Below are 112125 nucleotides of genomic sequence, written 5' to 3'. Positions count from 1 at the left end.
AGGGTCGCAGCTATAATGCGGCGAATGCGGCCTATGGCGGCGTCAAGCCGGCGCATCCGTTCTCGCTCGAGGGCGGCGGCTGGGGTGCGTGGGAAGTCGCGGGACGCTTCTCCACGATTGACCTCAACGATCAACTCGGGACCGCCACTGGCATCGCAGGCGGTCGGCAGACCGTCTACACGGCGGCGCTGAACTGGTATGTCAACGGCAACGTCCGTTTCATGCTGGACTATTTGCATGGCACGGTGTCGAGGCAGGCCTCGCCGATCTCGACCGCCGATGTCGGCTCGAAGTTCGATGCGGTCGCGATGCGGACGCAGTTCGCGTTCTAGGTCTCGCCTGTCGTCCCGGGGCGCGCAAAACGCGGACCCGGGACCCCGCATCTGCAACGCCGCTATCTGAAGGAGACAAGCCATGAAGGCCGTTGGTTACAAGAAGTCGCTTCCGATCGAGGAACAGGACGCGCTGTTCGATTTCGAGACCGCTAAGCCCGAACCCAAGGGCCGTGATATCCGCGTGGCCGTGAAGGCGATCTCGGCCAATCCGGTCGACTACAAGGTGCGCAAGCGCGCCGCCCCGCCCGAGGGGGAAACGAAGATTTTGGGCTATGACGCGGCCGGCGTGATCGAAGCCGTCGGTCCCGACGTCACGTTGTTCAAGCCGGGCGACGAGGTATTTTACGCCGGCTCGATCCTGCGCCAGGGCACCAATTCCGAATTCCATCTGGTTGACGAGCGTATCGTCGGCAACAAGCCGAAGAGCCTGTCGTTCGCGCAGGCAGCCGCCCTTCCCCTCACCTCCATCACCGCCTGGGAGCTGTTGTTCGACCGGCTTGGTGCGGTGCCCGGCAAGAGTGTCGATCCGCGTACGCTCTTGATCACGGGCGGCGCCGGCGGTGTCGGCTCGATCCTGATCCAGCTCGCCCGCCGCCTCACCGGGCTGACGGTGCTCGCGACCGCGACGCGGCCGGAATCGCAAAAATGGTGCCTCGATCTCGGCGCGCATGCGGTGATTGACCACGGTAAGCCGATGAAGGAGCAGATCGAGAAGCTCAAGCTGCCGCCCGTCGCGCTGGTGGCGAGCCTCACCTTCACGGACCAGCACTACAAGAGCATCGCCGATTTGATGGCGCCACAGGGGCGGTTCGGTCTGATCGACGATCCCCCGGAATTCACCATGAGCACGTTCAAGGGCAAGGCGATCTCGGTGCACTGGGAATCGATGTTCACGCGCTCCTCGTTCCAGACCGCCGACATGATCGCGCAGCATCATCTGCTGAACGACGTCGCCGACCTCATCGACAAGGGCGTCTTGCGTACCACGCTCGACCAGACCTTTGGCACGATCAATGCGGCCAATCTCAAGCGCGCGCACGCGCTGCTCGAGAGCGGCAAGTCGCGCGGCAAAATCGTGCTGGAGGGGTGGTAGGTCTTAGCGCGAAGCGGGCGCCGCATTCGTCTCCGGTGGACGCGTCGCCCGCTCGATAAAGCCCTTGGCGAGCGCGTGGTAGATCCCTTCCTCGCAGATCATCCGCGATGTGGCATGTGCAATCAGGGCGGCGGCCATCAACGGCACCACCATGGCATGGTTATCGGTCATCTCGGTCACGATGACGAAAGCGGTGATCGGCGCCTGCACCACACCGGCAAAATAGGAGACCATGCCGAGCAGCATTATCGCGCCGAGCGGAGCATCGTGGAAGAAGGACGCGATGTTGCTGCCGAGGCCGGCTCCAACGGCGAGTGACGGCGAAAAAATTCCGCCGGGTATGCCACTGATTGCCGCGAAGGTGGTGGCAAGCAGCTTGAGGACGCCGAAGCCCTGCGGCAGCGGTGCATCATGCTCGAGGGCCGTCTTTACCTGCTGGTAGCCCGTGCCATAGATCGTATCGCCGGATATAAGGCCGCAGATCGCGACCGCCAATCCGCACGCGAGCGCGAACCACAATGGGTGGCCCTTGACCGCACGCCCGAACGGATGGGCGAAGCCGCGCGCCATGACGATGACGATACGGCTGAAGATGCCGCCGGCGAAACCGCCGACCACGCCGCATACCGGAACTGCCAACCAGTCTGTGCCGCGGGCAAGAGACGTCGCACTGCTGCCGAAATAGGCGTAGTTGCCCATCAGCGCGAGCGAGGTCAGGCCGGCCGCGATCACCGCCGCGATGATGAGACTGCTGGTACGCGTCTCGAAAGCCCGGCTCATCTCCTCGATGCCGAAAACGATCCCCGCCAGCGGGGTGTTGAAGGCGGCCGCGACGCCGGCGGCCGCGCCGGCCAGGATCAATCCCGGCTGGCGGCGTGGCGAGACGCGTCCGAGCGCGAACATGATGGAAGCGCCGACTTGAACGCTCGGTCCTTCCCTACCGACGGAGCCACCGCACAGCAGACCGAACAAGGTGAGGATCACCTTGCCGATCGCGATTCGGATCGAGACCAGGCTCTCGCGCGCCGTCTGGTCGGTCAGATGCCGTGCGGCGATCGCCTGAGGAATGCCGCTGCCCTGTGCGTTCGGGAACAGCCGGGTGGTCAGATAGGCCGAGAGCATGAAGCCGAGAGGTGTCACCGCGAGCACGGCGTAGCGCGACTGGGCCAGCAGCAGCGCAAAGGCGTGCTGGGCGAAATCGGCGAGTTGCGCCAGCGCCACCGCCGCGGCGCCAACCCCGATCCCACCGAGCACGAAGATCGCCCGCCGCTGCCATCGCGCGGATGTCAGCCTGAACAGGCGTTTATGGCGGGTCGACAGGGGCCAGAGCATGAGCCGGAGTTTTAGCCGGTCACGTCGCAAATTGAAGGGGCAAGCGAGCAGACCAGCTAGACTGGAACCACGCCTTCGACAAACATCAACCGCCGCTCCAGCGCGGTCCGCCGCAGCTTGAGCGCCTCCGCATATTCCGGCGACGCGTACCATTCGCGCGCGCGTTCGACCGAGGGAAACTCTACGATGATAATGGTCTTGGGCGGCGGGCCGCCCTCCACCACCTCAGCGGCACCGCCGCGCGCGAGGTAGCGGCCGCCATATTGCGCGATGGTTTGCGCCGCCAGCGCGCGATAGGCCTCCATTGCGGCCTGATCGCGCACCTCGACCTCCGAGATCACATAGGCCGGCATGAGCTGATCTCAGGCAATCGTGTTGACGATGCCGCCCTCGGCACGCAACGCCGCGCCGTTGGTAGCGGAAGCTTCCTTCGAAGCCGCATAAACCACCATGTTGGCGATTTCGTCGACGCTGGCGAAGCGCTGGAGCAGCGAGCTTGGGCGATGCTGTTTGACGAAATTGGCCGCGGCCTCATCGACCGACTGGCCGTTCTGCTTGGCAAGATCCTTCACGAAGGTCTCGACGCCTTCCGACATCGTCGGGCCCGGCAGCACGGAATTGACGGTGACGCCGGTGCCGCGTGTGAGCTGCGCCAGGCCGCGCGCGACCGAGAGCTGGGCCGTCTTGCTCACGCCATAGTGGATCATCTCGACGGGAATGTTGAGCCCGGACTCCGACGAGATGAAGACGATTCGGCCCCAGTTACGCTTGAGCATGCCGTTCATATACGCGCGCGAGAGACGCACGCCGCTCATCACGTTGACCTCGAAGAAGCGACTCCAGTCCTCGTCCGGAATGTCGAAAAAATCTTTCGGCTCGAAGATGCCGGCATTGTTGATGAGGATGTCGACGTCTGGCAGCGCCGCGGCCAGCGCCTTGCAGCCGGCAGCGGTCGAGACGTCGGCGGCGATGCCGCGGATCTTGGCCCCCGCTCCCTCCAGCTTGCGCACGGCCGCATCGACCTTGTCCTGGCCGCGTCCGTTGATCACGACGCTCGCACCCGAGCCGGCAAGGCCCTTGGCGATGGCGTGGCCGATCCCGGCGGTCGAGCCGGTCACGAGGGCGGTCTTTCCGGAAAGGTCGATGTTCATGCGTGATCTCCGTTGATGCTGACGGAGATATTGGGCGCTACCGGCACGATAGCAATCGGCACTCACCGACGCGTGAGGAACGGGACCTAACGAACAAGGACGGCCAATAAAAAAGCGGCGCCCGAAGGCGCCGCTTTCTGAAAACTCTCTACCGGTCGGCTTACGCCGCCTCGGCTTCCTTTTCCTGCACCGGACCGGAGTCCTGGCCCTTGGCATCAACGTCACGATCGACGAACTCGATCACGGCCATCGCGGCGTTGTCGCCGTAGCGGAAGCCGGCCTTGATGATGCGGGTGTAGCCGCCCTGGCGATCCTTGTAGCGGGGCGCGAGCGTGTCGAACAGCTTCCGGACCTGATCCTTGTCGCGCATCTCGGAGATGGCCTGGCGGCGCATGGCCAGCCCGCCCTTCTTGCCGAGGGTAATCAGCTTCTCGACGATCGGACGCAATTCCTTCGCCTTCGGCAGCGTGGTGACGATCTGCTCGTGCTTGATCAGCGCGGCGCACATGTTGGCGAACATCGCGCGGCGATGCTCGGCGGTGCGGTTGAGCTTACGATGAACCTTGCCGTGACGCATTTTTTCATTCCTTGAATTTCATTCGTCGCGACGGTTCGTCGGACCAGTTGCTCAGGTGGGCTGCCTGCGTTCGCCCGCTAAGGCGCGATGAATTCGCGCCTTAGCCTGTTGTCGTTCGGATCAGTAGTGATCCTCGAAGCGCTTGGCGAGCTCGTCGATATTCTCCGGCGGCCAGCCCGGCACTTCCATGCCGAGGTGCAGACCCATCTGGGCCAGCACTTCCTTGATCTCGTTCAGCGACTTGCGGCCGAAGTTCGGAGTGCGGAGCATTTCCGCTTCGCTCTTCTGCACGAGGTCGCCGATGTAGACGATGTTGTCGTTCTTCAAGCAATTGGCCGAACGCACCGACAGCTCGAGTTCGTCCACCTTCTTGAGGAAGGCCGGGTTGAAGGCGAGGTCCGGGATGATCTCCTGGGCGACTTCCTTGCGCGGCTCTTCGAAGTTGACGAACACGTTGAGCTGATCCTGCAGGATGCGCGCGGCGTAGGCCACGGAATCATCCGGCGTCAGCGCGCCGTTGGTCTCGATTGTCATGGTCAGCTTGTCGTAGTCGAGGATCTGGCCCTCGCGGGTGTTCTCGACCTTGTAGGAGACCTTGCGGACCGGCGAGTACAGGCTGTCGACCGGGATCAGGCCGATCGGCGCGTCCTCGGGGCGGTTGCGCTCGGCGGGAACGTAGCCCTTGCCGGTTGCGACCGTGAACTCCATGCGGATCTCGGCGCCCTCGTCGAGCGTGCAGATCTGCAGGTCGGGATTGAGCACGACGACGTCGCCCACGGTCTGGATGTCGCCGGCGGTGACGACGCCCGGGCCGGACTTCTTGACGACCATGCGCTTGGGGCCTTCGCCCTGCATCTTGATCGAGATGTCCTTGATGTTGAGCACGATGTCGGTGACGTCCTCACGGACGCCCGCGATCGAGGAGAACTCGTGCAGCACGCCGTCGATGTGCACCGACTGCACCGCCGCGCCCTGGAGCGAGGACAGCAGGATGCGGCGCAGCGCGTTGCCGAGCGTCTGGCCGAAGCCGCGCTCGAGCGGTTCGGCGACGATGGTCGCGAAACGGGTCGGATCGCTGCCGGGCTGTACCTGCAGCTTGTTCGGCCGAATCAGTTCTTGCCAATTTTTCTGGATCGTCACTGTTTCACCCATACAGGCCAGTCAGACTGCTGTTGCAGGCACTGGCGTTGGAGAAAGGCCGCAGATCATTTCCACGGCTTTGCAAAAAATCATTGCGGGCGCCAATGCGCCCGCAATTTGGTATCAAACGCGCCGACGCTTGCGGGGACGGCAACCGTTGTGCGGGATCGTGGTCACGTCACGGATCGAGGTGACGGTGAAGCCCGCGGCCTGGAGCGCCCGGAGCGCCGATTCGCGGCCCGAACCGGGACCGGCGACTTCGACTTCCAGCGTGCGCATGCCGTGCTCCTGCGCCTTCTTCGACACGTCCTCGGCGGCAACCTGTGCGGCATACGGGGTCGACTTGCGCGAGCCCTTGAAGCCCATCGTGCCGGCGGAGGACCAGGCAATCGTGTTGCCCTGCGCGTCGGTGATGGTGATGGTCGTGTTGTTGAACGACGAGTTCACGTGCGCGACGCCGGAGGCGATGTTCTTGCGCTCACGACGACGAACGCGGGTGGCTTCCTTGCCCATAGACTACCTTTCCTGAAGATCTCAAACGCCGCCGTAATGCCAGCGGCTACACCTGTGGAACGAAAGGCGCGTGGCGAACGGGTCATCCCCTTTCGCCACACGCCGTGATTGGATGCGAAAACTTACTTCTTCTTGCCGGCGATGGCCTTGGCCGGACCCTTGCGCGTACGCGCATTGGTGTGGGTACGCTGGCCACGCACCGGCAGACCGCGACGATGGCGCAGGCCGCGGTAGCAGCCGAGATCCATCAGACGTTTGATGTTGATGCCGACCTCACGACGCAAATCGCCCTCGACGAGATAGTCGCGGTCGATCACTTCGCGGATCTGAAGCACTTCGGCGTCGCTGAGCTGATTGACCCGACGATCGTCTGGGATCTTGACCTTCTCCATGATCTCACCGGCGATCTTCTGGCCGATGCCATGGATGTACTGGAGCGCGATCAGCACGCGCTTGTTGGTCGGGATGTTCACGCCGGCAATACGGGCCACGGCCTTCTCTCCTGTCGCCGATTCCTCGTCAGGAATCGCGCTTTAAGTGCTTGGTTTCTCGGGCAGGTGTTCACAAACGCGAACACGACGCCCACCCCTGGTCTTCCTGGGGCCCGGCATCGTTTGAAACTATCCGACTTGGATGCGGGGCTTATTAGGGGATTCAGGGGGCTTTCGTCAACCGCTGCTACCGCTTAGCTCGCTTTTTCGTGACCTTTTTTGCGGCCTTTTTGGCACCTTTTTTGACAGCCTTCCTGGCGGTCTTCTTGGCTGCCTTCTTCCTCCCTGCCTTCTTCACGGCTTTCTTGCCGGTTTTCTTGGCCGCCTTCTTGGGACCCGTCACGGTCTTTTTAGCCGCCTTCCTGGATTTGGCGGCCTTTTTGGCCGTCTTCGCCGGCTTTTTAGCCGATTTCGTCGCCGCCTTGGCCTTTTTAGCCGGGGCGGCCTTGGCCGCGCTGCGGGCGCGGGTCTTGGGCTCGACCGCCCCGAGCGCCAGGAGCTGGCGATGGATGGCGCGGGTGACCTCGTCGATAGCCATCATTCCGTCGATGGTCGAGAGCTTCCGCCGCTCGGAATAGTAGTGAATCAGCGGCTCCGTCTGGTTGCGGTAGCTGGCTAACCGCTTGGTCAGGACCTCCGGGGTGTCGTCGAGCCGGACCTCCTCCCCGCGCTCGCGCATCTGGGCGACGCGGGTCTCGACACGGTTCAGGAGCGCGCTCTCGTTGACGCGGAGCTCGATCACGGCGTCGAGCTTGAGGTGCTTGTGCTTGAGCAGCTCATCCAGCGCCTCGGCCTGCGGCACGGTCCGCGGGAAACCGTCGAGGATGAAACCGTTTTTGGCATCCGGCTGATCGATCCGATCGGAGATGATTCCCACCACGACATCGTCGGGCACGAGACCGCCGCTAGCCATGATCTCCTTGGCCTTGAGACCGACCGGCGTTCCGGCCGCCACCGCTGCACGCAACATCTCGCCGGTCGAGAGCTGGACGATGCCATAGCGCTGCACCAGCAGCTGCGCCTGGGTGCCCTTGCCCGATCCCGGCGGCCCCAGAAGTATAATTCTCATCGGCGTACGCCCCCCGATTGGTGCGCGATACGTCGTGCACCTGTGTTTTGAAGTCCAGTTACAGTGCAAATCATAATCAGCGCCGCACCGCTACCCATATCATAGGGGAGCAAATGGCCGGACGCCAAGAAGCCTTTGAGATCAGTGCTTGCACGACACTAAGAGCGGCTCTGTCGAGGCGACCGAATGCCCGGCTCGCCGTCCGCGCGCGTTGCACGCGCGGCGAATCGGCGGCGCAATTGCGCCGCCCGGGGGGACGCCGCGCTTAACGGCGGCGGCCGCGCAGCTTCGACTTCCGGATCAGGCCTTCGTACTGGTGCGCCAGGAGATAGCCCTGCACCTGGGCCACCGTGTCCATGGTGACGCTGACGACGATCAACAGCGACGTGCCGCCAAAGTAGAACGGCACCGACGCGTAGGAGATCAGGATTTCCGGAATCAAGCAGACGATCGCCAGATAGACCGCGCCGAGCACGGTGATCCGCGACAGCACGTAGTCGATATATTCCGCGGTACGCTCGCCCGGACGGATGCCCGGAATGAAGCCGCCGTGCTTCTTCAGATTGTCCGCGGTCTCGGTCGGATTGAACACGATCGCGGTGTAGAAGAAGGCGAAGAACACGATCAGCGCCAGATACATGATCAGGAACAGCGGACGGCCGTGGCCGAGCTGGGTGTTGATCCACTGGAACCATTCCGGCCCGCTGCCCGCGTTGAAGTTCGCAACCGTGGTCGGCAGCAGCAGCAGCGAGGACGCGAAGATCGGCGGGATCACGCCCGAGGTGTTGAGCTTGAGCGGCAGATGCGACGACTGCCCCTCGAACATCTTGTTGCCGACCTGGCGCTTCGGATACTGGATCAAGAGCCGGCGCTGGGCGCGCTCCACGAACACGATGAAGGCGATCACGGCCACCGCCATGATGATGACGACCAGAATCAGGCCGGTCGACATCGCACCCTGACGGCCGAGCTCGAGCATGTTGGCGAGCGCCGCGGGCAGCTCGGCGACGATGCCGGAGAGAATGATCAGGGAGATGCCGTTGCCGATGCCGCGCGAGGTGATCTGCTCGCCCAGCCACATCAGGAACATGGTGCCGCCGGTCAGCGTGATCGCCGTGGACAGACGGAAGAACATGCCGGGGTCGCTGACGACGTTGCCTGCGCCTTCGAGGCCCACCGCGATGCCGTAGGACTGGAACGCGGCCAGGATCACGGTGAGATAACGGGTGTACTGGTTCAGCAGCTTGCGGCCGGACTCGCCTTCCTTCTTCAGCGCCTCGAGCTGCGGAGAGACGGTGGTCAGAAGCTGGATGATGATCGAGGCCGAGATGTACGGCATGATGTTCAGCGCAAAGATCGCCATGCGGTGAATGCCGCCGCCGGCGAACATGTTGAACATGCCGAGGATGCCGCCCGCCTGGGAGCGGAACACCTGCTCCCAGATGTTGGGATCGATGCCGGGCAGCGGGATGTAGGTCCCGAGCCGATAAACGAGCAGCGCACCCAGGGTGAACCAGATGCGCTTCTTCAGTTCGTCGGCCTTGGCAAACGCACCGAAATTGAGATTGGCTGCCAGTTGTTCCGCTGCAGAGGCCATCTTGGACTTTCTCCCGCCGCTTCTTGCGCCGTTATGCCCGCGGCCGGGCTACATTATACCGGACACCGGACATTATCTGGGGCTACGGCTTCGATAAGTCCATCGTCCCGCATGCGTAAAGGCCCGCGAGCCGCGGGCCGATGACGCAGTTGTTACGCCGCCTCGCCTTCTTCCTTGGCAGGCGCGAGGATCTTCACCGAGCCGCCGGCCTTCTCGACTGCCGCGATCGCGGTCTTCGAGGCGCCGTGCACTTCGATGTTGAGCTTGGCCTTGAACTCGCCGCGGCCGAGCAGCCGCAGGCCGCCCTTGGCGCGGCGCAGCACGCCGGCCTTGACCAGGGATTCGACGTTCACGACGCTGCCGGTGTCGATCTTCTTGGCATCGACCGCGTCCTGGAGCCGGTCGAGATTGATCTCGGCGAACTCGATGCGGAAGATGTTGTTGAAGCCGCGCTTGGGCAGACGGCGATGCAAGGGCATCTGGCCGCCTTCGAAACCCTTGATGCGCACGCCCGAACGCGCGGTCTGGCCCTTGCCACCGCGGCCGGCCTGCTTGCCCTTGCCCGAACCAATGCCGCGGCCGACGCGCATACGCTTCTTGCGCGAGCCGGCATTGTCGGCGATATCGCTGAGCTTCATCGCCCTGCTCCTTGTTTCTTGCGCATGACCTTCACCGAAAACGGGTCCCCGCTTCGGGATCGTGCGCCTTTGCTTACTTCTCGTCGACGATGCGAACGAGATGGTGAACTTTCAAGATCATGCCGCGCACCGCCGGGGTGTCCGGCAGTTCGCTGGTGCGGCCGATCTTGTTGAGCTTGAGCCCGATCAGCGTCGAGCGCTGCGAGTGATGGCGGCGGATCGCGCTGCCGGTCTGCTCGATCTTGATCGTCTTTGCGGTCGTAACGGCACTCTTGGCCATGGGCGTCTACTCCGAAAAGCTTGCGTTATTCGGCAACCGCCTCGGCGTCGCCACCGATACGGCGGGACTGGAGGGTGGACACCTTGATGTTGCGGCGGGCAGCGACCGAGCGCGGCGAATCCTGATGCTTCAGCGCATCGAACGTCGCGCGAACCATGTTGTACGGGTTCGACGAGCCGATCGACTTCGCAACCACGTCCTGGACGCCGAGCGTCTCGAACACGGCGCGCATCGGACCGCCGGCGATGATGCCGGTGCCGGCCGGAGCTGCGCGCAGGTAAACACGGCCCGCGCCATGACGGCCGGCGATGTCGTGATGCAGCGTGCGGCCCTCGCGCAGCGACACGCGGGTGAGGTTGCGCTTGGCGGATTCGGTTGCCTTGCGGATCGCCTCGGGCACTTCGCGCGCCTTGCCGTGACCGAAGCCGGCGCGGCCCTTCTGGTCGCCGATCACGACCAGCGCTGCGAAACCGAAGCGCTTGCCGCCCTTGACGACCTTGGCGACGCGATTGATGTGGACGAGCTTGTCGACGAACTCGCTGTCGCGCTCTTCCCTGCGTTCACGTCCGCCGCCGCGTTGATCGCGTCCACCACGTTGTTCGCGTTCTGCCATGGTTTTTCCAGTCCTTCAGAGGCTTACGCCTCAATCCTCAAATTCTGTTAGAAGCTCAGCCCGCTCTCACGCGCCGCGTCGGCAAGAGCCTTGACGCGCCCGTGATAGAGATAGCTGCCGCGATCGAACACGACTTCCTTGACACCCTTCTCGGCGGCGCGCTCGGCCAGCAGCTTGCCGACCGCCTTCGCCGCATCGATGTCGGCGCCGGTCTTGCCGCCATCGCGCATCGACTTCTCGAGCGACGAGGCAGAGGCAAGCGTCTCGCCCTTCAGGTCGTCGATGACCTGGGCGTAGATGTGCTTGGACGAGCGGAACACCGACAGGCGCGGACGGCCGCCACCCGAGCGGCGCAGCTTCAGTCGTACACTGCGCTTGCGCCGGGCATTCGTAACCTTGGCTTTCGACATGACCGGCTCCGTTACTTCTTCTTGCCTTCCTTGCGGAAGATGAATTCGCCAACATACTTCACGCCCTTGCCCTTGTAGGGCTCCGGCGGACGATAGGAGCGAATCTCGGCGGCGACCTGGCCGACGCGCTGAATGTCGCTGCCGGTCACCGTGATCTCGGTCGGCTTCGGCACGGTGATCGTGATCCCTTCCGGGATCGCGTAGACCACATCGTGGCTGTAGCCGAGCGCGAGCTGCAGGTTCTTGCCCTGCAGCGCGGCGCGGTAACCGACGCCGGTGATTTCGAGCTTCTTCTCGAAACCCTTGGTGACGCCTTCGACCAGATTCGCGACCTGGGCGCGAGCGGTCCCGTACAGGGCCCGCGCGCGGTTGGTCTCGACCCGCGGGTTCACCTTGACCTGGCCGTTGTCGAGCCTCACCTCGACGTCGCTATGGACGACGAACTGAAGCTGGCCCTTCGGCCCCTTCATCTTGACGGTCTGCCCGTCGACGGTCGCGGTCACACCCGACGGCACCGCTACCGGCCTTTTGCCAACACGTGACATGGATCAAAAATCCTTCTCAGAACACCGTGAAGAGAACTTCGCCGCCCACGTTCGCTTCACGCGCACTGTGGTCAGCCATGATTCCCTTCGGCGTCGACAACACCGAAATGCCGAGTCCGTTATTGACCCGCGGCAGGTTCTTCACCGAGGCGTAAACGCGACGCCCGGGCTTGGAGACACGCTCGATCTCGCGGATAACGGGCTCGCCGTCGAAATACTTCAGCTCAATCTCGATCTCGCTGCGGCCCGAGGAGTGCTCGAGTGTGGCGTAACCGCGGATGTAGCCTTCGCTCTTCAGCACCTCGAGAACATTCTCGCGCATCTTCGAGCCAGGCGTGGAGACCTTGTTCTTGGAGCGCATCTGCGCGTTGCGGATGCGGGTGATCAGATCGCTGATTGGATCGTGCGTAGACATTTAAACGACCCTCCTTACCAGCTGGACTTCACGAGGCCCGGGACCATGCCCCTGGAGCCAAGGTCACGCAGCGCGATACGGGACAGCTTGTTCTTGCGGTAGTTCGAACGCGGGCGGCCCGTCAGCTCGCAACGCAGACGGATGCGGGTCGCCGACGAGTTGCGCGGCATTTCCGCAAGCTTCAGGGTCGCGGCGAACCGCTCCTCCATCGGCAGCGACTTGTCGGCGATGATCGCCTTCAACCGCTCGCGCTTCGGGGCGGCGTTCTTCGCCATCCGCTTGCGCCGGTTGTTCTTCTCGATTGAACTCTTCTTTGCCATGCTTGGCTCCTGGGTATCCGCGTTTGAGAGGCTTTAGGTCAGCGTCTCACTGCCGGAACGGGAAATTGAAAGCGGTCAACAAGGCCCTCGCCTCGTCGTCGGTCTTGGCCGTGGTGCAGACGGTGATATCCATACCGCGGGATTCCGTGACCTTGTCGAAGTCGATCTCGGGGAAAATGATGTGTTCCTTGAGACCGAGCGAGTAGTTGCCGCGGCCGTCGAAGCTCTTCGGGTTCAAGCCGCGGAAGTCGCGGACGCGCGGCAGCGCGACCGTCACCAGGCGATCGATGAACTCGTACATGCGGGCCTTGCGCAGCGTGACCTTGCAGCCGATCGGCTGGTTCTCACGCAACTTGAAGGTCGCGATCGCGATCCGCGAATAGGTCACGATCGCCTTCTGGCCGGCGATCTGGGTCAATTCCGCAGCGGCGTTCTCTGCCTTCTTGCGGTCGTTGACGGAATCGCCAACGCCCATGTTCAGCACGACCTTGTCCAGGCGAGGAACCTGCATGACGTTCTCATAACCGAACTTCTCGGTCATTTCCGTCCGGATCTTCGCGTCGTATTCCGCGCGCAGGCGCGGCGTGTAAGCGGCCTCAGCCATCGATCTCAGCTCCCGAGCTCTTGGCGATGCGGACCTTCTTGCCGTCCGCCAGAATCTTGAATCCGACGCGGGTCGGCTTCCCGTCCTTGCCGACATACGCGATGTTGGACAGTTGGATCGGCGACTCTTTCGAGATGATGCCGCCCTCCTGGGCCTGCGTCTGCTTCTGGTGACGCTTGACCATGTTGATGCCGCGCACCAGCGCCGTACCGGCGTCGGGACGCACTTCGAACACCTCGCCGGTGCGGCCCTTGTCGCGGCCGGTCAGCACGACGACCTTGTCGCCCTTGCGGATCTTCGCAGCCATCACAGCACCTCCGGCGCGAGCGAGATGATCTTCATGTGGTTCTTGGCGCGCAGCTCGCGCGGCACGGGCCCGAAGATACGGGTGCCGACCGGCTCGGACTGATTGTTGATCAGAACGGCGGCGTTGCGGTCGAAGCGGATGACCGAACCGTCGGCGCGGCGGATGTCCTTGCGGACGCGCACCACGACGGCCTTCATCACGTCGCCCTTCTTCACCTTGCCACGCGGAATCGCTTCCTTGATCGAGACAACGATGATGTCGCCGATCGTGGCGTAGCGGCGCTTGGAGCCCCCGAGCACCTTGATACACATGACACGGCGTGCGCCAGAATTATCGGCCACGTCGAGGTTGGTCTGCATCTGAATCATTGATGCACCTCGTCCTCTTCTATTTGCGCCAGCCCAGCCGGCGCTCAACATTTCCCTGAAGTCAGTCGGCTAAAGCCAACAGATCAGGCGCTTTTCTTGTGTTCGCCCCGGATCACGACCCAGCGCTTCAACTTCGAAATCGGCTTCGATTCCTCGATCCACACCATGTCGCCCGGCTTGAACTCGTTGCTCTCGTCGTGCGCGTGGTAGTTCTTCGAACGGCGGATCGTCTTCTTGTAGATCGGGTGCGTGAAGCGGCGATCGACGCGCACCACGATGGTCTTGGCTTGCTTGTCGCTGACGACCACGCCCTGCAAAGTACGTTTCGGCATCTTCGTAAGCCTCTTACTTCTTCTTCGCGCGCGTCTGCGCGGCGACGGTCTTGATCCGGGCGATGTCACGGCGGGCCTCGCGCAGGCGCGAGGTGTTCTCGAGCTGCCCGGTGGCGCGCTGGAAGCGCAGGTTGAAGCGCTCCTTCTTCAGATTCAGGATGGCGTCATCCTGCTGATCGGGGCTCAACGCGCGGATGTCTTCGATTTTCATCTGGGCCATGGCCATTACTCCGCAATGCGCTCGACGAAGCGCGTCTTGATCGGCAGCTTTGCTGCCGCCAGGGTCAGCGCCTCACGCGCCGTCTGGGTGTTGACGCCGTCGATCTCGAACAGCACCCGGCCCGGCTTGACGCGCGCGACCCACAATTCCGGTGCACCCTTGCCGGAACCCATGCGGACTTCGGCAGGCTTCTTCGACACGGGAACGTCGGGGAAAATGCGGATCCAGACGCGGCCGGCGCGCTTCATGTGGCGGGTCAGCGCGCGGCGAGCGGCTTCGATCTGGCGCGCGGTGACGCGCTCAGGCTCGGTCGCCTTCAGGCCGAACTGGCCGAACGCCAACGTCGCGCCCGAAGACGCAACGCCGTGGATACGGCCCTTATGCGCCTTCCGGAACTTCGTTTTCTTAGGTTGCATCATGGCTTCAAGCCCTCAAATTCTCTGTGCTGGCGTCAGGCTGCAGCGTTGTCACGGCGCTGCCGGCCGCCGCGATCGCCGCCGCCACCAGTCTCGCCTTCGGCCATTCTCTTGTCCTGGGCCATCGGATCGTGCTCGAGGATCTCGCCCTTGAAGATCCAGACCTTGACACCGCAGGTGCCGAAGGTCGTGAACGCGGTCGCAACGCCGTAGTCGATGTCTGCGCGCAGCGTGTGCAGCGGCACGCGACCTTCGCGGTACCACTCCATGCGTGCGATTTCCGCACCGCCCAGACGTCCCGAGCAGTTGATGCGGATGCCTTCCGCGCCGAGACGCATCGCCGACTGAACGGCGCGCTTCATGGCGCGGCGGAACGCGACGCGGCGCTCCAGCTGCTGCGCGATCGACTCGGCCACCAGCGTCGCATCGAGCTCCGGCTTGCGGATCTCGACGATGTTGATGACGACGTCGGACGAGGTGATGTCCGCGACCTTCTTGCGCAGCTTGTCGATGTCGGCGCCCTTCTTGCCGATCACCACGCCCGGACGAGCCGAGTGGATGGTGACGCGGCACTTCTTGTGAGGACGCTCGATCACGATGCGGGCGACGGCCGCCTGCTTGAGCTCCTTGTGCAAGATCTCGCGGATCTTGACGTCCTCATGCAGCAGCTTGCCGTATTCCTGCTTGCCGGCGAACCAGCGGGAATCCCAAGTCCGGTTGATGCCAAGACGCAGACCGATCGGATTGATCTTTTGACCCATCGTGTTCTCCTGCGTCCCTTAAGCCGCTGCTGCGGCTTCGACCTGACGAACGATGATCGTCAGCTGTGAAAATGGTTTGTAGACACGGCCCGAGCGGCCACGGCCGCGGGCGGCAAAGCGCTTCATCACGAGGCCGTTGCCGACGAAGGCCTGCGCCACGACGAGATCGTCGACGTCGAGGTCGTGGTTGTTCTCGGCGTTGGCAATAGCCGATTCCAGGCACTTCTTCACGTCAACCGCGATCCGCTTGCGCGAAAACTGCAGGTCGGCGAGCGCAGCAGCCGCCTTCCGGCCGCGAATGAGCTGGGCGACCAGGTTGAGCTTCTGCGGGCTCACCCGCAGCATCCGGGCGACCGCCTTGGCCTCGTTCTCGGCGAGGCTCCGTTCGCGCTTAGGTTTGCTCATCGTTTAATCCTCAAGCCTTCTTGGCTTTCTTGTCCCCGGAGTGGCCATGGAAGGTCCGGGTCGGCGAGAACTCGCCGAACTTGTGACCGACCATTTCCTCGTTGACGGCCACCGGCACGTGCTTCTGACCGTTGTAGACGCCGAAGGTCAGGCCGACGAACTGCGGCAGAATCGTCGAGCGACGGCTCCAGATCTTGATGACGTCGTGACGGCCGGACGAGCGCGCGGCATCTGCCTTCTTGAGCAGAGAACCCTCGACGAACGGGCCTTTCCAGACTGAACGAACCATGTCCGGCGTTCCTTACTTCTTCCGCTTGTGGCGGCTTAGGAGAATGAATTTGTTGGTCGACTTGTTGGAGCGGGTCTTCTTGCCCTTGGTCGGCTTGCCCCACGGAGTGACCGGGTGGCGACCGCCCGAGGTACGACCTTCACCACCGCCGTGCGGGTGGTCGATCGGGTTCATCGAAACGCCGCGGTTGTGCGGCTTGCGGCCCAGCCAGCGGTTGCGGCCGGCCTTGCCGATCGACGTGTTCATGTGATCCGGGTTCGACACCGCGCCGATCGTGCCGCGGCAACGGCCGTGCACCAGGCGCTGTTCGCCCGAGTTCAGGCGGACGATCACGTAGTCCTGGTCGCGACCGACCAGCTGGGCGTAGGTGCCCGCGGAACGGGCGAGCTGGCCGCCCTTCCCGATCTTGACCTCGATATTGTGGATGATCGTGCCAACCGGCATGTTGCCGAGCGGCATGACATTGCCCGGCTTCACGTCGACGTAGTTGCCGGCGACGACGGAATCACCGACGGCCAGGCGCTGCGGCGCCAGGATATAGGCCTGGGTGCCGTCTTCGTACTTGACCAGCGCGATGAACGCGGTGCGGTTCGGATCGTACTCCAGCCGCTCGACCGTCGCGGGCGCATCGACCTTGTCGCGCTTGAAATCGACAGTACGCAGCGTCCGCTTATGACCGCCGCCGCGGAAGCGCACGGTGATGCGACCGGTGTTGTTGCGGCCGCCAGAGGAGTGCTTGCCTTCGGTGAGCGCCTTGACCGGCTTGCCCTTGTAGAGGGCCGAACGATCGACCATGACCAGCTGGCGCTGGCCCGGCGTCGTGGGATTGAATGTCTTCAGTGCCATCGTCGTACGACCTTACAGACCGGTGGTCACGTCGATCCGGTGACCCTCTTCGAGAGTCACGATCGCGCGCTTGGAGTTCGACTGCGAGCCGAGATTGCCGCGGAAGATCTTGGTCTTGCCCTTGCGGACCAGCGTGTTGACACTCTTGACCTTGACGTCGAACAGCTTCTCGATCGCTTCCTTGATCTGCGGCTTGGTCGCCTTCGCGGCCACCTTGAACAGCACCTTGTTGTGCTCCGAGGCGATCGTGGCCTTTTCGGTTACGACCGGCGACAGGATCACGTCGTAGTGGCGAGGCTCGATGTTCTTCGTCATTTGAAGCGCGCCTCCAGCGCATCGATGGCGGCCTTGGTCAGAACAAGCTTCCGACGGCGCAGGATGTCATAGACGTTGATGCCCTGGATCGGCAGCACGTCCATGTTCGGGATGTTTCGGGCCGCAGCGGCGAAGCCGTTGTTGAGCTCGGCGCCGTCGATGATCAGCGCGTTGGTCAAACCCAGACCCGAGAAATGACCGAGCAGCGCCTTGGTCTTGGCAGCTTCCAGCGCGGCCTTGTCGATCACGACGAGATCGCCGTCCTTGGCCTTGGCCGAGAGCGCATGCTTGAGGGCAAGCGCACGGACCTTCTTCGGCAGATCGGTGGCGTGCGAACGCACCACCGGACCGAAAGCACGGCCACCGCCGCGGAACTGCGGCACACGCGCTGAGCCGTGACGAGCACCACCGGTCCCCTTCTGCTTGTACATCTTCTTGCCGGTGCGCCAGATCTCGGCGCGGCCCTTGGCCTTGTGCGTACCGGCCTGGCGCTTGTTGAGCTGCCACTGCACGCAACGTGCAATGATGTCCTGGCGCGGCTCGAGGCCGAAAATGGTGTCGGAAAGCTGGACCGAGCCGGCTTCCTTACCTTCGAGGGTCGTGACCTTCAATTCCATCTCACGCCTCCTGCGCAGCCGGAGCAGCGTCCGCTTCGCCAGCAACCTTGAACTTGCCGGGCTTCGGAGCTTCCTTCGGCAGCGGCTTCTTGACGGCGTCGCGCACGCGGATCCAGCCGCCCTTGGAGCCGGGAACGGCCCCTTCGACGAGGATCAGGCCGCGCTCGACATCGAGCTGGACGACCCGAAGGTTGAGCGTGGTGATGCGGTCGACGCCCATGTGACCGGGCATCTTCTTGTTCTTCCAGGTCTTGCCCGGGTCCTGACGGCCACCGGTCGAACCGATCGAACGGTGCGAAACCGACACGCCGTGGGTGGCGCGCAGACCGCCGAAGTTCCAGCGCTTCATACCGCCGGCAAAACCCTTGCCGACCGAAGTGCCGGTGACGTCGACGAACTGACCGACGACAAAGTGGTCGGCCAGGATCTCGGCACCGACGGGGATCATCTGATCCGCGGAAACGCGGAATTCCTCGACCTGCCGCTTCGGCTCGACCTTGGCGACCGCGAACTGGCCGCGCTCCGCCTTGGGCATGTACACGGTCTTGCGGCTGCCAGAACCAAGCTGGAGCGCGACATAACCGTTTTTCTCTTCGGTGCGGTGGCCTACGACCTGGCAATTGCCGAGCTTCAGCACGGTCACGGGGATATGTTCGCCGGCCTCTGTAAAGACCCGCGTCATCCCGACCTTTTGTGCGATCACTCCGGAGCGCATCGGCGTGCTTCCTGTTCTTTCTGTCCGCTAGTGGCGAACGTGATCCAAAAATCTTAGAGCTTGATCTCGACGTCGACACCGGCGGCCAGGTCGAGCTTCATCAAAGCATCGACGGTCTGCGGGGTCGGATCGACGATGTCGAGCAGGCGCTTGTGAGTGCGCATCTCGAACTGCTCGCGGCTCTTCTTGTCGACATGCGGCGAACGGTTGACGGTGAACTTCTCGATGCGGGTGGGCAGCGGAATGGGTCCGCGAACCTGCGCGCCGGTGCGCTTCGCCGTGTTCACGATCTCGCGGGTCGACGTATCGAGGATACGATGGTCGAACGCCTTGAGACGGATGCGAATGTTTTGGCCGTTCATTGCCGTGGTCTTTCTTCAGTGGGGTGGCGAATAGCGAATAGCGAATGTCACATTCGCTATTCGCCGATCCCTATTCTCGTAATTACTCGATGATCGAGGCGACGACGCCGGCGCCGACGGTGCGGCCACCCTCGCGGATCGCGAAGCGGAGCTTCTCTTCCATCGCGATCGGCACGATCAGGTGCACTTCCATCGCGATGTTGTCGCCCGGCATCACCATCTCGGTACCTTCCGGCAGATGCACGACACCGGTCACGTCGGTGGTGCGGAAGTAGAACTGCGGACGGTAGTTGGTGAAGAACGGAGTGTGGCGACCGCCCTCTTCCTTGGTGAGGATGTAGGCCTCAGCCTTGAACTTGGTGTGCGGCTTGACCGAACCCGGCTTGCACAGCACCTGACCGCGCTCGACGTCCTCGCGCTTGGTACCGCGAAGCAGCGCACCGATGTTGTCGCCGGCCTGGCCCTGATCGAGCAGCTTGCGGAACATCTCGACGCCGGTGACCGTGGTCTTCTGCGTGGCGCGCAGACCGACGATCTCGATTTCCTCGCCGACCTTGACGATACCGCGCTCGACACGGCCGGTCACGACGGTGCCGCGGCCCGAGATCGAGAACACGTCTTCAACCGGCATCAGGAACGGCAGGTCGACCGGACGCTCCGGCTGCGGAATGTAAGCGTCGACCTGCTTCATCAGCTCGAGGATGGCCTCGTGGCCGAGGGTCTTGTCAGAATCTTCGAGGGCGGCGAGCGCCGAGCCCTTGATGATCGGGATGGTGTCGCCCGGGAATTCGTACTTCGAGAGCAGCTCGCGAACCTCGAGCTCGACGAGTTCGAGCAGTTCCGGATCATCGACCATGTCGCACTTGTTGAGGAACACGACGAGCGCGGGAACGCCGACCTGGCGGGCGAGCAGGATGTGCTCGCGGGTCTGCGGCATCGGACCGTCAGCGGCCGACACGACCAGGATCGCACCGTCCATCTGGGCAGCGCCGGTGATCATGTTCTTCACGTAGTCGGCGTGGCCGGGGCAGTCGACGTGCGCGTAGTGGCGGTTCTTGGTCTCGTATTCGACGTGCGCCGTCGAGATCGTGATACCGCGCGCCTTCTCTTCCGGCGCCTTGTCGATCTGGTCGTACGCCGTGAACGTCGCACCGCCGGCTTCGGCGAGGACCTTGGTGATCGCCGCGGTCAGCGACGTCTTGCCATGGTCGACGTGACCGATGGTGCCGATGTTGCAGTGCGGCTTGTTACGTTCAAACTTTGCTTTGGCCATTTGACTCTCCGTTCAATCGTCAGTTCGAGACCGACGACAATCAGGCAAACTTCTTCTGGACTTCTGCCGACACGTTGGCCGGCGCTTCTGCGTAGTGGTCGAACTGCATGGTGAAGGTCGCGCGACCCTGGCTCATTGAGCGCAGGTTATTCACGTAACCGAACATGTTCATGAGCGGCACCATCGCGTTGATGACGTTGGCGTTGCCGCGCATGTCCTGACCCTGGATCTGACCGCGCCGGGAATTCAGGTCGCCGATGACCGAGCCGGTGTAATCTTCCGGGGTCACCACTTCGACCTTCATGATCGGCTCGAGCAGGACGGACTTGCCCTTCTGCAAAGCTTCGCGGAATGCAGCGCGCGAAGCGATTTCGAAGGCGAGCGCCGACGAGTCGACGTCGTGATACTTGCCGTCGACGAGCTGAACCTTGACATCGACCACGGGGAAGCCCGCGACGACACCGGAGCCCATCACGCTGTTGAGGCCCTTTTCGACGCCGGGGATGTATTCCTTCGGAACCGCACCGCCGACGATCTTGGATTCGAACTCGTAACCCTTACCGGGCTCGTTCGGCTCGACCACGATCGACACTTCCGCGAACTGACCGGTACCGCCGGTCTGCTTCTTGTGGGTGTACTTGACCTCGGCTCGCTTGGTGACGCGCTCACGGAACGCCACCTGCGGCGCGCCGATGTTGGCATCGACCTTGTAGGTACGGCGAAGAATGTCGACCTTGATGTCGAGATGGAGTTCGCCCATGCCCTTGAGGATGGTCTGGCCGGACTCCTGGTCGGTCGACACGCGGAAGGACGGATCTTCCGCGGCGAGCTTCGCCAGCGCCACGCCCAGCTTTTCCTGGTCGGCCTTGGACTTCGGTTCGATCGCGATCTCGATGACCGGCTCGGGGAATTCCATCTTTTCGAGGATCACCGCCTTGTCGGGATCGCACAACGTGTCGCCGGTGCGCGCTTCCTTCAGGCCAGCCAGCGCAACGATGTCGCCGGCATAGGCTTCCTTGATGTCTTCGCGGTTGTTGGCATGCATCAGCAACATGCGGCCGATGCGCTCCTTGCGGTCGCGCGTCGAATTGATGACGCCGGTACCCGACAGCAGCGTGCCGGAATAGATGCGACAGAAGGTGATGGTGCCGACGAACGGGTCGTCCATGATCTTGAACGCCAACAGAGCCAGCGGCTCCTTGTCGTCGGGCCGGCGAACGACCTCGTTGCCGTCTTCATCGACGCCCTTGATCGCGGGCACGTCAACCGGCGACGGCAGATAATCCACGACCGCGTCGAGCAAAGGCTGCACGCCCTTGTTCTTGAAGGCCGAGCCGCACAATACCGGGAAGAACGCGCCAGTCAGCACGGCCTTGCGGATCAAGCGCTTCAACGTCGCCTGATCGGGCTCATTGCCGTCGAGGTAAGCGGCGAGAACGTCGTCGTCGAGCTCGACGGCGGCTTCCAACAGCTTCTCGCGATATTCCTTGGCCTTCTCGACCATGTCCTCGGGAATATCGATGTCGACGAACTTGGCGTCGAGCTTCTCTTCTTCCCAGACCACGCCCTTCATGCGGACGAGATCGACCAGACCCTTGAAGTTGTTCTCGGAGCCGATCGGAAGCTGGATCGCGATCGGCTTCGCGCCGAGGCGATCGACGATATCCTGCATGCACTTGTAGAAGTCGGCGCCGGTCTTATCCATCTTGTTGGCGAAGACGATGCGCGGAACCTTGTACTTGTCGCCCTGGCGCCAGACCGTCTCGGTCTGGGGCTCGACGCCCTGGTTCGAGTCGAGCACGCACACGGCGCCGTCGAGCACGCGCAGGCTGCGCTCGACTTCGATGGTGAAGTCGACGTGGCCGGGAGTGTCGATGATGTTGAGACGCTTGCCTTCCCAGAACGCGGTGGTCGCGGCCGACGTAATCGTAATGCCGCGCTCCTGCTCCTGCTCCATCCAGTCCATCGTCGCGGCACCTTCGTGCACTTCGCCGATCTTGTGGCTCTTGCCGGTGTAATAGAGGATGCGCTCGGTGGTCGTGGTCTTGCCGGCATCGATATGCGCCATGATACCGAAGTTACGGTAGTTCTCTATGGCATGAACGCGGGGCATGGAGTGTTCCTTAGATTCCGTGTGTCGCCGTTACCAGCGATAGTGCGAGAAGGCGCGGTTGGCTTCCGCCATCCGGTGCACGTCTTCGCGCTTCTTGACGGCGTTACCCCGGTTGTTCGACGCGTCCAGGAGCTCCGCAGAGAGCCGCTCGGTCATCGTCTTCTCGTTGCGATCGCGCGCAGCCGAGATCAGCCAGCGAATGCCCAGCGCCTGACGGCGCACCGAGCGAACTTCGACCGGAACCTGATAGGTCGCGCCACCGACGCGGCGGGAGCGCACTTCGATCGTCGGCATGACGTTCTCGAGTGCCTGCTCGAACACGCCGAGCGGGTTCTGCTTGGTCTTGCTTTCGATGAGGCCGAACGCGCCGTAGACGATACCTTCGGCGACCGACTTCTTTCCGGCGTACATCACCGAATTCATGAACTTCGTGACGATGATGTTCCCGAACTTCGGATCGGGAAGGACTTCGCGCTTTTCGGCAGAATGGCGACGAGACATGGACCTGGTTCCCGCTTACTTCGGACGCTTGGCGCCGTACTTCGAACGGCGCTGCTTACGGTTCTTGACGCCCTGGGTATCCAGAACGCCGCGGAGGATGTGGTAGCGCACGCCGGGCAAGTCCTTGACGCGACCGCCGCGGATCATGACCACGGAGTGCTCCTGGAGGTTATGGCCTTCACCGGGGATGTAACCGATCACCTCGAAGCCGTTGGTCAGGCGCACCTTGGCAACCTTACGAAGCGCCGAGTTCGGCTTCTTCGGGGTCGTGGTGTAAACGCGCGTGCAAACACCGCGCTTCTGCGGCGACTGCTGCAGCGCCGGCACCTTCTTGCGCGACTTCTGCACTTCCCGCGGTTGAGCGATCAGCTGGTTGATCGTCGGCATCCTGGCATTACCCTTTGTGTTCTGCCGCGGCCCGTCACCGGGTCCGCAAATTCTTTCGAGCTACCCGCCCGACGAGGCCGCCTTCCGCGGAACAATCCGCACAAAGCGAAATCGCGCCAACCACCCATCAACGGGCGGAAAGCGCTTCGACGCCACAGAGGACCGCAGTAGTTGAACCGTCAGCTTGCAGCTGCGGCCCGCGCACCGAGGTCATGCATCCGAATTCGATCTCGAGAGAACATGCTCAAGAGACCTAAAATCGCACTGGCATTGCCTAGCTATGATCGACAGCGTTTGAGCGGCATTCGTCGAGGTTGGTGCCTGTCTTGGCGATCCCGGGGGATCAAACAGGTGGCCCGTTCCGACGTTGGCGATGCTCACCGCCTGTCGTTAAGTGAGGGGGTTCTATAAGTGGGAGTCGGTCAAGTCAAGGCGAAACGTCAGTCAGAAGCGCTTCCCGCGCCTGTCGAAATTGCTTCCTGGGTCGCTCGCTGCGCCTTCCCGATATGGAAATGAGGAGCGCGCTCCGCCACCTCGAATCCTATTTATACCCGGGTTAAATATACTTTTATAACCGTTGGCTAAGGCTTTCTTTCCTGTTGAAGCGTCAATGTGCCGCCTTGGGCAGAGATTGGCGCCATGCGGTACACCGACATTGCCATTATCGGCGGGGGATTGTCCGGCTCTACCGCCGCCGCGATGCTCGGCCGTAGCGGCATTTCGACCATCCTGATCGATCCGCAGGAGAGCTATTCGGCGGATTTTCGAGTCGAAAAACTCAGCGGCCACGTGCAGGTCGGGCGATTCCTTCAGACGGGAATCGCCGAATCGGTGCTGCGCCGCGCGACCTTTGTGGGTGAGAACTGGATCGCGCGCTTCGGCCGTCTTCTCGACAAGGCGCCAAGCCGGCAGTTCAACATCCCCTACGATTCCCTCGTCAGCGCTGTCCGCGACGAAATTCCCGCCGGCGTCGAGCGCATCTGCGCCAAGGCCGTCTCGGTCGAAACAAGTGCGGAGCGGCAGAAGGTCACTCTCTCCAGCGACGAGATGGTCTCCGCCCGGCTGGTCGTGCTCGCCAATGGACTCAACGTTGGCCTGCGCCACCAGCTGGGAATTGCGCGAAAGATCGTTAGTCCCTGCCATTCGATTTCGATCGGGTTCGACGTGGTGTCCGCAGGACGGGCCTCGTTCGACTTCCCGGCGCTGACCTATTTCTCGGAACGGCCGAGCGACCGCATCCCCTACCTCACGCTGTTTCCGATCGGAACGCGGATGCGCGCCAATCTGTTCGTCTATCGCAGCTTCGACGATCCCTGGCTGCGTGAGCTGCGCCGCGCGCCCGCCGAGACGCTGAACGCCGCGCTGCCACGGCTCAAGCGCATCACCGGACCATTCGACATTCCCGGTGAGCTGAAAATCCGCCCGGTCGATCTCTATGTGAACGATGCAAGCGGCCAACCCGGCCTCGTGCTGGTTGGCGATGCCTTCTCGACCTCCTGCCCCGCCGCCGGCACTGGTTGCGACAAGGTGTTCACCGACATCGAGCGGCTCTGCAACGTTTACATCCCGCAGTGGCTGGCTTCCGACGGGATGGATACAAGCAAGATCGCCGCCTTCTACGCAGATCCGGTCAAGCGGGCGTGCGACGATTGGTCGGCGGCGAAGGCGTTCGACTTCCGCTCGGTCTCGATTGCGACGAACCCCTATTGGACGGCGCAGCGCTGGGCACGCTTCATTGCCTGGTCGGTTCAGGGGCTATTGCGGCCGCTTGGAGGAGCCGTCCATCTGGAGCCGAACTTCCTCGGTCACTCCTCCTCATCGTCCTCGTCGAGGTCGTCATCATCCTCTTCGTCATCGTCGCTGTCCTCGTCGACGTGAGCCGGCGCGCCATGAGGTTGGTGGATCTGGTCGTTCCACAGCTTGCGATAGGTGCCGTTCTTGGCGAGCAACTCGGCATGCGAGCCGCGCTCGATCGCCCTGCCCCCTGAAATCACGATGATCTCGTCCATCTCGACCACCGAGGTCAGTCGGTGGGTCGACCAGATCATGGTGCGACCCTTGGCAACCTTCAGCAGCGTGCGGTTGATCGCGGCTTCCGTGGTCTGGTCGAGCGCCGAAGTGGCTTCGTCCAGCAGCAGCACCGAGGGATTACGGATGACCGCGCGCGCGATCGCGATGCGCTGGCGCTGGCCGCCCGACAAGGTATCGCCGCGCTCGCCCACCGGCGTGTCGTATCGCTGCGGCAGGCTCATGATGTAGCGGTGGATCTCGGCCTTCTTGGCCGCCTCCTCCACCTCCTCGTCGGTCGCGCCCTCTTTGCCGAGCCGGATGTTCTCTCGGATCGACATGTTGAACAGCATGTTCTCCTGGAACACCACCGCCATGCTCCGGCGCAGCGAATCCAGCGTTACCTTGCGGACGTCGACGCCGTCGATGGTGACGCGCCCCTCGTCCGGCACATAGAGCCGCAGGATCAGATTCAGCAGCGTGCTCTTGCCGGAACCCGAGGGACCGACGATGGCAATGCGCTTGCCGACATTGAGCTTCAGGCTGAGATTGTCCAGCACCGGCGTCTGACTGCCTTCGTACTGGAACGTCACGTGGTCGAAGGTGATGTCGTTGGTGATGCGGGGCAGATCGGGCGCGCCGGCACGATCGGCGCTGCGCGTGGGCTCGTCGAGCAGCTCCTGCATGTGACGAATCGCGGCTGCCGAGGAGATCGACACGGGGATGAAATGCATCACATGGGCGATGTTGTAGGACACCTCCCAGAACGCGCTCTCGAAGGTGACGAAGGTGCCGATGGTGATCTGCCCCTTCGTCGCCAGATACGCGCCGATCGCGAGCACGACGAGATGCAAGAGCAGCACCGAGATGGTGACCGTCCGCTCCACCATGGTCGACAGGAACGTCGCCGAGGCCATCCTGTTTCGCGTCTCGTCGTTGCGAAAGGTGAAGAAGCCGAACATCCTGCGTTGCAGGCTGAACGCCTTGATCACGGCCTGGGCTGCCACGTTCTCCTGCACCATGCCGAGCAGCGCGGACTCATTGAGCTTCTGCTCGTAATTGGCCTGAACAGCCTTCGGCGTGAGTATGCGGGGACCGATCAGCGTGATCGGAAACACCAGCAGCGCAACCACCGCGAGCTGCCAGTTCAGGAACACCATCAAGATGATGCCCGCGATCAACTCCAGGAACGGCAGCGCCGCGCTGTTGGCGAAGGTCTTGACCGAGCCCTCGAAGGCCGCGAGATCGACCGAGAAGCGCGACAGGATCTCGCCGCGCTTGGTGCGGCCGAAATAGGCTGCCGGCAGGTCCTGGACGTGCTCGAACAGCCGTTTGCGGACATCGGAGATGATGCACGCCGCAAGCCGTGCATCCCAGCGTTCGTACCAGACCGCGACGATCGAGGTGAAGATGCCTGCGACCGCGAGCACGCCGAGGATCTTGTACAGCGCCTGGAAATCCTCCTCGCCGAGCGCGTCGTCGATCAGGTACTTCAGGCTGAGCGGCATGATGACGTTGAATAGCGTCTCGACGAAGACGCCGAACGCCACGAACGACAGCATCTGCTTGTAGTTGACCAGGAAGGGTTTGACGAAACCCAGGATGGTCGCGAGCGCGCCGGCGGCCTCGCGCGCGGTAAAGACGACGAGGTCCTCGTCCTCATCGTCGTCATCGAGCTCCAGCCCGCCATCCTCATCGTCTTCATCGTCCTCCTCGACTTCGAGGTCCGGCTTGGCGGTAGGGACGAGCTTGTCGTCGAGCTCGGCCGCCTCTTCCGCGGCGAGCTTCTGTTTGTCGGGCGGGAGGGGCTTGGACGCCATGAAACCAACCGATGCTGACGGCCGGCATGACCGCAGAGAAAGCAGGAGATAGCGGCAACCGCTATTGCATCGATTCTATGCGATCAAGATGAATTCGGCAAAACAATTGGCGAAGGCGCCCGCTTCAGGCGGCTAGTCGTCTTCCTCGTCCTCGACCTTGTCGAAAAAGGAATAGCGCAAGGAATCGGCGTCGGCGTACCACTGCCCCGGGCCCTTGTTGGCGGCGAGCGTCGCCTCCCAGAGCGCGTCGGTGCAGTCCTTGCGGTGCATCGACAGGTCGAAGCCGTTGCCGAAGAACAGTTCGGACCATTCCCACCAGGTGCCGAGCTTCTTGACCCCGCGCAGAAGGTCGTAGCGGTCGATCAGTGCCGGCGCCATGTCCGAGGTGACCGAGCCGAACACGAGGCCGGTCTTGACCACGCGGTTCAGCTCCCTGATCGCACGGACCACCTGCTTCGGGGAAAGATGGCAGAGGCTGGTCTCGAACACGAAGTCGAACGCACCGTCCTTGAACGGCATGTCGGTGATCGAACCCAGCTTGTTGTACTTCTTCAGCGCCTTCGGCGTTCTGGCGTGAATGGCGCGGTTGTTCTCGATCCCCCAGGCATCGATGCCGCGATCGCGCAGCGCGCCGACCAGCTCGCCGCTGGCCGAGCCCGCGATCAAGAGCTTCGTGCCTTTGGCTTTGCCCCAGACGATGCCGATCAGTTTTGTGAGATAGTCGGGATCCGTGAAGTGTTGCCACGCTTCGCTGTAAGGACCCTGCCCGCGATAATTGTCAAAATAGTCGCGATCGATCTTGTCCGAGAGCGGCTTGTCGTCCTGCGAACGTTCGCGGCGCAGGCGCATCATCTCGGTCAAGATGATGTCAGTCGCCGCATCCGAGGAATCGAGCAGGCCGTTCAGCGTCGAGTCGAACAGATAGTCGCCGACCACCACGATTCCGGGATGTTCCTTCGGCTCGGGGCGGTGATTGGTCATGACGTCGCGCACGGGCAAGCCGCCCGGAATCGCGTTCACCGACGACAGCCAGCGGTGGATCTTGCCTTCCATAAAATGCGCGCGTGCATCGCCGAGCGATGCCGGCAGCGATTTCAGCGCGGCATCGATCAGTTCCTGGTCGGAGAGATTCGCAAAGGCCAGCGCGTCGGAGCCCGGAATTAGCCAGTTCAGCACGCCGTGCTTGCCCACATCATGGCGCGCGCCCTCGTTATAGACGCAGCAACCGCCAAAGGCTTCCGACATGAACCAGGCGCCGGCGATCTTGTCGCCCCAGAACGGCGTGTCGAACAGGATCGAGACACGCAAATAGTGCGCGGGACGGTCGAAGTACGAGACGTGCTTGACCATCGACTTGCGGAGCTGTTCGCCCTCCCAGCCGACGGTCCCGAGCCAGGAATGCGGCAGACAGACCAGCACAAGGTCGAAGTCGCGCGTCTCCGGCCCCTTGCCGTTCATCATCTTGAGCTGATAGCGGCCGGTCGTCGCCTTGCCGACCGTGAGGATTCGGTGATTGAGCTGAATGTCGGCATTGACCTCCGACTGGAGGCACTCGATGAGTTGCTCGTTGCCGTTCTGGATGGAATAGAGGCCGATATAGCCGTCGACATCCATCAGGTAGTTCTTGAGCGCGTTGAGCCCGTTGGTGTTGTGGCTCTCGGTCGCGAGGTCCGAGCGCGCCATCACCTTGAAGAATCGCTTTGCGGTCTCGTCCTCGACCTCCTCGTCGAGCACCTGCTCGGCGGTCTTGTAGGCCCAGGGATTCTCGTTGTCGTGCGCGCCGACGCCCTCGTAATACTCGATCGGTGTCATCGTCTCGGCGCAACGGTTACGGAACGCCTCGATCGCGGCCGCGGTCTTGGCCCCGTATTTGCGGCGCATGCCCGCGACGTCGTTGAGGAGCTCGCCGCCGAACTGGACCTGCTCGGCATCCATCGGAATGGTCTGCAGGCCGAAATGCTGGATCAGCTCGCGCAACGGATCCGGCCCGGTCATCGAGTAATCGTAGATCTCGGCAACGCCGGCCTCGTACATCGCGGGCGCGGAATCGAACTTGCGCGTGACGATCTTGCCGCCGAGCCGGTCGGACGCCTCGTAGATGGTGACGCGGCAGAGGTCGCCGAGCTTGCGCTTCAGATACCAAGCGCTCATCAGCCCGCCGGGGCCGCCGCCTACGATTGCGAGATCAAGCATGAGAATTCCGTGGTCTCCGGCCCGCCCCCTTCACGGGACCACCGGTCTAAGCTCTCCTAGCAGAAGCGCTTTTGTGCCTGAAGGAAAGATGAACAAAGGTTGATCCTGCACCGCAACAGGGAAACAAAGCAGCAAAAAGGCCGGCTTGCGCCGGCCTTTTCAGTGTCCTCGGTATTCCTACGGATGAACGATTATTCCGCAGGTGGCAGCGCCATCGGCTCCACTTCCGGCGCGGGCGGCACGACCGCCGCCTGCTTCTCGCGCTCGTCGAGGATCATCTTGTCGCGCTTCACCGCGACTTCGCGGATCTTCGCCATGGAGGCGCCGGTGCCTGCCGGGATCAGCCGGCCGACGATGACGTTCTCCTTGAGGCCTTCGAGCGGATCGACCTTGCCGTTGACCGCCGCTTCCGTGAGGACGCGGGTGGTCTCCTGGAACGAGGCCGCCGAGAAGAAGGAGCGGGTCTGAAGGCTCGCCTTGGTGATGCCGAGCAGAACCGGCGTCCCCGTGGCGATCTTCTTGCCCTCTTCCTTGGCCTTCGCGTTGATCTGGTCGAACTCGATCTTGTCGATCTGCTCGCCCGAGATCATGTCCGTGTCGCCCTGGTCGGTGACTTCCACCTTCTGGAGCATCTGACGGACGATCACCTCGATGTGCTTGTCGTTGATGAGCACGCCCTGGAGCCGGTAGACCTCCTGGATCTCGTTGACCAGATAGGCCGCGAGTTCCTCGATGCCCTTGACCGCCAGAATGTCGTGCGGCGCCGGGTTGCCTTCCACGATGAAGTCGCCCTTTTCGACGACGTCGCCGTCCTGAAGGTGGATGTGCTTACCCTTCGGGATCAGGTACTCGCGCGGCTCGTCGGTCTTGTCCATCGGCTCGATCGAGATGCGACGCTTGTTCTTGTAGTCGCGCCCAAACCGGATGGTGCCCGCGATTTCGGCGATGATCGCCGCATCCTTCGGACGCCGAGCCTCGAACAGTTCCGCCACCCGCGGCAGACCGCCGGTGATGTCGCGTGTCTTGGCGCTTTCGGTCGAGACACGGGCGAGAATGTCGCCCGCCTGGACCTTGGCTCCGACATCGACCGACAGAATGCCGTCGACCGACAGCATGTAGCGGGCATCGCCGCCACGGGCGAGCTTGAGCACCTTGCCGTCCTTGCCCTTGATCACGATGGCGGGACGCAGGTCCCCGCCGCCGCGCATCGAGCGCCAGTCGATGACCACGCGCTTGGCAATACCGGTGGCCTCGTCGAGCGTTTCCGAGATCGACTGTCCCTCGACCAGATCCTCGAAGCCGATGGTGCCTTCGACCTCGGTGAGGAGCGGACGGGTGTAGGGATCCCATTCGACGATACGCTGGCCACGCTTGACCATGTCGCCCTCGTCGACGTGCAGGCGCGAACCGTACTGAATACGGTGCGTCGCACGCTCGGTGCCGTCGGCATCGACGATCGCGATCACCATGTTGCGAACCATCGCGACCAGGTGGCCTTCGCTGTTGCGGGCGATGGCCTTGTTCCTGATCACGATCTTGCCGTCGAAGTTGGATTCGACGAAAGATTGCTCGTTCAGCTGCGCCGCACCGCCGATGTGGAAGGTGCGCATGGTGAGCTGGGTGCCCGGCTCGCCGATCGACTGGGCCGCGATGACCCCGACCGCTTCGCCGTGGTTGACCGGCGTGCCGCGAGCGAGATCGCGGCCGTAGCACTTGCCGCAGATGCCGTTGACGAGCTCGCAGGTCAGCGCCGAGCGGATCTTCACCTCCTGGACGCCGCCCTGCTGGATGGCATCCAGATGGCTCTCTTCCATCAGCGTACCGCGCTTGAAGATCACCTTGCCGGTGCTGTCACGCACGTCTTCGCAGGCCGTGCGTCCGAGGATGCGCGAGCCGAGCGAAGCGACCACGGTGCCGGCATCGACGATGGCGCGCATCTTGATGCCGAGCTTGGTGCCGCAATCGTCCTGCGTGATGATGCAATCCTGCGCGACGTCGACCAGACGACGGGTCAGGTAGCCGGAGTTCGCGGTCTTCAACGCGGTGTCCGCGAGGCCCTTGCGGGCGCCGTGGGTCGAATTGAAGTACTCGAGCACCGAGAGGCCTTCCTTGAAGTTCGAGATGATCGGCGTCTCGATGATCTCGCCCGACGGCTTGGCCATGAGGCCGCGCATGCCGGCGAGCTGGCGCATCTGGGCCGGCGAACCGCGGGCACCGGAGTGAGCCATCATGTAGATCGAGTTGATGTCGGCATCCGCCCCGCTCGCCGTCTTCTTGGTCGAGGAGATCTCCTTCATCATCGCCTTGGCGATTTCTTCCGTGGCCTTCGACCAGGCGTCGACGACCTTGTTGTACTTCTCGCCATGGGTGATCAGACCGTCGTTGTACTGCTGCTCGAAATCCTTCGCCAGCGTACGGGTGGTGTCGACGATCTTCCACTTGGAGTGCGGAACGACCATGTCGTCCTTGCCGAACGAGATGCCGGCCTTGAACGCGTTGTAGAAGCCGAGCGCCATGATGCGGTCGCAGAAGATCACCGTCTCCTTCTGACCGCAGTGACGGTAGACTTGGTCGATAACGCCGGAGATCTCGCGCTTGGTCATCAGCTTGTTGATGATCTCGTACGGAACACGCGGGTTCTTCGGCAGCAGATTGCCCAGCATGACGCGGCCAGCAGTGGTCTCGATCCAGCGCTTGGAGATCTTGCCGGTATCGTCGATGCCTTCCCACCGGTACTTGATCTTGGTGTGGAGGTGGATGACCTTCGCGTGCAGCGCGTGCTCGAGTTCCGCCATCTCGCCGAAGATCTTGCCCTCGCCGGGCAGGCCTTCGCGCATGATGGAGACGTAGTAGAGACCGAGCACGATGTCCTGCGACGGCACGATGATCGGCTGGCCGTTGGCCGGATGCAGGATGTTGTTGGTCGACATCATCAGGACGCGCGCTTCCAGCTGCGCTTCAAGCGACAGCGGAACGTGCACGGCCATCTGGTCGCCGTCGAAGTCGGCGTTGAACGCGGCGCAGACCAGCGGGTGGAGCTGGATCGCCTTGCCCTCGATCAGCACGGGCTCGAACGCCTGGATGCCGAGGCGATGCAGCGTCGGTGCGCGGTTGAGCAGCACCGGATGCTCGCGGATGACCTCGTCCAGGATGTCCCAGACCTCGGGCCGCTCCTTCTCGACCAGCTTCTTCGCCTGCTTCACGGTGGTGGACAGGCCCTTGGCGTCAAGCCGCGAGTAGATGAACGGCTTGAACAGCTCGAGCGCCATCTTCTTCGGCAGGCCGCACTGATGCAGGCGCAGCTCGGGACCGACCACGATCACCGAACGGCCCGAATAGTCGACGCGCTTGCCGAGCAGGTTCTGACGGAACCGGCCCTGCTTGCCCTTGAGCATGTCGGCGAGCGACTTCAGCGGGCGCTTGTTGGCGCCCGTGATGACGCGGCCACGGCGGCCGTTGTCGAACAGCGCGTCGACGGCCTCCTGAAGCATGCGCTTCTCGTTGCGGATGATGATGTCCGGCGCGCGCAGCTCCATCAGCCGCTTCAAGCGGTTGTTGCGGTTGATGACGCGGCGGTAGAGGTCGTTGAGGTCCGAGGTCGCGAAGCGGCCGCCGTCCAGCGGCACCAGCGGACGCAGGTCCGGCGGAATCACCGGGACCACGGTCATGATCATCCATTCCGGCTTGTTGCCGGAGTGGCGGAACGCTTCCACGATCTTCAGGCGCTTGGCGAGCTTCTTGTGCTTGATGTCGGAGTCGGTCTCCTGCATCTCCGCGCGCAAGGTCAGCTCGAGCTTCTCGAGGTCCATGCCCTTGAGCAGCTCGCGGATCGCTTCCGCGCCGATCATGGCGGTGAAGGAATCCTGGCCGTATTCGTCCTGCGCCTTCAGATACTCGTCTTCCGACAAGAGCTGACGGTCCTTCAGCGCGGTGAGGCCCGGCTCAAGCACGACGTAATATTCGAAGTAGAGGATCCGCTCGAGATCCTTCAACGTCATGTCGAGCAGGAGGCCGATGCGCGAGGGCAGCGACTTCAGGAACCAGATGTGGGCGACGGGGGCTGCGAGCTCGATATGGCCCATGCGCTCGCGCCGGACGCGCGACAGCGTGACCTCGACCGAGCACTTCTCGCAGATGATGCCCTTGTACTTCATGCGCTTGTACTTGCCGCACAAGCACTCGTAGTCCTTGATCGGCCCGAAGATGCGGGCGCAGAACAGGCCGTCGCGCTCGGGCTTGAAGGTCCGGTAGTTGATGGTTTCCGGCTTCTTGATCTCGCCGTACGACCAGGACAGAATCTTCTCGGGGCTCGCGATCGAGATCCGGATCTGGTCGAAGACCTGAGCCGGCGTCGTCGGATTAAAGAGATTCATAATTTCTTGGTTCATCGTCTTCTCCTCGCGTGCCGGTCGCCTCCGGCAGCAAATTCGAAAATCACTTTGCGGGGCGCCCTGCCCTCGCGACTCCAGGACTGGGCGCCGATGCCCGGCCGTTCAGGCCGGGCATGAAGGTCGTATTACTCGGCCGCTTCCGCCGTCCCCGGTCCGACCTTGGAATTGTGCAAGTCGACGTTGAGGCCGAGCGAGCGCATTTCCTTGACCAGCACGTTGAACGATTCCGGAATACCGGCCTCGAAGGTGTCGTCGCCACGCACGATCGCCTCGTACACCTTGGTACGGCCGGCGACGTCGTCCGACTTCACGGTCAGCATCTCCTGGAGCGTGTACGCCGCGCCGTAAGCCTCGAGCGCCCACACTTCCATTTCGCCGAAACGCTGTCCGCCGAACTGCGCCTTGCCGCCCAGCGGCTGCTGGGTAACGAGCGAGTACGGACCGATCGAACGCGCGTGGATCTTGTCGTCGACGAGATGGTGCAGCTTGAGCATGTAGATGTAGCCCACCGTCACCTTGCGGTCGAAGGCGTCGCCGGTGCGGCCGTCATAGACGGTCGACTGACCCGAAGCATCGAGACCGGCAAGCTTCAGCATCTCCTCGATGTCGGCTTCCTTGGCGCCGTCGAACACCGGCGTCGCGATCGGAACGCCGCGGCTCAGATTGTGGCCGAGCTCGATCAACTCGTTGTCGTTGAGCGACTTGATCGTCTCGTCCTCGCCGTAGACCTTCTTCAAGGTTTCCTTCAGCGGCCTGATGTCCTGCTTCGACAAATAGGCATCGACCGTCTGGCCGATACGCTTGCCGAGGCCGGCGCAGGCCCAGCCGAGATGGGTCTCGAGGATCTGTCCGACGTTCATGCGCGAGGGCACGCCGAGCGGATTGAGCACGATGTCGGCGTGCGTACCGTCTTCGAGGAACGGCATGTCCTCGATCGGCACGATCTTCGACACCACGCCCTTGTTGCCGTGGCGGCCGGCCATCTTGTCGCCGGGCTGGATCTTGCGCTTCACCGCGACGAAGACCTTGACCATCTTCATCACGCCGGGCGGCAATTCGTCACCGCGCTGAAGCTTTTCGACCTTGTCGAGGAAGCGCTGTTCCAGCCCCTTCTTCGATTCGTCGTACTGCTTCCGCATGGCCTCGATCTCGGCCATCAGCTTGTCGTTGGGCGAAGCGAACAGCCACCACTGCGACTTCGGGTACTCCTCGAGCACCGCACGGGTGATCTTGGTGTCCTTCTTGAAGCCCTTCGGACCGGCGATGCCCTGCCGTCCTTCGAGCAGCTCGGCAAGACGGTTGTAGACGTTGCGGTCCAGGATCGCCTGCTCGTCGTCGCGGTCCTTGGCCAGACGCTCGATCTCTTCCCGCTCGATCGCCAGCGCACGCTCGTCCTTGTCGACACCGTGCCGGTTGAACACGCGCACTTCGACGATGGTGCCCTGCACGCCCGGAGGAACGCGCAGCGAGGTGTCGCGGACGTCGGAAGCCTTCTCGCCGAAGATGGCGCGCAGGAGCTTTTCCTCCGGCGTCATCGGGCTTTCGCCCTTCGGCGTGATCTTGCCGACCAGGATGTCGCCGGCGCGCACTTCCGCGCCGATGTACACGATGCCGGCTTCGTCGAGGTTCTTCAGCGCTTCTTCCGACACGTTCGGAATGTCGCGGGTGATTTCCTCAGGCCCGAGCTTGGTGTCGCGGGCCATCACCTCGAATTCTTCGATGTGAATTGAGGTAAACACGTCTTCCTTCACTATCCGCTCGGAGAGCAGGATCGAGTCTTCGAAGTTGTAGCCGTTCCACGGCATGAACGCGACCAGCACGTTGCGGCCGAGCGCGAGCTCGCCGAGATCGGTCGACGGGCCGTCGGCGATGATGTCGCCCTTCTTGACGATGTCGCCGACCTTCACCAGCGGACGCTGGTTGATGCAGGTCGACTGGTTGGAGCGCTGGTACTTCATCAGCCGGTAGATATCGACGCCCGACTTGGTGGGATCGAGATCTTCGGTGGCGCGGATGACGACGCGGGTTGCGTCGATCTGGTCGATCACGCCCGAACGGCGCGCCGCGATCGCAGCACCCGAGTCACGCGCAACCACGCCTTCCATGCCGGTGCCGACGAACGGCGCTTCGGCGCGAACCAGCGGCACCGCCTGGCGCTGCATGTTCGAGCCCATCAGCGCGCGGTTGGCGTCGTCGTTCTCGAGGAACGGGATCAGCGCGGCTGCGACCGAAACGAGCTGCTTCGGCGACACGTCCATGTAGTCGACCTTGTCCGGGGTCACCGGCAAGACTTCGCCGGCATGACGGCAGACCACGAGATCTTCGGTGAAGCGCCCCTTCGGATCGAGCGGCACGTTGGCCTGCGCGACCGTGTAGCGGCCCTCTTCCATCGCCGAGAGGTACACGACCTCGTCGGTGACGCGGCCGTCCTTGACCTTGCGGTAAGGGGTCTCGACGAAGCCGTATTTGTTCACGCGCGCGAAGGTCGCGAGCGAGTTGATCAGGCCGATGTTCGGACCTTCCGGCGTCTCGATCGGGCAGATGCGGCCGTAATGCGTCGGATGCACGTCGCGCACCTCGAAGCCGGCGCGCTCGCGGGTCAGACCGCCCGGTCCAAGTGCCGACAGGCGGCGCTTGTGGGTGATCTCGCTGAGCGGGTTGGTCTGGTCCATGAACTGCGAGAGCTGCGAGGAGCCGAAGAACTCGCGCACGGCGGCGGCCGCCGGCTTGGCGTTGATCAGGTCCTGCGGCATGACCGTGTCGATGTCGACCGAGGACATGCGCTCCTTGATCGCGCGCTCCATGCGGAGCAAGCCGATGCGGTACTGGTTCTCCATGAGCTCGCCGACCGAACGCACACGGCGGTTGCCGAGATGGTCGATGTCGTCGATCTCGCCCTTGCCGTCGCGCAAATCCACCAGCGTCTTGATGACGGAGAGGATGTCTTCCTTGCGCAGCGTGCGCTGGGTGTCGGGCGCATCGAGGTCGAGGCGCATGTTCATCTTGACGCGGCCGACCGCCGAGAGGTCGTAGCGCTCGGCGTCGAAGAACAGCGACTGGAACATCGCCTGCGCCGAATCCAGCGTCGGCGGCTCGCCGGGACGCATGACGCGGTAGATGTCGAACAGCGCGTCCTCGCGCGTCATGTTCTTGTCGGCCGAGAGCGTGTTGCGGATGTAGGCGCCGACATTGACGTGGTCGATGTCGAGCAGCGGCAGCTCCTTGTAGCCCTGCTCGTTGAGCGCCTTCATCGACTTGTCGGTGATCTCTTCACCGGCTTCCGCGTGGATCTCGCCCGTCTTGGGATTGACGAGGTCCTCGGCGATGTAGTTACCGACGAGTTCCGCATCCGACAGGCGCAGCGCCTTCAGACCCTTCTCCTGCATCTGACGCGCACCGCGCACGGTGAGCTTCTTGCCGGCTTCGAGCACGACTTTGCCGGTATCGGCGTCGATCAGGTCGTTGATGGTCGAGTAGCCGCGGAAACGATTGGCGTCGAACGGAACGCGCCAGCCCTCCTTGATCCGCTTGTACTGGATCTTCTTGTAGAAGGTGCTGAGGATCGCCTCGCCGTCGAGACCGAGCGCGAACATCAGCGACGTCACCGGAAGCTTGCGGCGACGGTCGATACGCGCATAGACGATGTCCTTGGCATCGAACTCGATGTCGAGCCAGGAGCCGCGATACGGGATCACGCGGGCGGCGAACAGCAGCTTGCCCGACGAATGGGTCTTGCCCTTGTCGTGGTCGAAGAACACGCCCGGCGAACGGTGCATCTGCGAGACGATGACGCGCTCGGTGCCGTTGACGATGAAGGTGCCGTTCATCGTCATGAGCGGGATGTCGCCCATGTAGACGTCCTGCTCCTTGATGTCCTTGACCGACTTCGCGCCGGTTTCCTCGTCGATATCGAACACGATGAGGCGCAGCGTCACCTTGAGGGGGGCCGCGAAGGTCATGCCGCGCTGGCGGCACTCGTCGACGTCGTATTTCGGCGGCTCGAACTCGTAGCGGACGAATTCCAGCATCGAGGTGCCCGAGAAGTCGGAGATCGGGAACACCGAGCGGAACACCGCCTGCAAGCCCTCGTCCGACCGCCCGCCCTGGGGCTCGTCGACCATCAGGAACTGGTCATAGGACGCCTTCTGAACCTCGATGAGGTTCGGCATCTCGGCCACTTCCTTGATGTGTCCGAAGAACTTGCGAACGCGTTTGCGACCGGTGAATGTCTGCTGCGCCATCGTGGCCTCTCATTTTCGTCGCCCGATTTGGGCGCGCCCTCCGGAACGCGGCGACCGCCGCTCCCGGGTTGAATTTTTCGAACCCGTCTTGGGGGCCGGAGACTCAGTTTCAGGCAGGAATGTCCTGAATCTGTTCTTCAGACCTTCAAAACGCAAAACGACGCGCGGGGCGCAGGAGCGCGCCCGCCCGTCACAACCATCCTCTTCACGGACTGCAAAAGCCCGAAATAGCTTGCTCTCCCAACGGCTTACAGGGAATCCGGCATCCCTGCCCACCGCGCTTTCGTGCTGCCGACCCGATATGGGGCGACATTAGTGCAGATTCGAGGGACAAACCCTCAAATCCCCACACTTTTTCGTGTTCGGCTTGCGTCGGGCGGTTCCGTCGCACGCCTTTTGCATCTGGCCCACCCTTTCGGTGAGTGGACCGAGATCCCGGCTGCGATGATGCTGACCGGGATCTCGTGCCAGTAAGCGATGCTTACTTGAGCTCGACCTTCGCGCCAGCCTTCTCGAGCTGGGCCTTGAGCTTCTCGGCCTCGTCCTTGTTCACGCCTTCCTTGACAGGCTTCGGCGCGCCCTCGACGAGGTCCTTTGCTTCCTTCAGGCCCAGGCCGGTGATGGCGCGGACTTCCTTGATCACCTCGATCTTCTTGTCGCCGGCGGCGGCAAGAACGACCGTGAACTCGGTCTTCTCTTCGGCCGGAGCGGCGGCAGCGCCACCACCAGCCGGGCCGGCCACGGCGACAGCCGCGGCAGCCGAAACGCCCCACTTCTCTTCGAGGAGCTTCGCGAGTTCGGCAGCTTCGAGTACGGTGAGGCTCGAGAGGTCGTCAACGATCTTCTGCAGGTCAGCCATTGTTCAGTTTCCTTGAATGTAAGTCTGGTTCGGGTTTGAGTTTTGCGAAGGGCGTCAGGCCGCTTCGCCCTTTGAGGCATAAGCCTGGATGACGCGCGCGAGCTTGCCCGCGGGCGCGTTGGCGAGCTGAGCGATCTTGGTCGCCGGGGCCACAAGCAGGCCGACGATCTTGGCGCGCAGTTCGTCAAGCGACGGCAGCGAGGCAAGTGCCTTCACGCCGTCGACATTCAGGACGGTCTTTCCCATCGAGCCGCCAATGATGACGAACTTTTCGTTCGCCTTGGCGAATTCGATGGCGACCTTTGGCGCCGCTACCGGATCGTCCGAAGTGGCGATCACGGTCGGTCCCTTCAGCATGGGGCCGATGGCAACGACGTCAGTGCCTTCAAGAGCAATTTTGGCGAGACGGTTCTTCGAGACCTTCACCGAGGCGCCAGCCTGCTTCATCTGCATGCGCAGCTTCTGCATCTGGGCAACGGTCAGGCCGGAATATTGGGCAACGACCGCGACGCTCGTGGTCTTGAAGACCCCATTGAGCTGTTCGACCGCTTCCTTTTTTGCCGCTCGTTCCACAGCAAGCTCTTTCCGGTTGGCGGTCATCGCGAAAGCGGGACCGCCGGGTTGCACCCATCGTCCCACCAAACCTGAACCTCAGGGCAAAACCCATCGGACACGCCGGGCAAGACGACAATTCAAAGCCTGCCCTCCGGGAGCGCGTTAGAGCCCACGGCGTGTCGAGGTCCGAACCAAACCCATTCCGCAACCGCCCCTAAGGTGGTCACGACGTGAAATCCGGTCTTCACCCGTCTATGCAGGCCATGCGATTAAGCCGTTGAGAAATCGAAATTCCCCGCGGGCGCCTGCAGTCTTGGACAGGACAAGGTCAGCCGGCGAACCGCCCGACCTCTGCCCGCATCCCACGCCCGACGAATTTCCCTCCTTTTCCAGCCAATCCTCACGGACGTCCTGAAAAGGAATGATCTCCATCGCTTGTTTTCGGAATGCGTGCACGAACGCGCCAGCCAAGGCCGGTGCGTCCGGAAGCGGTTCTTTAACCGCTCGGAGCCTGCTTGCCAAGAGCAAAATTCACACCAGTTCCAATCCGTTGCCGCAGGCGCTTGACCCGGCCGACAAGGGCCGATTCAGGCTCATTTGACCCCGTAAGGCAGCGGCCTGCCCTCAAAAAACGCGGACAGGTTCGCCAGCACGCAGTTCTGCATGGCGACGTGCGATTCGAGCGTGTGGCCGCCGATATGGGGAGCGAATACGACGTTGGGCAGCGCCGTCAGCGCGTCCGGGGCGTGCGGCTCCTTGTCGTAGACGTCGAGACCAGCGCCCGCGATGGTCTTCTCGGTGAGCGCCAGCACCAGGGCTTTCTCGTCGATCACCGAGCCGCGGGAGATGTTGACGACATAGCCGTCCGCCCCGAGGCGCTTGAGGATATCGGCGCCGACGGCATGCTGGGTCTCGGCTCCTGCCCGGACCGCAATCATCAGCACGCTGCACCAGTCGGCGAGCGCCTCCAGCGTCGGGAAATATTGATAGGGCAGATCGTATTTGCTGCGGCTGAAATAGCCGACCTCGCTCTCAAAGGATGCGCAGCGCGCCGCGATCTTGCGGCCGATCTCGCCCATGCCGTAGACACCGATACGGCGGCCCGGCATGCCCACCTGCGGGCGCATCATCGGCGAGGGCTTTGACGCGGCCCAATCGCCGCTTCGGACGTACTGGTCGGCAACCAGGATTCGCCGCGTCGTCGCGAGCATCAGGGTCATCGCGATGTCGGCGACCGAGGCTGCATTGGCGCCCGGGCTATGTCCGACCGCAATATTGCGGCCAGCAGCGGCCTTCAGGTCAACACCGTCATAGCCAGTGCCGTAGCAGACAATGGCACCGAGCTTCGGAAACAGGTCCATCGCCTCCGCGCCCAGCGGCGTGCCGCCGGCGGTGAGCACCGCGCGGATGCCGCCGAGTTCGTCGGCCGAAAACACCTCCCGCGCCGGCTTGCCGCCGGTGTCGAGCAGCTCGAACCGCTCGGCGAAGCGCGCCATCATCGTCTTGGGAAAGCGCGAGTAGATCAGGACCTTGTCAGTCATTGTTCTTGTTTCCGGTGAACGCCGTCACAAACGACGAGGGGCGGAATCGGTTGCCCAATTCCGCCCCTCGCCTCATGTCATTTCCGAACCTTAGCCGAGAATGGTGCCCGGCTCGACCTTCACGCCGGGGCCCATCGACGAGGACACCGCAACGCGCTGGATGTAGGTGCCCTTGGAACCGGCCGGCTTGGCCTTGGAGACAGCGTCCGCCAGGGCCTTGATGTTCTCGACCAGTTTTTCCTCGGTGAACGAGGCCTTGCCGACGCCAGCCTGCAGGATGCCGGCCTTCTCGACGCGGAACTCGACCGAGCCACCCTTGGCACCCTTCACCGCACCGGTGACGTCCATGGTCACGGTGCCGATCTTCGGGTTCGGCATCAGGCCGCGCGGGCCGAGCACCTTACCGAGACGGCCGACCAGCGGCATCATGTCGGGGGTTGCGATACAGCGGTCGAAATCGATCGTGCCGTTCTGCACCTTCTCGACCAGGTCCTCGGCGCCAACGACGTCGGCGCCCGCAGCCTTGGCCTCGTCGGCCTTAGCGCCGCGGGCGAACACGCCGACGCGGAGCGTACGGCCGGTGCCGTTCGGCAGGGTCACGACACCGCGGACCATCTGATCGGCGTGACGCGGATCGACGCCAAGATTGATCGCGACCTCGATGGTCTCGTCGAACTTCGCTTTCGCGCGTTCCTTGACCATTTTGATGGCGTCCGCGAGCGGGTAAAGCTTTTCGCGATCAATACCTTCGCGGGCTTTGTTCAAACGCTTTCCGATTGCCATGAGCCCTTACCCCGCCACTTCCAGGCCCATCGAACGGGCAGAGCCCTCGACCATCTTCATGGCCGACTCGATCGAGTCGCAATTGAGATCCTTCATCTTCTTCTCGGCGATCTCGCGCACCTGCGCTTTGGTCACCGCACCCGCCTTGTCACGGCCCGGCGCCTTGGAGCCGGACTGGATTTTGGCAGCCTGCTTGAGGAAGAAGGACATCGGCGGCGTCTTCATCTCGAACGTGAACGAACGATCGGCGTAGATCGTGATCACGACGGGAATCGGGGTATTCTTCTCTTCCTTCTGGGTCTGGGCGTTGAACGCTTTGCAGAACTCCATGATGTTGAGACCGCGCTGACCGAGCGCGGGACCGATCGGGGGCGAAGGATTCGCCGCACCGGCCGGGACCTGAAGCTTCAGGTATCCGGTCACTTTCTTTGCCATGTATCACTCCTGTTGGGCCGGCCTGGGCCAGCGGTTTCAGGTTCGTGGTCTGGGTCCGATGCGGCTGGCAACCGCCCTCTCCCTCCCACGGCCTCTTGTTGCGCGAGACCGAAGCCTCACGCCTACCCGATCAGACCTTCTCGACCTGACCGAATTCCAGTTCGACCGGCGTGGCGCGGCCGAAGATCGACACCGCGACCTTCACGCGCGAGCGCGCCTCGTCGATTTCCTCGACCACACCCGAGAACGACGCAAACGGGCCGTCGGCCACGCGCACGTTCTCGCCGATTTCGAACGACACCGACGCCTTCGGCCGCTCCACGCCCTCCTGCACCTGGTGCAGGATGCGCATGGCCTCGGCTTCCGAGATCGGCATCGGCTTGTTTTCCGCGCCGAGGAAGCCGGTCACCTTCGGGGTGTTCTTGATCAAATGGAACGCCTCGTCGGTCAGCTTCATCTTCACCAGCACGTAGCCCGGGAAGAACTTGCGCTCGGCGTCGATCTTGCGGCCGCGGCGCACCTCCGTGACCTTCTCGGTCGGAACCAGCACCAGCTCGAACAGTTCCTCGAGCCCGCGCTGCTTGGCCTGCTCGCGGATCGATTCGGCGACCTTCTTCTCGAAGTTCGAATAGGCGTGGACGATGTACCAGCGCTTGTCAGACAATTGAGCCGTTGCTGTTGCCATCAGTGAATGCCCAGAAGGAAGGTGATGAGGACGCGGATGATCTGGTCGGCGGCGAAGAAGAAGATCGAGGCCACGGCGACCATCACGAACACCATGATGGTGGTGATCGTGGTCTCGCGCCGGGTCGGCCAGGTGACCTTGGCGGTCTCCGAGCGCACTTCCTGCAAGAACTTGAACGGGCTGACTGCCATCGTTTGATGTCCAACGTCCGTCGACAGACGCGAATGAATTTCAGGGATCCGAACAGCCGCCGTTGGCCCAACCCTCTGTCGAAGGATGAGCCGGAAATCGGGCTCGATTGTTCGGGGATTTCAAAGCCGCGCCGGAAATCCGCGTCTAACGGGCCGGCTGCGAGTGCGTGGTATCTACTGCGGATGGGACCAAAGGTCAAGATAGAGAGGGCCCGCACGAGTAAACCGACCTCCGCGGCCGACCGACCAGAGATCAGGCCGATCAAGGGCTTATCTGCCGCCTGCAAAGCCGGCCCAGGGCCTCAGCCGGCTCCTCGCAGAACGAGACCACCGGGGGCCCCCTCACCTGCAGCCTTTGGCGCCCCCTCAAGGTCAGTCGGCCCGATCGATCGTCGAAATGCCCGGCAACGGCACAACGAACTTTCCGCCCTCTGCGAAATAGCCGGCGTGCTTGGCCCGGATCGGATCCACATAGCGCCAGGCGAAGACGACGACGAACGCCGGCTTGCGCTCGTAAAGGGCGGCGGGCGGCAGGATCGGGATGTCGTACCCGGGGCCGGCCATCACGTTCCCCTTCTTGGGGTCGTCGTCCACCAGGAAGTCGATCTTGTTCTCCAGGCCGAACTGCGGCAGCAGGGTCGTGGTCCCGACCGAGACGCCGTAGCCGGCCACGAGCTGGCCGCGCGCATGGGCGGCATCGGCCATCGCGACCAGCTCGTCGCGGATGGCGGCGATCCTCTTCGCATAGGGCACATAGTAGGCCGACCGGTCGACGCCGAGCCGGTCTTCCTCGGCGATGAAGCGGGCGACCTCCGCGGACGGCTTCTTCGCGCCGCCGGTACGCTGCACCGTCACCCGGATCGAGCCGCCCTTGGTCTCGATGTGCTGGACGTCGATCAATTCCATGCCAAGCCGCGCGAAGAAGCGCGTCAGCGGTTTGATGTTAAAATACGACAGATGCTCGTGGTAAACGGTGTCGAGAAGGTTCTTCTCGGTGACGTCGACGCCATACTGCGTTTCGAAAACGAACAGCCCGTCCGGCGCAAGCACGTCACGAACCCCGATCACCAGCGGGTCTAGATTGTCGACATTGGCGATCATGTTGTTGGCGATTACGACGCTGGCCGCGCCATGGCTTTGCAGGATACGGCGACCGATGGCATCGGTGAAGAAATCGCCGATGGTCTCGATTCCCGCTTCCGTTGCACGCCGCGCGATGTCGACGGCGGGATCGACACCCAGCACCCGCATGCCGCGCTCCCTAAAGAAACCGAGCAGCGATCCGTCGTTGCTGCCGAGCTCGACGACCAGCGAGCCCGGCGCGATGGCGAACCGGCTGACGACATCGTTGGCATAGCCCGCGAAGTGCTCCCGCAGGCCAAGCGAGAGCGAGGTGGTATAAACGTAGTTTCGGTATTGGATCTCTGGATTGCCGACGTGGAGAATCTGCAGATGGCCGCAGTCCGCGCACAGGTGCAGCGCCATCGGCACCGCGGCCCGAAAGACGGGATCGTCGACGCTTGCATCCGGCACCTGGAAGTTCGGCGTGCCAATGGGCATGCCTGCCATCGGGACGACAAGCTCTTGCTTGTCCGAATGACAGAGGCGGCAGGTATGACGGACGTAGAACAGGTTTTTCATCGTAGGACCGTAAGACGGAGACATGCGAACAGGTGAGGCAATCTCACCCCGTGGTGATCAGATCGACGGCACCGCCTCAGGACGCCGGATATTCCGCACGACCGATGATGAGGTCGATCGCGGCCATCATCCAGAACTGATGCGTGGTCTCGACGATGTTGTAACTGCGGCTGTCGACGTAATAATTGACGTCGCCGAGATTGCGCAGCGGATTCTCCGCGTTCATGCCCGACAGCGTGATCACATCGAGATTCATCGCCCGCGCCTGCGCGACCGCATTGAGAATGTTCTTCGAGCGTCCCGACGAGCTGATCGCGACGAGGCAATCGCCAGCGCGGGCGCTCAGCCTCACAGCATGCGCAAGCCAGTCCTCGAAACCGTAATCATTGGCAAGACACGACATCATGCTGGCATCGCTGAAGCAGAGTGCGGGCACTGATGCGTTCTTCGCCAGATCGATCGCGAGATGGGAGGCGATGCCGGCCGAGCCTCCATTGCCGATGAAGATGACGCGACCGCCCTGCTCGCGCGCGCGCAACCAGGCCGTGCGGGTGGCGGAGATCCTGGCGAAAATCCCGTCGTCAATTGCCGTCGCGCGATGGAGGCGCCCTACGTAGTCATCAAGGAAAGCCTTGTGATCGGGATCGACGGACTCGGCAGGCATGGGCTCGCGGCTCGACGGCGACATGACGCCCTGATACCGGCTATCACCAGCGATTGCAAAGGTATATTACCTTCGCAGTTGACCAGCAGCCGATTCGGTTTCCACCTTCACTCAATATTGGCGGGCCTGTTTCGCTGGGCATTCGCATCACGGATGTTCCTATGAAATGCATCGTTACCGGTGGCGCGGGCTTCATCGGCAGTCACCTCGTCGACCGCCTCCTCGACGATGGCCACGAGGTCATCGCGCTCGATAATTTCGTGATCGGACGCCCCGAAAATCTGGCCTCGCGCATCGATTCGAATCGACTGAAAATCGTGCGGGCCGACGTCACCGAACTCGAATCGATCAAGCCGCATTTCGACGGCATCGACTGGGTCTTCCATCTCGCCGCGCTAGCCGACATCGTTCCCTCGATCGAGTCCCCGATCCCGTATCACCGCGCCAATGTCGACGGCACGGTCAACGTTCTCGAGGCTGCACGGCAGGCCGGCGTCAGCCGCTTCGTTTATGCCGCGTCGTCCTCCTGCTACGGAATTCCCGACGTCTATCCGACGCCGGAGAGCGCCGAGATCCGGCCGATGTATCCCTATGCCCTCACCAAGAATCTCGGCGAGCAGTGCGTCATGCACTGGTGCCAGGTCTACAAGCTGCCCGCGGTCGCGCTGCGCCTGTTCAACGTGTACGGGCCGCGCCATCGCACCACGGGCACCTACGGCGCCGTGTTCGGCGTGTTCATGGCGCAGAAGCTCGCCGGCAAGCCCTTCACGGTGGTTGGCGACGGCGAGCAGACCCGCGACTTCACCTTCGTCAGCGATGTCGCCGACGCTTTCGTCACCGCAGCGCGCTCCGAGGTCTCGAACGAAATCTTCAACGTCGGCTCCGACAACACCTACAGTGTCAACCGGCTTGTCGAGCTTCTCGGCGGCGACAAGGTCCACATTCCCAAGCGGCCCGGCGAGCCCGATTGCACCTATGCCGACATCACCAAGATCAAGCGGATCCTGAAATGGACGCCGAAGGTAAAATTTGAGGACGGGGTCGCGACGATGCTGAAGTCGATGGATCAGTACAAGGACGCTCCCCTGTGGACAGTGGACAAGATCGCGGACGCCACGAAGGACTGGTTCAAATATCTCGGGGACAACAACGACGCGGCGTCCGGCGCAGCGCAGAAGGCAAGCCAGTGAACAGGTTCACCGGGTATCGTTGCCGCGAATCGATCAATTCCGGGCCGCCCGGTTGAGGCCGGCTGGCGCTTTGGGTTATTCACATGGGCAATATTCCGACCGGCAATCCCGCGTTGAACGACCAACTGGCGGCGCACGAAAAGATCAAGACGATCGAGGAATTGGGCGAGATCGCGCGGTCCGCGCAGGCGCGGGGCCGGAAGGTTGCACTCTGCCACGGCGTCTTCGATCTCGTGCATCTCGGCCATATCAGGCACATCCAGGCGGCGCGCAACGAGGGCGACGTCGTCATGGTGACGATCACCGCCGACCGTCACGTCAACAAGGGACCCGGTCGGCCGATCTTCCCCGAAAACATGCGAGCCGAGATGCTGGCCTCGCTCGCGACGGTCGATTGGGTCGGTATCAATCACACTTCCAGCGCCGAGCCGATCCTGGATACGGTGAGGCCGGACATCTATGTGAAGGGGTCCGACTACGAAAACCCCGAAGACGACGTGACCGGCAAGATCCGGACCGAGCGCGACGCCGTTGAGCGTCACGGCGGACGCATCGTGTTCACCCGCGACGTGACATTCAGCTCCTCGTCGCTGGTGAACCGGTATTTCGACATCTACGATCCTCCACTTCGCGACTACCTGCAAAAGGTCCGTGAAGGTGGCGGCGCCGATCGCCTGCTGAGGCTAATCGACAAGGTGCAGGACATGCACGTCGTGCTGGTCGGCGACACCATCATCGACGAATACCAGTACGTCACGGCGCTCGGAAAAGCCTCGAAGGAAAACATCGTCGCCACGCTGTTCAAGAGCGGCGAGCAATTTGCCGGCGGCGTCATTGCCGCGGCGAACCATGTCGCGAGCTTCTGCAAGTCGGTGGAGGTCGTCACGACGCTGGGTGGTAACGACTACCCTGAGGAGTTCATTCGCGCGCATGTCCGCCCGAACGTCACGTTGACGCCGATCCGCCTTCAGGGCCGTCCGACGACCCGCAAATCGCGGTACGTCGAGCTCGGATATCTGCACAAGCTGTTCGAAGTCTACACCATGGACGATACGCCGCTCGACGAGGCCGATCGGAAGGAGATCGACCGTATCACGACGGAGCGAGTGCGTGGCGCGGACGTAGTGATCGCCACCGACTTCGGTCACGGCATGATCTCATCGAGCACGATCGACACCCTGATCGCCAACTCCAGGTTCCTGGCGGTCAATGCCCAGAGCAACAGCGGCAATCACGGCTACAATTTGATCACGAGGTATCCGCGGGCCGACTACATCTGCATCGACGCGCCGGAGGCCCGTCTGGCTGCAACCGACAAGTTCAGCGACATCGCGTCCGTGATCGAGGCCGGCCTGCACGGCAAGATCGATTGCGACAACATGATCATCACGCACGGCTCCTTCGGCTGTTACCCCTTCTCGTCGAAAACCGGCGTCACGCGCGTTCCCGCCTTCACCAAGACCGTCGTCGACACCGTCGGCGCGGGCGACGCCTTCCTGACGATCACCGCGCCACTGGTCGCCGCCGGCGGCAATATCGAGGACGTCGCCTTCATCGGCAACGCAGCCGGCGCGATCAAGGTCGGGATCGTCGGCCACCGCAGCTCGGTCGAGAAGGTGCCGCTGGTCAAGTTCGTCACCGCGTTGTTGAAGTAGCGCGACGGCAGATACTGGAGAACGACAGTGATTGGTCAAAAATGGAATGTGATGGTCACCGGTGGCGCCGGCTATGTCGGTAGCGTGCTGGTTCCCCAGTTGCTCGCTGCGGGCCACAAGGTCACCGTGCTGGACCTGTTCATGTATGGCGAGGACGTGTTCGATGCCGTCCGCAACAATCCCAATTTGCGCCTGATCAAGGGCGACATCCGTGACGAAGCCGCGATCAACGAGGCCCTGCGCGGCAACAACGCCGTCATCCACCTCGCCTGCATCTCCAACGACCCGTCGTTCGAACTGGACCCGGGGCTCGGCAAGTCCATCAATTACGACTGCTTCCGGCCGATGGTGCGCGCCGCCAAGAAGGCGGGCATCAAGCGCTTCATCTACGCCTCCTCGTCCAGCGTCTACGGCATCAAGGACGAAGCCGAGGTCACCGAGAACCTGTCCTGCGAGCCGCTCACGGACTACTCGAAGTTCAAGGCCATGTGCGAGACCGACCTTGCCGACGAGGCCGCGTCCGGTTTCGTCACCTGCACGGTTCGTCCCGCCACCGTCTGCGGCTACGCACCGCGGCAGCGGCTCGACGTCGTCGTGAACATCCTGACTAATCTCGCGGTCAACACCGGCCGCATCCGCGTGTTCGGCGGTACGCAGCGCCGGCCCAATTTGCACATCGAGGACATGTCAGCCGCCTATCTGTTCCTGCTCCAGCAGGATGACGCAAAGATCGACGGCAAGACCTACAATATCGGCTACGAGAACCACTCGCTGATGAAGATCGCCGACATCGTCAAGTCGGTGGTCGGCAGCAATGTCGACGTCGTCGTCGAGCCGACCGACGATCTCCGCTCCTACCACGTCTCTTCGGAGAAGATCCGCCGCGAGCTCGGCTTTGCGCCGACCCACACAATCGAGCAGGCCGTGTCCGGCCTCGTCAACGCCTTCAAGGGCGGCCGCCTGCCGAACTCGCTCAACGACCCCCGGTACTTCAACATCAAGATGATGCAGAACATCAGCCTGAAGTGAGCGGCGTGCGGATCGGCATCGATTTCGACAACACGATCATCTGCTACGACAAGGTCTTTGCGGCCGTCGCACGTCAGCGTGGGCTGGTGCCGGAAGGGTGGGAGGGGCTGAAGACCGACCTCCGGGATCATCTCCGGTCCCGCGCGGGCGGCGAGCTCGCCTGGCAAGGACTGCAAGGCTTCGTCTACGGCAAGGGAATTGGCGGCGCCGAACTCTATCCGGGCGTGCGGGAATTCCTGGCGGCGTGCAGGCAGGCCGGCTCGAAGGTCTGCATCGTCAGCCACAAGACCCGATTCGGTCATCAGGACCCCGACCGCACCGACCTGCGTGACGCCGCCCGTGGCTGGCTGCGGGGAGCCAGCCTGATCGACGCCGCGGATGCGGCGCTGGCCATCGGCGACATCTATTTCGAGGACACACTGCCCGCCAAGGTCGAGAGGCTCGTGAGCCTGAAGCTCGACGTCTTCATCGACGACCTCGTCGATGTCTTCGAGCAACCGCATTTTCCGAAGGCCACGCGATCGATCCTGTTCACGCGGTCGCAGCCTCCCCACCCCGAACACTGCAAGCCGATCGCGGCATGGGCCGATATCCGCCGCGAGGTGTTTGCGGCATGAACGGGACCGACATCACCGCGCCGGATGCGATGGCGATCGGCAGCCGCCTGGGCGGTGCGCGTGTCGCGGCCGCCCAGCCGGCAAAGTCCGGCGGCAACAACAGGGTGTTTCGGCTGGAGATGGCGGAGGGACCGCCCCTCGCCCTCAAGCATTATCCGTCCGACGGACGCGATCGCCTGGGACAGGAGTATGATGCACTCTCGTTCCTGGCGCGCCACGGCATCACGTCGACACCGCGGCCGGTCGCGAAGGACGCAGATGCGTTCTGCGCGCTGTACCAATGGTTCGACGGCGAGGCCGCAGTGCTGCGCCCCCAAGGCGACGATGCCGATCAGCTCGCCGATTTCCTCATCGAGCTGCAGAAGCTGCGCGAGGCCGAAGGCGCGCAGAATTTGCGGAACGCCTCAGCCAGCATCTTCTCACCCGAGGCGGCCATCGCCCAGTACGAGCAGCGCCTGGACGCATTGAGGCGAGCCTCGGATGATCATCCCGACCTGTGTGCGTTCCTCGAAGGCAGCCTGGTTCCAAGCACTGACGCCGCGATTCGGCAGCTCCGCCGCCGCTACGCGGAACTCGGTCGGGATCCCGCAGCGGACCTTGCGCCCACCCATCGCGCGCTGAGTCCGTCCGATTTCGGACTGCACAACGCACTGCGCGCCGAAGACGGGCGCTTGCGATTCATCGACTTCGAATATTTCGGCTGGGACGATCCGGTCAAGCTCATGTCCGACACCGCCATTCACCCCGGCAGCGATCTGCCCGAGGCGAGCGCGAATCACTTAATCGAACGGCTGTCGCGCGCCTTCGAGGCGAGCGATGACGCGTTTGCGATCCGACGTGACGTACTGTATCCTGTGTTCAAGGGAATCTGGTGCCTGATTGTCCTGAACGCCTATTTGCCGGACAGCCGCTCCCGGCGCGCAATGGCTGCGCAAGGTGGCGATGTTAGGATCCGCCTCGCCGGTCAGCTCGACAAAGCCCGCCGGCTTCACCAGACGATTCGGCCAACCGATTTACCGAAGTGACCCAAATCTCACCCCACGCTGAAGCCGCCCTCACCTGCACGCTGGATGAGCGCAGCCTTTATCTGCGCCGCCTGGTCTTGGGGTCTGTCCGCTCCGCGGGACGCGGACATGTCGGTCCGGCATTGTCGCTGATCGAGATGGTCCGCGTGCTCTACGACGACGTGCTGCGGATCGATCCGAACAACCCGCGCGATCCGGCCCGCGATCGCGCGATCCTCAGCAAGGGACACGGGTGTCTGGCGCTCTATGCGCTGTTGGCCGATCGCGGCTTCTTTCCGCTGTCGGAACTGGACGGTTTCTGCGGCCCCGACAGCATTTTGGGCGGACATCCCGAATACGGAATGGTGCCGGGGGTCGAGGCCTCGACCGGCGCGCTCGGACACGGCCTGTCGATCGGTGTCGGCCTGGCGCTCGCCGCGCGCATGCGCGAGCGCACCTACCGCACCTTCGTCCTGCTCGGCGACGGCGAGATCAACGAGGGATCGGTGTGGGAAGCTGCCATGGGCGCGGCCAAGCACGGGCTCGACAATCTTGTCGCGCTGATCGACTACAACAAGCTGCAGAGCTACGGGCCCACCGACTACGTCCTGCCGCTGGAGCCGCTCGCGGACAAATGGCGCAGCTTCGGCTTCGCCGTCCAGGAGCTCAACGGCCACGACGTCGGCGCCCTGCGCACCGTGCTGAAGCAGGTCCCGGCCATTCCGGGAAAACCCACCGCGGTCATCTGCCATACCGTCAAGGGCAAGGGTCTGCCTGCCGCGGAATCCAACGCCGATTGGCATCACAAGAACAAGCTGACCGACAGCGAGCTCGACGCAATCCGCGTCGCCGTCGGGGATTTTTGATCGGCTCCTCATGCGCAACACCGCGATGAACATGATCCACGAGCTCGCCGCGCGCGACGAGCGTGTGCTCTACATCGGCTCCGATCCCGGCGCAGGCACCTTGCGCGCGATGAGCAAGGAGTTTGCCAAGCGCCATCTGATCGAAGGCATTTCGGAAGCGCACATCATCGGCATGTCGGCCGGTCTCGCGATGGAAGGCTTCGTGCCCTACGTCAACACGATCGCCACGTTCCTGACCCGCCGCTGCTACGAGCAGGTCGCCGTCGATCTGTGCCTGCACAATCTGCCGGTGCGGCTGATCGCCAATGGCGGCGGACTCGTCTACGCGCCGCTCGGCCCCACCCATCAGGCGATCGAGGACATCGCCATCATGCGGGCGCTGCCGAACATGACGGTGGTCTGCCCGTGCGACGCCGACGAGGCGGCGCGGCTGATGGAGCAAACGCTCGACTGGACTGGACCGATCTACATCCGGCTCGGTAAGGGTGGCGACGCAATCGTCTCGAAGGCCGAGCACGGCTTCGAAATCGGCAAGGCCATCCTGATGCGGCCGCCCGGCGACGTCGTCATGGTCACGACAGGCATCATGCTCCAGCGCGCACTCGCTGCGGCAGACCTGCTGGCCGCACAGGGCATTCGCGCCGGCATCCTGCACATGCACACGGTCAAGCCGCTCGACGCCGAGGCGCTGCTGCAGGCGGCGCGCGGGACCCGCTTGCTGGTGACGCTGGAGGAGCACGTGCCCTCCGGCGGCCTCGGCAGCGCGGTCGCCGAGGCGCTGATCGACAAGCTCGGCTCTGGCCTGCCCGCCATGCTGCGGTTGTCGCTGCCGGACCGGTTCATGCACAATTACGGATCGCAGGACTCGCTGCTGAAGAAGCACGGACTTTCCGCCGACGCCATTGTGACCTCGATCGCGCGCGCGCTCATCGCCTCGCCCACCTCTTCTCCTCAACTTCAATCCACCTGACGGGCCCCATGCACGACGTTCGATATTCCTATCTGCTCGAGCAATTCTCCGACCCGGCACCGATCCTGGCCGAGATCGGCCGACTGGTGGCGACCGGTGACTTCACCCTGGGCAAGCCGGTCGCGGAATTCGAACGGCGCTTTGCTGAGCTGATCGGCGTGCGTCATGCCATCGGTGTCGGATCGGGCACCGATGCGCTCAAGCTGCCGCTCAAGGCGCTCGGCATCGGCCATGGCGACGAGGTCATCACGGCCGCCAACACCTTCATTGCCACGGTCGGTGCCATCGCCGAGACCGGCGCGACGCCGGTGCTGGTCGACTGCGACGACTCCTTCTGCATGAACGTCGACTACGTCGAAGCCGCGATCACCGAGAAGACCAAGGGGATCATGCCGGTTCAGTTGACCGGCGAGGTCACCGACATGGGCAAGCTGATGGCGATCGCCCAGCGTCACAACATCCCCGTGGTCGAGGATTCCTGCCAGGGCATCCTGTCGGAGTTCGCGGGAAAACGGTCCGGCACCCATGGTATCGCGGCCGGCTTCTCGCTGCATCCGCTCAAGAACCTCAACGTCTGGGGCGATGCCGGTGTCGTCGTCACCAATGACGACGGGATGAACGAGCGGCTTCGCCTGATCCGCAATCACGGCATGAAGAATCGCGACGAGATCGCGATTCTCGGCTGCAATTCGCGGCTCGATTCCCTCCAGGCGGTCGTCGGCAACTGGCTGATCGGCCAGACCAGCGAGATCACGCGCCGCCGGATCGAGAACGCGGCCTACTACGATTCGGGCCTTGCCGGCCTGCCCGGCCTGCGCATTCCGCCGCGCCGGCCTAACGTGAAGCACGTCTACCATCTCTACATGGTGTTCGCCGAGCGTCGCGACGAGCTCTACAAATACTGCCTGGACAACGGTATTGAAGCGAAGATCCACTATCCCATCCCGCTGTATCAGCAGGAAGGCCTCAAGCACCTCGGCTACGCGCCGGGCACCTTCCCGGTCACCGACCGCCACGCCCAGGAAGTCATCAGCTTCCCCGTCGACCAGCATCTGACGCGCGCCCAGCAGGACCGCGTTGTCGAGATCGTTCGGAAGTTCTGCCATGGACGCTGACACCGGCCGCCGGCGCATCGGTTACGTCAATCTTCCCGCGCAATTCGAGGAAGAGCGCGCTGAGATCATGCAGGCGGTCGAGGGCGTGTTCCGGCGCGGCGATTTCATCGGCGGCGCGGCCGTTGCGAAGCTCGAAGAGGAGCTCGCCACCTATCTCGGCTCGCCGCATGTGGTGACGCTGAATTCCGGCACCGATGCGCTGATCCTGTCGTTGCGGGCGCTCAACATCGGTCCCGGGGACGAGGTGATCACCCCGCCGAGTTCGTTCGTGGCATCGACCGCCGCCATCATCGCCGTCGGCGCCAGGCCCGTGTTTGCCGACGTGCTGCCGGACCAGAATATCGATCCCGCCGCAGTCGAGGCCGCCGTCACTTCGCGAACCAGGGCGATCATGCCGGTGCACCTGACCGGGCGCATGGCCGACATGAATCCGCTGATGGCGATCGCGACCAAGCACGCTCTCGCCGTGATCGAGGACAGCGCGCAGGCCGTCGGCTCGACCTATGACGGGCGGATGAGCGGCACCATCGGAACGTTCGGCTGCTTCTCCGCCCACCCGCTGAAGAACCTCAATGCCGCGGGCGACGCCGGCTTCGTCGTCACTGCCGACGCCGAGCTTGCCGCGAGAATTCGCCGCCTGCGCAATCACGGCCTGATCAATCGCAGCGACGTTCAGGAATGGGGCATCGTGTCACGCCTCGACACTGTCCAGGCCGAGGTGCTTCGCATTCGCCTGCGTCACCTGCCCTCCGTCATCGAACGCCGGCGCCGCAACGCCGCGCAATACCGCGCCGAGCTCGCCGGCCTTCCGCTGTTCATCCCGGTTTGCCGCAACATCGAGTTCAACACCTTCCACACCTTCGTCGTGCAGACGGACCGTCGCGACGACTTTCAGAAATATCTTGCCGACAAGGGTATCGAGACCGCGATCCACTATCCGGTACCGATCCACCTCCAGCAGGCGGCGGCGCATCTTGGTCACGGTCGCGGCGCGTTCCCGGTGACCGAGCGGCAGGCGGATCAGATCCTCACGCTTCCCATCAACCAGTTCCTCTCGGCCTCGGATATCAGCTATGTTTGCGCGACCGCCCGGGAGTATTTTGCATGACGGACACGGCTTTCCTCGAGGCCGATGAGCAGGCATTGGCGCAACGCTTCATCGACGACGGCTTCGTCACCACGCCGGCCGACGATCGCGCCGGGCTCGACCGGATCCAGCGGCGCGCCGCCGAGCTCGCGGCGGATTATCTGAAGCTGCCACACGGCAACGACCCCTACGCGATGCTCGACACCATCCACACGCGGGTGAGCGTGGATGATCTCAACGGCCTGCGGCTGCACGTCTTCAACGGCCTCAACGCCGAGGCCTGGTTCCGGCCGACCTATTTCCGTCTGGCGCGCTCGACGATCGAGACCATCGTCGGCAACGAGCTCTGCATGCAGCGCCGCGTCAATCTCAGCATCCAGCTGCCGGGCGACGATTCGTCGCTGCTCGCCACCCATTCCGACGTCTGGTCGGGCGACTCGCCGTTCGAGGTCGTGGTGTGGGTACCCCTGGTCGACGTCCACCGCACCAAATCGATGTATCTGCTGCCGCCATCCCTGAACGGCGACATGCAGGACCGGATGGCTAGCCTCCGCAGCGCCGAGGAACTCTACCAGACCATCAAGCCGCACGCGACCTTCATCGAGATCCCCTACGGTCACGTGATGCTGTTCAACCAGACCCTGATGCACGGCAATCGCATCAACGAGGAAGCCGGCTCGCGCTGGAGCATGAACTGCCGGTTCAAAAGCATCATGTCGCCCTACGCGGACAAGCGGTTCGGCGAATTCTTCGAACCGATCCTGCTGCGTCCGGCGACACGCGTCGGCATGCAATACAAGCTGCCGGGAGGCTTCCATGACTGAGCGAGCCGGCCATCGCGGCTATATCGGCGCCCGGCCGCTGAACGGCAGCCGTACCCCGCAGCACGTCCAGAATATCGTGATCCGCGACTATGCGCGGCGGAAAAACCTGCACTATCTGCTCAGCGCCGCCGAGCACACCATGCCCAGCAGCTACATGGTGCTCGAGGACATCCTCGACGAGCTGCCGCGTTTGCGCGGCCTGATTCTCTACAGCATCTTCATGCTGCCGCCCGACGAGGCACGGCGGCGGGCGATCTATGACCGCGTGCTGAGCGAGGGCTGCGATCTGCACGCGGCCGTCGAGGAGATCACGCTGTCCTCGCGCGACAACATACAAGCCGTCGAGGACATCCTGCTCGTCAACAAATTCGCGACCATCCTGTAACGATGCCGCGGACCGGTTCAGGACAATGACCGAGATCAACCTGCTCCAGCCGATGCACGCATCGACCAAGCGGAACTACGTTCAGCGGGTCGTCGAGCACGACAAGGCGGAATCCGCCACCGTCGCGCGGCAATGGGGATACGACTATTGGGACGGCGACCGCCGCTATGGCTACGGCGGCTACCGCTACGACGGACGCTGGCGCCCGCTCGCCCAGACCCTGATCGACCGCTACGGCATCAAGCCCGGGATGAGCGTACTGGATGTCGGCTGCGGCAAGGGCTATTTGCTCTACGAATTCACCCAGCTCGTCCCCGGCCTCACCATCGCAGGCATCGACATCTCCGACTATGGCATCGCCAACGCCAAGGAGGAGGTGCGACCGCAATTGAAGGTCGGCAGCGCCGTCGAGCTCCCCTACCCCGACCATAGCTTCGATCTCGTGGTGTCGCTCGGCGTGCTCCACAATCTTCCGCTCGAAGACGTCTTCCGCGCCGTGTCGGAGATCGAGCGCGTTGGACGCGGCGCCTCGAAATATCTGATGGTGGAATCGTTCCGCGACGAGCGCGAGAAGGCGAACCTGCTGTACTGGCAGCTCACCTGCCTGAGTTTCCATGGTCCGGAAACCTGGGCCTGGATCTACGACAAATGCGGCTACCGGGGCGACCATGGGTTCATCTTCTTCGAATGAAGCAACGGGCCTGCGCCGGCCGGCCTCGCTACGTGCGCAAAATCCCGAAGTGTACTATTCGGACGACGCCATCGTCACGGCAGACGACGCCACGATCGCGGAGCTGAAGCGCATCGCCGCAGGCAATCCGCGTCTGCGCAGCCGGCTGTGCACGCATCCCGAGCCCTCGTCCGGCCTGCACGAGATGCTGATCGTGCATCATCGCGAGGCCTATGTGCGGCCTCACAAGCATTTTGGCAAACCTGAATCGTTTCACTTGATCGAGGGCACTGCGCAGGTCGTGATCTTCGAGGACGACGGCCGCATTCGCGATGTGCTCGAGATGGCGCCGTACGGCAGGGGCGCGCTTTGCTATTACCGGATGCCCGAGCAGGTGTTTCACTCGATCCTGATCACCTCGGAGTGGCTGGTGTTTCACGAAACCACCGCCGGTCCGTTCGATCCCTCCCGCACGGCATTCCCCGACTGGGCGCCCGACGGCAACGATGTCGCCGAGGTCCAGAACTACGTCACGAAGGTTGGTGCGCTCGCTACGGAGCATCTGGCCCATCGCCATACTTCACGAGCCATTCCAGCAGAGGTTTCTACCGATGACTGACCATTGCCGCCTCTGCCATTCGACCAATTTGCGCCCGGTCATCGACCTCGGACAGATGCCGATTGCGCATCGGCTTCGGCACAGCCGCGACGAACAGGAGGAACGGTATCCGTTCGAGGTGCTGGCCTGTGGCGAGTGCGGCCTGCCCCAGATCGTCAAGCCGATCGATCCCGACATTCTGTACCGGCAGTTCAACTACAATTTCAGCAGCTGGAAGCCGGAGCCGCACCAGGTCGACGAACTCGACACCATCGCCAAATTCTCACCCCACCAATCCGTGTTCGAGATCGGATGCAATGACGGCCTGTTCATGGACAGGCTTCGCGAACGCGGTGCGAAGGTCTTGGTGGGCGTCGAGCCCAACCCGGTGTCCGGCAAGATCGCCCGCGAGCGTGGCATCAAGGTCTATGCCGACATGATCAGCCCGGCGCTGTGTCACGACGCGATTGCCCAGGCCGGCAAGTTCGACCTCGTCGTCTCGCGCCAGGTGCTGGAGCACATCGTCGATTTCGAGAACTTTTTCGACTGCGTGAAGATCGCGCTGCGCGACGACGGGCTGCTGTTCATCGACGTACCTGATTTCGCACCCGGCTCGACGGCGGGCGACCTCTCGGTCCTCTGGGAGGAGCACGTCAGCTACTTCACCGAGCCGACGCTGCTCGCGCTGCTGGCGCGCCACGGCTTCGAGGCGGTGTCGGTGAAGAAATACAATTTCAGCGGCGGCAGTTTCGCGATCGCAGCGCGACGCGCGACGCGCGACGTGGCGGCCCCGCCCGCGCCATCCGGCGTCGGCGAGAAATTCGGTCGGCGCGCCAGGGAGTACGGCGCGCGTCTTCGCCCGATCCTCGCCAAGGCCCGCGCCAACGGCGCCGAAATCGCCATCTACGGCGCCGGCTGCCGCGCCTGCACCTTCACCAATGCCCATGAACTCGGGGATCTCGTCGATCTCTCGGTCGACGACCAGAAAGAGCGCCAGGGCTTATTCCTGCCCGGGACCGGCATTCCGATCCGCCCGCCGGAGGACCTTGCCGGCAAGTCGAATCCGCTCGTCTGTCTTCTGGCCGTGAACCAGGAGAACGAAGACAAGGTCGGTAGCCGACTACGTGAAAACGTGAAGCGTCCGCTCCACATAGTTTCGATCTTCGCGCCATCGGACATCTGGAGCGAGCTCGATCGCCTCGATGCGCCCGCAGGGTTGCAGCATGGCTGAGGACAAACTCTTCAACTATTACGAACGTCAGGACGTCCTGCCGACGTTCGGGAATTTCAAATCCGCCGCCGAACTCGAAGCCTATGCCGGCCTGCGGCGCGAGTTGTTTTCGGACAAGCTGGTGCTGCCGCCGCGGTTGTTCCGCGACGCCGAAGTGCTCGAATTCGGCCCTGATTCCGGCGAGAACGCCCTGGTGTTTGCGGGCTGGGGCGCGAACATGACGCTCGCCGAACCGAACCGGCATGCGCACGCGAAAATCCAGGCTTACTTCGCGCATTTTAACCAGGCCCAACGTCTCCGCGAACTCGTGTCGTTCGACGTCGAAGGCTTTCGCAGCGATCGTCGTTTCGACATCATCGATGCCGAAGGATTCATCTATACGGTACAACCGACTGAAAATTGGCTCGGCATCTTTCACCGGCTACTCAATCCGGATGGGTACGCCGTCGTTTCCTACTACGAGCGCTACGGCGGCTTCTTCGAACTCGCGCTCAAGGCGATTCATGCGGCCGGCAAGGCACTGACGGGCCGTCCCGGACTCGAAACGGCGAAGCTGCTGTTCTACGCGAAATGGAACAGCATTCCGCACACGCGCAGCTTCGAATCCTGGCTGATGGACGTGCTCGAAAATCCTTTCGTCCGGCACCGCTACTTTCTCGACGCGGGAGCCCTGTGCACGGCGGCACATGAGCAGGGGTTCGACATCCATTCGGCGTGGCCGGCCTATCGCGACAGCCTGGACGTCTACTGGCACAAGAAGGTTCTCTCCGACGACGAGAAGCTGCGGCGCGCGACGCGCCACCTCGGCCGCAGCCGTTTGAGCTTTCTCGGCGGGCGGAAGCTCTATCTGGCCGGCAAGACCGAAGCGGTCGAGGCGATCTCGGCTTCGATCGAGACACTGGTTGTCGATGTCGATGCGATGATCGACGATCCCTTCGGCGGCAGCCTGCCCCGTGTGATCGCGAACCTCGCTTCGCTGCGCGAGACGATACCGGCGACGGATGTTCTCGCCGACGATGCCTCCGACATCGATGCCATCATGGCGACCCTCGACAGTTTCCATCGTATCTTTGTCGCGATCGGGCGACGGGACGTGTCCACAGTCACCGCTCTCACCCAATCCGACCAGGCGTTCATCAACACCTGGGGACAGCCGGCACATTTCCTCGTTCTCCGGAAACGCTTGGAGGGATCCTAGCAAGTGAGGCCGAGCATTGGCATCATCGGAACGGGCATGGTCGGTCAGATGTGCCACCTCGCCAATTTCGTCGCCAACCCCGCCTGCCGCGTTGTCGCGATCGCGGATCTCAGGCCTGATCTCGCCACCGCAGCCGCGCAGAAATTCGACATCGCGCGGGTCTACGGCACGCACCGGGAGCTGCTGGCGGACAGCGAAGTGTCGGCCGTCGTCGTCGTGACGAAGCGTCGCGCCACCGGCCCGATCGTGCTGGATGCGTTGAGCAGCGGCCGCCATGTGCTCTCGGAAAAGCCGATGGCCTACACCACGGCTCAGGCCGTTGCACTGGCCGAGGCGGCGCGGCGGCACGACCTTGTCTACAGCATCGGCTACATGAAGCGTCACGATGCCGGCGTGGCGCGCGCGCTGGCCGAGTTGACGCGCCTGCGAGCGGATCAATCGCTTGGACGCATTGTCGGCGCGCGAGGCTGGTGCCTCGGCGGCAGCACGGGCCGGTCGCAGGACAATTTCGTCATGACCGGCGAGGTACGGCCGGACGGGCTCGAGCTCTGGCAGGACGGCCCCGACTGGATGCCGGGCGCGATGCGACCCGGCTACGACAATTTTCTGAACGTGTTCAGCCATATCATCAACCTCGCGCGCTACGTGCTCGGATCGTCACCGGCGGTCGCCGAAAGCACCATTGCGACCTCGGGCGCGGCGTCCGTGACACTCGACTTCGACGGCGTCGCCTGCGTGCTGCAACTCGCGAATGAATCCGAAGGCGTTTGGCGCGAGGGACTGAGCATCAAGTTCGAGCGGGGCGCGCTGACCATCGAATTGCCCCCGCCTTTTGCCGAGCAGGAGGCGGAGGTCATCCTCGATCAGCAAGGACAACGCACGCAATTGCCGCGCGACACCAGTTGGGCGTTTCGGCGCCAGGCTGATGCATTCGTCGCCGATATCGTGGAACAGAGGACGCCGCTGGCTTCCGGCGCGGATTCCGTGGCCGACATCGCCCTTGCGGAGGCGATCTGGCAACGGCAGGTCAGCGGCTAGGCTGTCGCCGTCCGGCGACAATATCCGGGCGATAGCTGATCGCCGACGTCCCAGTTAAGTGTTTGATTTCGCTGGCAGGAGTGGCAGGGCTCGAACCTGCGACCCCCGGTTTTGGAGACCGGTGCTCTACCAATTGAGCTACACTCCTACGGACCCTGCGTTGCCGCGCGGATCAGGCCGCTTTGAAGCACAGGGGGCGGCCGGATTGCAAGGCCGGATTGCAAGGGTGAAGCGCGCTGGCTTCGCTTGTTTGTGCCGCGCCTTCTGGGCCACAGTCCGCTCCGAACAATAATAAGCAACCGGGAGTGCCCATGACTGCCCAAGCCTCTGCGACTGCCCAAGCGTCCGTTACAGCCGCCCACCGCCCGTCGACCGCGCCGAAGACCCCGCATCTGCCGGAATCCCGCCCCGAGACGCTCGGGCTGTCGCGCCCCCGTCTCCATGCCATGTCGGAGGCCTTCAAGCGCGAGATCGACAAGGGAACCGTGCCGGGCGTCACCGTGCTGGTGGCACGGCACGGCCAGGTCGGCTGGTTCGAGGCGCTCGGCATGCAGAGCCCGACGGACTCGGCGCCGATGGCGCATGATTCGATCTTCCGCATCTTCTCGATGACCAAGCCGATCGTGTCGGTCGGCATCATGACGCTGGTCGAGGATGGGCACCTGATTCTTGCCGACCCCGTCGCGAAATTCATTCCGGAGTTCGCCGACCAAAAGGTCGGCATGGTCAGCGGCGGCAAGCTGGAACTGGTTCCGCCAAAACGCCCGATGACGGTGCAGGACCTGCTCCGCCACACCTCCGGCCTGACCTACGAGCACCAGGGCGACGGCCCCGTGCACAAGATCTACCAGGACTCGCGGGTGCGCAGCCGCAAGATCACCAATGCCGAGCACGCCGCCCTGGTGGCGAGCTTCCCGCTGGTCTGCCATCCCGGCGACGAGTTCAACTACAGCCGCTCCACCGACATCCTCGGCCGCATCATCGAGGTGGTCAGCGGCAAGTCGCTCGGCACTTACCTCACTGAGCGCATTCTTACCCCCTTGCAGATGGCCGAGACCGGCTTTGCGACAGCCGAGGCCAATGTCGGCCGGCTCGCCGAGCCGTTCGCGGTTGATCCCTGGACCGGCGACAAGGTCGCGCTGTTCAACATGCTCGAGCAGCCGATCATGGAGTCCGGCGGCGGTGGCCTCGTCTCCACCACCATGGACTATGCTCGCTTCGCACTGATGCTGCGCAATGGCGGCACGCTCGACGGCAACAGGATCATCGGCCGCAAGACGCTGGAGCTGATGGCCTCCGATCATCTCGGACCTCACGTCGTGACCAACGGCACTCTGCTGTCACCCGGCCATGGTTTCGGCCTCGGCTTCGCGGTGCGCCGCGAAGCCGGCATCGCGCCCTTCCCCGGCAGCGTCGGCCAGTTTTTCTGGAGCGGCATCGCTGGGACGTTCTTCTGGATCGATCCGAAGGAGGATCTGTTCGTCGTATTCATGAGCCAGGGCCCGGGGCAGCGCGATTTTACGCGAACGCTGGTGCGGGATCTGGTGTACGCGGCGGTGGATTGAGACGGCGCCGCTATACGCGGCGCTGCATCCACATTTTCGCTGTCATGCCCCGGCTTGACCGGGGCATCCAGTACTCCGTGTCGGATGTGGTGAGAGCGAGCTCTCCAACGAAGGCCGCGGAGTACTGGATCGCCCGCCTTCGCGGGCGATGACACCTACTGGGGCCTCAACTGATCGTGGCGCCGCCGTCGATCACCATGGTCTGGCCGGTCATGAAGTCGCCGGCCTTCGAGCCCAGGAACACCGCGGCGCCCGCGATCTCGTCGGGGACGCCGATGCGCAGCAGCGGCGAACGCGCGGTCGAGGCTTTCAAATTCTCCGGATTGTCCCACAGCGCTTTCGCGAAATCGGTCTTGATCAGACCGGGCGCGATGCAGTTCACGCGGATGTTGTGCGGGCCGTATTCGCAGGCCAGGTTGCGCGCGAGCTGCATGTCCGCGGCCTTCGAGATCGCGTAGGCGCCGAGGATGGTCGAGCCTTTCAGGCCGCCGATCGAGGACACGATGATGATCGAGCCGTCCTTGCGCTCGATCATCTGCGGCACCACCATCGAGATCAGCCAGTTATTGGCGACGATGTTGTTGTCCAGAATTTTCCTGAACTGATCGTCGGAGATGCCGGCGAGCGGGCCGTAATACGGGTTCGATGCGGCGTTGCAGACCAGCACGTCGATCTTGCCGAAGGCGCGGTTGCTCTCGTCGATGAGGTTTTGCAGGTTTTCCTTCGAGGAGATGTTGGCGGCGATCGCCACCGCCGTGCCCTTGCCGAACTTGTCGTTGATGCCCTTCGCGACCTGGTCGCAAACGTCGGCCTTGCGCGAGGAGATCACCACCTTGGCGCCGTGCTCGGCCATGCGTTCGGCGATCGCAAGCCCGATGCCGCGCGTCGAGCCGGTGATGACGGCGACTTTCCCCTTCATGTCGAACAAGGTCATGCTTCTCTCCCAGAGTGCGTTTTGATTGCTTGAAGCTTACGCCGCGCCCACGCGACCAGGCAATTGCTCAGGCGAGCTTCTTGACTTCCGGTCCCGCGGGTTGATGCATCGCCGCATGCGCGTCGTCCGCGATCCACGGCTGCTGGTTCACCATTGGCAGACGCCAGACATTGCGCTCGGGACTTGCGAAATAGTCGAGCCGCGTCACCGAGCAATTGTCGATATCGAACGCGAGCCCCCGCTCCGGCTGATTGTCGAGCGCCAGCCCCAGCGCCGCCTTGATGGTGCCGCCATGTGCAACCGCGATCACGTCCTGCCCGGCTGCCTCGACATTGATCCGCTCGATGACGCGGCGCGCGCGATTGTAGAGATCCATGAAGCTCTCGCCGCCGGGCGCGGGCTCGTTAATGTCGGCGAACCAGCTCGATCCGACGGGACGGCTGGCGATGAACTCGGCGCGGTTCATGCCCTGCCAGCGGCCGAGGTTTTGTTCGGCGAGGTCCGCTTCCCATTGCATCGATGCCGGCCTCGGGAAGCCGGCCGCCCAGATCGCTTCGGCAGTCTGATGCGTGCGCATCAGATTGCTCGAATACCAGACCGCCTTGCGTGGCAACACCTTGGCAACAGCATTGAAGACGTAGGTATCGCTGGTGTCGCAGGCGAGATCGGACTGACCGTAGATGTTGCCGCCGTCATTGCGCACGGGCGCGTGACGGACCCACCACCAGCGTGTCGTCACCACTTTGGGCTTGTCTGCACCTGCCATCGAAACCCTTCCATCCCGTTTGATGTCGCTGTACGTCAGTAGTGAACGTGTCTCAAGACACTTTACCGTTTGAAATCTTGTTTGAAATTCCGTCGCGCGGCAAGCGTCGCGTGCGAACCAAAGGGAGAAATCGCATGGGCCGTCTGCAAGGCAAATCCGTCATCATCACCGGTGCCGGCAGCGGCATCGGCCGCGCCGCCGCGCTGCTGTTCACCAGGGAAGGCGCCAAGCTGATCGCGGTCGATCGCACCGAGGCGGTGAAGGAGACGGTCGACGAGGTGAAGAAGGCCGGCGGTGTCGCGGAAGCCATGATGGCGGACGCGGGCTCCGAGAAGGACGTCATCGCCGTGATCGACAAGGCGGTGAAGACGCACGGGCGGCTCGACGTGATCTGGGCCAATGCAGGCGTCTCCGGCGGACTCGTTCCGCTCGGCGAGCAGACCGTCGAGCAATGGCAGGAGGTCTTGCGCATCAATCTGATCGGGCCGTTCCTCGCAGTGAAGCATGCGATGCCGCACATGGTGAAGCAGCAGTCCGGTGCGATCGTGCTGACCGCGTCCGTCGCGGCCCTCAAGGCCGGCGCCAGCGGACATCCCTATGCCGCGAGCAAGGCCGGCGTCATCTCCCTGGTGCAGACCACCGCCTATTCGCTCACCGGCACCGGCGTGCGCATTAACGCAGTGTGCCCGGGCCTGATCGAGACCGGCATGACCAAGCCGATCTTCGACCGCGCCAAGGAGCGCGGCACCGCCGACAAGATCGGTCAGCTCAACCCGCTCAAGCGCCCCGGCCAGCCGCACGAGCTCGCCGCGATGGGATTGTTCTTGGCCAGCGACGAGGCGTCGTATGTCAACGGCCAGGCGTTCCCGGTGGACGGCGGCCTCACCGCGTCGATGCCGTATACGGGAAAGCCGGTTTAGCAGGCGGGTTCTCGCCTCTGTCTTGCACGGCACCGCCAGATTCTCAGCGTCGTCCCGGCGAAGGCCGGGACCCATACCGCGAGGTCTATCGGCTTGCGCACGGTGCCGATCCCGGACAACTGGTCTTCGCAAAACTCTCCCTGTGGTTATGGGTCCCGGCCTTCGCCGGGACGACGTTGGGGAGATAGTGCGCGCCTCCATCAGCACCGTCATTGCGAGCGCAGCGTCGCGCTTCAATTCGCAATCCCATTTGCAGACACACCTTTGCCCTCTCGCGGCTCATTGCGCCCGAGCTTTGCTTGGTCGTCTCACCCTCAAATGAAAGAGGGCGCAGGGAAGACCGGGTGCCGGCTGGCACCCGCGGTCCACTGTGCGAGATTGTCGTGAACAAGATTGCACAGCGGCATACAGGTGAAGCCCAACATCCGGCCTTCCCTGCGCAGTGGCTTTACGGCTTATGTCGCGCTCTCCCCGGGGAGCGATGCACTATTGCCCCCGTCGCCTTGCGGATGGCTGATGCGTGTGCCCGGTCGGGTCCCCACATCACCGCAACGCTTGACGCACAGACCCCGGGCGTCAGGACCACACGATTTTACCGTACGCCGATCACACCGGTCGTGTGCGCGACGCCTTCACTCACGGTTGCCCGCCCTGCGAAGCCGTTCGCGCCGATGTGACTAACGTCCACCGCCGTCCGGCCCGCGTTCGTGACGATCGCGATACGCCCCTCTTCCTTGGGCCGGGTTGCCGCGACACATACGCGCTTTCCGAATTTCGGTAAAGTGGAATATTTTTTGCAGTGAGCGTTGACCGACAATTGGGGTGTTTTGCCCGACAGGCAATACAACGTCTCGTGGCCCGGATGAGCGAAGCGACATCCGGGATTCCGACCACGGGCTGTCCCGGGTATCGCTTCGCTCACCCGGGCTACGGGACCGACATGTTGATTTGCTCACAGGAGCCCGACATTGGTATGGTTCGTGCAAGCATCTCAGCTTCCAACCCCCTGACAAGAACGTGAAAATGCCGAGCTCAAGACCCGACCGTATTCGCAAGCTGCTCGCCGACCTCGTCGGCTTCGACACGATCAGCGATCGCTCCAACCTGCCCCTGATCGCGCATATCGAGAGCTATCTCGCCACGCTCGACGTCAAGAGTGAGCGCATCGTCGACGAGACCGGACAGAAAGCCTCGCTATGGGTCACCATTGGACCCGAGGACCGCCCCGGTCTAGTGCTGTCGGGACATACCGACGTGGTGCCTGTGGTCGGCCAGGACTGGAGCCACGATCCGTTCAAGCTGATCGAGCGCGACGGCAAGCTCTACGGCCGCGGCACCACCGACATGAAGGGATTCGTCGCGGTGTGCCTCGCCATGGTGCCGGAGATGCTGGAAGCGAAGCTCGCAACGCCGATACATCTGGCGATCTCCTATGACGAGGAGATCGGCTGCGTCGGCGTGCGGCCGATGCTGCGCGAGGTCGCGAAGAAACGGATCAAACCGCTCGGCGCCTTCATTGGCGAGCCGACCGAGATGAAAGTCATCATCGGCCACAAGGGCAAGCATGGCGTGCGCGCGACGTTCAAGGGGCTCGCCCGCCACTCCTCGATCGCGCCTGACGGCGTGAATGCAATCGAATATGCGGCCGAGCTGATCGTCGAGATTCGACGGCGCGCCGTGGCGCTCGCAGCCGTACGAGCGGCCGACAGCCTCTACGACGTCCCGCACTCGACGCTGCTCACCAGCATCGTGCATGGCGGCGCCGCGCTGAACATCGTGCCGGATACTTGTACGGTGGATTTCGAATGCCGCGGCATCGGCATCACCGAGTCGCGCGAGGTCACGGATGCGATCGTCGCCTGGGCCAAGGCGGAGATCGAGCCCGCGATGAAGAAGCAGCATCCGGAGTGCGGCATCGATTTCGAGGAGATCCTCGACTACCCTGCCCTCGACACGGCGGCCGATGCGCCTATCGTCACGCTGGCCAAGAGCCTTGCGGGGCGCAACGATCACGCCAAGGTCGCCTTCGGCACCGAGGCAAGCCTGTTCGCCAGCATGGCCGATACCCCGTCCGTCGTGATCGGCCCCGGATCGATCGCACAGGCGCACACGCCGGACGAATTTGTGGAAATGGCGGAGCTGGAGAAATGTGCTGGCTTCGTGGAGAAGCTGATCGCGCATTGCGTGAAGGGGTGAGGCTTCTTCTCGTCATTGCGAGCGAAGCGAAGCAATCCAGAATCGTTCCGCGGGGGCAGTCTGGATTGCTTCGTCGCAAGAGCTCCTCGCAATGACGGGAGTATGTGGGGCAGCGCGTATCCCACGTGAGCGGTGCGCCTCAGCGCTCCTGCAATGCCAGCCGCACGCCGATCGCGCAGTAGATGGTCCCGACCACCTTGCCCTGCCATTTCACGACGGCTGGATGGCGGCGTAGCAAATTGCCAAGGCGACCGGCGCCGACGGCGAACACCAACGTGCTGACGAGGCCGAGCAACACGAAGACAGCGCCGAACAGCGCGAGCTGCAGCGTCGTCGAACCGTGCTCGGGACGGACGAACTGCGGCAGGAACGCAAGGAAGAACAGCGCGGTCTTCGGATTCAGCACCTCGGTCAGCACGGCCTGCCGGAATGCCCGCGCTGCGCTGATCGCGGGCGCGCCGCCATTCACCTCGAGCGGCGTCTTGTCGAGCATGGCGCGAATGCCGAGATAGATCAGGAAGCCTGCGCCTGCGTATTTGACAACGCTGAACAGGAGCGCCGACGTTGCGATGACCGCAGAGAGGCCGACTATTGCCATTGTGGTGTGGACCACGTCACCGGCCGCAATTCCCGCCCCCGTCGCGATGCCGACCCTGGTTCCCGAGCTTGCGGCGCGCGCCATGGTGAGGAGTGTCGCCGGTCCGGGAATGAAGACGAACCCGAGGACGATAAGGATGTAGGTGATGAGCGTGGTGTGGTCGATCATGCGGACATCTCTCTCGTCATTCTGTCTCGTGTCCCGGACACGAGAGGAACGCAAGCAAAGGCGCGGCCGCCGGCCGCGCCTTCGGATTCCTTAAACCGCCCCCGCCTTCTGCGCGTATTCCCACGATGCCTTCGACAGCGGCACGGTGCGCTTGGCTGACTCTAGCGCCTTGGCATTCGCCGCGGTGCCGTCGCGGACGCGGCCGGCGATGCCTTGCGTGATGCCGGCGAGGCGGAACAGGTTGTAGGCGAAGTACCAGTTGAGATCAGGGACCGTCATCTTGGTGACGTTGCAATAGATCTGCGCGGCCTCTTCCACGGTCGGAATGTTGAGCGCCTTGAGGTCGGCGCCGTCCAGGCCGGGCATGACCCACTGCATCAGCAGATAGGTGAAATCGGCCATGGGATCGCCGAGCGTCGACAATTCCCAATCCAGCACGGCCTGCACGCGTGGTTCCGTCGCATGGAAAATCATGTTGTCGAGGCGATAGTCGCCGTGGACGATCGAGACGCGCGCCTGCTCCGGCACGGTCTTCGGCAGCCATTCGGCGACCTTCTCGAACTCCGGAATGGTCTGGGTCTCGGACGCGCGGTACTGCTTGGTCCAGCGGTCGATCTGGCGCGCGAAATAATTGCCGGGCTTGCCGAAGTCGCCAAGACCGATCGCGACGGGATCGAACATGTGAAGCTTGGCCAACGTCTCGATCTTGCTGGTGAAGATCTTTCGACGATCTTCCGGCGTCTGGCTCGGCAGCGTCGGATCCCAGAACACCCGGCCGTCTTCCATCGACATGATGTAGAAGGCCGAACCGATGATGCTGTCGTCCTGGCACAGCGCATAGGCCTTGGCGACCGGAAAACCCTGTTTTCCCAGCGCCGCGATCACGCGATATTCGCGATCGACCGCATGCGCCGACGGCAACAATTTGCCGAACGGCTTTCTGCGCATCACATAGGAGCGGTTCGGCGTGTCGAGCCGGTAGGTCGGGTTGGACTGGCCACCCCTAAACTGGAGGACGACCAGCGGTCCCTCATAGCCTTCGACGCTGTCGCGCATCCAGGCTTCGAGCCGCATCTCGTCGATACGATGACGCTCCTCGACGGGCTTGGTGCCCGAGAATTCTTCGTCTTTCCTGACGCCGTCAGCCACGATGACGCTCCCTCTTCAGTCCGAACATGATCCTAATCGGTAACCCCCAGCGCACTTGCGTCAAGCGGTCATCCGATCACGGATCATGTTCTGTCGTTTCTTCAAATCGGGAGCGCCAGCATGCTCTCCCGCTTAATGACTGGAAGAGTTTGCATACTTCCGAACCTCGAGCCTGGCAATGGCGCGATTGTGCACCTCGTCCGGGCCGTCGGCGAGACGGAGCGTGCGGATGTGAGCGTAGTCCTTGGCAAGGCCGGCTTCGTCCGAGACGCCTGCACCGCCGAAGGCCTGGATCGCCTCGTCGATGATCTTCAGCGCCATGTTGGGAGCTGCGACCTTGATCATGGCGATCTCGGCCTGCGCGGTCTTGTTGCCGACCTTGTCCATCATATCGGCGGCCTTGAGGCACAACAGCCGCGTCATTTCGATGTTGGTGCGGGCTTCGCCGATGCGCTGCTCCCACACCGAATGCTCGACGATCCGCTTGCCGAAGGCGGTGCGCGAGGTGAGCCGCTTCACCATTTTCTCCAGCGCCTCCTCGGCCTTGCCGATGGTGCGCATGCAGTGATGGATGCGGCCGGGACCGAGACGGCCCTGTGCGATCTCGAAGCCGCGGCCTTCGCCGAGCAGGATGTTCTCCTTCGGCACCCGCACGTTCTCGAGCAGCACCTGGGCGTGGCCATGCGGCGCGTCGTCGAAGCCGAACACGGGCAGCATCTTCTCGACCTTGATGCCGGGGGTGTCGAGCGGAACCAGGATCTGCGACTGTTGCTGATGCTTGGCCGCCTTGAAATCGGTCTTGCCCATCAGGATCGCGATCTTGCAACGGGGATCGCCGACGCCCGACGACCACCATTTGCGGCCGTTGATGACGTAATGGTCGCCGTCGCGCGCGATGCTGGTCTCGATGTTGGTGGCATCGGACGAGGCCACGGCCGGCTCCGTCATCAGGAAGGCCGAGCGGATCTCCCCGTCCATCAGCGGACGCAGCCATTTGCGCTTCTGCTCCTTGGAGCCGTAGCGCATGAACACTTCCATATTGCCGGTGTCGGGTGCGGAACAATTGAAAACTTCCGAAGCCCAGGAGATGTGGCCCATCTGCTCCGAGAGCAGCGCGTATTCGAGATTGGTCAGTCCCGCGCCGCGGAATTCGTCGTCCTCATGCTCGTTCGGCGGCATGAACATGTTCCAGAGGCCTTCGGCCTTCGCCTTCTTCTTGAGGTCCTCGAGCACCGGGATCACCTTCCAGCGTTCGCCGCTGCGATCCTGCTCATCATAGACCGGCACCGCCGGGCGCACGTGCTTGGCCATGAAGGATTGCACGCGGTCGAGCCATTCCTTCTGCTTCGGCGACAGATCGAAATCCATGGGACGCTCCTCGTCTTTGCCAATTTGTTTTGGCGAACTTGTTTTGCGCCGCACTGTCCACCCGCATTGTGCGACCCGCAAGTGCGAATGCACGACTTGCGGACGCTGCGGAACCGGTTCGCGCGTTGGCGAACAAGTCCCGATTGCGGATTGACTTTCCCGGCCTTCAAACGATAGTTTCATACAACTGTTTGAATTGCAACTCCCTCCCCGAGGGGCTCCCATGGCCAGCGATCATACCCGGACTGCCATTCTCGCCGCCGCCGAACGGCTCTATGCCGATCGCGGGTTCGGCGACGTGACGCTGCGCGACATCGTCGCGGAGGCCAATGTCAACCTCGCGGCGGTGAACTATCATTTCGGCTCGAAGGACGAGTTGATCGCGGAGCTGTTCGTGACACGCTCGATCGCCACCAACCGCGAGCGTTTGCGCGAATTGAAGGCGGCGGAAGAACAAGGCGGCGGCCGCGCGCCGATCGAGGTGATCCTGCATGCCCTGGTCGGCCCGACGCTGCGCGGCTGCCTTGGCCCCGAGAACCAGCGCTCGAGCGCGGCGCGCTTCATGATCCGCGCCTCGATCGAATCCGTGCCGCCGATCCGCCGCATCAAGAACCGCGAGATCGACCATTTGCGGAAATTTGCCGGCGCGATGCGAAGGTCCCTGCCCGACCGCAGCGACGTCGATATCTATTGGGGCCTGAATTTCGCGCTCGCCATGGCGCACCACACCATCCGCGAGAGCGAGCGGCTGACGAAATTGTCGGAAGGCAAATGCGATCTCGACGACGTCGATGACGTGGTCGCGCGCGTCGTCAGCGTAGCGACGATGGCGCTGACGGCGGGACGGACAGAGGCGAAGGCGCCGTCAAGGGTGGCGGCACGCTAACTCACATCATCGCAATGCAGTCGATCTCGACGTCGAAGGGGCCGAACCATTCCGGCGTGCAGACGAAGATCCGCGCCGGCGGATCGTGCGGGAAATAGCGCGCATAGACGGCGTTGAACGCAGCGAAGTGTTTGGTCGAGGTGCAGTAGACGTTGCACTTCATGACGTTGTCGAGGCTCGCGCCCGCCGTCTGGAGGCACAGCTTCATCTGCTCCATGACGAGCTCGCTCTGCCGTTCGATCGGCACTTCCGCGATCTCGCCCGTCTCGCGGTCGAACGGCGGCAGACCGGCGACGAAGATCATGTTGCCGGCGCGTGTGACCGGCGAGACCGGAGCGTTCCGGCGGTCGAGGAATGTCGAGATCGGTTCGACGCGGAGCGCTTCACGTTTCAATTCAAGTTTCACGGGCGGCCACCTTCGATGCAAGCGAGATGACGGCTTGCTACATCATCGTGCAGCCGTCATGCTTCGCTTCCGATCGAAGTGTGCCTGCCGAGCCGCCTAGGCGTGCTGCGGCATCTCCTCGGCCTCTTCCTTGGCGAGCAGCAGCAGCATCTCGATGCCCATGTCGCCTTCCTGCGGCGAGCGGATGAACTTTATTTCGTCAGCGCTTTGCCGCAATGCGGCAACGATCGCGACGGCCTGATTGGCCGTTGCCGCCTCGGTCGCCAGAATTGCCTTCTGGTTCTTGGCCTGAAACCCGATCGTGTAGGACATGCGTTCCCTCCCCGGACTGAGTGGACCGATCGAATCTGAGTCGCGCGCGGAGCGGAAGCCTCTGTGAGTACGGACCGGGATTATCTGGGGATGGCCCGCAAGCCTCAGGCAAGCCCGAGCATCGCGCGGGCCTCGGCGGCGGTCGCGACGCTCGCCCCCAGGCTCTTGAGGATGCCGGCGGCATGCGTAACCAGCTCGGCATTGGTCTTCGCCAGCACGCCCTTGGACATATAGAGATTGTCCTCCATGCCGACGCGGACGTGCCCGCCGAGCAAATAGGCCTGCGCCACCATCGGGAATTCAGCGCGGCCGATCCCAAAGCCGGACCAGATCGCGCCCGGCGGCAACAGGCTGCGGGCATAGAACATCGTCTCCGGCGTGGCGGAGAAGCCGTACTTGACGCCGAGCACGAGCGAGAACAGGCCCGGTCCCTTCAGCGTGCCGTCGGCAAAGAGATCGCGGGCGAGGTGGCAGTCGCCGGAATCGAACAGCTCGATCTCCGGCAGCACGCCGACCACCTTCATCTGCTCGGCCATGATGCGGACGTTGCGCGGGGTGTTGATCACGACCTCGCCGCCCGAATTCATGGTGTTGAGGTCGAGCGTGCAGATGTCGGGCTTGAGCAGCTCGATGTGCTCCACGCGCTTTTCGGGCGGCAGCAGCGTGGTGCCAGGACCGGCGACGCGGGGGTCCTCGATCGAAGGCACGAAGCGACCGCCGGGGCCGGTCGTGAGGTTGATGACGAGACTCTTGCTGCGGGCGCGAATGCGATCCACGACATCGCGATAGAGATCGATCTCCATCGAGGGCCGCCCCGTCGCGGGATCGCGGACATGGATATGGGCGATGGCGGCGCCGGCTTCGGCCGCTTCCAGCGCCGATGTCGCGATCTGCTCGGGCGTGATCGGCAGATGCGGCGACTGCTCGGGCTTTGTGAGATTGCCCGTGATGGCACAGGTGATGATGGTCTTGGATGAAGTCATGCGTGCTGTCCCTTGCCAGTCAACGAGCAGCTAGATGATACCCTGCTGCTTCAGCGCCTCGATCTTGCCGGCATCGTAGCCGAGCTTGCCGGCGAGCACCTCCTGGGTGTGCTCACCGAGCAGCGGCGGGGCGCGGTAATCCTTGATCGGGGTTTCCGAGAGCGTCAGCGCGTTGCGGATCAGCGAGAGATCGGGCTGGAAGGGATGGTCGACCTTCACCCGCATGCCGCGCGACTGGACGTGCGGATCCGAAAACACCTGCTCGAAATTGTTGATCGGGCCCGAGGGCACGCCGGCCTCCTCCAGCTTGTCTAGCCAATAGGCCACCGGCTGCTTCAGGAACAGGCCGGCGAAGATCGCCATGATCTCCTTGCCGTGCACGACGCGGTCGTTGTTCTTGACGAAGCGCTTGTCGCTCGCGAGCTCGGGCGCGCCGAGCACGGCGCAGGTGCGCTGGAACTGGCCGTCGTTGCCGACCACCAGCATCAGCTCGCCGTCGGTGCATCGAAACACGCCGGCCGGCATGCCGCCATTGCCCCAGGTGCCGCGGCGCGGCGGCGTCTTGCCGTTGACGAGGTAGATCTGCAGCCAGTGCGACAGCGACGCGATCACGGTGTCGAACAGGCAGACGTCGATGTGCTGTCCCACGCCGTCATTGGCGTCGCGATGGTAGAGCGCCGAGAGAATCCCGATCGAGGTGTTCATGCCGGTCATGTAGTCGACGATCGACGGGCCGACCTTCATCGGGCCCTCGCCGGGCTCGCCGTCGATATGGCCGGTGACGCTCATCAGGCCGCCCATCGCCTGCAGGATGGCGTCATAGCCGGCGCGCGGCGCGTAAGGCCCCGTCTGACCAAAACCGGTCACCGAGCAATAGATAATGCCGGGATTGATCGCCTTGATGGTCTCGTAGTCGAGGCCGTAGCGCTTGAGATCGCCGACCTTGTAGTTCTCCATGAAGACGTCGACGTCCTTGGCGAGCTCGCGGATGATCGCCTGCCCCTCGGGCTTGGCGATGTTGACCGTGACCGACTTCTTGTTGCGGTTGGCGCAGAGGTAAAACGAGTTGTTGTTGTTGGCCTTGCCATCGGGGTCGGTCAGATAGGGCGGGCCGAAGGCGCGCGCGTCGTCACCGGTGCCCGGCCGCTCGATCTTGATCACCTCCGCGCCCAAATCGCCCAGCATCTGGGCCGACAAGGGCCCGGCAAGTACGCGGGTGAGGTCAAGGATCTTGATGCCTGAGAGCGGCAGGGCCGACATGTCGAATTCCTCCGGGAACTGGATATTGGCGCGGCGGCGAGATCGCGGGACGCGCTCCCTGCGGATACACCATTTTGGCGGTCCGAGCACTGCACTGGCGGCATACGGCTATCCCCCACCCGTCCGGCGCAGGTCACCCGCGCGGTGAATTCCGCAGCGCGAATATTCTCAGGTCGCGGCCGCTGCAGCCACCTGCGGCCGCCGGCGGCCGAGCAGGACCAGGATCAGCACCGTGGCGCAGGAGCAGACGAAGGTGAGACCGAGCGCGCCGCGGCTGCCGAACTGGGTGAGCAGGCCGACAAGGAGCGGCGGCGAGACCGCGGATGCGAGATTGAGCGGCAGCGCGATCATCGACATCGCCTTGGCGAACTCGGTCTGATCGTAGAACACGAGCGGGATCGTCGCCCGCGCCACCGCCATCGCGCCGCTGCCGGCACCATAGAGCAGGATGAAGGCCGCAACCGCCCAGGTCGCGCCCTCGCTGGTCATCAGCAGCAGCATGGCGACCGGGAGCGCCGTGCCGGCAACAAGCCCGGTCGTGATTCCATCCCACCGTCCTCCGCCGAGAAAATCGAGCCCGCGGGCGCTGACCTGGATCACGCCCAGCATCGAGCCGAACGCAAGCGCCTGCGCCGGGGGAAGCCCCTCTGCCCGGAGCAACTCGATCATGATGGCGCCGATGCCGAAATTGACGAAGGCATTGAGCGTGATCGCGGCGACGACGAGGCTGAACGTGCTCCTGGGAATCGCAGGCGGCGGCGAAGGCTTCACCGGCTCACCGCCACGATCACCGACGATTTTCCGGCGCGGTGCAAAGAATGCATAGAGCGGAAGGTTGATGACGAGCATCATGGCCGCATAGACGAGGCACGTCCCGCGCCAGCCGAGCAGACCGCTGAGGAACGATGTCGTTGGCCAGAAGATGCTGCTCGACAGGCCCGTCACCAGCATCAGCGCGCCAATCGCGTTCTTGGCCTGCCGCCCGGCGACCTCGTTCAGCATGATATAGGCGCCGGTCGAAAGTGTGGCGCTGCCGGCGATGCCGAGGACAATCCAGGCCGCGAAATACAGCAACGGCTCGCGCGCGAGGGACAGCAGGATGAAGCCCGGCACGGTGAGGACCGTGCCTGATATCATCACCTTTCGTGCGCCGTGCCGCGCAAACGATTTGGCGAGCCAGGGCGCGCACAGCCCCATCGACACATAGAGAACGGACGTCCCGGCGAACACCGCCGGCAGGCTCATGCCGAGATCGGCCGCGAGATCGCGTCCGACAATGGCGGGAAGACCTATCGTACCCCACCCGACAAGCTGGGAGACCGCAAGCACCAGCAGGACCCCGATGAGCCTGCTGTCAGATTTCAGAAACCGCATTCCAACCGTCGCCTGCCCGCCAGGCGCCGATCACGCCCCTGACGCCAGTCTTACCCGGAGACTCAGGGCACGGAAACGCCGGTCGTCGAATGGCAGCAGGCGGCCGGGAGCATGTCAGGAGGCGGCAGGAGCTCCCTCTCCCGCGAGCCCGAGCAGGGATCGCGCCTCGGCCGCAGTCGCCACGCGCCGGCCGTGGCGCGCGACAGCCTCACTGGCGATGGCCACGAGCTCCGCGTTGCTGGCGGCGAGGCGTGCCTTGTCGATCCTGATATTGTCCTCGAGCCCGGTGCGGACCGCATCGGCGCCCCGCGCCAGCGCCCAGCCCATGACCTCGGCCTGGTGGCGTCCGATCCCGGCTGCCGTCCACGTCGCCTTCGGGATCAGCCGCCTGAGCTCGCCCAGCAGGATGTCGAGCACATGCTCGTCCGCGGGCATGGCGTTCTTGACGCCCATGACGAACTGAACGTGCGGACGCTGGTCGATCAGCCCCGCCTCGATCAGACGGCGGGCGCCATGCAGATGCGACAGATCGAAGATTTCGATTTCCGGCCGGATGCCATTCGTCTTCATGCCGGTGGCGAGCATCTCGACCAGCGCGGCGCCGTTCTCGTAGACGATGGTCGGAAAGTTCACCGATCCCGTGGACAGCGAGGCCATGTCCGGCTTCAGGTAGAGCGACGATCCGCGCGCCGAGGGATCGCGGCCCCGCCCGCCGGTCGAGAACTGAACGATCATGTCAGGACAGTGCTTCCTGATTCCCTCCTGCACCAGAGCGAAACGCTCGGGATCGGAGGACGGCGTCTCGTCATCGTTGCGAACATGGATATGGGCAAGCGTGGCGCCGGCTTCGAAGGCCTGGTGCGTCGACTCGATCTGTTCGGACGGCCGGATCGGGACCGCGGGATTGTCCTTCTTGCGCGGAACGGAGCCGGTGATGGCGACAGCGACGATGACGGGGTTCATTCTGCAACCTCATGATGATCGCGCTCGCGCGCGAAATTCGAGCAGGCAGTTAGGTAACGCCTCACACCCCGCCGCTGCAACCGTCCTCGATCGCAGCGGCATGGCTTCCTTGCGTACCCGTCAGGTCGGAATTGCGGCCGCACCGCTCGCCACCTCCGCACGCTGCCGCTCATAATCGGCCCGCGGCATCGGAACGGCCTTGGGATTGCCGAGGTCGTCGATGCTGACCCGATAGGTCTCCCGGGCCGTGACGGCCGCCAGCGCCGCGATGACAGTGATGCCGAAGGCGATCGCCCCCACCGTCAAGGGAATGTTGGCCGAGCCGGGAGGCGCCACGGTCGCAAACAAGGCCGGAAGCAATGCGGTGATGGTCGTGCCGATGTTCTGCGAGATCGCCATCGCCGACACGCGGGTGCGGGTCGGAAACAGTTCGGGGTAGAAGCTCGGGAAGATCGCGTTGTAGCCCTGATAGACCACGCCCCACATCAAGAGCGACAGCAGGATCGCCAGCGGCACGTTCCTGATGCTGATGGCATAGAGATAACCGAAAGCCAGTACGCCCGAGAGCAGCGCTCCGACGACGATCGGAGGCTTGCGGCCGACCTTGTCGGAGAGATTGCCGACGAAGGGAATGACGAACACGGCCAGCATGTTTCCGAGCACGGGGATCCAGAGATAGACGTCCTTGGCAAAACCGATGCCGTAGGCTGGCTGCACCGCATAGGCCGCACCGAAGATGGTCGCAACCACCGGGATGACATTCATCAGAGCCATGCAGATGACCCTGAGCATGTCGCGCCAGCTCAGTTTGATGGCCTGGACGATCGGCGCCCGCGGCGTTTCTCCGCGTTCGCCCTCGCGGGCAAAGGCAGGGGTCTCGTCGACTTCGCGACGAATGATGTAGCCCGCGACGATGACGAAGAAGCTGAGCAGGAAGGGAATCCGCCAGCCCCAGCTGTTAAAGGCCTCGGTCGGCATGTAGGCCGCCAGCGGCAGGAACACCGCGGCCGCGAGAATTTGTCCGGCCTGCACGCCCTGGAGTGCAAAACTTGCATAGAAGCCGCGCCGGCCGAACGGCGCGTGCTCCAGAATCATCGAGCTCGCGCCGGAGATCTCACCGGCCACGGCAAATCCCTGCACGAGGCGCAGCATGACGAGCAGGATCGGCGCCAGGATACCGACCTGATGATAAGTCGGCAGGATACCGACCGCCATGGTCGAGATGCCCATCAGGAACATGCAGACGATGAGAACGGTCTTGCGGCCATGGGTGTCGCCCCAATGTCCCAGCACGAAGGCGCCGATGGGACGAGCCACATAGCCGACGCCATAAGTCGCCAACGACGCAACGATCGCGACGGTGGGATTCTCCGACGGGAAGAAGACTTGCGGGAAGATCAGCGACGCGGCGGTCGCGTAGATGAAGAAGTCATAATATTCGAGAGCTGACCCGATCCAGCCGCTGGCAGCGGCCTTCCTGGACTGACTCATGTGTCGGATCGCAGTCATCTCAAGATTCCTCCCTTGGGTTTTGCTGACGTCCCGTTGACGGGCTTCGCTCAAAATTGGGCAGCACTCTCCGGTCGCTCTGCGGAGTTTCGCGAGCGCTTGTCATTGCCGATGGGTGTCTGCTTGGTGGCGACGATAGGCTTTCGCCGGGCTAACACAATTACCCAGTTATGCGACAAACCTAACATGATGTTATTTGCGCGCGAGACGTCCCGGCGAACACCGCCGGCAGGCCGAGATAGGCCGCGAGATCGCCTGCGACGATGGCGGGAAGCCCTATTGTCTTACCCCCGGATGCGACGACCGGGAATGACGGTTCCGAATGGCCCGGCCGCGCCAGCCGCGGGGCAGCCGTCAGGCTGTATGGCCGGGATCGACGTGCTTCGGCGTTTTCTTATCGCGTTGGGGCGTCATCTTGGCCGGATCCGGCGCATCCGGCACCCCGCGCGGCCCGAGCTGATCACGCTGAATGTCGTCTTCGGAGCGGGAGGGCTCAATGCCGTTCGGCTCACGGGGCTTGGTCATCGCAGGCTCCTGAAGTGTTCTGCTCAAAGTGTCTCGTCAAATTCCCAGCGCGTTCTCGCCGGCTTCGCGGCCGGGCACGCTGACATGGACTTCGTGTCCCTCGCGAAGCGCCAACGACGCTGCGGCAACCGCCGATTCGAAGGCCGCTTCCTTGGTGGAGTATCTGTTCTTGACGTCGCCGTCGTGCAGCACGCCCCATTCGTCCTGCACCGGCACGATCGTGTATTGAGCAAGGCCCATGGTATAACTCCTCGAGATCTAGCGCTGCGTGAGCTGCGGGTGCGCCGCCGTCACGCGCCAGACCGTGTTGCCGCTGTCATCGGCGACCAGCAGCGCCCCGACCTTGTCGATGGCGACACCAACGGGCCGCCCGCGCGCGTGATTGTCGTTGTTGAGGAAGCCGGTGACGACATCCTGCGGCGGGCCGCTCGGCTTGCCATCCGTGAACGGCACGAACACCACCTTGTAGCCGTTCAAGACCTGCCTGTTCCAACTGCCGTGCTCGCCGATGAAGGCGCCGCCGCGATAGGCGGCCGGCAGACTCGCGCTAGTGTTGAAAGCCATTCCAAGCGGCGCGACATGCGAGCTCAGCGCGTAGTCAGGCACGATCGCTTTGGCGACGAGGTCGGGCCGTTGCGGCTGGACGCGGGGATCGACATGCTGACCGTAATAGCTGTAGGGCCAGCCATAGAAGCCGCCGTCCTTCACCGATGTCATGTAGTCCGGCACGAGATCGGGACCGAGTTCGTCGCGCTCGTTCACCACCGTCCACAGCGCCCCGGTCTGCGGCTCGAAGCTGAGGCCGTTGGGATTGCGCAGGCCGCTCGCGAAGATGCGCCAGCGGCCGCTGGCACGGTCGATCTCGAGGATGGCGGCGCGATTGTGCTCGGCCTCCATACCGTTCTCGGTGATGTTGCTGTTGGAGCCGACGCCGGCATAGAGCTTTGAACCGTCGGGGCTCGCGACCAGGCTCTTGGTCCAGTGATGGTCGATCGGTCCGCCCGGCAGCGGCGTCAGCACCGTACCCGGAGCGGTGATCTTCGTGTCACCCTCCGTGTACGGATATCTGACGATCGCATCGGTGTTGGCGACATCGAGATCGTTGCCGACCAGCGCGACGCCGAACGGCGAGTTGAGATGGTCGAGGAAGACGCTTTGCGTATCTGGCACGCCGTCGCCGTTGCTGTCGCGCAGCAGCGTGATGCGGTTGCTCTCGCCGGTGTCGCCGCCGGATGTCGCCCAGGACTCGATGTATCCCATCACGATTTCCTTGGGCCGCTTGATCGGAGCGCCCTTCGGCGCCTTGGATTCCACCACCAGCACGTCGCCATTGGGAAGCACGTAAAGGAATCGCGGATGCTGCAGGCCGGTCGCAAAGGCCTTGGCCTGCAGGCCCTGCGCAACGGCCGGGGTCTCGTCCTTTTTCCAGCCGACGATGCGCGCGATGTGCATCGGCGGCAGCAGGTATTGCTGGATGTCGGGCAGCGTCGGGTTGGCGCCGATTTGCGCCTTCGGATCGCCGCTGCCGTCATTGCAGCCGGCGAGACACAGCAGCGAGGCGCACAACAGCGCCCGAGCGATTGCGGAGTTCATCGCGCAACTCCTACGCCGTGGCGATACACCATGGCCCAGCCGAGCCAGCCGGTGACCGGCAGGATCAATACGGTGATGGCTGACAGAATGAGCCCGGTCGGCCACACCGAGGTCCAGGCATCGCGCGTGTGGATCAATGCATTGACGATGGCGAGGAGCAGCGCCAGCGCGTTGCCGATCAGATGCGGCCAGGCCGGCGGCTGCGCCCGCACCAGGCGGTTGCCGAGAAAATCGGTCAGGCCGGCGATGGCGGCGAGCACGCCGAAGATGACGCCGACCACCAGAAGCCAGGCGGAAAAATCCGCCCACATGATCTCGGCACTGACGACATAGGCGATGTCGGTCAGCAGCGCTCCGATGAAGCAAGCGATCGGGATCGGCACCAGCATCGGATGAATCGGATGGCCTGCGATTTGCGCGGTCGAGCGCACACGCAAATTGTCTTGCACGGTTGGCCTCTTGTCAGATCGCCGCCCCTCCCCGGTGGAAAACACCCGCTTCCAGCGAAGGTTCCTGATGGTGGACCACGGCGCCGCGGTGCCTCAACAGCGCTGCGGCGTCCAAGCACTCACGAGGAACCCCTTGCCGCTACGAGCCTTGATCTCGGCCTTGAAATGAACCGCCCATCAGGAGATTACGGAGTGGGACCAGCCTGGCGACGGCGCCTCCTTCAATCCGCCTCGAAGCTCGATGGCGTCTCGCGGCGCCAGACCGAGCAGATCGAATCCCAAAGCCGGCCGAACGCCGCACTCATCCACGAGACGATCCGCACCGAGGATGAGCCGGAGCTGGAGCGGCGATGGTGGGCCATCGTGCTGTCTGGCCTCGCCGCCGGTCTTTCGATTGGATTGTCCCTGATCGTCCAGGCGAGTTTCACGCGCTGATTTCCGACGAGGCCTCCCGGAGACGCCAAGTCGGTCAAGCGAGATGCATTAATTGGTTCGGGAGTGGCAGTGACTGACAAGCCCATCGTTCTTTGGAAACGTGGTTCTGGGGAACGTGGAACTTCCCAGCTCCGCGTATGTTGTGGGCGATGAGTGATGCGGCGGCCAGCACAAGGCGGGCCGCCATTGCTTACGCACGATGCCCATCATCGAACTCAGGAGCCGGAAATGAGCCGCGGAATGCCATCGATGACCGCCCTCTTGGGTATGCTCGCAATCGCCGGATATCAAAATCGGGACAAGCTCGCCGACATGTTTCGCAATGCTACCTCCGGTCAGCCGTCGGGTGCCAAGGATTCCCTGGGCGGCATGCTCGGCAATCTTGGCGGCCTTGTGGGAGGCGGCGGCGTCGGTTCGCTGCTGAACGGCGGGATCGGCGAGTTGCTCGAGCACTTCAAGCAGAACGGACAGGGCGATGCGGCTCAATCCTGGATCAATCAGGGGCCAAATCGCGAAGTCACCCCGCCCGAACTCCAGCAGGCTATCGGTCCGGACGTTCTTCAAAAGCTGGAGCAGCAGACCGGCCTGTCGCAGCAGGAGATCCTCGACCGATTGTCGCGCGAGCTTCCGGCAGCGGTGGACAAATACACCCCGGACGGACGACTTCCGGCGCAATCCGTGGGATAGGCACTCCTCAAGACTCGAGAAAAGATATGAGCATCATCTGGACGATCATCATCGGTTTCATCGCAGGCGTCATCGCGAAGTTCATCATGCCTGGCGACAACGAGCCCTCGGGTTTCATCCTGACCACGATCCTGGGAATAGTGGGCGCGTTCGTTGCGACCTATCTTGGCCAATCTCTCGGCTGGTACCGGCCAGGAGAAGGCGCAGGACTGGTGGGGGCCGTGGTAGGCGCCATCATCGTGCTTCTCGTCTACGGTTTTGTGGCCGGTCGGAGCCGCCGGGCCATCTAACCACCGCGAACGGAATCTTCGCGTTAGCGGAGAATTCGCCCGGCGCGAAAGGCGATCGGCAAGATGAAATGGATGCTCGTTGTCCTGGTAGGAGGTATGACCCCGGTCAACACCGACCTGGTTTTCGACAAGTTCGTCGATTGCCTTGCCGCCGAGGAGCAGATGCGAAAGCACTATACGGACGCTTTCGAGGCCTGGGACCGATGGGCCGCGGCCAATATCGAGCGACGACGCGAATACTCAAAGGTGCGCGACCTCCAGGCCAAACGGCTGCTCAGCAACATCGGTACCTGCGTTCCTCATGCGGGCGGCGAGGCCGCAGCGCCTCCGCAGCAGAGCAATCCGACACCTTCTCCTCAAGCCGCACCTACGCCGCAGCCAAGTCCGAAAACGTGACGTTTGAACGTTCCGAACAGGGGCGGTCGCAAACGAATGTTGCAATTGCTTTCGATACGCTCCGGACTTTGGAGGAGATCAGCATTGAGCGACAGGACGGGCAATGAACCTGCACCCTTGGTGCTTCTCGGCGTGGCAATCATCCCGATCATTGCAGTATTGGCGTGGTTCGCTTTTTAGCTTTGAACTTTTTCCGCGATCCGCGCGTCATACTGTCGAAGCGTCCCTAAGCTTCACCCCTACCAGAAAGCCCCGCTTCCCCCAGGCGGGGTTTTCGCTGTCGCGCGCTGCATCAACGCACCGATCTTTTCAAGCGCCCTTTTGGCTTGACCACTTTTTCCCGATGCAGCAGCCTAGATATGGGCAGGGTTTTGAGGAGGCACAATTGCCGAAAACCCTAGTGGAATTCAGAGCGCAGAACCTTCGTTTACTTGAGCAGCTTTGTCCGGACGATCCGGGCTACATTCAATCATGGATCAGGAAGTTCGACCGCCAGAACGGGATCGAACCTGAAGCTGCTGCGAAGCCTCGCCGGGAGCGAGGGGTTGCTTCACCCAAGAAGGCCAGGTCCAGCGACCGAACCAATTGAGCTCGTGGTGTCCTTCGCTCGGCGCTGGACCTACGGCGAAGAGGCGCATAGCTAGGCAGCTCGCCGCTTTTTCCGGGGAGCGCTCGCCTTTGTCTTCAACTTACCGGTCCCGGTATTCGACACACGAGCCACACCTCCGAGTGCAGCTGCAAGAACGTCGTGCTGAGCATCTCGGCCTTACCATGCTCACAGCCGTCTTCAACGGGCCGGACATGAAAACATTGGAGCGGGTGAAGGGAATCGAACCCTCGTATTCAGCTTGGAAGGCTGCTGCTCTACCATTGAGCTACACCCGCGACAGGGGCTCCCTAACACGGCCGGGCGGCGGTCTCAACTGCCCAGGATCAACTGCCCAATCGACGGCTTCCAGCGCCGTCCTTGCCCTGCGAACAGCCGCTGGTTCCTCCGGACCCGCCTCCCCTTAACAACACCGGAATTGCCGCCTATATTGATGTCTTCCGTAACCAACGAAAGGAGGTGATCCAGTGTCTTTTACCAAGCGCTGTCACCTCGCTGGGATCGCCCGCTAAGCTTTGAATAAAGGCTTGGCATCGGGGCGCTCTCAGCCCTGGACCAGCGAGCAAGAAATCGGGCGCGACGGGGCTTCCCCGCCGCGCCTTTTCGTTGGTCACGCGCCTGCTGCTCAGGCGGGCGGCTCGCCGGCGAGCGCCTCGCGGACCCTCAGTGACAGGTCCGCCTTCCGGTACGGCTTCCTCAGCAACGCAACGCCGGGACCGAGCTGGCCCTCGTGGTCGAGGGCGTTGTCGGTATAGCCGGACGTATAGAGCACCTTGATCCCCGGGCGAAGGCGCCGCACGGCCTCGGCCAATTCCTGCCCGTTCATGCCACCGGGCATGATGATGTCGGTGAACAGCAGATCGAATTGGGCGCCCTGCTGCACCAGCGCAAGCGCGGTTGCGCCGTCGCCGGCTACGAGGGTGCGATAGCCGAGGCTGCCGAGCTGGGCGATGACATAGCCCTGCACCAGCGGATCGTCCTCGACGACGAGAACCGTCTCGTGCCCGCGTGCCGCCGCGGGCGCCTGCAGCGACCCGACCCTCGCCTGCGCTCCGCCCGCAGATCGCGGCAGAAACAGCCGAATCACGGTGCCGCGGCCTTCCTCACTCTCGATCGCGACGCTGCCGCCGCTCTGCTTGCCGAAGCCGTAGACCATGCTGAGGCCGAGCCCGGTGCCGCGACCGACCCCTTTGGTGGTAAAGAACGGCTCGAACACGCGGTCGCGGATATCGGCGGGGATGCCATGGCCGGTGTCGGTCACCGCGACCATGATGAAGGCGCCGCGTGTGGCGTCGCCGTCACCAGCACCATCCGCGCCATCGAATTCGCGGTTTGCGGTCTCGAGCGTCAGCGTGCCGCCGCCAGGCATCGCATCACGCGCATTGACGGCGAGATTGATGATCGCCGACGACAGCTGCGACGGATCGGCCATCGCCGGCCAGGCGTCGTCCGCGAGGTGGGTCACGATTTCGACGTTTCCGCCCAGGATCGGCTTCAACAGCTTCGCCGTCTCAAGCACGAGGCCGTTGACGTCGATCTCGCGCGGCTCCAGCGGTTGGCGACGCGCAAAGGTCAAGAGCTGCGAGGTGATCTCCGCGCCTCGCGCCGCCGCATCGTCGATCAGCTGGGCGATCGCGGCTAGGTCGGGCTTGCCCGCCAGCCCCTCCCGGACGATCTCGATGGTGCCGGTGATGACAGTGAGCACGTTGTTGAAGTCATGCGCGACGCCACCGGTGAGCTGACCGATCGCATCCATCTTCTGCGACTGGCGAAGCCGCTCCTCGGTCTCGTGCTGCTCGGTCAGGTCGGTAGCCGAACCACGATATCCCATGAAGCCTCCGTCGGCGCCGAACACCGGCTGGCCGTTGACGCTGAAATGGCGCGCGCGCCCAGCCGCATCGCGGCCGCGATACTCGAACTTCCGGAACGGCTCGTGGCGATCCAGCGTCGCCAGGTGAGCGCGCCATTTCTGCGGCTCGGCATCGTGGTCGAAGGCGGCGTCTGAACGGCGCCTCCCGATCAGCGCCATCGGGTCCATGCCGAAAGCATCGGCCCGCTCTGAAATGTAAGTGAACACGTGATCCGGGCCGGTCTCCCAGAACCAGTCGGATGCGGTCTCGGCATAATCGCGGAAGCGCTGCTCGCTCGCGCGGGCGTTCTCCTCGGCGTGCTGCCGTATCTTCAGGTCACGCTCGAGATTCCGATTGGCCTCGCGCAGCTCGCCATAGGCATGTTCGAGGTTGGCGCACATGGCGTTGAAAGCAACGACCACCTTGTCCAGCTCGTCGGCCTCGTCAGGCGGCCGGCGCTCCAGGCGCAGAGGCGGCGGCGGCCGTCCGAGGCTGTATTTGCCGACGTACTCGGCGATGGCGCCGAGATGCCGCGTCACCAGCAGATGAAACATGTAGATGATGAACAACGAGACGAGGAACGTCTTTGCCGCCTGGCTTGCCAGGATGACGAGGGCCCTGTTCAGCAAATGCTGATAGACGTCGGTCAGCGTCGCCTCGACCCGGAGCGTGCCGATGGCGCGCGAGGTCCCCTGCACCATGGTGGTCAGCGGAAATTCCCGGGTCATGATCGAACGGGTGTTTCGCTCGCCGACTTCGACACGGATAGGATCGGGCCGATCGGCGATCTCGCGGACCTCCGCCGCGCGAACGTCAGGCAGCCGCAGAATGCCATCGAGCTGGAGCTTGAGCTGGTTCTGGTCGAGATTCCACAGGCTCTCTCCGAGGCTGCCCGTGGTGCTGCGGCCGATCTCGTCCAGCCGCGTCTCGATCAGTCCGACCTCACGATTGTAATCCAGATAGAGCTGGAGCACGGTCAGGGTCAGCGTCACGACCGATGAGAACAGCAGCACGGCAGCAAGCAGCCGGGGCCCGACGCCGCTGCGCGACCAGTTGAAGATCCGCGACAGGAGCGCCGCGAACATGGGAGGCGCGAGCGCGGCACCGATGCCGGTCAAATCCTGCTTCGCAGCCACCGGCGCAATGGCGCGGCCGCGCTTGCTATCGTCGTCGCCTGCGTTGCCCATGCACCACGTCCCCGAAAATGGCGGCACCTGCTCAGCCTACCGGTCGCAGCCGCGAGCAAAGTGAACGGTTGAGGCCCTGCCTCAGCACGCGATACGCGTGGCGATCCTGTCGGCCCATGATCCTGTCGGCCGATGATCCTGTTGGCCCTTGGGCGGCTTGAGCTCGACGGGGTCATATCTTGCGCCCAGCAACAGGATTCCCGGGCAAACTACCACCTCGCATGCTAGAATGACATCGGTGAAAGTCCGGAGCCGCCCGCACAGCGGGAACGCGCTGCAAACGTTGCGGGCCGGCACAGATGCCATCTCCGGTAGATCGCGCGGCACCGCAATCCGATGGTAGCAGGGCACGCCCAAAAGGCATGGCCAGGGAGATGCGTCATGAGGCGGATAGTCGTGGTCTGCCTATTGCTGCTCACGGCAAGCCGGTCGCAGGCGCAAGAGGTCATCCGGCTGGCACGCATCGCCGATATCCCCGATCAATATGTCGGCGGCGAGATGCTCCGCGCGGTCTATGCCAGGCTGAACATCAAGCTCGAATTCGAGGATGTCCCCGGCAAGCGCGCGCTCGCGCTGTCGAGCACCGGCGAGGTCGACGGAGAGGTCCAACGGATCGGAACGCTCTCTCGCGACTACCCGACGCTGATCCAGGTGACACCTGCGATCAATTACATCGAGCCCGCTGTCTTCACCACGAAACTGCAGTTCGACGTCGCCGGCTGGAATTCAATCAGGGACTACAGCATCGGCATCGTACGCGGCGTCGGCTCGTCGGAAGCCGGTACGCGCGGCATGACCCGGGTCACGGCGACCACAAGCCTCGACAACATGGTCAAGATGCTCGATGCCGAGCGCTTCGACGTGATGGTCGCCGACCTCTTCAGCGGGTTGGTTGCGGTGAGGAAACTCAATCTCCAGGCCAGGATCCATCCGCTCTCACCGCCACTCGAGCGCATCAGCATCTACCACCATCTGCATGAACGCCATCGCGATCTCGTGCCGAAGGTCGGAAGGATGATCGAGCAGATGGAGGCGAGCGGCGAGCTCGCCCGGTTGCGGGAAACCCTGATCAAGCAGGTGCTGAGCGGGATGTGACAAGCCGTCAGTTCGTGCGAGGCCGCTCCCGCACCGCTACCGCGGCGATCAACAGCCCGACGCACCAGGCCATGGCGGCCCGCGGCGGCTCGCTGCCGAGCAGCACGGTGAAGATGCCCGCAAGCAGGCATGGCGCGATCGCCTTACCGGACCTGCTCGCGAGCGAAAGCAGAAACGGCATCGCGGCGATCGATATCTGCACGGCGTTCATTGTCGCACGCTGTTTCGCAAGTGTTGGGCTTAGAAGCCGCAAACGTTCATTGCGCGCGGGCGCTTGCCGCGCCGGCTTTCGACGATGCGCTCGCCGCCGCTCTCGGCCGAGCTGCCATAATAGCGGTGGTGGCCGCTCTGGTCGTGCAGATCCGCAGCGTCCGACTTTCCCGCCCGACGCGCGTCGCAGATGATCTTGATGGTCGACATGGCCGCCTCCGAAGTGTTCTTGGTGGCAATCAGTCGCGCCGATTTCGGACGGCGTTCACATCTTTCGGCCGCAATCGGGTTTCGGGAAGGTTTCGTCGCCCTGCCCCGCGACGCAATATTTCCCAAACCCCATTGTCGGCTGCGACGGTGGTGATACGTCCTTCGGACGCGCGCAGCGAAAATCAACGAGGTGACGATGCTTTACGCCATCCTGGCCTATCACGTGGAAGACGAGATCTTGTCCTGGACCCCCGAGAAGGACGCCGCGGTCGTGGCCAAAGTCATCGAGGTTCAGGCTCCCCTCCGGGCAAGCGGGCACTTTGGCCCGGCCGCCCGCCTGGATGAGACCCGAAAGGCCCGCACCTTGCGTGGCCCCGGCGCGGGCGTCGTGCTGGACGGCCCGTTTGCCGAGACCAAGGAGCAGCTTCTGGGCTTCCACCTCGTCGAATACGACACGGACGAGGAGGCGATCGCGGCCGCGCGGACGCTGCGGCAGGTCAATCCGTCAGCGGTCTACGAAATCCGCCCGGTCAAGCTTTACGTGCCGGCCGACGGGTTCGGCGCGACGCCTTTCGGCGAATGAACGGCAGGCCTACTTGTCCGTCCCGGTCGGCCCGACATAGAAGCGCTGGATCAGCAGCCCGCCGAAGGCGATGAACCACACGAACGGCGCGACTTGCGGCGCGAACGCCGCAACGACCGTGCCCGGGATGAACACCAGCAGCGGAAACAGCGAGGCCATGATCTCGTGGCGCCAGCCGCCCAGGATCCTCCACCACAGCCAGGCATTGAGGCCGGCGATCGCAGTCAGGTGCAGGCCGTAGAGCACGGCGACCGCACTGCTCCTGGGGTAGTTGGTGTAGAGGCCGTTGGTCACCGGCAGCAGCACGATCGACAGCAGGAAGAACAGATTGAGGATCACCGCGCCGCGGCTGCCGACGGGCTGGCGCGCCAGCCGCCGGTGATGGCTGATCCAGAACACGCCGGCGATGATGAAGCTGAGCGCGAGACCCGCGAGCTTGCCGGAATAGACCCGGGCGAGATCGTTCCAGTCGGGCGCGCTGGTGAACACCGCAGCCTTGGGCAGGTCGTAGGCGAGCAGCGTCATGGCGACGCCAAAGATGGTGTTGCTGAGCGATTCCAGCCGTCGCATCTCGAACTGGTCGGATTTGAGCTCGGTCATGCCGGGTGGCGCTTTTTTCGGAATGGAACCTTGGGCCGTCTTGTCCCTAGGTCTTAACATCGGTCCCGTCCAGACGCATTGCGATTCGCAGCGGGATCGCCGACTCTGGCTGTTTCACCGGGGCGATTCGTGGCGACATATCTGGACACGCTCAATGCGGAGCAGCGCCGCGCCGTGGAGCATGGCGTGGCCGATGGTGCGACCGTGGGCGCGCCCCTGCTCGTCATCGCCGGTGCGGGCTCCGGCAAGACCAACACGCTGGCCCATCGCGTCGCGCACCTGATCGTCGCGGGCAGCGATCCGCGCCGCATCCTCTTGATGACGTTCTCGCGCCGCGCCGCGGCCGAGATGTCCGGCCGGGTCGAGCGCATCGCCCGAAAAGTACTCGGCGAGAACAATGCCGCGATCATGCGCGACGCGCTTACCTGGGCCGGCACCTTCCACGGCATCGGCGCGCGGTTGCTGCGCGAATATGCCGAGCGGATCGGCGTCGATCCTGCCTTCACCATCCACGACCGCGAGGATTCCGCCGACCTGATGAACCTGGTCCGGCACGAGCGCGGATTGTCGAAGACGGAGAGCCGCTTTCCCGCCAAAGGCACCTGCCTGTCGATCTACTCGCGCTGCGTCAATGCCGAGATGGAGATCGAGAAGGTGTTGGGGGCGCACTATCCCTGGTGCGCGGGCTGGACGGCCGAGCTGAAGGGCCTGTTCGCGGCCTATGTCGAGGCCAAGCAGGCCCAGCACGTGCTCGATTACGACGATCTCCTGCTCTACTGGTCGCAGATGATGAGCGATGCGCTGATCGCGGAAGAAATCGGCGGCCGCTTCGATCATGTGCTGGTCGACGAATATCAGGACACCAACCGCCTGCAATCCTCGATCCTGCTGGCGCTGAAGCCGGACGGACGCGGCCTCACCGTCGTCGGCGACGACGCGCAGTCGATCTATTCGTTCCGCGCCGCCACTGTTCGCAACATCCTGGATTTCCCGCAGAGCTTCTCGCCCCGCGCCGAGATGATCACGCTCGACCGCAATTACCGCTCGACGCAACCCGTGCTGGCGGCGGCCAACGGCGTCATCGGCCTGGCGCGCGAGCGTTTCACAAAAAATCTCTGGACCGACCGTACCTCCGCGCAAAAGCCGCAGCTCGTCACCGTGCACGACGAGACCGACCAGGCCCGCTATATCGTCGAGGAGGTGCTGGCCAACCGTGAGCAAGGCGCGCTCTTGAAGCACCAGGCGGTGCTGTTCCGGACGTCCTCGCATTCGGGTCCGCTCGAGATCGAACTCACCCGCCGCAACATCCCCTTCGTCAAGTTCGGCGGGCTGAAATTCCTCGATGCAGCTCACGTCAAGGACGTGCTGGCGCTGCTGCGCTTCGCTGAGAATCCGCGCGACCGCGTCGCCGGCTTTCGCATCCTGCATCTGTTGCCGGGCATCGGACCTGCGACGGCGCAGCGTGTGCTCGACCAGATGGCGGAGAGCTCCGATCCGCTCGCCGCGCTTGGCCAGCTCCCGGTGCCGCCGCGCACCGGCGCGGACTGGACCGGCTTCGTCCGCACGATCGAAAATTTGCGCTATTCGGAATGGCCGGCCGATCTCGAACGCGTGCGGCTCTGGTACGAACCGCATCTCGATCGCCTGCACGAGGATTCCGAGACGCGCCGCGCCGATCTGATGCAGCTCGAGCAGATCGCGAGCGGCTATGCCTCACGCGAGAAATTCCTGACCGAGCTCACGCTCGACCCGCCGGATGCGACCAGCGACAAATCCGGACCACCCTTGCGCGACGAGGACTATCTGATCCTCTCCACCATCCACTCCGCCAAGGGCCAGGAGTGGAAATCGGTATTCGTGCTCAACGTCGTCGACGGCTGCATGCCGTCGGATCTCGGCGCCGGCACCAGCGCCGAGCTCGAGGAGGAACGCCGCCTGCTCTATGTCGCGATGACGCGCGCCAAGGACGATCTGCACCTCGTGGTGCCGCAGCGCTTCTTCGTCCACGGCCAGGCCGCCAAGGGCGACCGCCACGTCTACGCCTCGCGCACCCGCTTCATCCCGGAGCAGCTCGTCTATCTGTTCGAGCGTACTGCCTGGCCGAAGGCCGGGGCAAGCGCAGCGCGCACTGCCGCGCAAGGCCCGAAGGTCGACATCGGCGCTCGGATGCGGGGAATGTGGCGGTAAGACACAAGAGGCTGGGGTCGGGGCCTGTCAGGATAACTGGAACAACAGAGGTCCGACATGAAAGCGGTCGTCGTCGAACAATACGCGCCCATCGATCAAATCGCCCTGAAGGACGTTCCGTCTCCGCGCATCGAGCCCGGACAGCTGCGCGTCCGGGTAGAGGCCGCAGGGATCGGATTTGTCGACGGCTTGAAGATCGAGGGGCGCTATCAGACCAAGGATCCCCTGCCCTTTATTCCCGGAACTGAATTCGCAGGGATCGTGGACGAAGCGCCCGGTGCACCGGGCGGCTATCAACCCGGCATGCGCGTGATGGGGATGACGCGCTCGGGCGCGCTTGCCGAAGAGATCGTCGTCACCCCCGAAGCGCTCTATCCCCTGCAGGACGGCGTCGCGGCCGAGGTCGCCGCCTCGTTTCGTGCCAATTACCTGACAGCCCTCTATGCGCTGAGTGCGCGCGCGTCGCTCAGCGCAGGCGAACAGCTCCTGGTGCTGGGCGCAGCCGGCGGCACGGGAATCGCGGCTGTCCAGATTGGCAGGCTGCTCGGCGCCCATGTGATCGCAGCGGCATCGACACCAGACAAGCGCGAGTTCGCGCGACAGCACGGCGCCGATGCTGTGGTTGACTACACGCAGATCAACTGGCGCGATACGTTGAAGGAATTAACCGGAGGACACGGCGCCGACGTGATCTTCGACCCCGTCGGCGGCGAGGTCTCGGTGCAGGCCTTTCGCTCCATCGCCTGGCGCGGACGTCATCTCGTGGTTGGCTTTGCTGCCGGCGCGATCCCCGCGCTACCGTTCAATCTGCCGCTGCTCAAGGGCGGCGCCCTGCTCGGCGTCGACCTCGCGCAGCTTCCGATCCGCGAGCCCGAGGTGCAGAAGCGCCTGATGTCGGAGCTGGCGGCCTGGTTGGCCGAGGGCCAGCTGAAGCCTGTGGTCGGTCGCGTCTTCGCGCTGGATGATTTCCGGGAAGCGTTCAGGACCATGCAAACGCGCGGGGCGCTTGGCAAGATGGTCGTGCGCATCTCGAAATAGGCCGCACCGGCGCGCGGGATGTGGCGGCAGCTAAGCGTTCAGCCGGTCGAACTGGACCTTGCCTGCCTTCATCACCAGCGGAATGTGCTCGCCCTGGCCGAGCAGGCAGGCGACATCGCGGAGTGGGTTGCCGTCGACCACCAGCAGGTCCGCGATGGCTTCCGGCATGATGCGGCCGAGCTTGCCCTCCATGCCGAGCACCTCGGCGCCGACCAATGTCGCGCTGGCGATGACGGCGTGCGGACCGAGAATCTCTGCGCGGATACGGAATTCGTCGCTCTGGAGCCGTTGGGACGGCCCAAGCAGGTCGCTGCCAAACCCCGTCTTCACGCCCGCATCGCGGTAGATCGTGAGCGAACGCAGGCCGGCGTCGCGCACATCGGCGATCTTGGCAACGCTTTCGGGCGGCAGGCCATATTGGGCGCCCTCGTTGGCCAGCGCCTCGTAGGTGACGAGCGTCGGCACCACATAGGCGCCCTTCTCGGCCATCAGCTGCGCGGTCGGAGCATCGACCAGGTTGCCGTGCTCGATGGTGCGTACCCCGCAGCGCACTGCGCGTTCGATCGCGGCTGCGGTGTAGGCGTGGGCGAGCACATAGGTCTGACGCCCGCGCGCCTCCTCGACGATGGCGCGGATCTCGTCCTCGGAGTAGCCGAAGGCACCGACCGGATCGGTCGGTGAAGCGACGCCGCCTGAGGCCATGATCTTGATCTGGTCCGCCCCCATCTGGAGCTCCTCGCGCGCCGCCCTGCGCACGCCGTCGACACCATCGGCAACGCGCGCCAGCGCGCCGACACGCACGCAGCAGGGGCACGGTGCGTCGCTGGCGAGGTAATCCGAACGCGCCCGCATGTCGCCGTGCCCGCCGGTCTGGCTGAGCGCACGTCCCGAGACGAACAGCCGCGGACCGTCGGTGAGTCCGGTCTCGATCGCCTGCTTCAACGCATGGCCGGCGCCGCCGGCGTCGCGCACGGTGGTGAAGCCCCGCCGCAGCATGCCGCGCAGCAGCAGCGTCGAGCGCAGCGTCACCAGCACGTTCGGCATGTGCACCTGCTGCGCCAGGTTGAGCTCGACGGCGATCGCATGCACGTGCAGGTCGATCAGGCCGGGCATCAGCGTCTTGCCCTTCAGATCGACGGTGCGGTCGGCTTCGGCCTGGAGCGGCTGATCGGAGACCTCCTTGATCAGATTGTCCTCGACCAGCACATGATGTCCCTCCAGGAGGTCCGGCTGAAGCGGATCGAGCAGAGCGGCGTTCTTGAAGAGCACACGGGACATGACGACTTCCTGTCTTATCAGGTGAGCAACGCGGGCAAGGCGAGCTGGGCGAATGGAAGGCACGCAGCGACATCGTCCTCGCCGTACCAGCCTGCCTCATGGAGCAGATTGAGCGAGCCGAGCGTGCGCCCACACCAGCGCACGGGCATGTTGAGCACGCTTTCGCAGCCGAGCGAAGCGATCAGCTCGTGATCGGAAAACACCTCGCGCAGATCGTCCCGGGTGCGGCCGATATAGGCCTCGCCGCGGTCGAGCACGGCCTCGGTCCACGGCCCCGGCGCCAGGCGTTTGCGTCCGCCCGCCGGGTAAGGTCCGGGGAGATTGGAATACACCCGCGCTGCTTCCCTTGTGTCGTCGTCATAGGTCAGGATCGTGAACAGCTTGTGCCCGATCGCGGATTTCAAGGCGTCGTCCAGCGCCGAGTACAGAGCCTTCGGCTGATCCGCCCTGCCCTGCGCGGCCGCCACGGCGCAGAGCAGCGGATCGGACCGGTGTTTCGTCTCCCTCATGCGACTTCACCCGCCGCAATCTCTTCCAGCGAACGGCCGCGCGTCGGCACCCCCATCAGCACCACGGTGAGCGCGCCTAACAGCAGCACACTCGTGGTGAGGCCGAACACGCCGGCGAAGCCGAAATTCGGATAGAGATAGCCGACCAGGATCGGCGACACGATCGCACCGATGCGGCCGATTGCCGAGGCGAGCCCGGCGCCGGTGGTTCTGACCGCCGTCGGAAAGACCTCGGCGGTATAGGCATAGACGCCCGCATAGGTGCCGTTCATGAAGAAGGACAGCAAGATTCCCGCCACCATGATGTGCTGGTCGCTGTGCGCGAACGCCAGCCCGAGCGCGCTGGCGCCGCCGAGCACCATATAGGAGGCGATCGTCGCCTGCCGGCCGATGCGCTCGTTGAAGTAGGCGGCGCTGAAATAGCCCGGAATCTGCGCGCAATAGATCGCGATCGAATAGGCGAAGCTCTTGGTGATGCTCATGCCGTTCTGGACCAGAAGGCCGGGGATCCAGACGAAGAAGGAATAGTAGCTGAACGTGATCGCAAGCCACATGATCCAGGTCATGATGGTGATGCGGGCCTGGCGGCCGGCGAGGAGCGCGGCGAAATTGGCAAGCAGCGTCCCACCAGTCACAGCAGGCGCCGTGGCTTCGAGGATTGGTTGCGGCAGGACATGGCCTTGGCTCGCAAAACCGGCCTCGATCCTGTCCAGCACGGCTTCGGCTTCCTTCTCCCGGCCCCGGCTTTCCAGCCAGCGCGGCGATTCCGGCAGCGCCCTGCGCCACCACAGCAGCATGACGACCGGCACCGCGGTGATCACCAGAACGATGCGCCAGCCGTTCTCGTAGGCGGGCACGATGAAATAGCCGAGCAAGGCCGCCGCGACGAAACCGAAGGAGAAGAATCCGGCGAGCGCGCCCGTGAAACTGCCGCGGTAGCGCCGCGCCACGAACTCCGCCAGATAAGGTGCGATGATCGCGCTCTCCGCGCCGGTGCCCATGCCCGCGACGACGCGGGCGGCGAAGAAGGACGACCAATCGTTCACCGCCGCGCTGACGATGGATGCGACGCAATAGAGCGCCAGCGCCGACATCATCACCGCACGACGGCCGATCAGGTCACCCAGCGTGCCCGCCAGCAGCGCGCCGAACAGGAAGCCGATATAGGTGCTGCTGCCGAGCACGCCGATCTGCACGCTCGACAGATTCCAGGTCGTGCGCAGCACCGGCAAAATGAACGCCAGCACGGCTGCGTCCATCGCGTCGAACATGTAGCCGAGCCCGCCCATCAGCAGCAGATGCCCGTGGAAGCGCGCGAATGGAAGGCGCTCGATGCGCGCCGAGATCATCGACATGAAAGTCCCCTCTGTCTGGCGGCCCGGCACTCCGCTCGTCTCTGGGGAATCATAGACAAAGAGATATTATCGTCATAATTTATAATCATGATCTAGTACATCACCGTGGTGAATGTTCTGTCGTTCCGAAAGCTCGACCTCAACCTGCTGAAAGTCTTCGAGGCCCTGATGACCGAGGGCAGCGTCACGCGCGCGGCCAACGCGCTTCTGATGACCCAGCCGGCGGTCAGCAACGCGCTCGCACGCCTGCGGGACGCGCTCGGCGATCCCCTGTTCGTCAGGTCCGGCACCGGCATCCGTCCGACCCAGCGCGCCGTGGTGCTGTGGGAGCCGATTGGCGAAGCGCTCGAAACCGTCCGCGGCGCGCTCGACGAGCAGGTGTTCGATCCGCGCCGTGCGCAGACCGAATTCAGCCTGTCCATGTCGGATTATGTCGCTTCGCTGGTGATGCCGAACCTGCTGAACCATTTCGGCAGTGTCGCGCCGAAGGCGCGAATCCATACCGTCCCCAACACCGTCGTGGAGATCGCTGACCAGCTCGAGGACAATCGCGTTGATTGTGTGTTGAGCGTCTATGTCAACGAAGCACAGCAGCCGGCCGCCATCCGCTCGCGCTCGCTGTGGACCGTCGACTACGCCTGCTTCATGCGGCGCGGTCATCCCCTCGCGACGATGAAGCGGCTGAGCACGCGCAGCTTCCTCAACGCGGGGCATGTCGATGTGAGCCTCGCCGGCAAGACCTTGCCGTCCTACGACCTCTTCCTCGCCTCGCGCGGGCTGTCGCGCAACCTGGTTGCGACCGTCAATCACTACAGCGCCGCCTACGAAGTCGTGCGCCAGTCCGACCTGATCGCCGTGCTGCCGAGCGATCTGCGCTCGCAATCCCGGCACGCGCCGTTCCTGCACGCGATGCCGCTTCCGCTCAAGGCGCCGCCGCGCATCGTTAGCCTGTTCTGGCACCAGCGCAATGACACCGTACCGGCGCAGCGCTGGCTGCGCGAGACCCTGGTCGAGATGTTCGCCAGGTCCGACTGAAGCCGCGGGCAGCGGGCGGCCGACACCATGAAAAAAGGAAACAATGGGTTTCTCGAAGCAGCATTGTGCACCCGTCCCGGCTGCTTAGCTGCGACTAAAGCAATCCCCCCACATTGACAGACGCGCATGCCGCGCCCGCAGAGATCTCATCAATGACCGCACCGCTCGAATTCGGACTGGACACCTTTGGCGACGTCACCAGGGACGCCTCCGGCGCGATGCTTCCGCACGCGCAAGTGATCCGCAACGTCGTCGACGAGGCGGTGCTCGCCGACGAGCTCGGCCTCGACTTCATCGGCCTCGGCGAGCATCACCGCGCCGACTTCGCGATCTCGTCCCCTGAGACCGTGCTGGCCGCCGTCGCATCGCGGACCAAGCGCATCCATCTCGGCTCTGCCGTGACCGTGCTGAGCTCGGATGATCCGATCCGCGTCTTCCAGCGCTTTGCCACGCTGGACGCGCTTTCGAACGGACGCGCCGAGGTGATCCTTGGTCGCGGCTCGTTCACGGAGTCCTTTCCGCTGTTTGGCTTTGATTTGGGCAAGTACGAAGAGCTGTTCGAGGAGAAGCTCGATCTGTTCGCAGCACTGCTGTCGCAGAAGCCGGTGACCTGGGAAGGCAAGCTGCGTCCGCCGCTCAAGGGTCACCTGGTCTATCCCCCGGTCGAGAACGGCACGCTCAAGACCTGGATCGGCGTCGGCGGCAGTCCGCAATCGGTGGTGCGCGCGGCACATTACGACCTGCCCTTGATGCTCGCGATCATCGGCGGCGATCCGGCGCGCTTCGCCCCCTTCGTCGATCTCTATCACCGCGCATTCAAGGAGTTCGGCCGCCCGGCACAGCCGATCGGCGTGCACTCGCCCGGCTATGTCGCCGAGACCGACGAACAGGCGCGCGAGGAACTGTGGCCCGACTACAAGGCGATGCGCGACCGCATCGGCAAGGAACGCGGCTGGCCACCGATGGGCCGCGATGAATTCGTGAACGAGGCCGAGCACGGTTCGCTCTATGTCGGCTCGCTGGAGACGGTCGCGCGCAAGATCGCCAAGACCGCCAAGGCACTCGGCATCTCGCGCTTCCAGCTGAAGTATTCGGCGGGCCCGTTGCCGCACGAGAAGCTGATGAAGAGCATCGAGCTCTACGGGCGGAAGGTGGTACCGATGGTGCGGGAGATGATGGGGTAACTTACGCTCTGAGCGAGTCCGCCTACGCCCTGCGGGCTACGGCGCGACAGCCTTCGCTCACTTCGCGCCATGACCATCGGTGCCGGCTTGCCGAGCCGTAGCTCGCGAAGCGAGCGAAGGCTGGTGGGGGAGGCAGGACTCGAACCTGCGAAGCCATAAGGCGGCTGATTTACAGTCAGCTCCCTTTGCCACTCGGGACACTCCCCCGCTCGACGGCAGCACAATCGGGCCGGACCTTGCCGGCGACCGAAGACGGCCATGGAACGTGAAGGCCGCGACAGCCCGGATGGGGGCGCGACCGGGCGCGGTTATCGGCGAAGCGGTGGGGTAAAGTCAACCGAGGCGAACAGCTAAAATCGCCCCCGAAGCCACCCAAATTGCCATATTCGGGGACCCGTGACACAAGCGAGCCCATGAAGGATCGAAAATTCAACCCGAGGGGCCCCCGCGGCGGGTCTAAGCCCTTCAACAGGCCCGGAAAATCGGCCGGTCGGCCGGCCCGGCGCGATCGCGATTCGGATACCGACGGGCCTGTCATCCTCTATGGCTGGCACACCGTCACCATGGCGCTCGCCAACCCCCAGCGGCAGATCCGCAAGCTGACCCTGACCGAGAACGCCGCAAGGCGTCTGGCGGACGAGAACATCGCAATCCCGGTCACGCCCGAGATCGTCCGGCCCCAGGAGATCGACCGGCTGCTGTCGCCCGACGCCGTGCACCAGGGCCTGCTCGCGGAGGCCGATCCCCTGCCCTCGCCCGACATCGAGGATTTGGAGCAGGACGGCATGGTGCTGGTGCTCGACCAGATCACCGATCCGCACAATGTCGGCGCCATCCTGCGCTCGGCGGCAGCGTTTGCGGTGAAGGCGATCGTCACCACCGCGCGCCACAGTCCGGAAGCGACCGGCGTGCTGGCCAAGGCCGCCTCCGGCGCGCTAGAGCTCGTCCCGATGGTGACGGTGCAAAACCTCGCCCGCGCATTGACCACGCTGAACGAGCTCGGCTTCCAGACCGTCGGGCTGGACAGTGAAGGCAGCGCGGATCTCTCCGAGGTCACCCTGCGCGAACCGCTCGCGCTGGTGCTGGGCGCGGAAGGCAAAGGCCTGCGGCAATTGACGCGCGAGACCTGCAGCGTCGTGGCGCGGCTCGACATGCCCGGAGAGATCAAGAGCCTCAACGTCTCGAATGCCGCCGTGCTCTCGCTCTATGTCGGCGCCAGCCGGCTCGGGCTGATCAAGCGGTAACAAAGCAAAACAAAACGCCCGTCCGCATCGCGGACGGGCGTCTCGTTGGCTCAACCGATCAAGCGATCAGTAATAGCGGCGCAGCACGCGGTGGCCGCCATAGTACGGCGCATGGCGCGGAGCGTAGCCGTAGCGCGGACCGTAGCCGTAATGCGTGCGCGGCAGATAGCCGGCGCGCGGGCCGTAGCCGTAGCGATACGGACGGTAATACGGGCGGCGGTAGGGATAGGCGCCCGGAGCTTCGACCGCGGCGGCGCGATAGCCATAGCCGTTGCCGTAACCATAGCCACGGCCGTAGCCGTAATTGGCGGGCGCAACCACCGCGTCTTCACGATAGGTCGGATACGGCGCGAAGGCGCCCGGGCCGGTGTAGGTCGGGCCCTGGTTGACGTGATAATATTGCGTGGTGGGCTCGGCGAGACGCTCATAGGCGCCATAACCGTAGCCGTAGCCGGCCCCATAACCGCCGCAGCCGGTGTTGCAGCCGGAATAGACCGGCGCGACCGGCTGGCACGCATTGAAGCCGCAGGCCGCGGCGGGCGCGGTAGCGACGAACATCGCGGCAGCCGCCACGACCAGTCCCGAAATCATCTGACGCATTACTCTCTCCTGTTGATTTTCGTTTGTTGTTTTCGTTTCTTAACCCGGCGGCCTGCCGGGCATCTCTGCACGCGGCCGCGGCCGAGGACGCCGCGGATAGTCGTTGATCTCAGGCGCAAGGATCACCGGCGGCGGATTGACGGGCACATCCATCTGCGGCGGCAGCGGCGCCGATTGCGCGCCCCAGCTCTGGTAATAGCTCTCGGCGGGCTTGGGCATTTTGCGGTTCGCGGGCGGCTCGATCTCGAGCCGCCCATAGCCGGGCCGCAGGCCCAGCGTCGGGTAGTAATGGCCGACGTCGGCGGGCTGGCGCTCGGCGACGTAACGTCCGCCATAGATCGTGGGCTGCACCTGGACGTTCTTCCCCAGGCCCCAGGTCCCCTCGACCACGGCATAGGACGCGTCGATGTTGTTGATGATGATGGGCACGCCCGGGCGGCCGGGAACGACGATATCGAAGCCGCCGCCGGCAAACGCCGTCGCGGGCAGTCCGATCAGAAACGCAGCGAGCGCAGATGCGCGCATGAGGGGATCCCATTTATTCGGCGACAACCTACCCGATAGCGACGCAGAGAGGGTTAAGGCCCTCTCACCAATTGCTGGTAAGCCTAATGTGTAAGGATTGCGCGCCGCTCAAATGCTGCAAGGCGAACTAGCGAAGCATTAACGCCGCTGGACCCTGCAGTCGGGAACCATGGTGCGTGCTCACTTCCGTTTGAATATCGTTGACGAAAATCCACCGGTTTCAGCGGAACGTCCGGCGTCCTCGGCGTTTAGCCCCCGTCAACAAAACGGGAGCCAAACAATCATGAATATCAAACTTCTCGGAGCCACGGCGATTGCGGCGACCCTGGTGACAGGCTCTGCCATGGCGCAGGCCGTGATCACCAATCCGGGCCGGTGCGCGGCGCAATTCCCCAACGCCAATTGTCAGAACGTCGGACCGGGAAATCCGTACACCGATAGCGGCTATCGGCATCGTCGCGTGTCCTATCGCCAGACCAACAACGGCGATTGGAATAACGACTGGAACAGGAGCCGCACCGGCTTCTGGCCGACCGACGTAGCCACTGGCGCGGTCGGAGCAGCCGCCGGCGTGGCCGGCGCAGCCATCGGGACTGCGGGCGCAATCGCAACCGCCCCGTTCCGTGCCACGAACGACGCCTACGCCTACGACAATGGCTGGGATAATTCGTGGAATAATTCTTGGGACAACCGCGGCTGGGACACCCGCACCTACGCCCAGCGCAACGGCTTCGTCTGCACGCCCGGCACCTGGTTCAAGGGCCAAGACGGGCGCCGCCACATCTGCCAGTAAGGCGGTTTGAACCGAACGCGACAGATCAGGCGGCCTTCGGGCCGCCTGATTCATATTTGCAGGGGATCGCGGGTTCTGGCACTTTCAGATCAAGTCTGGTATTGCGGCGCGCACGGGCGGACAGCCCCGGCATACGCCGGCCCCGCCCCGTTTTTCCAGGCGTCGCCGGCTTAGCTCAGCGGTAGAGCAGCGGTTTTGTAAACCGAAGGTCGGGGGTTCAATCCCCTCAGCCGGCACCAGCGTTACAACAAGTTATCCCCGATTTGTAGCCCCGACCGTCCCTCCGCTTTCGCAGCGGACAGCGTTCTGGGCTACGCCGGGCTACACACAATACGGACCCTTCACCCAAGGAAAGCCCGTGCGCCTCACGCCGCGGCAACCTGGTCCGAGAAGGGGGCTTGGCGGCGCGCCCGTCATGAACTATCCCCTCCCCGGGGATAGGATGATCCATGACGCAGCACATCCACGAGAGCCATCCGGATATCGTCAAGCGGCTGAAGCGCGCCGAGGGGCACCTGCGCAGGGTCATCGCGATGTTCGATGATGGCCGCTCCTGTCTCGACTTGGCCCAGCAGCTTCATGCGGTCGAGAAAGCCATCGCCGAGGCCAAAAAAGCCCTCATCCACGATCATGTCGACCACTGCCTGGATGCGGCCGCCAATGGCGGCTCCGGCAAATCTGCAAAGAATGCCCTCGCCGAGTTTAAGGCGATCTCGCGATATCTTTAGCGTGGAGTTCTCGATGCCTGCGGCCACTCGTTCGGCCGCCGCGATCGTGTCGGCCCTGCTTGTCATAGTTGGAGTCACACCGCAGGCCCTTGCACAGTCCGCACCGGCAAAAGTCGACGGCAAGCCGCCCGCCATCAAGTAATAAGCTGCTCTATGCGATCCATCGCCCGAATGGATTTGCTTTTTTCTCTTTTCGACATCTGGCGAGGCTCCTTCGCGGGTACGGGGCATGTGCTCGCAGCTCAAGAGCGCCGCAGGGATGTCTTCAGCGGACTTGACAGCATCCTCGTCGGCTCGGAAATGCATGAAGAAGGTGCGCGGCGAGTCATCAAACATTTGCCTGTGCAGCGCCATCACGTCCATGCACCGCTTCCGCAGCGCAATGACGACCAAGGTTCACCTCGACCCGGCTCAATCGCCGGTGATGCCCCCCTTACCCGCGCCCGGGCCGCTCGTCGCGCGTCTATGAAGAAGCTGCCCGGCGATCGTCGGGAACAGCAACACCGACAAGACTGCAGCTCCGACCAGCACAGAGCCCATCTGCTGACTCATGGTTTTTGCACGAACGGCAATCTCGGTGATGACAACGACCAACGAAAGCGAGGCGACCGAACTGTAAAGCGCGAAGGGTATCCGTTCTGCGGGCTTTAGATCCCTGCGATACAGAAATACCGGCGCACCTCGCACCAGCAGAAAAAGGGCGAGAGCGACCGGTACTAGCAACATCGTGACGACGCTACCGGTTATTGACGCGAGATCGAATTTTATACCCGTGCCGACGAAAAAAAACGGAATGAACCAGCCGAAGAAGATGGCATCAATTTTCATCCGCGGTGCTTTGCCGTCCGGCCCTTGTGTACCCAATCCTACGACTAATCCCGCAGCAAATGCTCCCAGGATACTCTCGAACCCGAAGCGCTCCGACAGAACGAAGAAAGCGGCAAACAATAGTAGGGTGATACGAACTGGAAGCTGGGAGCTCCCATGTAGCGAGCGAGCCAGGAGGGCGACAACACGGGGCGGACGTAGCCCCAAGCTGATTGCGGCCGCCAAAACTACGACCACAAGGAATGCCACCAGGAAACCAAACTCCTGGACAGTCGTATACTGCTGGCTAAGCAGCAACGACATTGCGACAATCGGTCCTAGTTCGCCCATTGTCCCTGCGGCAATGAAAAAACGCCCGAACGGTGTGTCGAGTTGATTTGCATCACGCAAAATGGGTAGCAGCGTACCCAGCGCGGTTGTGGCGAGAGCCAATGCCACGATCATAGGATCATGGAGCGAACTCGCACGAAGGATGGCTGCCGCTGACACCGCAAGCAAGACTGACATTCCCCACCCGCCGACCGCAAGTAACAAGGGCCGTCCGCGAATTCTTTCGAACTCGAGCTCCATGCCCGCCATGAAGAGCGTGGCCGCCATTCCGAAGGCGAACATAGAGGCCAAGACGCCGTCGAATCGCACCCAGCCAAGAACTTGCGGGCCGATGATGACGCCTAACACGACTTCAAGCACTACCGCCGGAATACGAAATCCGATCGGAAGCTCAGCGAGCAAAGGTCCGGCGACGGCCATGACCAGAACCAGAAGGACAGGCGAATGAGTGTCAGCCAACATCCCAAGTCCTATTGATTGTTCACCCTGCCAAGCCGCGACGAACACGCGTCGTTCTGCAATGATCGAATGGATGATTGCGTTTCATCATGGCACAACGGCAAAAAATAAATACGCCGCGAACATGACGAGATGCACGATTCCCTGAAGCACAGTTGTTCGCCCCGTGCCGAGAGTGATCACACCGAGAAGCAGTGTCAGGGCGAGAAGCCCCTGCTCCTTGGCATCCAATCCAAGCTCCAGACGGTAGCCGAGCGCAATCGAAACTGCCGCTACCGCGGGGATCGTCAGACCGATCGTGGCGAGCGCCGAGCCGAGCGCCAAGTTCAGGCTGGTCTGCAATCTGTTGTTTCGCGCCGCTTTGATTGCTGCTCCCGCTTCCGGCAGCAGAACCAGCAGAGCGATGATAATGCCGACGACTGATTCCGGCACCTGGAGATAACTGATTCCCCGCTCGATCGGAGGCGTCAGAGTCTTGCCGAGAGCGACCACGGCGGCAAGCGAAACCAGGAGAAGTCCTGCGCTTAGCGCAGTCGCTCTATTGTCGGGCAGCGCGACATGGCCGTCGTTGCTCGGCGGCTTGACTGGCAGAAAATAATGACGGTGGCGTACCGTCTGGATGAAGACAAATGCGAAGTACAGCACTAGCGATACGAGGCCGGCGAAGATGAGTTGCGGCGTGTTGTACAAGGGGCCGAGTTCCTGCGCCGCCAGATTCGGAAGAATCATCGTTAGGCCGGTGAGCGCGACGAGAACCGCCATCGCCGCACTCGCACCCTGAGCCTGAAATCCCTGTTCGTGGTGACGAATGCCGCCCCACAATAGACACGTGCCTACGATGCCATTGCACACGATCATGACGGCAGCGAAGACCGTGTCACGAGCTAACGCCGCTTTTTCGGCCGGCGCTGCGACCATAACCGAAACGATCAGGGCCGTTTCAATCACTGTCACAGCCAAGGCAAGAACAAGTGTTCCATAGGGCTCACCGACACGGTGAGCAACCACCTCGGCATGGTAAACCGCTGCAAAAACGGTACCCAACAACACGACTCCAGCGAGTCCACCGACGATGACCCCGGTACCGATGAAGGGGATAATTAGGAGCAGGAGCAGCAGCCACGCCACCGCGGGCCAAGCCCAGCTCCACCGCGGCGTACCTGCTACAGTCATAACGCGCAGCCCGCATCAGGAAGCAACGTCCCCCTATACGTCGAGCACAACCTCCGCTGATGGTTACTCTGTATCTGGCAGTTAACACCCATCCGGTTCTCCGCCGCCCCAGCTGGGTTTTCTGGATTGTGATTGATATTTCCACGCCCCACTATGCAGTTTCGGCTGAGACGTCCGATCGCGTCATACTCGTGCTAGTGCTCCCAATGCGCGCCCGGCTCGGCCGGACGCCACATATTGCACTAGCGTTCGGAACCAATTTGATAAGGCTTGCGGCCGGCCACATTTCATCCGATTTTCTGCTCTCGAAACGAAATTGACGATGGAAAATGGCGTCACCCCGATGACGATCACAGAGAGCAAGAAAATTTCCGCGTGTCCGAGCTGGCTCGCACTAAGCGAGGACCGCAAGAGCTTCGTCTATCTTGAGGACCGAGCCGAGATAATTCGAAAGATCTTTGAACTTTCGATTGGCGGGTTGGGCAGCTACGCAATAACGAGCTTTCTGGAGAAACAGGGCATTCCCCCGTTCGGATCATCGCGCAAATGGGACCACACCACGATAGATAGCATGCTTCGCAACCGCGCCGTCTTAGGGGAGTATCAGCCGAAGAGTTATGCCGGCGGCCGAAGCAAGGGAATTCCGAATGGTCCGCCCGTGCCGGACTACTATCCGGCCGTAATAGACGAAGGTACCTTCCAAAAAGCCCAGGCCGCCCGGCAGCAAAATTTGATGACCAGCCGCGGGCGAAAGGGAAATGATCTAGCAAACCTGTTTGATGGACTTACCACATGCGCATACTGCGGGAGCGAAGTCCGGTTTCTTAGTAGTCACCCTTATAAGAGCCTGGTCTGTGCGAAGGTGCTCGATGAAAACGGGTGCACGCGGACGGCATGGTCCTACCAGGATTTCGAAGCAAACGTTCTACAGTTTTTGGCCCACCCTGCGCTCCCGGACGCAGCGGAGCTTTCGCGGAAGGACGAGCTTCGAAATCTAGTTGGAGACATCGTCCGCTTGGGCGACGATGGCGACCTTTACGTCGCTCGTTACTCCATCGCCCTAAGTCTCAGAAAGATCGTCACGCAGCTCACGCTTTCAAGCAGCGGGGCTATCCCGTGGAATCGTCTGGGGGATGCGGCTGTTCGACGCGACGTCAAAGGACAATTCTTCGAGCTGCGTTTGTGGGGCGGTCACATCTACAAGGGCATCTCAACTACCTGAGTTGAGGCTTGTGTCTGCAAGACGGTTTCTATCGGTTTGATGGGGTCACAAGCGACCGACGATGCGAAAGACTATGGCTCGAACTGAAGGCCTTACTTCGTTCTGATCGGCCCACCTTCCGCAATCGTCGAGGCGGACCTACGCATGCCGGCAAGCTTAGCTGCCTGAGCGTGCTCGCACCCGCCTTCTGTGCCTCGCGGAGATGGGGAGCACATTCGCAGCGTAGCGGTCGGCCTCGGCCTTTACGGCTTCCACAGCTCCCTTGCGGGCCACGCGGAGCTTAGGGTTGCCCAGTGTAACCCCGCGGGCCTTCGCAGCGGATAGGGCTTGCCGGGTGCGGGTGGAGATCAGCGCACGCTCCTTCTCGGCCAGGGCGGCGAACAGGTGCAGGACAAATGGGTCAACGTCGGGCCTAAGCTCAGCGACCACGAAAGGGACCTTGTGGGCCATTAGCGCGGAGATGCAGTGTACATCACGGCTGAGCCGGTCGAGCTTCGCAACTCCTACGTGACACCTGAGCTTCCGCGCTGCGGCCAAGGCGGCCTTGAGCTGCGGCCTGCGGTCGAGCGCGTCGGCGCCCTTGCCCGTCTCGACCTCAACGAACTCGCGGGCCACTTCGTATCCCTCGGAGGACGCGAAGTGAGCCAGGGTCTGCCGCTGGGCTTCGATGCCCAGGCCTGAGCGACCTTGAGCAGAGGTGGACACGCGGATGTAGGTGATGAGCGGAGCCGATGGCAGGTCGAGGTTCTTCAGAGCTGGTCTGTAAAGAACCTATACGTCCACTTAGATTGTAGACAACGTGCAGAATGGAATCCCTGAGATTCCCTTTTGCATGCCTGCCCGAGTGCTGAGATGGCTCCCTGATCCGCGGCGCTCCGGGTGCCCGAGGTGCAGGATGGCCAGGGCTGGCCTGAGATCCGCTCGTTTAATGCGATCGAACTTTACGATTTCGATCAGTTCGACGTGCCCTTCGAGCGCAGCGTCGTAATCGCTGTAGAAACGGCGAACACGGGTTTGCTCGTCAGCGATGAGAGCACCTTCGAATAGCAAGGGCGTCTGGTCCATGCTGTTGGAACGAGCGGTATTCCAGCCAAGAGTTTGGTCAAGATGTGCGCAGAGCCAATCTGGTCGAAACTCAGACGCACTTTTTCCGGATTTGCTCCCATCCAGCTGCGCACGGTTTTCTGCACTTCTAGGTCGTTGCCTACGTAGACCGGCCGTTTGCCTTCCAAGATATAGAAGCCAAATGGAAAGATGATCATTCGATCCGCTCCAGTCAGCTACGTGCTAATCCTCGATCTGCAATTTCGCACAATAACAGCGAAGACAACGCTCAAGATGCTGCAATAATTTCTATGGTGCGCAATGTGGCAGCTTGCCTCATCTCGTTCTTGATGGAGCGAGCGACTGGTCTCCGCGATTGGCCAAGTTCACTCCTCACCTTCGGCGTGATCGAAGATAGACGAACCTCTTATCGTCACTGGAGCTCTCCTTGGGATCAACCTAAGCTGTATCAAGGGCCTCGCTACGATGAACGAAAGGTTTCCCCGCAAGGCTTCGGCAACTGACTTTGTGGAGAGGCCGACACTGTCTTCCGCATCGAACTGAAGAGAATGTCCCACTGCGGAATAGTCGGCTCCAACGCGCTCGCCCAGAGAACCTGAATGTCCGATATCTGGAAATCCAGGAATCTCAGCAAACGAACGCGTTCGCCAAGCCGAAGAACAACGCAAGAAACCCTCGGCAGTTTCCCGCCGAGGGCCTTTGGAGGTTAGGTCGCTAGACCGAACTTACCAGTTGCGCTGAGCGCGGAGCAGCAGCGTGTAGCTGTCCTGATCTTTCAGCTCGTACACAGCAGCCGGCTTCGCGATGGCAGCAGCACCACCGTAAGCAAAGGTACCTGCCATCTTCGAGTCCAAGTGCGTCCAGTTCACGTCGGCCGAGAACGTCAGGTTCTTGACCGGGGTCCAGCGGGTGATCAGGCCGACCTGGCCGATGGCGAAGTCAGGGTTACAATTGGTAACGCCGGCCACGGCGAACGTACCACCAACACCGCAGAGGGACCCCTTGGCGAGCGAGCCGAACTGCGCCTGAGCGTAGGCACCGTAGATGGCCGTATTCCAGTACGGATCCCAGTTATGAGTGTAAGCACCACGGAAGCCCCAGGTCTTGACGCTCTCCTGCTGGCTGCCGCCGCCCGCAGACGTGTACACCGTATCCGGGGCAGAGGCGAAAGCTACGCTCTGGTAAGCGATACCGGAGCTACCGAACATCGAATACGAGCTACCCGCGAGGTTCTGGAAGTTGTAGCGGGTCGCGCCGTCCGTGTAGACGCCCGAAATGTTGATCACGTCACCCGCACCGGTCGGGATGTTCTTGATCGACAGAGCGAGTTGAACCGCCCAACCCCACTTGTCGTCGGGGTGACCAGTCGGCTCGGTCGCACCGTAGTAGGCAACGTGGTTGTCATGCGCAGCGACCGATGCCTGGAACAGACCCCAGGCCTGGTCGACACGGACCATACCGACGAGGTTCGGAGAACGCGAACCACCGATGCCATTGATACCACTGGTGCCGCCGACGAGGCCAGCCACGCTGGCGCCGGCGAGGTTGAAGTTGCCAGCCTGATAGTAAGCGGTGGCGTCTTCGGCCGAGAACGACGCAGTGATGCCTTGGCCGAAGTCCGCGGTGTAGGTGAACTGGTTGACACCAGTGACCGTGCCGGAGCCGCCGACGAGGCTGTCAATGTTGTTGCCGGGATAGTTGGTCCAGGGCGCGTCGAACTGCGACACGGCCTTACCCATGGTGAACCCAGCGAACTGGATGAAGGCATAGTACACGCCGAGCGAACCGCCCGAGGTGCCGCCGTCGGACGGGTTTATCGAGGAACCAACGAGCGCCGGGGTCGCACCCGAGGTGTTCAGGGCCAGCGTGCTGGTGTAGGCGGTATTACCGAAGGCTGAACCGGTGCCCTGATAGCCGCCCGTCGTCCAAGAGAACGTCGCATCGAAGAACGTGCGGACGACGCCATATTCGGTCGCGGTGCGCGTGTCGATGTTGAGGTCTTCACGAGCGCGCATGGTGTAGTAGTTGCTCAGACGGTTATGCGCACCGGCCGGAGAGCCGTTGGCAATGCCGTAGACGCTGTTGGTGCCCAGCGCGACTTCAGCGCGCAGGTAACCACCCAGCTTGATGCAGGTGTCAGTGCCGGGGATGTAATAGAAACCCGCACCGTACAGGGAGCAGATCTTCACGTATTCGACCGCTTTGGCCTTCACGGGGAGATCGGCTGCTTGCGCTCCGCCCACGGCGATAAGACCCGCCGCTGAGCCGAGCAAAAGGCTCTTAACCAACTTCATGTTAAACCTCCAAGTTGCTCTTCAGGGAAGGTCACTGACCGGACGGCCAATTCCCGAACCCCCTTCAAATCCACCGCTTGAGCCACTTCGCGCCTTTGGACACACCCGCGGAACGCGAGGGACTTAAGCGAAAGACCTAAACGGGACGACCTTGGGATGCCCCCCTCCGTCGCACTCACGATATGAGGCAAAGACCTCCGATCAATCAATGACAGAGTGCCTCTGATGAGGTCGGAATGGCGCGTTTTTGGACGGATGTTGCACAAATATCACTTTTTGCTGAACGGACGCCGTTGCTTAAGTGATTGATTTTGCACCTAAAATCTGTCCGGTTCTCGAAAAATCGCTTTGGAACCATTTCCTGCGGATCGGGTTCCCCACAGCCTTGGTGCTTCGCCGCGAGGGATCACGTGGCAGAATCACTCATCCCAAGGAGTCGTCCACGCATCGTAGCTGAGCGAACGAGAGCTTCGGCTCGATGCCGCGAGCAGATGCAGTGCACAGCTTATAGATTAGCGCTCTTGAGGGATCGCGCGGACGAAGCGCCTTACAGCACTTTTCGTATCCGGCGCGGACTGCTCGCCCTTATTCGATCTAGGGTCAGCTGCCGGGTTTCCCTTGGAGTGGCTAGGTATCCAGAGGAACGGACAGACCAAACTCGGACCTGCCTAAGTCTACTGGCCAGGAACTTTGTTCAGAACTCGTTCCATCCCCTCCCCTCTCTAACTAACGACTGAGACGAGCAGACATCCTGCCGGAAGGCGCGCGTCGCCATCAGTTGCGCAGATATTACCACCCACGACTCTGCGGAGCAGGGTCGCCTCTTGGTTGCGTGTGATGAAATACTTGGCCAGCCCCCCTTCGCCAGCCTACATCGTGCGCCATAGGACGAAACGGCGAAGACAAGTCGTCGCTCAGAACTCGATCGTAGGCTCACGATGAATGTCGATCCCGCTTAGGCCCGTTGGATCGTTGAGCAAGTCGTGCGATGTCCGGATCAACGTCGTAAACAGACCTCCGCTCGAAAGGCCGAATACGCATGCTGCGGACCAACTCATTCGCTGCCACAGGGCGCCCGCAGGTGATTAGCTTAATCAAAAAAACGACGGGCGCCTCGCTATCGGGGCACCCGTAGAATTTTGTCAACGAAGCTCAATTTACTTGGCGATTGCTGCTTGGGCTGCGGCGATCTTCGCTTTCACAGCCTCAAGATTGAAACTCGCGCCCTTCTGCATCGGCGGAAACTCGATCGCGGTCATCGCCAGTTTTTCAACCTGTTGTTGGACAAATACGAAGCGCCAGAATTCGTATTTGAACCAATCGAAATATTGCTGCGCGCCCTCCTTGGTCCCATTGTTCGGCCAGCCAGTGCGCTCAAACGGATCGAGGCGGAGGTTGGTTATGTAGGGTACGTCCGGCTTGGTTTTGTCACCCAGCCAGCCCCCGGGCTGGTCGATGAAACGAAACTTGTAGTCATCGATGCGAACCGCGCCGAGTTCGCTCTCGCCGAAGTACCAGATTTCGTGCCTTTTCGACGGTCCCTGACCGGTGATCATATCCATCTGGTTGTACCCATCGAGATGGCATTTGAACGTGGTATCGCCGATCTGTTTTCCCTTCTTCAATTCTTCCGCAATGTTGGGATTGCCCGCGGCTGCAAGAAGTGTCGGGAACCAGTCGAGGCCGGAGATCATCCCATTTTCCACCCTGCCCGCCGGCACTTTGCCGGGCCACCGGATCATTGCCGGCGCGCGGAAGCCGCCTTCCATCACCGTGCCTTTGCTCTGCGCGAAAGGCGTCTGTCCGCCGTCAGGCCAGGTGAACACTTCGGTGCCGTTGTCGGTTGTGAAGATGACGATGGTGTTGTCGTCGACCCCCATGTCCTTGAGCTTCTTCATAACGATACCGACGTCATCGTCGAGTTGCGCCATACCGGCTTCATGGATCGTCCAGCCGTTCTTGGAGTTGCGTAACGCCTGATATTTCGGCGACAGATGGGTGACGATATGCATGCGGGTCGGGTTGAGCCACAGGAAAAACGGCTTGTTCTCAGCCTTCGCCTTATCGATGAACGCCAGCGAGAAGTCGCGAATTTCGTCGTCCACCGTTTCCATTCGCTTCGGATAGAGCGTTCCGGCGTCCTCGATCTTCTGCTTGCCTACCCTGCCCCAGCGTGGATCTACCGTCGCGTCGTCAACGCTGGTGGCATATGAATGAATCATGTTCCGCGGACCGACGGTGTTCAGCAAATCCTGCGGATAGGCGGGATGAGCTGGATCTTCCATCGCGTCGAGATGATAGAGGTAGCCGAAGAATTCGTCGAAGCCGTGAACGGTTGGCAAGAACTCGTTCTTATCACCGAGATGATTTTTCCCGAATTGGCCGGTCGCGTAGCCCATTCCTTTTAGCGCCTGAGCGATCGTTACCGCCTGAGCCGGCAGACCAGTGGGAGCGCCGGCTTGCCCAACCGTAGTCATACCGGTGCGGATCGGCAGCTCGCCAGTGATGAAGTTGGCGCGGCCGGCCGTACAACTCGCCTCGGCGTAGTAGTCGGTGAACAGCATGCCCTCGGCGGCGATCTTGTCCAAATTCGGAGTCCGGCCGGCCATCATGCCGCGGTGATAAGCGCCAAGATTCCAGATGCCGATGTCGTCGCCCATGATGACGACGATGTTGGGCTTCTGTCCGGCAGACGCAGCTGCGGGCGCTGTCGTTGCCTGCTGCGCCTGGGCAGGGTTCGTCAACCCGACGGCTGCGAGTGCGGAGGCCGCGACCAGAGAGCTGCCGCTCAACAGCAATTCGCGGCGTTTCAATCCTGCGCTGCTCGGCCCGCTAGAGAGCTCTGACTTCTCGGACGCCTTTTTGTCGCTCATGACAGTCCTTTTTCCTGTTCGCGGTGGCTAACGGGCTTTAACTCAACCCAACGAATATCACGCAGGGCACATCAGATCTTGTGATCCGACACGCTGATGCCGACGCCGCACTTTGACTGTGTTTCCAGCGATCGACTATGCACAAACGGCAGCCGCTTCGAACGCACGCATATGCGTTTTGGACCCAACCCCGACAGTCGCGGCATGTCAGCTAAGAGCCAAGGACGAATGCGACACCGCACTGTTGGTGGCCGAGGGATCAACCTGAGCGCCGCCACACGCTAAAAACGTTAGCCTCCTCTACAAGGGAGGCAGCACACTGGAAAATACCTGGACCGAGAAACATTTTGCTCGTCGAGAACGCTAAGATGAACCGACACGAGCGTTGCAATAGCGCTTACGTCGAGAAGCATCTGAGACATGGGCAGATGGCAAGCTAGGCAATGGCCTTTTTCATCAGGATTTCGTCCTGGAGATACACCGGAATCCAACATGGCT

The 112125-nt window shown here is 63.0% G+C and carries 116 protein-coding genes, 4 tRNA genes and 1 pseudogene (2 of these 121 only partly in view); 38 read left to right on the top strand and 83 right to left on the bottom strand.

Annotated features, from left to right (window positions below; all coding sequences use genetic code 11):
* Nucleotides 1-332: the 3' portion of an OprO/OprP family phosphate-selective porin gene (locus tag ABIC03_RS13875; protein WP_354058721.1), read on the top strand. Its footprint begins 1282 nt before the window's first position; the window shows 332 of its 1614 coding nt (coding positions 1283-1614); the start codon falls outside the window, past its left edge; the stop codon is at nucleotides 330-332.
* 82 nt (nucleotides 333-414) lie between these two features.
* Complete coding sequence (locus ABIC03_RS13870) at nucleotides 415-1428, top strand: zinc-binding alcohol dehydrogenase family protein (RefSeq protein ID WP_354058720.1); 1014 nt, start codon at nucleotides 415-417, stop codon at nucleotides 1426-1428.
* A gap of 3 nt (nucleotides 1429-1431) precedes the next feature.
* Here the strand turns inward: ABIC03_RS13870 and ABIC03_RS13865 are convergent, their stop codons facing one another.
* The 34 genes from ABIC03_RS13865 to rpsL form a co-directional block, all read right to left on the bottom strand.
* Entirely contained in the window at nucleotides 1432-2760 is a 1329-nt protein-coding gene (locus tag ABIC03_RS13865; protein WP_354058719.1) for a chloride channel protein, read from the bottom strand.
* A gap of 56 nt (nucleotides 2761-2816) precedes the next feature.
* On the bottom strand, nucleotides 2817-3113 hold the full coding sequence (locus tag ABIC03_RS13860; protein ID WP_354058718.1) for a DUF1330 domain-containing protein: 297 nt from the start codon (nucleotides 3111-3113) through the stop codon (nucleotides 2817-2819).
* A 9-nt stretch (nucleotides 3114-3122) separates the two neighbouring features.
* Nucleotides 3123-3911 carry an SDR family NAD(P)-dependent oxidoreductase gene (locus ABIC03_RS13855; RefSeq protein WP_354058717.1) on the bottom strand — a complete coding sequence of 263 codons (789 nt, stop codon included), beginning with the start codon at nucleotides 3909-3911 and terminating at the stop codon, nucleotides 3123-3125.
* 160 nt (nucleotides 3912-4071) lie between these two features.
* A complete protein-coding gene (rplQ, locus tag ABIC03_RS13850) occupies nucleotides 4072-4488 on the bottom strand; it encodes a 50S ribosomal protein L17 (RefSeq protein WP_275168098.1) in 417 nt (138 codons plus the stop codon).
* Between the two features lie 120 nt (nucleotides 4489-4608).
* Complete coding sequence (locus ABIC03_RS13845) at nucleotides 4609-5640, bottom strand: DNA-directed RNA polymerase subunit alpha (protein WP_007603046.1); 1032 nt, start codon at nucleotides 5638-5640, stop codon at nucleotides 4609-4611.
* 111 nt (nucleotides 5641-5751) lie between these two features.
* Entirely contained in the window at nucleotides 5752-6141 is a 390-nt protein-coding gene (gene rpsK / locus ABIC03_RS13840; protein ID WP_007603045.1) for a 30S ribosomal protein S11, read from the bottom strand.
* Nucleotides 6142-6263: 122 nt separating this feature from the next.
* The gene (rpsM, locus tag ABIC03_RS13835; protein ID WP_007611599.1) at nucleotides 6264-6632 is read right to left on the bottom strand and encodes a 30S ribosomal protein S13; all 369 of its coding nucleotides are present in this window, start codon (nucleotides 6630-6632) and stop codon (nucleotides 6264-6266) included.
* Nucleotides 6633-6819: 187 nt separating this feature from the next.
* Nucleotides 6820-7701, bottom strand: coding sequence for an adenylate kinase (locus ABIC03_RS13830; RefSeq protein WP_354058716.1), 882 nt, complete (start codon nucleotides 7699-7701; stop codon nucleotides 6820-6822).
* Between the two features lie 265 nt (nucleotides 7702-7966).
* Entirely contained in the window at nucleotides 7967-9298 is a 1332-nt protein-coding gene (secY, locus tag ABIC03_RS13825; RefSeq protein ID WP_007611601.1) for a preprotein translocase subunit SecY, read from the bottom strand.
* 152 nt (nucleotides 9299-9450) lie between these two features.
* Nucleotides 9451-9936 (bottom strand): 50S ribosomal protein L15, encoded by a 486-nt coding sequence (rplO, locus tag ABIC03_RS13820; protein WP_247497526.1) that lies wholly within the window; start codon nucleotides 9934-9936, stop codon nucleotides 9451-9453.
* Between the two features lie 73 nt (nucleotides 9937-10009).
* Nucleotides 10010-10216: a 50S ribosomal protein L30 gene (gene rpmD / locus ABIC03_RS13815; protein WP_007603038.1), complete on the bottom strand. Its 207-nt coding sequence runs from the start codon at nucleotides 10214-10216 to the stop codon at nucleotides 10010-10012.
* A 25-nt stretch (nucleotides 10217-10241) separates the two neighbouring features.
* A complete protein-coding gene (rpsE, locus tag ABIC03_RS13810) occupies nucleotides 10242-10829 on the bottom strand; it encodes a 30S ribosomal protein S5 (RefSeq protein WP_007603037.1) in 588 nt (195 codons plus the stop codon).
* A gap of 47 nt (nucleotides 10830-10876) precedes the next feature.
* A complete protein-coding gene (gene rplR, locus ABIC03_RS13805; RefSeq protein ID WP_007603036.1) occupies nucleotides 10877-11239 on the bottom strand; it encodes a 50S ribosomal protein L18 in 363 nt (120 codons plus the stop codon).
* Between the two features lie 11 nt (nucleotides 11240-11250).
* Nucleotides 11251-11784: a 50S ribosomal protein L6 gene (rplF, locus tag ABIC03_RS13800; RefSeq protein WP_354058715.1), complete on the bottom strand. Its 534-nt coding sequence runs from the start codon at nucleotides 11782-11784 to the stop codon at nucleotides 11251-11253.
* A gap of 16 nt (nucleotides 11785-11800) precedes the next feature.
* Nucleotides 11801-12199 carry a 30S ribosomal protein S8 gene (gene rpsH, locus ABIC03_RS13795; RefSeq protein WP_007603034.1) on the bottom strand — a complete coding sequence of 133 codons (399 nt, stop codon included), beginning with the start codon at nucleotides 12197-12199 and terminating at the stop codon, nucleotides 11801-11803.
* 14 nt (nucleotides 12200-12213) lie between these two features.
* Nucleotides 12214-12519 (bottom strand): 30S ribosomal protein S14, encoded by a 306-nt coding sequence (rpsN, locus tag ABIC03_RS13790; protein ID WP_275168100.1) that lies wholly within the window; start codon nucleotides 12517-12519, stop codon nucleotides 12214-12216.
* Nucleotides 12520-12565: 46 nt separating this feature from the next.
* A complete protein-coding gene (gene rplE, locus ABIC03_RS13785) occupies nucleotides 12566-13123 on the bottom strand; it encodes a 50S ribosomal protein L5 (RefSeq protein WP_007603032.1) in 558 nt (185 codons plus the stop codon).
* Nucleotides 13116-13430, bottom strand: a complete 315-nt coding sequence (rplX, locus tag ABIC03_RS13780; protein ID WP_007603031.1) for a 50S ribosomal protein L24 — start codon at nucleotides 13428-13430, stop codon at nucleotides 13116-13118. Before rplX ends, rplE begins: the two co-directional genes overlap by 8 nt.
* A complete protein-coding gene (rplN, locus tag ABIC03_RS13775; protein WP_007603030.1) occupies nucleotides 13430-13798 on the bottom strand; it encodes a 50S ribosomal protein L14 in 369 nt (122 codons plus the stop codon). Before rplN ends, rplX begins: the two co-directional genes overlap by 1 nt.
* An 83-nt stretch (nucleotides 13799-13881) precedes the next feature.
* Nucleotides 13882-14130, bottom strand: a complete 249-nt coding sequence (rpsQ, locus tag ABIC03_RS13770) for a 30S ribosomal protein S17 (protein ID WP_007603028.1) — start codon at nucleotides 14128-14130, stop codon at nucleotides 13882-13884.
* A 13-nt stretch (nucleotides 14131-14143) separates the two neighbouring features.
* The gene (gene rpmC / locus ABIC03_RS13765) at nucleotides 14144-14350 is read right to left on the bottom strand and encodes a 50S ribosomal protein L29 (protein ID WP_007603026.1); all 207 of its coding nucleotides are present in this window, start codon (nucleotides 14348-14350) and stop codon (nucleotides 14144-14146) included.
* A gap of 5 nt (nucleotides 14351-14355) precedes the next feature.
* A complete protein-coding gene (gene rplP, locus ABIC03_RS13760; RefSeq protein ID WP_007603024.1) occupies nucleotides 14356-14769 on the bottom strand; it encodes a 50S ribosomal protein L16 in 414 nt (137 codons plus the stop codon).
* 32 nt (nucleotides 14770-14801) lie between these two features.
* Nucleotides 14802-15527, bottom strand: a complete 726-nt coding sequence (gene rpsC / locus ABIC03_RS13755) for a 30S ribosomal protein S3 (protein ID WP_247497528.1) — start codon at nucleotides 15525-15527, stop codon at nucleotides 14802-14804.
* Between the two features lie 18 nt (nucleotides 15528-15545).
* The gene (gene rplV, locus ABIC03_RS13750; RefSeq protein WP_007603022.1) at nucleotides 15546-15932 is read right to left on the bottom strand and encodes a 50S ribosomal protein L22; all 387 of its coding nucleotides are present in this window, start codon (nucleotides 15930-15932) and stop codon (nucleotides 15546-15548) included.
* A 10-nt stretch (nucleotides 15933-15942) separates the two neighbouring features.
* Entirely contained in the window at nucleotides 15943-16221 is a 279-nt protein-coding gene (rpsS, locus tag ABIC03_RS13745; protein ID WP_007603021.1) for a 30S ribosomal protein S19, read from the bottom strand.
* 12 nt (nucleotides 16222-16233) lie between these two features.
* The gene (rplB, locus tag ABIC03_RS13740; protein ID WP_247497529.1) at nucleotides 16234-17067 is read right to left on the bottom strand and encodes a 50S ribosomal protein L2; all 834 of its coding nucleotides are present in this window, start codon (nucleotides 17065-17067) and stop codon (nucleotides 16234-16236) included.
* Between the two features lie 12 nt (nucleotides 17068-17079).
* On the bottom strand, nucleotides 17080-17382 hold the full coding sequence (locus ABIC03_RS13735) for a 50S ribosomal protein L23 (RefSeq protein ID WP_007603019.1): 303 nt from the start codon (nucleotides 17380-17382) through the stop codon (nucleotides 17080-17082).
* Nucleotides 17379-17999, bottom strand: coding sequence for a 50S ribosomal protein L4 (gene rplD, locus ABIC03_RS13730; RefSeq protein WP_211399436.1), 621 nt, complete (start codon nucleotides 17997-17999; stop codon nucleotides 17379-17381). The genes ABIC03_RS13735 and rplD overlap by 4 nt, the downstream gene beginning before the upstream one ends.
* A 1-nt stretch (nucleotide 18000) precedes the next feature.
* On the bottom strand, nucleotides 18001-18714 hold the full coding sequence (gene rplC / locus ABIC03_RS13725; protein WP_007603016.1) for a 50S ribosomal protein L3: 714 nt from the start codon (nucleotides 18712-18714) through the stop codon (nucleotides 18001-18003).
* Between the two features lie 53 nt (nucleotides 18715-18767).
* On the bottom strand, nucleotides 18768-19076 hold the full coding sequence (gene rpsJ / locus ABIC03_RS13720) for a 30S ribosomal protein S10 (RefSeq protein WP_002712302.1): 309 nt from the start codon (nucleotides 19074-19076) through the stop codon (nucleotides 18768-18770).
* An 82-nt stretch (nucleotides 19077-19158) separates the two neighbouring features.
* Nucleotides 19159-20349 (bottom strand): elongation factor Tu, encoded by a 1191-nt coding sequence (tuf, locus tag ABIC03_RS13715; RefSeq protein WP_007603012.1) that lies wholly within the window; start codon nucleotides 20347-20349, stop codon nucleotides 19159-19161.
* 40 nt (nucleotides 20350-20389) lie between these two features.
* Entirely contained in the window at nucleotides 20390-22462 is a 2073-nt protein-coding gene (fusA, locus tag ABIC03_RS13710; RefSeq protein ID WP_275168101.1) for an elongation factor G, read from the bottom strand.
* A gap of 30 nt (nucleotides 22463-22492) precedes the next feature.
* Nucleotides 22493-22963, bottom strand: coding sequence for a 30S ribosomal protein S7 (gene rpsG / locus ABIC03_RS13705; protein WP_007603009.1), 471 nt, complete (start codon nucleotides 22961-22963; stop codon nucleotides 22493-22495).
* A gap of 15 nt (nucleotides 22964-22978) precedes the next feature.
* A complete protein-coding gene (rpsL, locus tag ABIC03_RS13700) occupies nucleotides 22979-23350 on the bottom strand; it encodes a 30S ribosomal protein S12 (protein ID WP_007603006.1) in 372 nt (123 codons plus the stop codon).
* A 639-nt stretch (nucleotides 23351-23989) separates the two neighbouring features.
* Here rpsL and ABIC03_RS13695 point away from each other — a divergent pair.
* Entirely contained in the window at nucleotides 23990-25228 is a 1239-nt protein-coding gene (locus ABIC03_RS13695) for an FAD-dependent oxidoreductase (RefSeq protein ID WP_354058714.1), read from the top strand.
* Here ABIC03_RS13695 and ABIC03_RS13690 read toward each other — a convergent pair.
* The 13 genes from ABIC03_RS13690 to ABIC03_RS13630 all read right to left on the bottom strand — a co-directional run bounded on the left by ABIC03_RS13690 (nucleotide 25156) and on the right by ABIC03_RS13630 (nucleotide 45356).
* A complete protein-coding gene (locus ABIC03_RS13690; protein ID WP_354058713.1) occupies nucleotides 25156-27177 on the bottom strand; it encodes an ABC transporter ATP-binding protein in 2022 nt (673 codons plus the stop codon). The genes ABIC03_RS13695 and ABIC03_RS13690 overlap by 73 nt on opposite strands.
* Before the next feature lie 132 nt (nucleotides 27178-27309).
* On the bottom strand, nucleotides 27310-29370 hold the full coding sequence (locus ABIC03_RS13685) for an FAD-dependent oxidoreductase (protein WP_354058712.1): 2061 nt from the start codon (nucleotides 29368-29370) through the stop codon (nucleotides 27310-27312).
* Between the two features lie 191 nt (nucleotides 29371-29561).
* On the bottom strand, nucleotides 29562-33758 hold the full coding sequence (gene rpoC / locus ABIC03_RS13680) for a DNA-directed RNA polymerase subunit beta' (RefSeq protein WP_275168106.1): 4197 nt from the start codon (nucleotides 33756-33758) through the stop codon (nucleotides 29562-29564).
* 128 nt (nucleotides 33759-33886) lie between these two features.
* Complete coding sequence (gene rpoB, locus ABIC03_RS13675) at nucleotides 33887-38002, bottom strand: DNA-directed RNA polymerase subunit beta (RefSeq protein ID WP_007602996.1); 4116 nt, start codon at nucleotides 38000-38002, stop codon at nucleotides 33887-33889.
* Nucleotides 38003-38483: 481 nt separating this feature from the next.
* Nucleotides 38484-38861 (bottom strand): 50S ribosomal protein L7/L12, encoded by a 378-nt coding sequence (rplL, locus tag ABIC03_RS13670; protein WP_007602994.1) that lies wholly within the window; start codon nucleotides 38859-38861, stop codon nucleotides 38484-38486.
* A 54-nt stretch (nucleotides 38862-38915) separates the two neighbouring features.
* Complete coding sequence (gene rplJ / locus ABIC03_RS13665) at nucleotides 38916-39434, bottom strand: 50S ribosomal protein L10 (RefSeq protein ID WP_275168107.1); 519 nt, start codon at nucleotides 39432-39434, stop codon at nucleotides 38916-38918.
* Between the two features lie 575 nt (nucleotides 39435-40009).
* Nucleotides 40010-40957 (bottom strand): 2-hydroxyacid dehydrogenase, encoded by a 948-nt coding sequence (locus tag ABIC03_RS13660; RefSeq protein ID WP_354058711.1) that lies wholly within the window; start codon nucleotides 40955-40957, stop codon nucleotides 40010-40012.
* 90 nt (nucleotides 40958-41047) lie between these two features.
* On the bottom strand, nucleotides 41048-41740 hold the full coding sequence (gene rplA / locus ABIC03_RS13655) for a 50S ribosomal protein L1 (RefSeq protein WP_007602988.1): 693 nt from the start codon (nucleotides 41738-41740) through the stop codon (nucleotides 41048-41050).
* Nucleotides 41741-41746: 6 nt separating this feature from the next.
* Complete coding sequence (gene rplK, locus ABIC03_RS13650; RefSeq protein ID WP_007602986.1) at nucleotides 41747-42175, bottom strand: 50S ribosomal protein L11; 429 nt, start codon at nucleotides 42173-42175, stop codon at nucleotides 41747-41749.
* 130 nt (nucleotides 42176-42305) lie between these two features.
* On the bottom strand, nucleotides 42306-42860 hold the full coding sequence (gene nusG / locus ABIC03_RS13645) for a transcription termination/antitermination protein NusG (protein WP_007602985.1): 555 nt from the start codon (nucleotides 42858-42860) through the stop codon (nucleotides 42306-42308).
* A complete protein-coding gene (secE, locus tag ABIC03_RS13640) occupies nucleotides 42860-43051 on the bottom strand; it encodes a preprotein translocase subunit SecE (protein ID WP_007602984.1) in 192 nt (63 codons plus the stop codon). The genes nusG and secE overlap by 1 nt, the downstream gene beginning before the upstream one ends.
* Nucleotides 43052-43423: 372 nt before the next feature.
* The gene (locus ABIC03_RS13635; RefSeq protein WP_354058710.1) at nucleotides 43424-44692 is read right to left on the bottom strand and encodes a methyltransferase domain-containing protein; all 1269 of its coding nucleotides are present in this window, start codon (nucleotides 44690-44692) and stop codon (nucleotides 43424-43426) included.
* 76 nt (nucleotides 44693-44768) lie between these two features.
* Complete coding sequence (locus ABIC03_RS13630) at nucleotides 44769-45356, bottom strand: SIS domain-containing protein (RefSeq protein ID WP_354058709.1); 588 nt, start codon at nucleotides 45354-45356, stop codon at nucleotides 44769-44771.
* Nucleotides 45357-45517: 161 nt separating this feature from the next.
* On the opposite strand from ABIC03_RS13630, the gene ABIC03_RS13625 reads away from it, so the two are divergent.
* From ABIC03_RS13625 to ABIC03_RS13550, 16 genes are all read left to right on the top strand, one after another.
* Complete coding sequence (locus ABIC03_RS13625) at nucleotides 45518-46546, top strand: SDR family oxidoreductase (RefSeq protein WP_354058708.1); 1029 nt, start codon at nucleotides 45518-45520, stop codon at nucleotides 46544-46546.
* A gap of 83 nt (nucleotides 46547-46629) precedes the next feature.
* A complete protein-coding gene (locus ABIC03_RS13620) occupies nucleotides 46630-48201 on the top strand; it encodes a PfkB family carbohydrate kinase (RefSeq protein WP_354058707.1) in 1572 nt (523 codons plus the stop codon).
* A 27-nt stretch (nucleotides 48202-48228) separates the two neighbouring features.
* Complete coding sequence (locus ABIC03_RS13615; protein WP_354058706.1) at nucleotides 48229-49230, top strand: NAD-dependent epimerase/dehydratase family protein; 1002 nt, start codon at nucleotides 48229-48231, stop codon at nucleotides 49228-49230.
* 5 nt (nucleotides 49231-49235) lie between these two features.
* On the top strand, nucleotides 49236-49847 hold the full coding sequence (locus tag ABIC03_RS13610) for an HAD family hydrolase (protein WP_354058705.1): 612 nt from the start codon (nucleotides 49236-49238) through the stop codon (nucleotides 49845-49847).
* 29 nt (nucleotides 49848-49876) lie between these two features.
* Nucleotides 49877-50872, top strand: a complete 996-nt coding sequence (locus ABIC03_RS13605; RefSeq protein WP_354058704.1) for an aminoglycoside phosphotransferase family protein — start codon at nucleotides 49877-49879, stop codon at nucleotides 50870-50872.
* The gene (locus tag ABIC03_RS13600; RefSeq protein ID WP_354058703.1) at nucleotides 50869-51717 is read left to right on the top strand and encodes a transketolase; all 849 of its coding nucleotides are present in this window, start codon (nucleotides 50869-50871) and stop codon (nucleotides 51715-51717) included. The genes ABIC03_RS13605 and ABIC03_RS13600 overlap by 4 nt, the downstream gene beginning before the upstream one ends.
* Before the next feature lie 10 nt (nucleotides 51718-51727).
* A complete protein-coding gene (locus ABIC03_RS13595) occupies nucleotides 51728-52687 on the top strand; it encodes a transketolase family protein (protein WP_354058702.1) in 960 nt (319 codons plus the stop codon).
* An 8-nt stretch (nucleotides 52688-52695) separates the two neighbouring features.
* Nucleotides 52696-53802, top strand: a complete 1107-nt coding sequence (locus tag ABIC03_RS13590; RefSeq protein WP_354058701.1) for a DegT/DnrJ/EryC1/StrS family aminotransferase — start codon at nucleotides 52696-52698, stop codon at nucleotides 53800-53802.
* Nucleotides 53792-54910, top strand: a complete 1119-nt coding sequence (locus tag ABIC03_RS13585) for a DegT/DnrJ/EryC1/StrS family aminotransferase (RefSeq protein ID WP_354058700.1) — start codon at nucleotides 53792-53794, stop codon at nucleotides 54908-54910. The genes ABIC03_RS13590 and ABIC03_RS13585 overlap by 11 nt, the downstream gene beginning before the upstream one ends.
* A complete protein-coding gene (locus tag ABIC03_RS13580; protein ID WP_354058699.1) occupies nucleotides 54907-55713 on the top strand; it encodes a sporadic carbohydrate cluster 2OG-Fe(II) oxygenase in 807 nt (268 codons plus the stop codon). Before ABIC03_RS13585 ends, ABIC03_RS13580 begins: the two co-directional genes overlap by 4 nt.
* Nucleotides 55706-56098, top strand: a complete 393-nt coding sequence (locus ABIC03_RS13575) for an LIC12192 family sporadic carbohydrate cluster protein (RefSeq protein WP_354058698.1) — start codon at nucleotides 55706-55708, stop codon at nucleotides 56096-56098. The genes ABIC03_RS13580 and ABIC03_RS13575 overlap by 8 nt, the downstream gene beginning before the upstream one ends.
* A gap of 25 nt (nucleotides 56099-56123) precedes the next feature.
* Nucleotides 56124-56789, top strand: coding sequence for a class I SAM-dependent methyltransferase (locus tag ABIC03_RS13570; RefSeq protein WP_275168124.1), 666 nt, complete (start codon nucleotides 56124-56126; stop codon nucleotides 56787-56789).
* The gene (locus ABIC03_RS13565; protein ID WP_354058697.1) at nucleotides 56767-57387 is read left to right on the top strand and encodes a WbuC family cupin fold metalloprotein; all 621 of its coding nucleotides are present in this window, start codon (nucleotides 56767-56769) and stop codon (nucleotides 57385-57387) included. The genes ABIC03_RS13570 and ABIC03_RS13565 overlap by 23 nt, the downstream gene beginning before the upstream one ends.
* Nucleotides 57380-58597, top strand: a complete 1218-nt coding sequence (locus tag ABIC03_RS13560) for a class I SAM-dependent methyltransferase (protein ID WP_354058696.1) — start codon at nucleotides 57380-57382, stop codon at nucleotides 58595-58597. Before ABIC03_RS13565 ends, ABIC03_RS13560 begins: the two co-directional genes overlap by 8 nt.
* Nucleotides 58590-59795 carry a class I SAM-dependent methyltransferase gene (locus tag ABIC03_RS13555; protein ID WP_354058695.1) on the top strand — a complete coding sequence of 402 codons (1206 nt, stop codon included), beginning with the start codon at nucleotides 58590-58592 and terminating at the stop codon, nucleotides 59793-59795. The genes ABIC03_RS13560 and ABIC03_RS13555 overlap by 8 nt, the downstream gene beginning before the upstream one ends.
* A gap of 3 nt (nucleotides 59796-59798) precedes the next feature.
* On the top strand, nucleotides 59799-60833 hold the full coding sequence (locus ABIC03_RS13550) for a Gfo/Idh/MocA family protein (RefSeq protein ID WP_354058694.1): 1035 nt from the start codon (nucleotides 59799-59801) through the stop codon (nucleotides 60831-60833).
* Nucleotides 60834-60905: 72 nt separating this feature from the next.
* Here the strand turns inward: ABIC03_RS13550 and ABIC03_RS13545 are convergent.
* Nucleotides 60906-60981, bottom strand: a tRNA-Trp gene (locus ABIC03_RS13545).
* A 163-nt stretch (nucleotides 60982-61144) separates the two neighbouring features.
* Between ABIC03_RS13545 and ABIC03_RS13540 the strand changes: the two genes are divergently transcribed.
* Nucleotides 61145-62398: a serine hydrolase domain-containing protein gene (locus ABIC03_RS13540; protein ID WP_354058693.1), complete on the top strand. Its 1254-nt coding sequence runs from the start codon at nucleotides 61145-61147 to the stop codon at nucleotides 62396-62398.
* A gap of 166 nt (nucleotides 62399-62564) precedes the next feature.
* Here ABIC03_RS13540 and ABIC03_RS13535 read toward each other — a convergent pair whose 3' ends face one another.
* On the bottom strand, nucleotides 62565-63332 hold the full coding sequence (locus tag ABIC03_RS13535; protein WP_027518618.1) for an SDR family NAD(P)-dependent oxidoreductase: 768 nt from the start codon (nucleotides 63330-63332) through the stop codon (nucleotides 62565-62567).
* Between the two features lie 67 nt (nucleotides 63333-63399).
* Nucleotides 63400-64098, bottom strand: coding sequence for a histidine phosphatase family protein (locus tag ABIC03_RS13530; RefSeq protein WP_354058692.1), 699 nt, complete (start codon nucleotides 64096-64098; stop codon nucleotides 63400-63402).
* Between the two features lie 134 nt (nucleotides 64099-64232).
* Here ABIC03_RS13530 and ABIC03_RS13525 point away from each other — a divergent pair, with 134 nt between their 5' ends.
* Together ABIC03_RS13525 and argE are read left to right on the top strand one after the other, a co-directional pair.
* The gene (locus tag ABIC03_RS13525) at nucleotides 64233-65018 is read left to right on the top strand and encodes an SDR family NAD(P)-dependent oxidoreductase (protein ID WP_354058691.1); all 786 of its coding nucleotides are present in this window, start codon (nucleotides 64233-64235) and stop codon (nucleotides 65016-65018) included.
* A gap of 1023 nt (nucleotides 65019-66041) precedes the next feature.
* On the top strand, nucleotides 66042-67214 hold the full coding sequence (gene argE / locus ABIC03_RS13520) for an acetylornithine deacetylase (RefSeq protein WP_354058690.1): 1173 nt from the start codon (nucleotides 66042-66044) through the stop codon (nucleotides 67212-67214).
* A gap of 139 nt (nucleotides 67215-67353) precedes the next feature.
* On the opposite strand, the gene ABIC03_RS13515 is transcribed toward argE, so the two are convergent.
* The 3 genes from ABIC03_RS13515 to ABIC03_RS13505 form a co-directional block, all read right to left on the bottom strand.
* Nucleotides 67354-67980, bottom strand: coding sequence for a LysE family translocator (locus ABIC03_RS13515; protein WP_354058689.1), 627 nt, complete (start codon nucleotides 67978-67980; stop codon nucleotides 67354-67356).
* Between the two features lie 90 nt (nucleotides 67981-68070).
* Complete coding sequence (locus ABIC03_RS13510; protein ID WP_354058688.1) at nucleotides 68071-69129, bottom strand: phosphotransferase family protein; 1059 nt, start codon at nucleotides 69127-69129, stop codon at nucleotides 68071-68073.
* 132 nt (nucleotides 69130-69261) lie between these two features.
* A complete protein-coding gene (locus ABIC03_RS13505; RefSeq protein WP_275168169.1) occupies nucleotides 69262-70497 on the bottom strand; it encodes an acyl-CoA dehydrogenase family protein in 1236 nt (411 codons plus the stop codon).
* Nucleotides 70498-70720: 223 nt separating this feature from the next.
* Here ABIC03_RS13505 and ABIC03_RS13500 point away from each other — a divergent pair, with 223 nt between their 5' ends.
* Nucleotides 70721-71383, top strand: coding sequence for a TetR/AcrR family transcriptional regulator (locus ABIC03_RS13500; protein WP_354058687.1), 663 nt, complete (start codon nucleotides 70721-70723; stop codon nucleotides 71381-71383).
* 1 nt (nucleotide 71384) lies between these two features.
* On the opposite strand, the gene ABIC03_RS13495 is transcribed toward ABIC03_RS13500, so the two are convergent.
* The 11 genes from ABIC03_RS13495 to ABIC03_RS13445 form a co-directional block, all read right to left on the bottom strand.
* The gene (locus ABIC03_RS13495) at nucleotides 71385-71777 is read right to left on the bottom strand and encodes a RidA family protein (protein ID WP_354059646.1); all 393 of its coding nucleotides are present in this window, start codon (nucleotides 71775-71777) and stop codon (nucleotides 71385-71387) included.
* A 108-nt stretch (nucleotides 71778-71885) separates the two neighbouring features.
* Nucleotides 71886-72101: a hypothetical protein gene (locus ABIC03_RS13490; protein ID WP_007602925.1), complete on the bottom strand. Its 216-nt coding sequence runs from the start codon at nucleotides 72099-72101 to the stop codon at nucleotides 71886-71888.
* Between the two features lie 104 nt (nucleotides 72102-72205).
* The gene (locus ABIC03_RS13485; RefSeq protein ID WP_354058686.1) at nucleotides 72206-73084 is read right to left on the bottom strand and encodes a beta-keto acid cleavage family enzyme; all 879 of its coding nucleotides are present in this window, start codon (nucleotides 73082-73084) and stop codon (nucleotides 72206-72208) included.
* A 30-nt stretch (nucleotides 73085-73114) separates the two neighbouring features.
* Nucleotides 73115-74344 carry a CaiB/BaiF CoA transferase family protein gene (locus ABIC03_RS13480; RefSeq protein WP_275168173.1) on the bottom strand — a complete coding sequence of 410 codons (1230 nt, stop codon included), beginning with the start codon at nucleotides 74342-74344 and terminating at the stop codon, nucleotides 73115-73117.
* Nucleotides 74345-74512: 168 nt separating this feature from the next.
* The gene (locus tag ABIC03_RS13475) at nucleotides 74513-75718 is read right to left on the bottom strand and encodes an MFS transporter (RefSeq protein ID WP_354058685.1); all 1206 of its coding nucleotides are present in this window, start codon (nucleotides 75716-75718) and stop codon (nucleotides 74513-74515) included.
* Nucleotides 75719-75832: 114 nt separating this feature from the next.
* Nucleotides 75833-76681, bottom strand: coding sequence for a 3-oxoadipate:acetyl-CoA acetyltransferase (locus tag ABIC03_RS13470; protein ID WP_354058684.1), 849 nt, complete (start codon nucleotides 76679-76681; stop codon nucleotides 75833-75835).
* 120 nt (nucleotides 76682-76801) lie between these two features.
* Nucleotides 76802-78190 carry an MFS transporter gene (locus ABIC03_RS13465; protein WP_354058683.1) on the bottom strand — a complete coding sequence of 463 codons (1389 nt, stop codon included), beginning with the start codon at nucleotides 78188-78190 and terminating at the stop codon, nucleotides 76802-76804.
* Between the two features lie 354 nt (nucleotides 78191-78544).
* Nucleotides 78545-78715: a hypothetical protein gene (locus tag ABIC03_RS13460; protein ID WP_219683770.1), complete on the bottom strand. Its 171-nt coding sequence runs from the start codon at nucleotides 78713-78715 to the stop codon at nucleotides 78545-78547.
* A gap of 36 nt (nucleotides 78716-78751) precedes the next feature.
* Nucleotides 78752-78955, bottom strand: coding sequence for a hypothetical protein (locus ABIC03_RS13455; protein WP_007611681.1), 204 nt, complete (start codon nucleotides 78953-78955; stop codon nucleotides 78752-78754).
* An 18-nt stretch (nucleotides 78956-78973) separates the two neighbouring features.
* Nucleotides 78974-80308: a PQQ-dependent sugar dehydrogenase gene (locus ABIC03_RS13450; protein WP_354058682.1), complete on the bottom strand. Its 1335-nt coding sequence runs from the start codon at nucleotides 80306-80308 to the stop codon at nucleotides 78974-78976.
* Nucleotides 80305-80757 (bottom strand): DUF2231 domain-containing protein, encoded by a 453-nt coding sequence (locus tag ABIC03_RS13445; RefSeq protein ID WP_354058681.1) that lies wholly within the window; start codon nucleotides 80755-80757, stop codon nucleotides 80305-80307. Before ABIC03_RS13445 ends, ABIC03_RS13450 begins: the two co-directional genes overlap by 4 nt.
* 192 nt (nucleotides 80758-80949) lie before the next feature.
* Here ABIC03_RS13445 and ABIC03_RS13440 point away from each other — a divergent pair, with 192 nt between their 5' ends.
* The 4 genes from ABIC03_RS13440 to ABIC03_RS13425 all read left to right on the top strand — a co-directional run bounded on the left by ABIC03_RS13440 (nucleotide 80950) and on the right by ABIC03_RS13425 (nucleotide 82565).
* Nucleotides 80950-81192, top strand: coding sequence for a hypothetical protein (locus ABIC03_RS13440; RefSeq protein WP_354058680.1), 243 nt, complete (start codon nucleotides 80950-80952; stop codon nucleotides 81190-81192).
* Between the two features lie 228 nt (nucleotides 81193-81420).
* Nucleotides 81421-81879 (top strand): YidB family protein, encoded by a 459-nt coding sequence (locus ABIC03_RS13435; RefSeq protein WP_275168181.1) that lies wholly within the window; start codon nucleotides 81421-81423, stop codon nucleotides 81877-81879.
* A gap of 26 nt (nucleotides 81880-81905) precedes the next feature.
* Nucleotides 81906-82169, top strand: coding sequence for a GlsB/YeaQ/YmgE family stress response membrane protein (locus ABIC03_RS13430; protein WP_007611688.1), 264 nt, complete (start codon nucleotides 81906-81908; stop codon nucleotides 82167-82169).
* Between the two features lie 63 nt (nucleotides 82170-82232).
* Nucleotides 82233-82565 (top strand): hypothetical protein, encoded by a 333-nt coding sequence (locus tag ABIC03_RS13425; RefSeq protein WP_354058679.1) that lies wholly within the window; start codon nucleotides 82233-82235, stop codon nucleotides 82563-82565.
* An 811-nt stretch (nucleotides 82566-83376) separates the two neighbouring features.
* Here the strand turns inward: ABIC03_RS13425 and ABIC03_RS13420 are convergent.
* A tRNA-Gly gene (locus ABIC03_RS13420) sits at nucleotides 83377-83450 on the bottom strand.
* Nucleotides 83451-83797: 347 nt separating this feature from the next.
* Nucleotides 83798-86209, bottom strand: a complete 2412-nt coding sequence (locus ABIC03_RS13415) for an ATP-binding protein (protein ID WP_354058678.1) — start codon at nucleotides 86207-86209, stop codon at nucleotides 83798-83800.
* Nucleotides 86210-86590: 381 nt separating this feature from the next.
* Here ABIC03_RS13415 and ABIC03_RS13410 point away from each other — a divergent pair, with 381 nt between their 5' ends.
* Entirely contained in the window at nucleotides 86591-87304 is a 714-nt protein-coding gene (locus ABIC03_RS13410) for a substrate-binding periplasmic protein (RefSeq protein WP_354058677.1), read from the top strand.
* 7 nt (nucleotides 87305-87311) lie between these two features.
* On the opposite strand, the gene ABIC03_RS13405 is transcribed toward ABIC03_RS13410, so the two are convergent.
* Together ABIC03_RS13405 and ABIC03_RS13400 are read right to left on the bottom strand one after the other, a co-directional pair.
* Nucleotides 87312-87515 carry a hypothetical protein gene (locus ABIC03_RS13405; RefSeq protein WP_275168187.1) on the bottom strand — a complete coding sequence of 68 codons (204 nt, stop codon included), beginning with the start codon at nucleotides 87513-87515 and terminating at the stop codon, nucleotides 87312-87314.
* Nucleotides 87516-87544: 29 nt separating this feature from the next.
* Nucleotides 87545-87724 carry a hypothetical protein gene (locus ABIC03_RS13400; RefSeq protein ID WP_275168188.1) on the bottom strand — a complete coding sequence of 60 codons (180 nt, stop codon included), beginning with the start codon at nucleotides 87722-87724 and terminating at the stop codon, nucleotides 87545-87547.
* Between the two features lie 196 nt (nucleotides 87725-87920).
* Here ABIC03_RS13400 and ABIC03_RS13395 point away from each other — a divergent pair, with 196 nt between their 5' ends.
* A complete protein-coding gene (locus tag ABIC03_RS13395) occupies nucleotides 87921-88307 on the top strand; it encodes a YciI family protein (RefSeq protein WP_354058676.1) in 387 nt (128 codons plus the stop codon).
* Between the two features lie 9 nt (nucleotides 88308-88316).
* On the opposite strand, the gene ABIC03_RS13390 is transcribed toward ABIC03_RS13395, so the two are convergent.
* Nucleotides 88317-88907 (bottom strand): TMEM175 family protein, encoded by a 591-nt coding sequence (locus ABIC03_RS13390; RefSeq protein WP_275168189.1) that lies wholly within the window; start codon nucleotides 88905-88907, stop codon nucleotides 88317-88319.
* 129 nt (nucleotides 88908-89036) lie between these two features.
* On the opposite strand from ABIC03_RS13390, the gene ABIC03_RS13385 reads away from it, so the two are divergent.
* Both ABIC03_RS13385 and ABIC03_RS13380 read left to right on the top strand, forming a co-directional pair.
* Entirely contained in the window at nucleotides 89037-91094 is a 2058-nt protein-coding gene (locus ABIC03_RS13385) for an ATP-dependent helicase (RefSeq protein ID WP_354058675.1), read from the top strand.
* Between the two features lie 57 nt (nucleotides 91095-91151).
* Entirely contained in the window at nucleotides 91152-92132 is a 981-nt protein-coding gene (locus tag ABIC03_RS13380; RefSeq protein ID WP_354058674.1) for an NADPH:quinone oxidoreductase family protein, read from the top strand.
* 30 nt (nucleotides 92133-92162) lie between these two features.
* Here the strand turns inward: ABIC03_RS13380 and ABIC03_RS13375 are convergent, their stop codons facing one another.
* The 3 genes from ABIC03_RS13375 to ABIC03_RS13365 are packed head-to-tail and all read right to left on the bottom strand — an operon-like array spanning nucleotide 92163 to nucleotide 95274.
* Complete coding sequence (locus ABIC03_RS13375; RefSeq protein ID WP_354058673.1) at nucleotides 92163-93410, bottom strand: metal-dependent hydrolase family protein; 1248 nt, start codon at nucleotides 93408-93410, stop codon at nucleotides 92163-92165.
* A 17-nt stretch (nucleotides 93411-93427) separates the two neighbouring features.
* Nucleotides 93428-93919: a GAF domain-containing protein gene (locus ABIC03_RS13370; RefSeq protein WP_354058672.1), complete on the bottom strand. Its 492-nt coding sequence runs from the start codon at nucleotides 93917-93919 to the stop codon at nucleotides 93428-93430.
* Complete coding sequence (locus tag ABIC03_RS13365; RefSeq protein ID WP_354058671.1) at nucleotides 93916-95274, bottom strand: MFS transporter; 1359 nt, start codon at nucleotides 95272-95274, stop codon at nucleotides 93916-93918. The genes ABIC03_RS13370 and ABIC03_RS13365 overlap by 4 nt, the downstream gene beginning before the upstream one ends.
* A gap of 105 nt (nucleotides 95275-95379) precedes the next feature.
* On the opposite strand from ABIC03_RS13365, the gene ABIC03_RS13360 reads away from it, so the two are divergent.
* A complete protein-coding gene (locus tag ABIC03_RS13360; protein WP_342761018.1) occupies nucleotides 95380-96309 on the top strand; it encodes a LysR family transcriptional regulator in 930 nt (309 codons plus the stop codon).
* A gap of 152 nt (nucleotides 96310-96461) precedes the next feature.
* The gene (locus ABIC03_RS13355; RefSeq protein ID WP_354058670.1) at nucleotides 96462-97493 is read left to right on the top strand and encodes an LLM class flavin-dependent oxidoreductase; all 1032 of its coding nucleotides are present in this window, start codon (nucleotides 96462-96464) and stop codon (nucleotides 97491-97493) included.
* A gap of 121 nt (nucleotides 97494-97614) precedes the next feature.
* Here ABIC03_RS13355 and ABIC03_RS13350 read toward each other — a convergent pair.
* A tRNA-Tyr gene (locus tag ABIC03_RS13350) sits at nucleotides 97615-97700 on the bottom strand.
* Nucleotides 97701-97906: 206 nt separating this feature from the next.
* On the opposite strand from ABIC03_RS13350, the gene rlmB reads away from it, so the two are divergent.
* Nucleotides 97907-98737 carry a 23S rRNA (guanosine(2251)-2'-O)-methyltransferase RlmB gene (gene rlmB / locus ABIC03_RS13345; protein ID WP_354058669.1) on the top strand — a complete coding sequence of 277 codons (831 nt, stop codon included), beginning with the start codon at nucleotides 97907-97909 and terminating at the stop codon, nucleotides 98735-98737.
* Nucleotides 98738-98803: 66 nt separating this feature from the next.
* On the opposite strand, the gene ABIC03_RS13340 is transcribed toward rlmB, so the two are convergent.
* Nucleotides 98804-99337 carry a hypothetical protein gene (locus tag ABIC03_RS13340; RefSeq protein ID WP_354058668.1) on the bottom strand — a complete coding sequence of 178 codons (534 nt, stop codon included), beginning with the start codon at nucleotides 99335-99337 and terminating at the stop codon, nucleotides 98804-98806.
* 39 nt (nucleotides 99338-99376) lie between these two features.
* Complete coding sequence (locus ABIC03_RS13335) at nucleotides 99377-99862, bottom strand: hypothetical protein (protein ID WP_354058667.1); 486 nt, start codon at nucleotides 99860-99862, stop codon at nucleotides 99377-99379.
* Between the two features lie 283 nt (nucleotides 99863-100145).
* On the opposite strand from ABIC03_RS13335, the gene ABIC03_RS13330 reads away from it, so the two are divergent.
* The 3 genes from ABIC03_RS13330 (at nucleotide 100146) to ABIC03_RS13320 (ending at nucleotide 101383) form a co-directional block, all read left to right on the top strand.
* Nucleotides 100146-100655, top strand: a complete 510-nt coding sequence (locus ABIC03_RS13330; RefSeq protein ID WP_354058666.1) for a hypothetical protein — start codon at nucleotides 100146-100148, stop codon at nucleotides 100653-100655.
* A 164-nt stretch (nucleotides 100656-100819) separates the two neighbouring features.
* Nucleotides 100820-100894: transfer RNA gene (locus ABIC03_RS13325), tRNA-Thr, on the top strand.
* A 210-nt stretch (nucleotides 100895-101104) separates the two neighbouring features.
* Nucleotides 101105-101383, top strand: coding sequence for a metal-sensing transcriptional repressor (locus tag ABIC03_RS13320; RefSeq protein WP_354059643.1), 279 nt, complete (start codon nucleotides 101105-101107; stop codon nucleotides 101381-101383).
* A 258-nt stretch (nucleotides 101384-101641) separates the two neighbouring features.
* Here the strand turns inward: ABIC03_RS13320 and ABIC03_RS13315 are convergent.
* The 3 genes and pseudogenes from ABIC03_RS13315 to ABIC03_RS13305 form a co-directional block, all read right to left on the bottom strand.
* Nucleotides 101642-101776 (bottom strand): annotated as a pseudogene (locus ABIC03_RS13315) (DUF1259 domain-containing protein); the annotation flags it as partial.
* An 18-nt stretch (nucleotides 101777-101794) separates the two neighbouring features.
* Nucleotides 101795-103003, bottom strand: a complete 1209-nt coding sequence (locus tag ABIC03_RS13310) for a cation:proton antiporter (RefSeq protein WP_354058665.1) — start codon at nucleotides 103001-103003, stop codon at nucleotides 101795-101797.
* 84 nt (nucleotides 103004-103087) lie between these two features.
* Complete coding sequence (locus ABIC03_RS13305; protein ID WP_354058664.1) at nucleotides 103088-104173, bottom strand: calcium:cation antiporter; 1086 nt, start codon at nucleotides 104171-104173, stop codon at nucleotides 103088-103090.
* Nucleotides 104174-104495: 322 nt separating this feature from the next.
* Here ABIC03_RS13305 and ABIC03_RS13300 point away from each other — a divergent pair, with 322 nt between their 5' ends.
* Nucleotides 104496-105395, top strand: coding sequence for a recombinase family protein (locus ABIC03_RS13300; protein WP_354058663.1), 900 nt, complete (start codon nucleotides 104496-104498; stop codon nucleotides 105393-105395).
* A 156-nt stretch (nucleotides 105396-105551) separates the two neighbouring features.
* On the opposite strand, the gene ABIC03_RS13295 is transcribed toward ABIC03_RS13300, so the two are convergent.
* From ABIC03_RS13295 to ABIC03_RS13275, 5 genes are all read right to left on the bottom strand, one after another.
* The gene (locus tag ABIC03_RS13295) at nucleotides 105552-106100 is read right to left on the bottom strand and encodes a recombinase family protein (RefSeq protein WP_354058662.1); all 549 of its coding nucleotides are present in this window, start codon (nucleotides 106098-106100) and stop codon (nucleotides 105552-105554) included.
* Between the two features lie 248 nt (nucleotides 106101-106348).
* Complete coding sequence (locus tag ABIC03_RS13290; RefSeq protein ID WP_354058661.1) at nucleotides 106349-106657, bottom strand: hypothetical protein; 309 nt, start codon at nucleotides 106655-106657, stop codon at nucleotides 106349-106351.
* Nucleotides 106658-107185: 528 nt separating this feature from the next.
* Nucleotides 107186-108754, bottom strand: a complete 1569-nt coding sequence (locus tag ABIC03_RS13285) for a porin (protein ID WP_354058659.1) — start codon at nucleotides 108752-108754, stop codon at nucleotides 107186-107188.
* Nucleotides 108755-109911: 1157 nt separating this feature from the next.
* Nucleotides 109912-111627, bottom strand: a complete 1716-nt coding sequence (locus tag ABIC03_RS13280) for an arylsulfatase (RefSeq protein WP_354058657.1) — start codon at nucleotides 111625-111627, stop codon at nucleotides 109912-109914.
* 456 nt (nucleotides 111628-112083) lie between these two features.
* Nucleotides 112084-112125, bottom strand: the 3' portion of a protein-coding gene (locus tag ABIC03_RS13275) for a formylglycine-generating enzyme family protein (protein WP_354058655.1). 933 nt of this gene lie beyond the right edge of the window; only the last 42 of its 975 coding nucleotides appear in the window; its start codon lies beyond the right edge, outside the window; the stop codon is at nucleotides 112084-112086.

This window comes from Bradyrhizobium sp. RT6a, assembly GCF_040547675.1.
GTDB lineage: Bacteria > Pseudomonadota > Alphaproteobacteria > Rhizobiales > Xanthobacteraceae > Bradyrhizobium.
The sequence above is the reverse complement of the archived record's forward strand: the minus strand, read 5'-3'. Positions and strand labels throughout refer to the sequence as shown.

Coding starts and splice junctions, on each gene's coding strand:
- nusG (WP_007602985.1), bottom strand. CDS start 42,860: ATGGCAACAGCAACGGCTCAATTGTCTGACAAGCGCTGGTACATCGTC.
- ABIC03_RS13580 (WP_354058699.1), top strand. CDS start 54,907: ATGACGGACACGGCTTTCCTCGAGGCCGATGAGCAGGCATTGGCGCAA.
- ABIC03_RS13625 (WP_354058708.1), top strand. CDS start 45,518: ATGAAATGCATCGTTACCGGTGGCGCGGGCTTCATCGGCAGTCACCTC.
- ABIC03_RS13485 (WP_354058686.1), bottom strand. CDS start 73,084: ATGACTTCATCCAAGACCATCATCACCTGTGCCATCACGGGCAATCTC.
- tuf (WP_007603012.1), bottom strand. CDS start 20,349: ATGGCCAAAGCAAAGTTTGAACGTAACAAGCCGCACTGCAACATCGGC.
- rpsK (WP_007603045.1), bottom strand. CDS start 6,141: ATGGGCAAGGAAGCCACCCGCGTTCGTCGTCGTGAGCGCAAGAACATC.
- ABIC03_RS13370 (WP_354058672.1), bottom strand. CDS start 93,919: ATGAGGGAGACGAAACACCGGTCCGATCCGCTGCTCTGCGCCGTGGCG.
- ABIC03_RS13470 (WP_354058684.1), bottom strand. CDS start 76,681: ATGAACCCCGTCATCGTCGCTGTCGCCATCACCGGCTCCGTTCCGCGC.
- ABIC03_RS13365 (WP_354058671.1), bottom strand. CDS start 95,274: ATGTCGATGATCTCGGCGCGCATCGAGCGCCTTCCATTCGCGCGCTTC.
- rlmB (WP_354058669.1), top strand. CDS start 97,907: ATGAAGGATCGAAAATTCAACCCGAGGGGCCCCCGCGGCGGGTCTAAG.
- ABIC03_RS13455 (WP_007611681.1), bottom strand. CDS start 78,955: ATGGGCCTTGCTCAATACACGATCGTGCCGGTGCAGGACGAATGGGGC.
- ABIC03_RS13305 (WP_354058664.1), bottom strand. CDS start 104,173: ATGACTGTAGCAGGTACGCCGCGGTGGAGCTGGGCTTGGCCCGCGGTG.
- ABIC03_RS13585 (WP_354058700.1), top strand. CDS start 53,792: ATGGACGCTGACACCGGCCGCCGGCGCATCGGTTACGTCAATCTTCCC.
- ABIC03_RS13595 (WP_354058702.1), top strand. CDS start 51,728: ATGCGCAACACCGCGATGAACATGATCCACGAGCTCGCCGCGCGCGAC.
- rplK (WP_007602986.1), bottom strand. CDS start 42,175: ATGGCAAAGAAAGTGACCGGATACCTGAAGCTTCAGGTCCCGGCCGGT.
- ABIC03_RS13290 (WP_354058661.1), bottom strand. CDS start 106,657: ATGATCATCTTTCCATTTGGCTTCTATATCTTGGAAGGCAAACGGCCG.
- rpsG (WP_007603009.1), bottom strand. CDS start 22,963: ATGTCTCGTCGCCATTCTGCCGAAAAGCGCGAAGTCCTTCCCGATCCG.
- ABIC03_RS13425 (WP_354058679.1), top strand. CDS start 82,233: ATGAAATGGATGCTCGTTGTCCTGGTAGGAGGTATGACCCCGGTCAAC.
- rpsN (WP_275168100.1), bottom strand. CDS start 12,519: ATGGCAAAGAAGAGTTCAATCGAGAAGAACAACCGGCGCAAGCGGATG.
- ABIC03_RS13685 (WP_354058712.1), bottom strand. CDS start 29,370: ATGCTTGATCTCGCAATCGTAGGCGGCGGCCCCGGCGGGCTGATGAGC.
- rplQ (WP_275168098.1), bottom strand. CDS start 4,488: ATGCGTCACGGCAAGGTTCATCGTAAGCTCAACCGCACCGCCGAGCAT.
- rplP (WP_007603024.1), bottom strand. CDS start 14,769: ATGATGCAACCTAAGAAAACGAAGTTCCGGAAGGCGCATAAGGGCCGT.
- rpsL (WP_007603006.1), bottom strand. CDS start 23,350: ATGCCGACGATCAACCAGCTGATCGCTCAACCGCGGGAAGTGCAGAAG.
- ABIC03_RS13355 (WP_354058670.1), top strand. CDS start 96,462: ATGACCGCACCGCTCGAATTCGGACTGGACACCTTTGGCGACGTCACC.
- ABIC03_RS13620 (WP_354058707.1), top strand. CDS start 46,630: ATGGGCAATATTCCGACCGGCAATCCCGCGTTGAACGACCAACTGGCG.
- rpsH (WP_007603034.1), bottom strand. CDS start 12,199: ATGTCTACGCACGATCCAATCAGCGATCTGATCACCCGCATCCGCAAC.
- ABIC03_RS13300 (WP_354058663.1), top strand. CDS start 104,496: ATGGAAAATGGCGTCACCCCGATGACGATCACAGAGAGCAAGAAAATT.
- ABIC03_RS13460 (WP_219683770.1), bottom strand. CDS start 78,715: ATGACCAAGCCCCGTGAGCCGAACGGCATTGAGCCCTCCCGCTCCGAA.
- rplX (WP_007603031.1), bottom strand. CDS start 13,430: ATGGCTGCGAAGATCCGCAAGGGCGACAAGGTCGTCGTGCTGACCGGC.
- ABIC03_RS13540 (WP_354058693.1), top strand. CDS start 61,145: ATGACTGCCCAAGCCTCTGCGACTGCCCAAGCGTCCGTTACAGCCGCC.
- rplD (WP_211399436.1), bottom strand. CDS start 17,999: ATGGAATTGAAGGTCACGACCCTCGAAGGTAAGGAAGCCGGCTCGGTC.
- argE (WP_354058690.1), top strand. CDS start 66,042: ATGCCGAGCTCAAGACCCGACCGTATTCGCAAGCTGCTCGCCGACCTC.
- ABIC03_RS13405 (WP_275168187.1), bottom strand. CDS start 87,515: ATGAACGCCGTGCAGATATCGATCGCCGCGATGCCGTTTCTGCTTTCG.
- ABIC03_RS13560 (WP_354058696.1), top strand. CDS start 57,380: ATGACTGACCATTGCCGCCTCTGCCATTCGACCAATTTGCGCCCGGTC.
- ABIC03_RS13690 (WP_354058713.1), bottom strand. CDS start 27,177: ATGGCGTCCAAGCCCCTCCCGCCCGACAAACAGAAGCTCGCCGCGGAA.
- ABIC03_RS13660 (WP_354058711.1), bottom strand. CDS start 40,957: ATGACTGACAAGGTCCTGATCTACTCGCGCTTTCCCAAGACGATGATG.
- ABIC03_RS13575 (WP_354058698.1), top strand. CDS start 55,706: ATGACTGAGCGAGCCGGCCATCGCGGCTATATCGGCGCCCGGCCGCTG.
- ABIC03_RS13375 (WP_354058673.1), bottom strand. CDS start 93,410: ATGTCCCGTGTGCTCTTCAAGAACGCCGCTCTGCTCGATCCGCTTCAG.
- ABIC03_RS13555 (WP_354058695.1), top strand. CDS start 58,590: ATGGCTGAGGACAAACTCTTCAACTATTACGAACGTCAGGACGTCCTG.
- ABIC03_RS13500 (WP_354058687.1), top strand. CDS start 70,721: ATGGCCAGCGATCATACCCGGACTGCCATTCTCGCCGCCGCCGAACGG.
- ABIC03_RS13860 (WP_354058718.1), bottom strand. CDS start 3,113: ATGCCGGCCTATGTGATCTCGGAGGTCGAGGTGCGCGATCAGGCCGCA.
- ABIC03_RS13605 (WP_354058704.1), top strand. CDS start 49,877: ATGGCGATCGGCAGCCGCCTGGGCGGTGCGCGTGTCGCGGCCGCCCAG.
- rplA (WP_007602988.1), bottom strand. CDS start 41,740: ATGGCAATCGGAAAGCGTTTGAACAAAGCCCGCGAAGGTATTGATCGC.
- rplE (WP_007603032.1), bottom strand. CDS start 13,123: ATGGCTGAGGCCGCTTACACGCCGCGCCTGCGCGCGGAATACGACGCG.
- ABIC03_RS13330 (WP_354058666.1), top strand. CDS start 100,146: ATGAATATCAAACTTCTCGGAGCCACGGCGATTGCGGCGACCCTGGTG.
- secY (WP_007611601.1), bottom strand. CDS start 9,298: ATGGCCTCTGCAGCGGAACAACTGGCAGCCAATCTCAATTTCGGTGCG.
- rpsE (WP_007603037.1), bottom strand. CDS start 10,829: ATGGCAGAACGCGAACAACGTGGTGGACGCGATCAACGCGGCGGCGGA.
- ABIC03_RS13430 (WP_007611688.1), top strand. CDS start 81,906: ATGAGCATCATCTGGACGATCATCATCGGTTTCATCGCAGGCGTCATC.
- ABIC03_RS13535 (WP_027518618.1), bottom strand. CDS start 63,332: ATGACCTTGTTCGACATGAAGGGGAAAGTCGCCGTCATCACCGGCTCG.
- ABIC03_RS13735 (WP_007603019.1), bottom strand. CDS start 17,382: ATGACGAAGAACATCGAGCCTCGCCACTACGACGTGATCCTGTCGCCG.
- ABIC03_RS13390 (WP_275168189.1), bottom strand. CDS start 88,907: ATGACCGAGCTCAAATCCGACCAGTTCGAGATGCGACGGCTGGAATCG.
- rplR (WP_007603036.1), bottom strand. CDS start 11,239: ATGTCGAAAGCCAAGGTTACGAATGCCCGGCGCAAGCGCAGTGTACGA.
- ABIC03_RS13830 (WP_354058716.1), bottom strand. CDS start 7,701: ATGAGAATTATACTTCTGGGGCCGCCGGGATCGGGCAAGGGCACCCAG.
- ABIC03_RS13855 (WP_354058717.1), bottom strand. CDS start 3,911: ATGAACATCGACCTTTCCGGAAAGACCGCCCTCGTGACCGGCTCGACC.
- ABIC03_RS13320 (WP_354059643.1), top strand. CDS start 101,105: ATGACGCAGCACATCCACGAGAGCCATCCGGATATCGTCAAGCGGCTG.
- fusA (WP_275168101.1), bottom strand. CDS start 22,462: ATGCCCCGCGTTCATGCCATAGAGAACTACCGTAACTTCGGTATCATG.
- ABIC03_RS13525 (WP_354058691.1), top strand. CDS start 64,233: ATGGGCCGTCTGCAAGGCAAATCCGTCATCATCACCGGTGCCGGCAGC.
- rplV (WP_007603022.1), bottom strand. CDS start 15,932: ATGAGCAAACCTAAGCGCGAACGGAGCCTCGCCGAGAACGAGGCCAAG.
- ABIC03_RS13340 (WP_354058668.1), bottom strand. CDS start 99,337: ATGCGTCAGATGATTTCGGGACTGGTCGTGGCGGCTGCCGCGATGTTC.
- ABIC03_RS13335 (WP_354058667.1), bottom strand. CDS start 99,862: ATGCGCGCATCTGCGCTCGCTGCGTTTCTGATCGGACTGCCCGCGACG.
- ABIC03_RS13475 (WP_354058685.1), bottom strand. CDS start 75,718: ATGCGGTTTCTGAAATCTGACAGCAGGCTCATCGGGGTCCTGCTGGTG.
- ABIC03_RS13490 (WP_007602925.1), bottom strand. CDS start 72,101: ATGTCCTACACGATCGGGTTTCAGGCCAAGAACCAGAAGGCAATTCTG.
- ABIC03_RS13415 (WP_354058678.1), bottom strand. CDS start 86,209: ATGGGCAACGCAGGCGACGACGATAGCAAGCGCGGCCGCGCCATTGCG.
- rpmD (WP_007603038.1), bottom strand. CDS start 10,216: ATGGCCAAGAGTGCCGTTACGACCGCAAAGACGATCAAGATCGAGCAG.
- ABIC03_RS13310 (WP_354058665.1), bottom strand. CDS start 103,003: ATGTTGGCTGACACTCATTCGCCTGTCCTTCTGGTTCTGGTCATGGCC.
- ABIC03_RS13400 (WP_275168188.1), bottom strand. CDS start 87,724: ATGTCGACCATCAAGATCATCTGCGACGCGCGTCGGGCGGGAAAGTCG.
- ABIC03_RS13570 (WP_275168124.1), top strand. CDS start 56,124: ATGACCGAGATCAACCTGCTCCAGCCGATGCACGCATCGACCAAGCGG.
- ABIC03_RS13395 (WP_354058676.1), top strand. CDS start 87,921: ATGCTTTACGCCATCCTGGCCTATCACGTGGAAGACGAGATCTTGTCC.
- rplL (WP_007602994.1), bottom strand. CDS start 38,861: ATGGCTGACCTGCAGAAGATCGTTGACGACCTCTCGAGCCTCACCGTA.
- ABIC03_RS13635 (WP_354058710.1), bottom strand. CDS start 44,692: ATGAAAAACCTGTTCTACGTCCGTCATACCTGCCGCCTCTGTCATTCG.
- rplF (WP_354058715.1), bottom strand. CDS start 11,784: ATGTCACGTGTTGGCAAAAGGCCGGTAGCGGTGCCGTCGGGTGTGACC.
- rplB (WP_247497529.1), bottom strand. CDS start 17,067: ATGGCACTGAAGACATTCAATCCCACGACGCCGGGCCAGCGCCAGCTG.
- secE (WP_007602984.1), bottom strand. CDS start 43,051: ATGGCAGTCAGCCCGTTCAAGTTCTTGCAGGAAGTGCGCTCGGAGACC.
- ABIC03_RS13695 (WP_354058714.1), top strand. CDS start 23,990: ATGCGGTACACCGACATTGCCATTATCGGCGGGGGATTGTCCGGCTCT.
- ABIC03_RS13435 (WP_275168181.1), top strand. CDS start 81,421: ATGAGCCGCGGAATGCCATCGATGACCGCCCTCTTGGGTATGCTCGCA.
- ABIC03_RS13505 (WP_275168169.1), bottom strand. CDS start 70,497: ATGGATTTCGATCTGTCGCCGAAGCAGAAGGAATGGCTCGACCGCGTG.
- rpsS (WP_007603021.1), bottom strand. CDS start 16,221: ATGGTTCGTTCAGTCTGGAAAGGCCCGTTCGTCGAGGGTTCTCTGCTC.
- ABIC03_RS13870 (WP_354058720.1), top strand. CDS start 415: ATGAAGGCCGTTGGTTACAAGAAGTCGCTTCCGATCGAGGAACAGGAC.
- ABIC03_RS13450 (WP_354058682.1), bottom strand. CDS start 80,308: ATGAACTCCGCAATCGCTCGGGCGCTGTTGTGCGCCTCGCTGCTGTGT.
- rpsC (WP_247497528.1), bottom strand. CDS start 15,527: ATGGGTCAAAAGATCAATCCGATCGGTCTGCGTCTTGGCATCAACCGG.
- ABIC03_RS13480 (WP_275168173.1), bottom strand. CDS start 74,344: ATGTCGGCCCTGCCGCTCTCAGGCATCAAGATCCTTGACCTCACCCGC.
- ABIC03_RS13865 (WP_354058719.1), bottom strand. CDS start 2,760: ATGCTCTGGCCCCTGTCGACCCGCCATAAACGCCTGTTCAGGCTGACA.
- ABIC03_RS13565 (WP_354058697.1), top strand. CDS start 56,767: ATGGGTTCATCTTCTTCGAATGAAGCAACGGGCCTGCGCCGGCCGGCC.
- rpsQ (WP_007603028.1), bottom strand. CDS start 14,130: ATGCCGAAACGTACTTTGCAGGGCGTGGTCGTCAGCGACAAGCAAGCC.
- ABIC03_RS13530 (WP_354058692.1), bottom strand. CDS start 64,098: ATGGCAGGTGCAGACAAGCCCAAAGTGGTGACGACACGCTGGTGGTGG.
- rpoC (WP_275168106.1), bottom strand. CDS start 33,758: ATGAACCAAGAAATTATGAATCTCTTTAATCCGACGACGCCGGCTCAG.
- ABIC03_RS13285 (WP_354058659.1), bottom strand. CDS start 108,754: ATGAAGTTGGTTAAGAGCCTTTTGCTCGGCTCAGCGGCGGGTCTTATC.
- ABIC03_RS13410 (WP_354058677.1), top strand. CDS start 86,591: ATGAGGCGGATAGTCGTGGTCTGCCTATTGCTGCTCACGGCAAGCCGG.
- ABIC03_RS13280 (WP_354058657.1), bottom strand. CDS start 111,627: ATGAGCGACAAAAAGGCGTCCGAGAAGTCAGAGCTCTCTAGCGGGCCG.
- rpmC (WP_007603026.1), bottom strand. CDS start 14,350: ATGGCCCAGATGAAAATCGAAGACATCCGCGCGTTGAGCCCCGATCAG.
- ABIC03_RS13465 (WP_354058683.1), bottom strand. CDS start 78,190: ATGACTGCGATCCGACACATGAGTCAGTCCAGGAAGGCCGCTGCCAGC.
- ABIC03_RS13845 (WP_007603046.1), bottom strand. CDS start 5,640: ATGGGTGAAACAGTGACGATCCAGAAAAATTGGCAAGAACTGATTCGG.
- rplN (WP_007603030.1), bottom strand. CDS start 13,798: ATGATTCAGATGCAGACCAACCTCGACGTGGCCGATAATTCTGGCGCA.
- ABIC03_RS13590 (WP_354058701.1), top strand. CDS start 52,696: ATGCACGACGTTCGATATTCCTATCTGCTCGAGCAATTCTCCGACCCG.
- rplO (WP_247497526.1), bottom strand. CDS start 9,936: ATGAAGCTCAGCGATATCGCCGACAATGCCGGCTCGCGCAAGAAGCGT.
- rpoB (WP_007602996.1), bottom strand. CDS start 38,002: ATGGCGCAGCAGACATTCACCGGTCGCAAACGCGTTCGCAAGTTCTTC.
- rpsJ (WP_002712302.1), bottom strand. CDS start 19,076: ATGAACGGCCAAAACATTCGCATCCGTCTCAAGGCGTTCGACCATCGT.
- ABIC03_RS13515 (WP_354058689.1), bottom strand. CDS start 67,980: ATGATCGACCACACCACGCTCATCACCTACATCCTTATCGTCCTCGGG.
- ABIC03_RS13380 (WP_354058674.1), top strand. CDS start 91,152: ATGAAAGCGGTCGTCGTCGAACAATACGCGCCCATCGATCAAATCGCC.
- ABIC03_RS13630 (WP_354058709.1), bottom strand. CDS start 45,356: ATGCCTGCCGAGTCCGTCGATCCCGATCACAAGGCTTTCCTTGATGAC.
- rplC (WP_007603016.1), bottom strand. CDS start 18,714: ATGCGCTCCGGAGTGATCGCACAAAAGGTCGGGATGACGCGGGTCTTT.